The sequence below is a fragment of the Chryseobacterium pennae genome, from assembly GCF_003385515.1.
GTDB classification, from domain to species: Bacteria; Bacteroidota; Bacteroidia; order Flavobacteriales; family Weeksellaceae; genus Chryseobacterium; species Chryseobacterium pennae.
This window is the reverse complement of the sequence record NZ_QNVT01000015.1, coordinates 1-115,343: the sequence shown is the minus strand read 5'-3', so window position 1 is coordinate 115,343 and position 115,343 is coordinate 1. Positions and strand designations below refer to the sequence as shown.

Here is a 115,343-nt window from a genome sequence, read left to right as displayed (position 1 = left end):
TTTATCGGCCAGAAAATGGCAAAACAGGTACGTATCATTCCGCAACTTAACTTTTACTTAGATACGGCTCTTGATGACGTTGAAAAACTGGAAAGAGAATTAAGAGGCGAAGGCGACAATCCTGTTTTGTAGATCTTGAAGAATATTGCATTTTACATAGCATCCAGATACCTTTTGGCAAAAAAAGGCAGTACTGCTGTTACATTTATTACGTGGCTGGCAGTAGGGGCTATGACGGTTGCTGTGGTTGCAATGTTCGTCATCATTTCAGTTTTCTCAGGACTTGAAGACCTAAACAAAGACTTAATTTCCAATCTTCACGCTGACCTGACTTTAAAAAGTGCATCAGGTAAAACCATTAAAAACCTGGATCAGGTTAACAAGGTCTTAAGCAGTAATAAAGAGATCAGCAGTTATTCCCGTGTTATTGAGGAAAAAGTATATATCAGTTTTAATGGAAAAGGAGATATTGCTTACTTACGGGGGGTGGATTCTGCCTATATAAAGGTAAACCCTATCAATAAAGATGTATTCTACGGAACTTATCCGAGTTTCAGATATTCCAACGAAGTTTTGATGGAAAACAGCCTTGATAACCGATTATCCATTCCTGTAGATTCTTCCAATCATTACGCAACAGTCTTTATGCCAAAGCCCGGAACCGGAATCATCAGTAAAGAAGAAGATATTTACAATAAAAGAGACATTTCAGTAACAGGAGTTTTCCCGGGAAAAGATCAACTTGACAACTATATTGTCTCTCCTATTGAGCTTACTGAAGAATTATTAAGTCTTCCAAAAAATTCCGCTTATCAGATCGTTATTAAATTAAAAAACACTGAAAATGCTGATGCTGTAAAACAAAGTCTTCTTTCTTCTCTTGGCAAAAATATTGAAATAAAAACCAAGGAAGAAGAAAATGCAGCTTTCTGGAAGATGATCAACACAGAAAAGATGTTCATCTACCTGATTTTTGCACTGGTTATTTTCATTACTACTTTTAATCTTGCCGGTGCCATTATTATCTTACAACTTGATAAAAAAGAACAGGCTAAATCTCTTATTTCTCTAGGCTTCCCTTTAAGCCATCTGAGAATGGCCTATTTCTATACCGGAATTCTTATTGTCATCTCCGGAGTTATTACCGGATTGATATTCGGAACAGTATTATGTTATTTCCAACTTTACACAGAATTCTTCAGAGCCAATGAGGTATTGCCATTTCCTGTAAAAATAGTTGGAAAAAATTATATTATCGTTGCTCTTACAGCATCCGTCTTTGGAATTGCAATCTCATGGTTCTTCTCAAAAATAAGCAAAGAGTATATTACTAAAAATTAATATATTAAGTTTACACATTTAACAGTTAAAACCTTTTTGGGTTTCATTTTTTCGTACCTTTACGCCCCAATTTTAAAAAAAATGAAACGAATTTTATCCTTTTTTCTATTAAGTTTTGCATTCATCAATGCAATGGCACAAGCCCCGGCTGGTTATTATAATACAGCAAACGGTTTAACAGGTGCTCCTCTTAAAACAGCCCTTAAAGGTATCATTACCAACGGACACATAGACAAAGGCTATGGAGGCTTATGGACAGCTTATCAAACAACGGATCGTGACCTAAACACGAACTTTGAAAACGATGGAACAATATTAGACATTTACTCTGAAAACCCTAATGGACAAGATCCTTATAATTTCAATGTAGGAACCAGTCAATGTGGCAGCTATAATGATGAAGGACAATGCTACAACAGAGAACATATTATTCCTCAAAGTTTATTCAGTAAAGCATCACCTATGGTTGCAGACATTCACTTTATCCGTCCTACAGATGGAAAAGTAAATGGTATGAGATCCAATTACCCTTTCGGTAAAGTAGGAAATGCATCTTACACTTCTCAAAACCAATCTAAATTAGGAAATTCAGCATCACCAGGATATAGCGGAACTGTATTTGAACCTATCGATGCTTTCAAAGGAGATGTAGCCAGAATGATCTTTTATTTTGTAACAAGATATGAAGATAAACTTTCAGGGTTCAGTTCTGGTGATATGCTTGGAAGCTCTTCCTTTCCAGGGTTAACACAATGGGCATTAACTCAGTATTTACAATGGAATGCTATGGACCCTGTATCTCCGGAAGAAATAAACAGAAATAATGCAGCATTTACATTTCAGGGGAATAGAAATCCATTCATTGATAATCCAGCTTACGCAGATCAAATCTGGGGAACTCCTGTAATTGACAACCAAGCTCCAACAGCACCTACCAACCTGATCGCTAACAACCCTACTTCAAATACAATGGGCTTAAGCTGGACTGCATCAACAGATAATGTTGGAGTAACAGGTTATGATATTTATGTTGGGAATACATTAAAAACCAGCGTTTCAGGAACATCAACAACAGCCACAGTAGCAGGGTTAGCTCCACTTACTCCATATACATTCTATGTAATTGCTAAAGATGCATTTGGAAATGCTTCACCGCAAAGTAATATTGCAGCAGGAACTACTCTTGACGGACCAGTTAATGTAGGAAACTGTGGTGATGAAAATTTCAGCAATATTCCTGCGAATGCAAGTGATTATAAAACCAGAACATGGACAAATAATAATGTAAGCTGGACTGCAACATTAGCAAGAACTGACCAAACTATTAATGGTAAAGCAATAACGCTTCAAGGAGGTGATCTAACTAGTTCTAATGTGCCTGGCGGAGTTCAGACATTAACGTTAACTACTCAACGTAAATTTAACGGAGGAGATGGTAACCTGAATGTTTTTGTAAATAATAATTTAGCAGGAACAATTCCTTACAGCGCATCAGTAGCAACTAACTTCATCAATGTAAACGTTACAGGAAATGCTGTTATTAAAATTGTAAACCCTAACAACAATGATAGAGTTGCTATCGATGACCTTAAATGGACATGTTACAACGGATCATTAGCAACTTCTGAAACTAAAAAAGATAAGGCAGAGTTCAGTATCTATCCTAACCCGGTAAGAAACAATGAACTGTTTGTGAAAGGAGAAAACCTTAACAAAATTTCAAAAGCTCAGATCTATGACCTTTCAGGAAAAGCAATTGAAACACTTTCCAATCCTTTCAAAAACTCAAATAAAATTAATCTTAAAGGGTTAGTAAAAGGAACTTACATCTTAAAAACAGATAATTTCTCTACTAAATTTATCGTAGAATAATTATTACAAAATATTTCAAACTAAAGGCCGGATTTATCCGGTCTTTTTTTATAATTTTGATCATATGGATTCCAACAAAAAATTAGGATTGATAGGACGAAATATTTCCTATTCCTTTTCTAAAAAATTCTTCGAAAATAAGTTCCAAAAGCTTATGCTTAAAGGTTTTTCCTATGACATTTTTGATCTGAATGAAATCAATGAAGTAGAGGACCTTTTTTCTTCACCAGAATTGTTAGGTTTTAATGTTACCATTCCTTATAAAGAACAAATCATCAGTTATCTTGATGAATTAAGTGATGAAGCTGAAAAAATAGGTGCGGTGAACTGTGTTTTAATTCAAGACGGCAAAAAAACCGGATACAATACAGATGCTTTCGGTTTTGAAAAAACTCTTTTCCTTCATAAAAAGCCAACGCAGGACAAAGCATTGATTCTAGGCAACGGAGGAGCTGCAAAAGCTGTAAAATATATTTTGGACAAACATAACATCCCATCCAAAACTATTTCAAGAAGTACAGAAATCAATTTTGAAAACCTGAATCAGGAAACCGTACACGAACATAAGATTATTATCCAATGTACACCGGTAGGTACATTTCCGAATGTTGAAGACTGTCTGACTTTTCCTTTTGACGCACTTTCTCCGGAGCATTTAGTTATCGATTTAATTTACAACCCCAGCTATACTCAATTTATCATCAATGCTTCCGAAAAAGGAGCCAAAACGGTAAACGGTTATTATATGCTTGAACAGCAAGCAGAAAAAGCTTGGGAAATTTGGAATTTTCAAAAAAAATAACATAAATTAGTACTTTAATTGCCCTTACAACTATATTTAAAGGATATTAACGCCACTCACATAAAAGATTTGCTATGACTACAGAAAACAATCTTTCTGAAAACGAAGAAAAGAAAAATCCTAACGAAGTATCTCAGGAGACATCGGAAAACACTGTTTCTCATGATGCCCATTCTCATGAAGATGATACTGAACACCTGGAAGAACATGAAGATGTCGAGATCTCTCTGGCTGATGCCCTGAAAGAAATGGAAAAACTCATCAATGCACCCGATGCCGGTGAGAATTCTAAAAAATTCAATCAGTTGAAAGAAAAAGCAAGTCACCACATCCATGATGAAGTGGAAGATAAAAAGCATGAGTATGCAGAAGCTGGAAATACCTCTGAAAATTTCAGTTATGAACATCCTTCTCAAGCTAAATTCTCTGCTTTAGTTAATATTTTCAGAGAGAAACATGACGAGTTTCAGAAGGGACAGGAAGAAGAACAAAAGAAAAATCTGGATCACCGTCAGAACATTATTGAAAGATTAAAAAATCTATATACCAATTCTGAACCGGGAGTCAATCTTTTTAAATCTATTCGTGAGATTAAAGAAGAATGGTCAAAAGCCGGACAGGTTGCCAAATCTGAATTCAAGATCCTTAACAATAATTACTTTCATCACCTGAACCAGTTTTATCAGATGCTGGATCTGAATAAGGAATTTTTAGAACAGGAATACAGCCATAACCTTGAAAAAAGACAGCACATCATTGCCCGTGCCCAGGAACTGGAGAATGAACCAGTAATTCAAAAAGCACTTAATGAGCTTCAGTATCTTCATAAGCTTTGGAAAGAAGAAGCTGAGCCTGTAGCAGAAGAATTCCGCGAAAAAACATGGGAAGAGTTCAAAGAAATTTCCAATAAAATTCACGAAAGAAAATCTGAACTTTCAGCATCTATCGAAAAAGAACAGACCGCCAATCTTGAAAAGAAAAATCAGATTATCGCTGAAATCAAGAAACTTTCAGAACCTTCTGAAACCCCTAATCATAATTACTGGCAGAATTCCATCAAAAGAGTTGAAGAACTTCGTTCTGATTTCCTGAAAACGGGAAGTGTTCCAAGAAAACTGTCTAATCAGAACTGGAATGATTTCAAAACAACCCTTAGAGGCTTTAATACAACAAAAAATAACTATTATAAATCTTTAAAAGGTTCTCAACAGGCTAATCTGGAAGAAAAATTAAAATTAATCCAGACTGCCCAGGATAATCAGAGTAATGAAGAATGGGATATCGCTGTTCCATTATTCAAAAAGCTTCAGGAAGACTGGAAAAAAATCGGACACGTTCCAAAGAGCATGACCAATAAAATCTGGGATGAATTCCGTGACGCTTGTAATGCCTTCTTTAACAATTACAGAGAAAAAAGTAACACTTCTACCGATAACTGGAAAGAAAACTATAAGAACAAAAAAAGCCTTCTCGATGAATTGAAATTGGTTTCCAACGAAGAAGGAAGTATCGAGAAAATTGAAGCGATCAAAACAGCATGGAATAATATTGGAAAAGTTCCGAGAGATAAAATTTCTATCAACACTGAATTCAATAAGACTCTCAGAGAAAAACTGAAGATCAATAAGATCAATGAACTTGAATTGAAAGAAGAAGGATTATCAGAAAACCAGCTTACTGACAAAGCAAGAAAGATCAAAAATCAAATTTCTGATCTTGAAGCTGAAATCGTTAAGCTTGAAAATAACCTTGCATTCTTCAATAAACCATCAAGGGAAAATCCTCTTCTAAGAGACACTTACAATACTATTGATGAAAAGAAAGCTCATCTGGAAACTTTAAGACAAAATCTCCACAACATTATTGCCGGAGAATAAATTTTAATACAATAAATAAGGGCGGAGCAAAGCAATTTGTCTTCGCTTTTTCTTTTTATACAATATGAATAACGACGAACTATATATTAAAAGATGTATCGAGCTGGCTCAAAAGGCCCTTGGTAACACCTACCCTAATCCCCTTGTAGGAAGTGTAATTGTTTACAATGGAGAAATCATTGGAGAAGGATACCATCATAAAGCAGGTGAAAACCATGCAGAAATCAATGCGATCAATTCAGTGAAAGATAAAAATCTCATTCCTGAATCAACGATTTATGTTTCGCTGGAGCCCTGTGCCCATTATGGAAAAACGCCCCCATGTGCTTTAAAAATTAAAGAATTAGGATTTAAAAAAGTAGTCATTGGTGCTATGGACTCTCATGATAAAGTCAATGGAAAAGGAAAAAAGATCATTCAGGATGCAGAAATAGAAGCTGTTTCAGGTATTCTTGAAAAAGAATGCATTGAGCTGAACAAAAGATTTTTCACTTACCATGAAAAGAAAAGACCTTATATCATCCTGAAATGGGCAGAATCCGGTGATGGATTTTTAGATAAAGATTTTAAACCAACTGCTGTATCCAATGCTTTAGCCAATCAGTTCGTCCATCAGCTAAGAGCAGACGAACATGCTATTTTAGTAGGAACACAAACTGCTTTAAGTGACAACCCAAGCCTGACTGTAAGAAACGTTGAAGGAATTAATCCTGTCAGAATTTTAATCGATTTTGATTTAAAGGTTCCTCAAGACTTCAAAATTTACAACAACGAAGCCAGAACATTAGTTTTAAATGCTGTAAAAGAAGGAACAGAAGATCATATAGAATTCATTAAAATCAAAAAAGAGAACTTTCTGTCTGATTTGATGCAGTCCTTATACAGGGAACAAATCCAGTCTGTTATTATTGAAGGAGGCCGTTTCACCTTACAGCAATTCATTGATGCTGATCTTTGGGACGAAGCTATCATCATTAAAAATGAAAACCTGAAATTAGGAAATGGCACAAAAGCTCCGGAATTCAATCATATTCCTTCTAAAACAGAAAACTATAGGGATAATACCATTTCCTTTTTTTAATTAAAATAAAAGCCCGTTTATCACCCTGAAATGAAATAATTTCTTTACCTTAGTAATATCCAAAAAAATTATCATGAAAAATTTAAAGAAAGTTTTAAGGGAAGACCTGAAAAAAGTAAGCGGAGGTATCGCTCCAAAATGTTGTTCATATTATCCAGCTCAGTGGCAACATTGCTGCCCGACACCATCAAGCATGAGCTGCCCACCACCTTGGGAAGTAGGAAGTTTCCCATGCTAATATTATTAATCCATACAAATTAACCAAACTATTACTATGAAAAATCTAAAGCAAATTAAAAGAGAGAATCTTAAAACCATCAATGGTGGATTAATAAAAATGGAGAACTGCGTGGTCATTTACGGATGTCCACCCAACACAAGACAATGCTACTGGAGAAACTCAGGTGGAGGCGGTGGAGATGTTTATTGTGTATAACAATTGAATAAATACCTATAAAGTATAAACAAGTGTCGTCATTATTTGACGACATTTTTATTATTATTTCTCCAGTTGTAAAGCATTTAATATTTTTGCAAATACAAAGCCGGAATACAGAATGACGTTTGAATACAAAACCATAGAAAAACCTATAGAAAACACCTTATTAAAAGAAAAAGGAAGCAAGTTTATCGGATTTGCTTTCCCGGTTACTAATGAAAAGGAACTGAAAGCTGCATTGGAAAAGGTCAGAGAAGAACACCCCAAAGCGACCCATCACTGTTATGCTTTCAGAATGGGATTAAATGCTGAGAATTACCGAGCTAATGATGATGGTGAACCTTCAGGAAGTGCAGGGTTACCTATTTACAATCAATTATTAGCCCATGAGATCACTAATGTCTTAGTTATTTCAGTCCGTTATTATGGGGGAACCAAACTAGGCGTTTCAGGTTTAGTGAAAGCTTACAAAGAATCTGCAAAGATCACATTAGAAGAAGCCAATATTATCACAAGAGAACTGGAAACAGAAATTGAGATCCAGTTCAACTTCAATCAGCAGAATACCATCTTTACCCTGCTTTCAAAATTTGAGGCTAAGGTGGTAAACTTTGATGCCAATGAAAACTGCATCCTTACCGCCTCATTAAAACTGGCCCAAAAAGAAAGCATCTCAGAAAAATTATCCGAGATGCAATATGTTTCATTTGAATTTAATGATTAATCCCTTCTTCCGCTGAGAAGCAAAGATCCCCAGTAAAGCAGCTGAGCTAAAGATCCTAAAGCTGCTACAACATATGTTCTCGCTGCCCATCTTAAACTATCCTGAACGCCTACAAATTCTTCAGCAGTTACAGTACCTGTATCTTTAAGCCACTTCATCGCTCTGTTACTTGCATCATACTCCACCGGCAATGTTACAAAAGCAAACAGAGTGGTTACTGCAAACATAGCTACACCAATAGCCAGAATGGCTGTATTTCCGTTAGGATTGTCCACTGTTCTCGTAGCTGCCATTATCGCAATACCTGCAATAAGAACAAACTGCATCAGGTTGGAACTTATATTTACAACCGGAACCAATTTGGAACGTAAATTCAACATTGAGTATCCTACTGCGTGCTGTACGGCATGCCCACATTCGTGAGCCGCTACAGCTGCAGCTGCTGCATTTCTCTGCATATAAACCCCTTCTGAAAGGTTTACTGTTTTATCTGCCGGATTATAGTGGTCCGTCAACTGCCCGGGAACTGATATTACCTGAACATCATTAATTCCGTTATCTCTCAACATTTTTTCCGCTACTTCTTTCCCCGAAAGTCCATTTTGGAGATGTACTTTGGAATAATATTCAAATTTTGATTTCAGCCTGGACGAAACCCACCAGCTCACCAGCATTGAAATCCCAATAATGATATAATAACCCGTCATTTTTATTTAGATTTTGTGATCAATTTTTAACCATAATGATATAAAAACTGTGCCAAAGTATCCGATATTATTATTTATATTTGTCCTTAAATTACCTCAAAAAACATGTCTACAATTTCTATTATTGAAGTAAAAACAGCTGGTCAGCTCAAGCAATTCGTAAGATTTCCAATGGATTTATACAAAAATAATCCATACTATGTTCCATCCTTTATTAAAGATGAAATGAAAATTTGGGATGCAAAGGAAAATCCGGCCTTAGATTATTCAGAGTCTAAACAATATCTGGCCATAAAAGACAATAAGGTAGTTGGAAGAATAGCTGTAATTATCAATCATAAGGAAGAAAAGGAATTAGGCATCAAAAAGGTACGATTTGGCTGGATAGATTTCATTGATGATTCTGAAGTTTCCAAAGCTTTAATTCAAATTGCAATTGATTACGCTAAAGAACACAAGATTGACAAGATTGAAGGCCCAATGGGTTTTACAAATCTTGACAAAGCAGGGATGCTGACAATGGGATTTGATAAACTGGCAACAATGATTGGAATTTACAATCATGCATACTACCCAAAACATCTTGAAAATCTTGGATTAACCAAGGAAAAAGAATGGGTAGAATATGAAATGAATTTCCCGAAGGTACTTCCTGAAAAAGTAGAAAAATTCAGTGGATTAATTGCTCAAAAATATAAGCTCAGTGTTCTCAAATTTAAATCAAAGGAAGAAATTCTCCCTTATGTAGAACCTATGTTCAAATTATTGGACGAAACCTATAAGCATCTTTCTACTTACACGCCAATCTCAGAAGAACAGATCAAAACCTACAAGGAAAAATACTTCCCGTTTATTGATAAAAACTATGTAATCTGTGTAGTGGATGAAAACCAGCAATTGGTTTCTTTTGCCATTACGATGCCCTCTTATTCGAAGGCTTTACAGAAGTCAAAAGGAAAGCTATTTCCTTTCGGGTGGTGGCATTTTTTACAGGCCAGCAAGAAAAATGACCGTGCCAATTTTTACCTGATCGGGATTCATCCTGAATACCAAAGACGTGGTGTAACTGCTATTATCTTTAAAGAAATCTTTGTCCGGTTTACAAGCATGGGAATCGATTTTGCAGAAACCAATCCGGAACTGGAGGAAAACAAAAGTGTTCAGCTCCTGTGGCAGGACTATAATCCTGTGAACCACAAGAGAAGAAGAACATATTCGATGATGATAAATAACGGGTGAGATAAAATTAAAGCCTCGCTCTAAAAACTCTTCCACTCTTAACCCCTTTTCACCTCATGAAACCACAACTTATCATTTTCGCTGTTTTAATCGCAGGATTTATTGCTTACAATTTCTTTTTTCAGTCTCAGGATGGAAGGACAAATACAGTAATTAATATTGTTTTTGCAAGTGTTCTTTTTGGATATATTGCATTTATGGCCTACTCTCTTCTTAAAAAAATGAAGAAATAACTCGTTATTTTTATTGATTCTAAATTGTAGCTTTTCTCTATTTTCATCCGACTTTTAAGCTCATAAATTTCATGCTTTATTGTTTATTCGTTAAATTTGCAAATTGAGATAATAATGCAAAAATGAATTTACCTGAAAGTTATATTCCAATCCTTATCCAGGCTGGTGTAGCAGTAGGATTTGTCGCTGTTTCTTTACTTGGAGCACATTTCTTAGGTCCTAAGCAGAAAAAAGGAGACTCTGTAAAAAACCAAAGCTGGGAATGTGGAGTTCCTAGTGAAGGAAATGCAAGAACGCCATTTTCTATCAAGTACTTCCTGACTGCGGTATTGTTTGTACTATTCGATATTGAAATCGTATTCTTTTATCCTTATGCGGTAAATTTCAGAGAATTCGGTATGGAAGGGTTCCTGGCTGTACTTACGTTCGTTGCGATCTTCTTCGTGGCGTTTTTCTATGTTTGGAAACGTGGAGCACTAGATTGGGACAAGTAGGATAATTATAAATTAAAAATTATAAATTTTAGATAAGAGACAGTAATAAACATCTTATCCTAAAGTTTAAAATCTAAAATCTAAGAAATGTCAGATAAAAAACCAGTAATAAGAACAGATGCACCTGCTCCCGAAGGATATGAAGGAGAAGGGTTTTTCGCAACAAAACTGAGCAGTGTAATCGGGATGGCAAGAAAGTTTTCACTTTGGCCATTGCCATTTGCAACCTCTTGTTGTGGTATTGAGTTTATGGCTACCCTGAACCCTACTTATGATGCATCAAGATTTGGAATGGAAAGAAACTCTTTCTCTCCAAGACAAGCTGATATGCTGATGGTTTGTGGAACTATATCAAAGAAATTAGGACCAGTTCTTAAAGAAGTATATACTCAGATGGCAGAGCCGAAATGGGTAGTGGCTGTTGGCGCTTGTGCTTCCAGCGGAGGTATTTTTGATACTTACTCTGTACTTCAGGGAATTGATAAAATTATTCCGGTAGACGTTTATGTTCCTGGATGTCCTCCAAGACCAGAACAGATCATTGAAGGAGTAATGCAGGTACAGGCTCTTGCAGAAAGCGAAAGCATCAGAAGAAGAGATATGCCTGAATATCAGAAATTATTAGATTCTTACAACATAAGCAACTAAACGGAAATGACAAACGAATTTGTATTAGAAGCAATCACCAGAGAATTTCCGGAATCTGTTATTTCAAGCTCAGAGCCTTATGGAATGCTGACCATTGAAGTGAAGAAAGAAGATATCAAGAAGATCATTCACTATCTTAAAGATTCAACACTGGAATTTAATTTCCTTACAGATATCTGTGGTATTCATTACCCTGAATTCCCGGATAAGGAAATAGGTGTTGTATACCATTTACATAATATGATGGCCAACTTCAGATTACGTCTGAAGATCTTTATGTCCAGAGAAAATATCGAAGTGGATTCTCTTACTGATCTATATGCCGGTGCTAACTGGATGGAAAGAGAAACGTTTGACTTTTATGGGATTAAATTTAAAGGACACCCGGATCTTAGACCTATTCTGAATATGGAAGATCTTGGATACCACCCAATGTTGAAGGAATATCGACTTGAAGACGGTACAAGAACCGATAAGGACGATAATATGTTCGGAAGATAAAAAGCGAAAGGCCAATGGCAGGCAGCCAACAGCCAGAAGCAAATAGCTAAAAGCAATCATTATGAAAGATAACTCATTATCTAATATACTAAACCAGTACGAAAGTAAGGAACAGATTGACGGACAATTATATACCCTCAATTTAGGACCTACCCACCCTGCTACTCACGGGATTTTCCAGAATATCTTAACGATGGATGGAGAAAGAATCCTTCATGCTGAGCAAACCGTAGGATATATCCACAGAGCATTTGAGAAAATTTCTGAAAGAAGAAACTATTCTCAGATCACTACCCTTACAGACCGTATGAATTACTGTTCTGCACCGATCAATAACTTAGGTTGGCATATGACAGTAGAAAAACTGATTGGCGTTGAAGTTCCAAAGCGTGTAGACTATATGCGTGTTATCCTAATGGAACTGGCAAGAATCGGTGACCACCTGATCTGTAACGGGGTAACCGGAATGGACTCAGGAGCAATTACAGGTCTTACTTATATGTTCATCGAAAGAGAACGTATTTATGATATGTATGAGCAGATCTGCGGTGCAAGGATGACAACGAACATGGGAAGAATCGGAGGATTTGAAAGAGATTTCACCCCTAAATTCCATGAGTTGTTACAGGACTTCTTAAAAACTTTCCCTGCAAGATTTAAAGAATTCGGTACTTTATTAGAAAGAAACAGAATTTTTATGGACAGAACCATCGGTACAGGAGCAATTTCTGCGGAAAGAGCATTAAGCTACGGTTTCACAGGTCCAAACTTACGTGCAGCAGGTGTAGATTATGATGTGAGAGTTGCACAGCCTTATTCTTCATACGAGGATTTCGACTTTATTATTCCTGTAGGAACTTCAGGAGATACTTACGACCGTTTCATGGTTCGTCAACAGGAAATCTGGGAATCCCTAAAAATTATCAAACAAGCATACGAAAACCTTCCGGAAGGACCATTTCACGCGGATGTTCCTGATTTCTATCTTCCTGAAAAAGCAGATGTATATCAGAAAATGGAAGCTTTGATCTACCACTTCAAAATTGTAATGGGAGAAACTGATGTACCGAAAGGAGAAGTTTATCATGCAGTAGAAGGCGGAAACGGAGAATTAGGTTTCTATCTTGTGAGTGACGGAGGAAGAAGCCCTTATAGACTTCACTTCAGAAGACCATGTTTCATCTACTATCAGGCATATCCTGAAATGATTACAGGTTCTGTAATTTCAGATGCCATTGTGACGATGTGTAGTATGAATATTATTGCGGGAGAATTAGACGCATAATACATTAGACTAAAAGATAATAGAAGAAAAGATAATAGACTTTCTTCACCCAATATAAAACGAATTTAGAATAACGGACTTTAGGAATCTTCTTTCTTTGTTCTTTACTCTTTAATCTTAGATAAAAAATGAGCGAAACAATAGCTTTTAAACCGGAAAGTTTAGCACAGGTACACAAAATTATCGCAAGATATCCTGAAGGAAGACAGAAATCTGCTCTTCTTCCTGTACTTCACTTGGCACAGAAAGAATTCGGAGGATGGTTAGATGTTCCTGTGATGGATTATGTTGCCGGACTATTAAGTATCAAACCGATCGAAGTATATGAAGTGGCTACTTTCTATACCATGTTTAACATGAAGCCGGTAGGTAAATATGTTTTAGAGGTTTGCAGAACCGGACCTTGTATGGTTTGTGGAAGCGAAAAAATCCTTGACCATATCAGAACGAAACTGAACATTAAAGACGGAGAAACTACTGAAGACGGTATGTTTACCTTAAAGCCTGCTGAATGTCTTGGAGCATGCGGATATGCACCAATGCTACAGCTTGGAAAGTTCTTTCATGAAAATTTAACGATAGAAAAAGTAGACGAAATCCTTGATCTTTGCAGACAGGGACAACTTGCTTTAGACTAAATAAATTTTAACACATTAAAAATAGCCATAAGCTAAAAGCCACGAGCCAATAGCTGAACGCTAAAAGCATAATAAACAATGAGTAAAAAACTTTTACTTAAAGACGCACATATAGAAGGTATTCGCTACTTTGAAACATACCGTAAACAGGGAGGTTACACAGCGGCAGAGAAAGCCTTGAAAATGACTCCTGATGAAATTCTTGAAGAAGTAAAAGCTTCAGGACTAAGAGGACGTGGTGGAGCTGGATTCCCAACAGGGATGAAATGGAGCTTTTTGGCAAAACCGGAAGGCGTTCCAAGACACCTTGTTGTCAATGCAGATGAATCTGAACCTGGAACATTCAAAGATAGATATCTAATGGAGTTCCTTCCTCACCTATTGATCGAAGGAATGCTGATTTCATCTTTCTGTTTAGGTTCAAATGTTTCTTATATCTACATCCGTGGAGAATATTCATGGATTCCTGATATTTTAGAAGAAGCAATTGAAGAAGCTAAAGCAGCAGGATTTTTAGGTAAAAATATTTTAGGAACCGGTTTCGATCTTGAAATCTATGTACAGAGAGGAGGCGGAGCCTATATTTGCGGTGAAGAAACTGCATTGCTGGAATCTCTTGAAGGAAAAAGAGGTAACCCAAGATTAAAACCACCATTCCCGGCTGTAAAAGGTCTTTGGGAAAGACCAACGGTAGTAAACAACGTTGAATCTATTGCAGCAATCGTTCCAATCATTGATATTACAGGTGCTGAGTATGCTAAAATTGGTGTAGGTAGATCTACAGGTACGAAATTGATTTCTGCTTGTGGAAACATCAACAAACCGGGAGTATACGAAATTGATATGACCATTACTGTAGAAGAATTCATCTACTCTGATGAATACTGTGGTGGTATTAAAGACGGAAAAAGATTAAAGGCTTGTATTCCTGGAGGAAGTTCTGTTCCGATTGTTCCTGCTAATCTATTGCTGAGAACAGTGAATGGAGAGCCAAGATATATGAACTATGAATCATTAGCTGATGGTGGTTTTGCTACCGGAACAATGATGGGTTCAGGAGGTTTCATCGTTTTAGATGAAGACCAGTGTATTGTGGATCACACAATGACTTTAGCAAGATTTTATCACCATGAAAGCTGTGGACAATGTACACCTTGCCGTGAAGGAACAGGATGGATGCATAAAATCTTAAAGAAGATTGAAAAAGGAGAAGGAAAAATGGAAGATATCGATCTACTTTGGGATATCCAGAGAAAAATCGAAGGAAATACGATTTGTCCATTGGGAGATGCAGCGGCTTGGCCTGTTGCAGCAGCAATCCGTCACTTCAGAGATGAATTTGAGTGGCACGTGAAAAACCCTGAGTTATCTCAGACTCAAAACTATGGATTAGCACATTATGCAGATCCAATCCCGGCTGTTGAAAAGAATGCATAGGTAAAATGAAAAAGTTATTGGTTGTCGGCTTAATGATGTCGAGTTTTGTTTTCGGACAGAAAAAAGATTCTTTACTAGTAGAAAATAATGCAGACCTGTTTAAAACTCCTGTTTCCAAGAAACCGGAACCTTTAAGCAAAAAAGGTCAGATGTTCGCTTTTTATGGGTGGAACAGAGCAGCGTTCAGTAATTCGGATATCCGTTTTAAAGGAAATGGATATGATTTTCAGCTGAATAATGTAACGGCTCAGGATAGACCTACCAAATTCGGAATTGTCTATTTTGATCCAAGTTGGTTTACTGTAACGCAGTATAATTTCAGAATAGGATATTTTATTAAAGATAATTTAGCGCTTGTTTTAGGAATTGACCACATGAAATATGTGATGGACCAGGATCAAACCGTTAACTTTAAAGGACATATTTCAGATCCTGAATATGCAGCCATGGTACAGAACGGGCAAGTGAACCTTGCAGATGAGAAGTTCCTTACTTTTGAACATACAGACGGACTTAACTATGAAAACTTAGGTCTTGAAAAGTATAAAAGCCTTATCAATAAGAAAAATGTTGATTTAGTCTGGTCTTATGGTGCCGGTATCGGATTTATGTTCCCAAAGAGTAATGTAAAGCTTTTCGGAAACGAAAGAAGTGACCGTTTCCACGTTGCAGGTATGGGAACCGATGTAAGAGCCAGTCTTAACTTAGTACTTTGGGACCATGTAATGGTAAGATTAGAAGGAAAAGCAGGTTACATCAATATGTGGGATATCAAAACCACATTGAATAACAAACCAGACAAAGCTCAGCAGGATTTTGTTTTCGGACAAATCATGGGGGGAATTGGATATACATTTAATACTAAGAAATATAAATAACAAAGCCTATTGCTTAATGCATAAAGCTTAAAGCATACGATATGAGCGAAGAAGTTAAAAAATTCAAAATAACGATAGACGGACATACTGCTGAAGTTTTGCCTGGTACTTCTATTTTGGAAGCTGCAAGACAAATCGGTGGTAAATCTGTACCCCCTGCTATGTGTTACTACAGCAAATTAGAAACCAGTGGAGGAAGATGTAGAACCTGTCTTGTAGAAGTTTCTAAAGGATCTGAAGCAGATCCGCGTCCTATGCCGAAGTTGGTAGCAAGCTGCAGAACAAATGTAATGGACGGTATGGAAGTTAAAAACCTTACTTCTGAGAAAGCTCAGGAAGGAAGAAAAGCGGTTACCGAATTCTTATTGGTCAATCACCCGCTGGACTGCCCTGTTTGTGATCAGGCTGGGGAATGTCATCTTCAGGATCTTGGATATGAACACGGAAACCTTGAGACCAGAACAGAATTCGAAAGAAATACTTACGAAGCTGATGATCTTGGCCCGAACATCAAATTGAACATGAACCGTTGTATTCTTTGTGCAAGATGTGTATTAGCTGCCAACCAATTAACAGGTGAAAGAGAGCACGGTATTCTTTTCAGAGGAGATCATGCTGAAATTTCCACCTATTTAAATAAAGCTTTAGATAATGACTTCATCGGAAACGTTATCGACGTTTGTCCTGTAGGAGCATTAACAGACAGAACTTCACGTTTTGCCAGCAGAGTATGGTTTACAAAACCAATGAACGCTTCTTGTAAATGTGATAAATGTTCAGGAAAAACTGTAGTTTGGATGAAAGGTGACGAAATCGTAAGAGTTACTGCAAGAAAAGACCAGTGGGGTGAAGTTGAAGAATTCATCTGCGATACATGTCGTTTCGAAAGAAAAGCATTATCAGACTGGAATATTGAAGGTCCTAGACATATCGACAGACACTCTGTAATTTCATTGAATCATTACCAGAAGCCAAAAGACGAATTGATAATGATTGATAATCCTGGTGCTAAGGAAATCAGTGAAAAAGACGAAAAATAATTTTAATAAAGACAATTAGATTTCAGACACAAGACATCAGACTCAACCTCATATCTAGTATCTGACATCTCACATCTAAAAATCTTTAAAACAAAAATGGATTTACTTACATTTAAACTTATACTTGTACTAGCGCTTTTCCTGCTATCGTTGACGATTGCAGCCTACTCTACTTGGGCAGAAAGAAAAGTTGCCTCTATCATGCAGGATAGAATTGGTCCTAACAGAGCTGGACCTTTCGGATTACTGCAACCTCTTGCTGACGGTGGAAAATTCTTCTTCAAGGAAGACTTTACACCTGCCAATGCTGAAAAATTCCTTTTCGTATTGGGACCGGCTTTAGTAATGTTTATTTCATTAATCACAGGAGCAGTTATTCCTTGGGGTAAAAGTTTAAATATTGCAGGTACTTCTTTTGACCTTCAGGTAGCTAATATTGATGTTGGTGTACTTTTCATCATCGGAATGGCTTCCATCGGGGTTTACGGAATTATGATCGGAGGTTGGGCTTCGAACAACAAATATTCATTACTAGGTGCTATCCGTGCTTCTTCTCAGATGATTTCTTATGAATTAGCAATGGGATTAGCGCTTCTTTCTATTATTATGATGGCAGGAAGCTTAGACTTAAAAGAAATCACAGAAAGCCAGACTACTGGAAAATTATGGGGAGTTATTCCTTGGGTTTCCGGTATGAACTGGAACATTTTCTACCAGCCAATTGCTTTCCTTGTATTCTTTGTCGCGGCTTTAGCTGAAACCAACAGACACCCATTCGATTTACCTGAGTGTGAATCTGAACTGGTAACAGGATACTCTACAGAATACTCTTCCATGAAGTTAGGTTTATATATGTTCGGGGAATATGTGAACATGTTTATCTCTAATGCTTTCATGGTTGTTCTTTTCTTCGGAGGTTACAACTATCCTGGTATTGAATGGGTAACTCAGAACTGGGGAGAAAACGTTGCAGGAATCTTAAGTATCGTAGCATTCTTAACGAAAACAGTAATCGGAATTCTGATCTTTATGTGGATCAGATGGACACTTCCAAGATTCAGATATGACCAGTTAATGCACTTAGGATGGAAAACATTAATCCCAATGGCATTGGTAAACCTATTAATTACAGGAGCTGTAATTTTAGCATTTGCAAACTAAGAAATTTTGAAAATGAGCTGATTTGAAAATTTGATAATGAAATCAAAGTTTTATCTTTAGCGTATCATATTCAATCATCAATATTAAATAATTAAGATAGCAGACAAGATTAGTCTAAAATCTGGTGTCTAACATCTAATATCTATAATTAAATGAAACTTACAAACAGATCAAAAGTTGTTTCCAATAAAGAAATGACCCTTGCTGAAAAAATCTACCTGCCTGCGATCTTCACAGGGATGGGGATTACATTTAAGCATGCTGTAAGAACCGTGATAAAGGGTGCTCCCGCAGTATATTCGTATCCGGAAGTACAGAAGCCAAGAACTACCATCTGGAGGGGTCAGCACGTTTTGAAAAGAGACGAGGAAGGCAGAGAAAGATGTACAGCTTGCGGACTTTGTGCGGTAGCTTGTCCTGCAGAAGCCATTACGATGACTGCTGCTGAAAGAACTAAAGAGGAAAAAGGCCTTTACAGAGAAGAAAAATATGCTTCAGTATATGAAATCAATATGCTAAGATGTATTTTCTGCGGTATGTGTGAAGAGGCTTGTCCTAAATCTGCAATCTATCTTACAGACAGATTAGTAGATGTGGAAACCAACAGAGGTTCTTTCATTTATGGAAAAGATAAATTAGTTGAAAAAATAAACGAAAGGATTGACATCACAACAAGACAATCCGAGAAACAAAAAAATGCGGTAAAATAATGGATCAGTTTTTATTTTTCTTGGTGGCGTTTTTAGCAGTGTCAAGTGCAGTGTACTTCGTGTTTGCGAAGAATCCTTTATATGCTATTTTGTCATTAATTGTTACGATGTTTTCAATTGCCGGAATGTACATTCTTCTGAATGCTCAGTTCCTTGCAATTATCCAGATTATAGTGTACGCAGGTGCCATCATGGTACTCTTCCTTTACATCTTAATGATGCTTAACCTTAATAAAGCAGACGAAAGTAAGAAGGGTAATACTTTAAAATTTATTGGAGTTTTTACTGCAGGTCTTCTTTTAGTTGGAGTTTTAGGAGTATTCAGAGGAGTTCAGCAAAACCAAATTGTAGTAGAGAATGTAGACAGAGGTGTTGGTCTTACTAAAAATCTGGGTAGACTTTTATTTAATGAATATGTTTTACCGTTTGAGCTTGCTTCTATCCTGATTTTAGCAGGTATTGTAGGCGCGGTATTAATCGGTAAAAAAGATTTATAAAATTATGGGAGAAGTAAATACTTTTATACAAAGCATCCCTTTGAATTACTTCATTATCCTTTGTTCAGTATTGTTCTGCTTAGGAGTAATGGGAGTTTTGCTGAGAAAAAATGCTATTGTGATTCTAGGCTGTGTAGAGCTTATGCTTAACTCTGTAAACCTTTTATTGGCTGCTTTTTCAGCATACAAAGGGAATGGAGACGGACAGCTTTTAGTGTTCTTCATTATGGTGGTTGCAGCTGCTGAAGTAGCGGTAGGTCTGGCAATTATTGCTATGCTGTATAGAAATACCCGTTCTGTAGATGTTAGTATATTTAATAAATTAAGAGGATAAGAATGGAGAATTTAGTATATGCAATAGTACTTTTACCACTTTTAGGGTTTCTTATAAACGGTTTATTCGGAAAAAATCTTCCAAAAATAGTGGTTGGTTCTTTGGCTACGGCAATGGTTTTCGGATCATTCTGTATCGCTGTAAGTCTTTTCATGAATTTCAATTCTGAAAGCCAGCCTGTAATCGTAAAAGCTTTTGAATGGTTTAGAGTTAATGGGATTCAAATCAATTTTGGATTCCAGATTGATCAGCTTTCTTTAATGATGGTTATGATCATCACGGGTATCGGTTCACTGATTCACTTATACTCTATCGGATATATGAGTCATGATAAAGGATTCTATAAGTTCTTTACTTACCTGAACCTTTTCATCTTCTCAATGTTACTTTTAGTAATGGGAAGCAACTACCTTATCTTATTCATCGGATGGGAAGGTGTAGGTCTTTGTTCTTACTTATTGATCGGGTTCTGGTACACCAACGAAGAATATGGTAAAGCAGCAAGAAAAGCTTTCATCATGAACAGAATTGGTGACCTTGCGTTACTGATCGGTATCTTTATGATTGCTGCTCAGACCAACGCTGTAGATTACCTTTCAGTAGCTGAAAATGCTTCAAAATTTGAATTAGACGGAACAGTGATCATCTTTATCACAGCGAGTTTATTCATCGGTGCTACCGGTAAATCGGCTCAGGTTCCATTATATACATGGTTACCGGACGCAATGGCCGGACCTACTCCTGTTTCTGCATTAATTCACGCAGCAACGATGGTAACAGCAGGTATCTATTTAGTAGTAAGATCAAATTTCTTATTTACTTTAGCACCAACTGTACAAGGAGGAATTTTATTAATCGGATTCTTAACTGCAGCTTTAGCAGGATTCTACGCACTACGTCAAAACGACATCAAAAAAGTATTGGCATACTCTACCGTTTCACAACTTGGATTTATGTTCATCGCTTTAGGTCTTGGTGCGTATACAACAGCAATGTTCCACGTAATGACACACGCTTTCTTTAAAGCTTTATTATTCTTAGGAGCAGGTTCTGTAATCCACGCAATGAGCAACGAGCAGGATATGCGTTTCATGGGAGGTCTTAAGAAATATATTCCTCTTACCCACGCTACCTTCCTGATCGGAACATTAGCCATCTCAGGTTTCCCTCTATTATCAGGGATGATCTCTAAAGACGAAATTTTAGTAGCAGCTTTCGCTAAAAATCCGGTTTACTGGGTAATCTTATTTGTTTTAGCGGCAATGACTGCAACATATATGTTCAGACTATACTATCTGACTTTCCACGGAGAGTTCAGAGGTACTGAAGAGCAGAAACACCACTTACATGAAAGCCCGTCTAATATGACATTACCATTGATCGTATTGGCTATTCTTTCTGTAGTTGGAGGTTTTATCAACCTGCCACACTTCATCGGTCACGGACACTATGCTAAACTGATGGAATGGTTAAAGCCTGTTCTTACGGAACAAAGCTACAGCCAGATGGAAGCTACTCTTTCAGGAGTAGATTTCAATACTGAAATGATCTTATTAGCAGCTACAGTGATTATGTTCTTTACGGTATGGTTTATCGTTAGAAATACTTATGTAAGTAAGAAGAAAATGGCTGTTGCAGAAGAAAACTATACCGGATGGGAAAAGCTTTCTGCTAAGAAATTATACGTTGACGAACTTTACAACGCATTGATTGTAAAAACTGTTGAAGGATTAGGACGCGGAGGAAAGATGTTTGATAAGGGTATCTTAGACCGTTTTGTAAACTTTGTAGGTGATGGTGCTGAAGACAGCGGAAAAGCTATGAAGCGTGTTCAAAACGGAAATGTAGAGACGTATATTCTTATCATGTCTTTAGCTGTGGGAATTATATTAATTGTTAACTTTTTATTACAATAATAATGTCTTGTTTATTATTAACATTATTACTATTACCTCTAGTAGGTTCGGGATTAGTTTTTGCATGGAAGAGTAATTCCAGCAAATATTTGGCACTGGGAATTGCATTGATTCAAATGCTTCTTACGTTTTATATACTTTCGGATTTTGATTTTACTCCGACAGTAGACAGCGTATTGCAGCATGAGATCAATTATCCGTGGTCACAGTTTATGAAGAGCTCTCTTCACTTCGGTATCGATGGGATGAGTATGCTTCTTTTATTGCTGACTAACATATTAGCGCCAATCATCATTTTATCTTCTTTCAATGAAAGTGTAAACTACAGAAATACATTCTACGGATTGATTCTGTTGATGCAATTCGGTCTTGTAGGAGTATTTACTTCTTTAGACGGATTATTGTTCTACATTTTCTGGGAAGTAACTTTGATTCCAATTTGGTTTATTGCCGGACTTTGGGGACAAGAGAATAAAAGGTTTGAATTCACTACGAAATTCTTCGTATATACATTCGTTGGATCTTTATTTATGTTAGCCGGATTGATCTATGTGTACAACCACTCTGCATCATTCGCTTTAACAGATCTATACAATGCGCAACTGAACGAAGTACAGCAGACTGTGGTATTCTGGTTCATTTTCTTTGCTTTTGCAGTGAAATTACCGGTATTCCCTTTCCATACCTGGCAGCCTGATACGTATACCTACTCTCCTACTCAGGGATCGATGTTGTTATCCGGTATCATGCTTAAAATGGCAGTGTATGGCCTAATGCGTTATTTACTTCCAATCACTCCACTTCCTATTGCAGGAATTTCAGGACAGATCGTAATTATTCTTGCCATCGTGGGAATTGTTCACGGAGCATTGATCGCGATCATTCAGACGGATATGAAGAGAATCATTGCTTATTCATCTTTCTCTCACGTAGGTTTGATGGTAGCTGGTATCTTCGCTTCAGCAGTAGTTACTTTAAGAGGAACTTTCAATGTTGAAGGTGCTGAAGGTGCATTGGTACAGACTTTTGCTCACGGTATTAACGTAGTGGGATTATTCTACTGTTGTGATATTTTATACAAGAGATTTAAATCAAGAGATATCAGACAAATGGGTGGTTTAGCTAAAGTAGCACCTAAGTTTGCTGTTTTATTCCTGATTATTATATTAGGTTCAATGGGAGTTCCATTGACGAATGGATTCATCGGAGAATTTATCCTGTTAAAAGCAGTATATGACTTCAACGGAACAGCAGCGGTAATTGCTGGTCTTACGGTAATTCTTTGCGCAGTATACTTATTGAGATTCTACGGAAAAGCAATGTTTGGAGAAGGAAATGTAGAAGTGTTAAGCACAGCAAAAGATTTATCTGGTGTAGAATTCTCTGTATTGGCGAGTTTAGCGGTTTTTGTGATCTTACTTGGTATTTTCCCACAACCGGTAATAGAAATGGTGAGTAGTTCAGTGAAGTTTATCTACACGGCAATGGCTAACTAAAAAATTAAAAGATTTAAAAATTAAAAAAATAAGAGATTAGAGAGCATAAAGATAAAAGACGAAGAGATAAAGGACGGAAACTCTTGAACCCGGAACTTTTTACTCTAAACCTTGAACTTTAAACTTTAAATCTCAAATCTCAAATCTATATTATGAGTGTTTTAATTATTGTTTTCCTAACGGCAGTTATTGCGTTATTTTCAGGAGTTTTCGAACAAGGAAAATTCGCAAGATACATTGGGATTTTAGGTTTAATCATCGCATTGTATGTAAGCTTTATGCCTGAATGTTCGTTCTTCGATCACTATAAGCATATGTATGAATACAGTGCCAATACAGCATTATTCACTAAATTATCCATTGTAACAACCTTATTGTTATTCTTCTTGGGAGGTTTTGCATTCAGCAATCACAGAAGCCACCAATCAGAATTATATGCATTGATGCTATTTGCCTTGGTGGGAGGAATTGTTCTTTTCGGATACCAGAACCTGGTAACCATGTTCTTAGGTGTTGAGATCCTTTCTATCCCATTATATGTAATGGCTGGTGCCAACAAAACTGATTTAAGATCAAATGAAGCTTCAATCAAATATTTCTTAATGGGTGCATTCGCGACAGGTTTCTTACTTTTCGGAATCGCGTTCATCTACGGAAGTGCAGGAAGTTTTGATTTATATAAGATCCACGACTTTGGAGTAGCTAATGCTTCAAACGTAATGTTCATTTTAGGAGTATTGCTTATTCTTTGTGCATTGGCATTTAAAGTAGCTTTAGCTCCTTTCCATATGTGGAGCCCTGATGTATATGCAGGATCACCTTCATTAATTACAGCATTCATGGCAAGTGTGGTAAAGATTTCAGGTTTCTTCGCATTGTTCAGATTAATGACAATCGGATTTGCCGGAGTGACTCACGAATGGATCAATGTTTTGGGAGTATTCTTAATCATCACTTTATTACTGGCAAACGTTATGGGTCTTGCCCAGACGAATGCAAAAAGAATGTTGGCTTACTCTTCAGTATCTCACGCAGGATACATCGGATTGGTATTCTTCGGAATGACAAGCCTTTCTACTTATAACTTAGCGTTCTATTTATTCGCTTATGCTTTATCTACAGTAGGAGTTTTCATGTGTCTGATCTGGGTAGAGAAATTAAAAAGGGAAACTTCTTTCGGAGCTTTCAAAGGATTGGCAAAAACAGAACCTTTATTGGCAACAGCAGCAGCGATCTCTATGCTTTCAATGGCAGGAGTTCCATTAACAGCTGGTTTCATGGGGAAATTTGCTTTATTCTCTCAGGCAATGAATGGTGCAGCATTCTTAGTATTGGTAGCAGTTTTAGGGTCTGCCCTATCTATCGCTTACTATTTAAGATTAATCATCGCGATGTTCTTCTTTAAAGAATCTACATTCAAGTCATCAGAGAAAGTAACACTTACTTACAATGTTGTTGCAGTATTTGTAATCGTAACGATTATCGTTCTGGGTATCTTCCCGGATCTGTTTGCAAAAATGTTCGGATTATAAAAAGTTATCCACACAATATCAAAAACCTTTCAGATAATCTGAAAGGTTTTTTTGTGAATCTCTCACAATTTTAGTCTATTGTCATGCCCCATTCTTCAGGAATGGGGCATTTTGTACATTCCCCTATCCAATAATGTTTTATTTATTACATTAAAGATTTATTAACCAATGAGGTTAATGCGTAATGAAACTTCAATTTAAACAAATCACAAGCATAGGAATTAGTAAAAAATCATTATCCTATGCATGGAAAAAATATCAACCCACAAAATCAAAAATTAAAAATTATAAACTACGCAATCTTAATTGATTAAAATTTAAAATAAAATAAACAAATATCAATTTTAATAAAAATAATATCTTAAAAAAAGTTAAAAATAAATACATAAACAAAATAACATTCAATATATTTGTCTTCTATTTCGAAAAACACACAATAAAAAACAACACAATGATGAAGACAAACAGCAATGCCGCTGCGGCATTTTTATTATGCACCATAGGCTTAGTACAGGCGCAGGAAAAAGACTCAGCAACCTCAAAGAAACTTGACGAGGTCGTGATGGTAGGAACCAGAGCCGCTCCAAGATCAAGTGTTTCTACTCCCCTACCCATAGATAATATAGACGCCGCTATTATCCAGTCATCCGGGCATAGTTCCGTAGGACAAGCCTTACAGTACAGAATCCCGTCTTTCAACTCTACCAGTGCCGCCGTGCAGGATGCTACCTCTTTACTGGATCCTTTTGAAATCAGAAATATGGGATCATCAAGAACCTTGGTTTTAATCAATGGGAAAAGAAAAAATCAATCATCCCTTATATTTACACAGAACACCATTGGTAAAGGAGAAACAGGAGCAGACCTTTCATCTATTCCTTCTATTGCAATCAAAAAAATAGAAATTCTGAGAGATGGTGCTTCTGCACAATATGGTTCGGATGCTATTGCCGGGGTTATCAACATTCTATTGAAAGATAAAATCAACTTTACAGAAGCTAATGCCAATCTGGGATTATATTCCAAAGGAGATGGCTTTTCACAAAATTTTAACCTGATTACAGGATCTACGTTTAAAAACGGAGGCTTTCTTACTTTCTCTACCAACTTTCAAAACAATGATTATGCTTATAGAAATGGAAAGGTAAATCCATATTGGGAAGCTCAAACCTTTGGAGCCAATCAAAATGAAGTGGAAGCTTATTTAGCTCAATATCCGGATGCCCAAAATAAAAATGCTTATCCTAAAAAGAACAGCATAAGTTTTTTGGTGAATACCTCAATACCGGTTTCTGAGCGGTCAAGTCTTTATGCCAATGCCTCGCTTGCTGTTAAAAAAGTAAGCAGTTTTGCCAATCACAGAACACCTTATTGGGTGAGTCCTAAAAATGCACTTAACTCTCCAGACGGCTTTACACCAACCTTTATTGGAGACCTCACAGATTATGGAGCAACCTTGGGATATAAAACAAAAACAGAAAGCGACTGGAATATTGATCTGAGTACCACTTTTGGAGGAAATAAAATTCTATATACTGTCGGAAATACTTTCAATGCCGCATTGGGAGCATCGAGTCCTATTAACTTTAAACCCGGAGGTTTCAGATTCAATAATATTATTGGAAATATTGATGTTTCCAAAAGATTATCAGACCATGTTGCCCTTGCATTTGGTTCTGAAGCGAGAAGAGACGAATATGAAATCTATGCAGGTGATCCGGCTTCGTATAATCAGACGGGTTCCATTTCGTTTCCGGGGCTATCACAGGAAAATTCAGGTGTTTTCTCCAGATATAACATCGGAGTATATGCCGATGCAGCTTTTGACATTTCTGAAGCAACCACATTCAATGCCACAGCACGTTTTGAGAATTTCAGCGATTTTGGGAATGCGTTAGTTTGGAAAGTGAGTGCCAGACAAAATATCATAGGAAAAAAGCTGGTAGCGCGAGGATCTGTATCTACAGGTTTCCGTGCTCCAAGTCTTCAGCAGGTTTATCTTTCGACGATTCAGAATGTTTTTAATAATGGAAAGATCGTATCAGAAGGACTATTCAACAATGTAGGCAAAGAAGCTAAGGCTATTGGTATCCCAAAGTTAGATGCAGAAAAATCACTTAATTTCACTTTGGGACTAGGTATCCAACCTAATAAAAACTTCTCAATAACACTCGATGGATATCTGATCAAGGTATATGACAGGATTTTGTTAAGTTCCAGAATGAGCGATAAAGCTACTATTTTGGATCCTTTAAGCAGTATAGGAGTAACAACAGTTAATGCAGCCAGCTTCTTTACCAATGGCGTAGACACCAGAACTATAGGTCTTGATCTTGTGGCTAACTACAGAAATATTGATCTGGCTACGGGAAAGCTTGCATTAAATCTTGCCATGAATATGAATCAGTCTAAAATAACGAAAAACTCGGATAAACTGAATGGTCTTAATCTTGTGGCTCCATTTAACAGAACTGAAGAAGCTCTAGCCACTACTTCAAGGCCTTCATTAAAAGCTGTGCTCGGAATAGATTACGCCATTAAAAAATGGAATATATCGCTTAATAATACACTATTTGGCAAGGCAACTTATGCCAACAGCGGTATGCCGGGCGCTAACCTTGCCTGGAATGATCCTGCTGCTGATTCACAATCCTATTTAAGATTTAAGCCCAGAATTACAACAGATCTTACCATCAATTACAACATCAACAGTAAAAACACGATTAATATCGGGGCGTTGAACATCTTTAATATTTTACCAAAATGGGAATTACGAAATCTGCCTGCAGATAAGACATATGACGAAGTTTACAATACTGTTACTTTCAATGGACGGTATCAGCAATCCAGTTATGATGCCCAGCATTTCAGTATTTTCGGAACACAGTTTATATTGGGATATAATATCAAATTTTAGTCTTCATAGATTTTTATGATACGAAAATTGCCTCAGTTCTTCGGAGGCAATTTTTTGTTCAAAATATCACCAAAAGAAAAGCGTATAGAAAATCTTCAAAAAGAAAAAGAAGAATCATTTAATGTAATATCCTTTTCAACACTTCTTTCAGAAAAACAAAATAAAACAACAGCAAAAGATCATTTTTACCAATCCTAAACAGAGTTGGAAATAGTCTTTTTTTCATAACTTTACTTTAAATTTCAGTAGTTGGCTAATCTTTACAAAAAAGACTCTCCCTTCCAGGTTTATATCTCATTCAAAAAATATTTGGATGTACTGGAACATATCCGGTATAATGACCGTTTGGAATACAGGGTCAACTATGCTGAATCCCTGATTGAGAGAACACGGAATTTTAAAGAACTGAAAGAAGGCTTTCAGGATATAAGCATTCTGGAAAAGAATGAAGACCTCATCAGATCACTGCTCGCCGATCTTTTTCCTACCGGACTTACCCGAAATGAAATAAAAGCAGCAAGTATTCCTCTATCTAATATCACGTTCAACTATACAGAGAGGTTTAAAGATATTCTTAAAGATGCAGGAAAAGATTTTGAAATTGAGCTGAGAAATATTAGTGACAACGAATTTTATGTATTTTGCTGTTGCCTGATTCTTCAGAGCTATTTTAAAAAAGATATCAAAAGCACTATTCCGTTTTATTATGATATCCCGAATAAACTGGGAATCATGAAACACTATAAGATAACGGTAAATTCAGATTTTACAGAGATTTATCCTACTGAAGAGGCAAAAATTCCATCTGATGAGATCATGGATATGCTGTTGGAAAATCTGGATGATTTTAAATTGTGGCAAAAATATTTTCCGTCACAATCCTGGATATTAAAAGGCTTTACCATTATCTCGCTGGTAGACTGTACCTCTGAGGTAGCCCTTTCCGATCTTAAATCAAGCATGATCGAAATTGATCCTGAAAATTTAAATCCGAATGAGAACCTGACAGAGATTTTCAAATCATATTTTGACGTTCCGGAGCTCAGTTTCGGACTGATGACCTTTAATAAAAAAGAGCAAAAGCTTGATAAACTCCCGATTTATGAAAGCTTGCTTACCAATCATATTCTGGATTTCTGGATCAATACATTTGACGAAGAAACCCGTAAAACGACTTTTAATAATTTAAACCATAATTCGAAATCAATTGTAGTGTCCAATGTGGATAATCTTGATGAGAATATTAGACAGCTTCCGTCCTTCAATATTTTAAAGGATAATAATATCAACAGCTTCATGGTAATTCCTATCATGAAAGATAATGAGCTTCTTGCTATTATGGAGTTTACTTCCCCCATCGCAGGCAGTTTCAATGGTTTAAAACTCAAAAAACTTGAGTTTTTTACCGACATGGTCCTATTCTCTCTCAGCAGATTTTATTTTGAGAAAAATTATCAGATAGAAGCCATAATACAGCGGGAATATACTACCATTCATGACAGTGTGGTATGGAAATTCCGAAATGAAGCGGAAAAATATTTTACGGCATCTCTTGGTAAGAAAATATATACCTTAAAGCAGATTTCATTTAAAAACCTTACCCCGTTATTTGGTGTTTCAGACATACGTTCCTCTTCTGAAAAACGCTTTAACCTGATGCTTAATGACCTCAACCAACAAATTGAGTGGCTTAAGGATATTCTGACTTTAACCAATTCTAATTCAGAGAAGTTTTTGCTGGCTCTTGATATTTTTGAAAACGAACTGAACCATGAGATCAAAGCAGATACGGAACAGCGCCTTCAAAGATTACTGAGAGAAGAAATACATCCTTTCTTACAGGGAAAACTGGAAATCAGAACACCACAGGAAATAAAATCAAAGATCCAAAACTACTTTGCATTGGTATTGGCACAAACAGATCTTTTTTATAACCACAGAAAGGATCTGGATGACTCTATTACTCTGGTTAACAGAAAACTCGCAGATATGCTGGATGAAAGCCAGGTCAAGGCTCAACAGATCTTCCCGCATTATTATGAAAGATTTAAATCTGATGGTGTGGAACATAATCTGTATATTGGGCATACCATTGCTCCGGATCTGCATTACACCTCAAAAGTTGTTCATAAATTAAGGTACCTGCAATTAAAGACTGTCTGCAAAATGGAACTTGAATTCCAGTCTTTTAAAAAGGAACTCCCTATTCCATTGGATATAGCTTCCCTGATCTTTGTATATAATGAAAAAATAGACATCCGCTTCAGAATGGATGAAAAGCGTTTTGATGTAGACGGGGCCTATAATTCCTACTACGAGATCATTAAAAAACGTCTGGATAAAGCCCACGTAAAAGATTCTTCAGAGCGGATTACGGCTCCCGGAAAGATTACCATCGTGTACTTTGGTATGGAAAATCAGAAAGAATATCTGGAATATGTAACCAAGCTTCAGAAAAAAGGTATTCTGGAATATGATATAGAGTTTTTAAAGGTAGAAGACCTTCAGGGAATTACGGGATTGCTTGCACTGAGAGTTTCAATCAGCCAGAACGTTCTGTAAAATAAGGTCTGTTTTTCAGGTCCCCGAAAATATTTTTTGAAATAAAAACATTTTCAGCCAATATACAGATTGACTGAAAATCATTATTTATTTTTAATTAAAGACTAAAGAAAGCAAATCCAAAAGAAAGCACGGAAATAATAATCCCGGCCATAAAGATCTTGTAGGTAATGGATAAAAGCTTATACTTTCTGTCAAGAACTTTTCCCAGATAATACAGATCTTTTACCATAGAATCATAAATATAATCTCTGTCTTTGATCAGATCTCTCATTGCATTATGATAATCATCAAACATCATCTGCTGGAAGTTTCCGAAAAACAGGAGATTGACCTTTCTGTTTACAATATCCTCAGAGGTAAATGTTGTTTTCGTCACATTCGGTTTTGTAGACAGAATAGCAAATACAATAGTCAGCACACTGGATAACAGCAGTACAAAACTCGGAATAATCAGGTGTGAATTTTTAGGAGCATCCAGCTTCGGAACCAATACAGAAAGACAAACTGAAATGATAACCGCATTTACCGATAGAAGAATATTGGCTTTACTGTCCGCAATATCACTTAATCTTGTATGGTTATTAAGTGTTACTCTGAACAAAGTATCTACGCTTCTGTCTGATTTTTCTTTATCTTTTTTGTTGTCCGGCTTACCCTCAGAGCTCTCCTTTTTTTCCTCTTCTTTCTCCAGCTTCTTTTCAATCTTCTTGATATTTTTCTTTTTTAAAGGTTCCCAGTTTTCTTTTGCATAATCGGTATAAAAAGTATGCTTGTTTTTAAGCATATCCAGATTCCCTGCATTCCATTCTTCGTTAGAGAAACATCTTACATTGGTAAGTTCCCATTCCTTTCTTAAAGCATCAGAAATATCATTATAATCATGGCCTGCAAAATGACTGAAATCAGCGTCCTTTACAATTTTCTCCAGTATATTCTGAGGAACATAAGTAATTTTAGTAGCCAGAATCAGCTTTTCTATCTCAGAGATATAGCTTTCCGGATAATTTTCCTGATGAAGAAAACCCTTCATGATCTCTACTCCTCTCTCTTCGTGGTTCATAGCACATTCTATATATCCTGTATCATGGAACCATAGAGCCACAAGTACTTTTTCCTGATCTTCTTCAGAAACAGGGGTATGCTTCATAATCTCCTCAGCCTTATTGACCGTATAGGCAGTATGAATAAAATTATGATAAAAATATACTGAAGATAACTTATCTTTGAATAAGATTTCAACATAATTTTTAGCTTTGTCTAGAATGCTCATTCCTGAATTTTTGTTAATGTAAATTTATGAATTTATCCTTTAAAACTCATCTAAAAAATACTTCTATTGTTCTGAGAACAGTAATGTCCGCCGGAGTCATGTATTCCTGCGCAACATATAACGTACAAAAAGGCAAAAACTTATTTGAAGTTAAAGATTCTGAGATAAAATCTGAAAATGATTTTAAACTCTTCCTGATCGGAGATGCCGGAAACGCAGATGAGCCTCAGGCACAGAAAACACTGGATTTACTTAAAGGTAAGCTGGACTCCGCAGACAGCAACTCTATGCTGATCTTCCTTGGAGATAACATCTATCCCAACGGAATGCCTAAAGAATCAGATAAAGAGTATGCTTTAGCAAAACAAAAACTGGAAGATCAGCTTTCCATTACCAAAAATTTCAAAGGAAAAACGTTGGTAATCCCCGGAAATCATGACTGGTACAGAGGCTTAGGTGGTTTAAATGCTCAGGAATCACTGGTGAAAAAATATTTTGATGATAAAAAAGCATTCCTTCCTAAAAACGGATGCCCTATTGACGACATCAACATTACCAAAGATATTAAACTGATCGCCATTGATACGGAATGGGTCATTACAAACTGGGACAACTATCCTGGCATTAATAAAGGCTGTACCATCAAAACCCGTGAAGATTTTTACACAGAATTTAAAGATCTTATCATTAAAAATCAGGGTAAAAGAATCATCATCGCCCTACACCATCCTGTTATCAGCAGCGGAACCCATGCAGGATTTCATTCTGCGAAATCACACCTTTTTCCGCTTAATAGTAAAATTCCTGTACTTGGAGTTGCAAGTGCTATAAACATTCTCAGAAGTTCCTCGGGCATAAGCCCTGCAGATATTAATAATCAACATTATGCAGAGCTTGCCAACAGATTGAAAAGTATTGTTCAGGATAAAGAAAATGTGATATTCGTTTCTGGACACGATCACAACCTGCAATATCATGAAGAGGGAAACATGAGACAGATCATCAGTGGTGCAGGCTCTAAAACAAATCCGGCTACCATTATTGAAAAGACAGATTTTTCCTACGGTGGAAGCGGTTTTGCAGTTCTTAATATCAGAAAAGACCAGAGCACCGATGTAGATTTTTTTTCCACAAAGGAGGCTAAACTGCAGAAATTGTCACAGATTTCTGTGATATCCAAACCTGATGTATTTGTAAATAACTTCCCAAACACATTCCCAGCTACAATACCATCTACCATCTATCCGGTACAGCTTACCCAGAAAGGAGGCGTCTACCGATGGCTTTGGGGAGAACATTACAGAAAATACTATGGAATGTCTATTGAAGCTCCTACAGCTAATCTTTCAGAGCTGAACGGCGGTTATACTCCTTTCAGAGAAGGAGGCGGAAATCAGTCCAACAGTTTGAGATTAAAAACAAATGACGGACAGGAATTCGTGATGCGTGGGGTGAAAAAAAGTGCGATCCGTTTTCTCAACAATATGGCTTTCACAAGGAGTACGTTTGGAGAAGAGCTTACCAATAGCTTTCCAGAGAAATTCCTTTTGGATTTTTATACTACCAACCACCCTTTTACACCGTTTACTATAGGAAATATGTCAGAAAAACTGAATATTTTCCATAGCAATCCAAAATTATATTATATTCCCAAACAACAGGCTTTAGGAAAGTATAACCAAAACTATGGGGATGAAATGTATATGATCGAAGAGCGTTTTTCTTCCGATCCAAAAACGCTGGCTTACCTTAATAACGCTAAAGATATTGTTTCTACGGATGATGTCCTGAAAAACCTGACCAAAAACTACAAGTACTCTGTAGACAAGGAATCTTACATCCGGGCAAGGTTATTTGATATGCTGATTGGAGACTGGGACAGGCATTCTGATCAATGGAAATGGGCAGAATATGAAGTGGGTAATAAAATTATTTATAAACCGATTCCAAAGGATAGAGATCAGGCCTTCAGTAAGTATGATGGAGCTGCTTTTAAGCTTATTATGAATGTTCCGGCCATCCGTCATATGAAAACCTTCACAGAGGATATCAGCAGTGTGAAATGGCTGGCCATGGAGCCTTATCCAATGGATCTTGTGTTTTTAAAAGGTTCTACCCAGGAAGAATGGGAAGCTCAGGCTAAATACATTCAGGAACATTTAACAGACGCTGATATTGATGATGCATTCCATAATCTTCCCAAAGAAGTTCAGGATGAGACCATCGCTGATATCCAGAGAAAACTGAAAGCAAGAAAAAACAAATTACAGCAATACGCATCCGATTATTACAATGTACTGCAGGAAAAAGTTCCTTTGGCCGGAACCGTAGAACCTGATAAATTTGTGATTACCAAAAACGGACATTCCGTGCTTGTGCAGCAATATAAATTAGGCAAAAACAAGGATAAAAACGAACTGGTTTTTGAAAAAACTTATCATGATTCAAAAACAAAAGAGCTTTGGATTTACGGGCTAGAAGATGATGATATATATGAAGTAGTAGGTACCGGGCGTCCTAAAATGAATATCAGACTTATTGGCGGTTACAACCATGATGTATATAATGTGGCAGACGGAAGAAAAGTAAAGATCTACGACTTCGAATCCCAAAAGAATACCTACAACGCAGGGAATGCTACTAAAAATATTGCAGATGATTATGATTTAAACACCTACAATTACAAGCATCCGAAGTACAATGCATTCGCGGGATATCCTAATGCTGATTACAACCCTGATGACGGGGTTATCATAGGCGTTTTGGCTAATTATACTGTGAATAATTTCATTCGCGATCCTTTTACCCAAAAGCATAGTTTAAAGGCTAATTTTTATACTGCTACTGCCGGATTCAGCCTTATTTATAAAGGAATTTTCAAGAAAGCAATTTCCGGATGGGATTTTAATATTGATGCAGCTTATACTACTCCAAGATTTTCCCAGAATTTCTTTGGACTTTCCAATGACAGTCCTTATGATAAAGAAAATACGGAAAGAGAATATAACAGAGCCAGAATTTCCAAATTTAATGTTGCTCCTTCCATCTCAAAGAAAGGCTGGATGAACTTTAATCATCAGATTCAGCTTACTTTTGAAGATAATAAAGTACAGAGAAAAGACGGGCGTTTTATCAATACTTCCCCGGATGTAAGATCGGAAGTATTTGACAGTCAGCAATTCTTAGGAGCTAATTATACGTTCAGCTATAAAAATGCAGACAACCCTGCTTTTCCAACCTTGGGAATGGAATTGATGCTGAATGCCGACTGGAAAGCTACTTTTTCTAATTTCAACAGAAATTTCCTGACAGTAAAGGGAAGGTTCGCTATTGACCACAGGATCGATAAGAAAGGAGTTTTTGTATTTGCCAATGCGAGCAATGCGATGTGGATCAACAATGATAATTTTGAGTTCTATCAGGCAGCAACTATCGGGGGCAACAATGGAATGAGAGCATTCAGGAATGAAAGGTTCTCAGGAAGATCTTATTTTACTAACAACTCTGAGATCCGTTGGGATTTCGGAAGAATAAGAAACAATATTGTTCCTGCCAATCTGGGAATCCTCGTTGGATATGATATCGGCCGTGTATGGAACGATGGAGAATACTCCAGAAAATGGCATCAGTCTGTAGGAGCCGGAGTTTGGCTGAGCATTGTGGAAATGATGTCTGCCAGACTGAATTATTTCTATGGTGCAGATGGCGGACGTATCTCAGCAGGAATAGGAATGAAATTCTAAATAAAAATACTCGTTAATAAAAGACTCAGGAAACCTTGAGTCTTTTATTTTCCTGATATAATAGTTTTGTATTCAATACGTTTTTATATTTTAGCTAATCAACAATCACAAAAAGACACACAATGAAAACACTAATCACTTCAATTAATATCATTTTAGTTTTATCAAGTATTCATTGCCAGCATCAAAACAAAAATGGAAACATCGACAAAAATTTAACCATAAACACACAACAGGCAAAAATTGAAAAAATAGAATTAACAGAACGAACCAGAGGATTCCATACAATAATTACTCTCACTCCCCAATCTAAAACCACTTCTTTTAATGGTGAGGAAAATAAATCTTCTCTATCTTCTTCTGAATGGGAAAGTATTTCACAGCAGGCTGCCGCTATTGATTTATCTAAAATATCAACTCTTCAGGCTCCTACCACAGGTCGACATTCTGATCAGGCTATGATCGCTAATCTGATGATCACAAGTAATGGCACCACCTATACTTCTTCAGATTTTGATTCCGGTAATCCTCCAAAGGAGCTGGAAGCACTGTATCAAAAAGTACAGCCGCCTAAAAAAGAATAGAAGCTTCACTACTAAATATAAAAACCACAGATGATTCTGTGGTTTTTAGTATTTATTATTGATAATAGTTATGGCTTAAGAGAAAACTGATATACATTTCCGCCTTCATCCTTCCCTTTTTCATCTGCAATCATTAATGTTTGATCATCAGTAAAAACAATAGCTTCTTTCTGTGAGTTATGGTTTAAAGGAATCTTATTAATCTTAGCCGCACTAAAATCATCAGCATTAAATCCGGTAAGAACATGCACATTTTTGTGGGTCAGCAGCACAATCTTATCTTTTGTACTGTTGATGGTCGCTGAAGTAATAGCAGCATCATTATATCCGCCCTGAAGCTTTAATTTCCCAACCAGTTTAGCTTCAAAGTCTCCTTCTTTATTAGGAACTTTAAATACCAGAAAGGTTCCGTCAAAACCTTTGCTTCTGTTCTTGGTGAAAAGATAAAAGTTACCATCCATCTCTACAAATGCTTCACAATCGTACAGCAGATTTGATTTTTTTGGTGGAAATTCTGTCTGCCCTTCATAATGAAACTTAGTAGTCTGAACTACTTTTGTAGTGGTTTGGGTAATGTCTTTCAGGTCTGTTTTTAGAATAGCCAGATCCTGACGGTTATTATCATTATTTCCAAAATCTCCGATATAAATATTTCCCTGAGTATCTGATATTATATCTTCCCAGTCTGTATTTTCAGCATTTTCTACCGGAACTTTAGCCATCATCTGGCCATCATTATTAAGACCGTAAACGGCATTTTTATTTCCTCTGTCTTCTATTACCCAGATTATTTTCTTATCTTTTGATACCGTGATCCCTGAAACTTCTTTTAACTTTTTAGGCAACGAAAATTGTGGCTTCAGATCATCTCCCTGAGCAGGTGAATTCTGAGCTTTTGGATTACAACTCAACAAAAACATAGCGGGTAATATAAGAAAGCGTAACATATTTATTTTTTATTTTTTTACTGAACATAAGTAGCATGAATTGTTCCAATCTTACCTTTAAGACAATTGTTTTGCTTTTTCCCAAAGAACATCCATTTCTTCCAAAGACATATCCGCAAGATTTACATCCTGTTCTTCAGCAAGACCTTCCATTTTCTGAAATCTTGAAATAAACTTCAGATTGGTTCTTTCTAACGCAGAATCCGGGTTGATTCCTGAAATTCTCGCATAGTTGATGAGCGAGAAGAATACATCTCCCAATTCCTGCTCCTTTTTATCAAGATCAGTTTCTGCATGAAATTCCTGAATCTCCTCATCTACTTTCTTCCAGGCATCTTCTGCATCATGAAATTCAAAACCAATCCCTTTTACCTTATCCTGAATTCTATAGGCTTTTACTAAACTTGGAAGACTTTTTGGAACTCCGCCCAGAATAGATTTGTTACCTTCTTTTAATTTTAATTTTTCCCAGTTCTGTTTTACTTCTTCTTCGTCCTTTACTTCGGTATCACCGTAAATATGAGGATGACGGAAAATCAGTTTTTCATTAAGGGAATTGATCACATCAGCGATATCAAAACTCTCTTTTTCTGAACCGATTTTAGAATAAAAAACCAAATGAAGCAGCACATCTCCCAATTCTTTTTTTACCTCCTGCAAATCTTCCTGCAAAATAGCGTCAGAAAGCTCATATGTTTCTTCAAGAGTAAGATGGCGAAGAGACTGTAACGTCTGCTTCTGATCCCATGGGCATTTCTCACGCAAATCATCCATAATATCCAGTAATCTCCCGAAAGCTTCTAGTTTTTCCTGTTTTGTATTCATAAGTAATTGGAAATTCAATATTATACAAATGTAAGAGTTATTCAGACACCTTTACAAACGTTGAGAATGAAAATTACGGGATACCAACTATAGGTTTTAAAAACCCGTTAGGTTTTGGAAAATAAAAAAGCCTTGTCAGGAAAATTCCTGACAAGGCTTTGTATTTTTAATTCAGAACTGAATTATCCTTGTTTTCTGTGCGTACTTTTAGGAGCTGATTTTGCTGCTGAAGTAGCTTTTACTTTTGGAGCTGCCGCCTTTTCTACCTTTGGAGCTGCTTTTTTAGCGTCAATATCTAAGCTTACTTCTTCTGCAGGCTCACCGTCTAAAGTTTCAGGCTCAGCCTTTACGAAGCTTTCCGGAGTGATATATCCTGCTTTGTGAAGAATGTTATACCACTGAGCTAATTTCTTGATATCAGAAGCATACACTCTTTCAGTATCATAATTAGGAAGAGAAGCTAACATAAAGTCCTGCAGATCTGCATCTGAAGATTTATGAGAGATTGTCTCTTTATAATCGTTATTTTTAGCTACATTTTCAAAAACTTCAAACAAAGGAACTTCCTTATCAAATGTAAACATTGCAATATTATCTAGTAAGCTTACTTGGCTAGAGTTTCCAATGCTTACTTTTTTCTTGTTGGTAACATCTTCAATGATGAATCCGTTTCTTAATTGAGAAACTAATTTGTAAAGTCCTGGTTTTCCAGAAATTGAAATTATTTTTTCTAACAGCATAATTTTATTTTTTGTAAATTCTGCAATCAGCGCTAAGCTTTTTGCTTTTTATTATTTCTTTTAATCCTTGTTTAATTTATTTTGGAAATCTCATTTTGTAACCAATACTTACATCTCCCTGAGAAATCTTTGAAAGTTTTCCTTTTACCAGTTTTTTCTTAAGTGAGCTTAAGTGATCGGTAAACAGAATCCCTTCAATGTGGTCGTATTCATGTTGAATTACGCGGGCTCTAATATCGGAAAAAGTTTCTGTATGTTTCACAAAATTTTCGTCATAATATTCAATAACGATTGTGCCCTTTCTTTTCACGTCTTCTCTTACATCCGGAATAGACAGACAACCCTCATTGAACTTCCATTCTTCACCAGATTCTTCAAGAATTCTGGCATTGATGAACACTTTTCTAAATTCTGCCAACTCATCCTTAATATCTTCATAATCATCATCTTCCGCAAGAGGAGTAACATCTATTACAAACATACGGATATCCAGCCCGATCTGAGGCGCTGCAAGACCAATTCCGTTTGCACTGTACATCGTTTCGAACATATTATCTATCAGTTCCTGTAATCCGGGGTAATCTTTATCTATATCTTTTCCCACTTTTCTCAAAACAGGATCCCCAAAAGCTCTTATCGGTAGTATCATCTTAATCTTTGTTCTAAAAAATTCTGCAATATAATAGTTGCACTTACTTTATCTATTAATCCTTTTTCCTGTCTTTTCTTCTTACTTTTTCCGCTTTGGGAAATAAAGAATGAAGCCATTTTGGAAGTAAACCTTTCATCAAAACGATGGACTGCAATATCCGAAAATTCTTTTTTAAACTCTTCAATGAATTTTAAAATATCGGTTTCCACCTCTGAAAGATTGCCTTTCAAATCTATGGGAAGTCCAATCACTACTTCATCTACCTTATTTTCACTGAAATATTTTTTCAAAAATTCCATTAAATTACGGTTCTCTACAGTCTCCAAGCCACTGGCTATAATCTGCATATCATCCGTTGCAGCAATACCACAACGAGCTTTTCCATAGTCTATTGCAAGGATTTGTCCCATAAGTCTGCAAATTTAGTAAAATTTACTGATTTTATTCATCACGCAGTTTTTTTATATAAATCATGTTTTATTCCATATTTTTTTTTATAATTTTAATCTTCCAAAAAACAGATATATGAAGAGACTCATCCTCGTAAGACATGCGAAAAGCGACTGGCCGGAAGAAACGGATGATTTTGACAGACCTTTGGCAGACAAAGGGCTGGAAGATGCTATGAACATGTCCAGATTCCTTAAAAACAATAATATTTCTATTGATTATTTTGTATCCAGTCCGGCAGTCCGTGCTCTGAATACGTGTAAAATTTTTAATCAGGCATATCAGCTGAACTGTTCTACGAATGAAAAATTATACAATCCTTCGGAAAGAAACTTTGAATCTGTAATCTATGATCTGGATGACAATCTGAGTTCGGTTGCCCTTTTCTCCCATAATAATGGAATTTCCAATTTTGCCAATTCCATTTCTGAAGATATTTTTCATTTTCCAACCTGTGGAGTTGCCGGTTTTGAAGTAGATTGCGAATCCTGGTCAGAATTTGATGGTGCCAGAAAGAAACTTTTGTTCTTTTATGAGCCAGGGAAAATATAACTTCATCTCTAAAGTATTTTATGCAATAATTTTTATTTTCTTTTTTTCATGTCAGAAAAAGAAAATATCCTATTTTGAAACAATTGCTTTCAATGATGTAAAACTTTCTGCCACTCCCAAACCTGGAAGCTGGAGATATAACCATGATGAACAGTTTCAGCAATTTGAAGATTTTCAAAAATCAAAGAAAATAAAGCCGGAACCCGGGAAAAACACTATTTACCTGCAACCTATTGGTGATTTTAATGAACTACAAAAAAAAGAGATTGAACTTACTAAAGAGTATTTAAAAATATATTTTCAGCTGGAAACGAAAATATTGCCAGCATTACCCAACAGTATTTTTCCTAAAACTGTAAAAAGAATTTTCAAAGATGGGCAGGAACAGATATTGGCGGGTTATGTATTAGATAGTTTTTTAATCAAAAGAAAACCAAAAGATGCTGTAGTATTGATGGGAATCACCGAAAGAGATCTTTTCCCAAGACCTGAATGGAACTATGTTTTTGGAATGGCATCTTATGAAAACGGCGTGGGCGTCACTTCCATCTACCGATTTGCAAACGGCCATCTTACAGATTCTAATTTTAACGAAAGTCTTACAAGATTACTAAAGATCAGTTCTCACGAAATCGGGCATATGTTTGGAATCAGCCATTGCCTGAATGCCAATTGTGTGATGAACGGAACCAATACTCTTTCTGAAACAGATTTTCATTATGCAAGAGCCTGCTCACTCTGCCAGAGAAAACTCAATTCCAGCATTGCTTATGATAACAAAAAACGATTACTTGAATTAAAGAGTTTTTTTGAAAAGCAACATTTCAATTCGGAGCTTGCGCGTACTGAACAGGACTTAAACCTTCTCCAATAATCTTTTTTTAATATACCTTCTATTCCCTTCCTCTGTAGGGTTTACTTTTAACGGCATAGATAAATTTCGGCAAAGCCCTTACCCTTGTATACAAAAAAGACGGGCAAAGCCCGTCCCTATTGAATACCTTTTGCTACTCTATTTTACTTGTAGCTATTTATTTCTCTTCAGATCCAGATCGTCAAAGTCAAAACTGAAATCTGTAACATCAGAAATCGCTTTTAATTTTGCAGTCTGCGCTTTTCCACTTTCATCATAATCGAATATAATATAGGCATCAGCATCATAGCTTCTGTCATCCCATTTAATGATGAATGAATTATTGGAATAAGGAAGCAGTTCTCCTTTCAATCTTGGTGAATTTTTACATGAAATTCTGTAAACACTTCCCTGCTGGGCAATATCTACATCACCGAACCAAACATCATTATAAGTTCCAGTAAACTGTTCTGCTTTTGGCTGAAGTGCTTTCTCTTTCTTAAAAGTTTCTGATTTTGCGAACGCTTCTTTCTTTTGTTTATTAAATTCTGCATCCATTTTTGATATTCTGTCTCCATATGTTTTCAGCCAGTTTCTGTCTGCCACTCCAAGGTAAGAATCTTTCACCGTATTGGTAATGGTATTGAATGCTGCTCCGGACTGCTGATTCGTCAATACCACTATTCCTAATTTAAGATCAGGAATTAAAGTAAACTGTGTTACGGTTCCAATCAGTCCGCCTGTATGCTGTACTTGTTTGTGACCTTTTACGTCACTTAGGAACCAACCTAAACCATATCCGTAGAAACTTGTGTCGTATGGATTTTTAGCAGCGACTCTATCTGGAATCTGTAAGCTCCAAAGTTGTTGAATATTTTTATCAGACACTAATTTCTTCCCGTCTTTGGTAGTGAAATTATTCAGCAAGCATTCCGCCCAGGTAGTCATATCTTTTATATTACTCAGGATTCCTCCGGCAGCATTTCCTGTTTCATTCCAATCGTGAGGAACCGCAATCGCTTTTCCGTCTACCGGAGCGTGAGCGTCAATTTTATTGGCAACAGCCTTCGCTCTGTTGTAGCTTCCAAAGCTGGAAGTCATTCCTACAGGTTTCATAATTCTCTGTTCGATAAACTCAGCCCAGCTTAATCCTGAGATTCTGTGGATAACTTCACCGGCAACAATGAACATAATGTTATTGTAATCTAACGTTGTTCTGAAAGGGTTTTCAGGCTTCAGATATCTTACATTGTGAACGATGTCATTAACGCTTAAATTCCCTCCTTCCGGAAAAAACATCAGGTCTCCCTGTCCTAACCCTAATCCAGCTCTGTGAGTAATCAGATCTTTGATGGTTACATTTTGAGAAACGTATGGATCATACATCTGAAATTCAGGAATATATTTTGAAACTTTATCGTCCCAGTTCAGTTTTCCTTCATCCGCAAGAATCGCCAGTGCCACACACGTGAAACCTTTGGAGTTGGAAGCAATTCCTACTAAGGTATTATCATCCATTGGCTGTTTTGAGGTAAGGGAGCGTACACCAAATCCTTTGGAATAGGTAACTTTTCCGTCTTTTATGATACCTACTGACATTCCCGGAACATCAAAGGTTTTCAGAGTATTTTGGATCAGATCATCCAGTTTTTTTTCTTCAACCTGTGCATTTGCTAATCCTACGGTTAAAAGAAAAATGAAAAAAGAAAATTTCTGCTTCATTATTTTTTTAATTTTCCCAAATTTAGTAAATAACCTGAGCCCGGGGTAAGAAAATTATGATTTATATGGAGAGAAGCCAGAAGATGGATGCAGGAAGTACTCTTAGACTATAAACAAAAGGGAGTTTTTATAAACCTAATCTGTAGCTCAAGCTGAACTTTAATAATCATGATTACGATAACTTCCAGCCTATTTACCTATCTCCCACAAAAAAGCCGGAAGTGAAATCTTCCAGCCGTCGTTAAATCAAATGATCCTAATGTACTAACAAAAAAGAAATTATTTTTTGGAAATGACATTCACTCCCATTAATCTTCCGCTTCCTTTAAGTTTAAATTCAACTTTTGTATTTTTAGATACAGGGTCATAAGAACTTAAACCTGAGAAATTATCTGCCTTATTATTAGACATGAAATAGATTCTGTTTTTATACAAGAACGGGTTTTGATAGTTGTAGAAGTTATCCACAGGAATATCAAGTTTTACCGCCTTCTTTGTCTGAACATCAATTTCGTTCCAGAACCAGATATCGTTTCTATAGCTTACCCCATGTCCTCCTGCATAATATGATGCACCTGTGGAAGGAATGGTAGTATAAATTTTATTATTATGAGCGAAGATTCTGTTAAACTCTGCTGGTTGAACAAAATTCTTCATATCAATTTCAAAACCAGCATCAAAGGTAGTCTGCCCATTCTTTATTCTAAGAATCTTTGATGAATAGGCTGCTTCCTGAGCTTTCATATCTGATATAGCTACCATATAGATATCTTTGGTTACCTCATCAATACTCCATAAAACATGGTCAGTGAAAAGCCCAAGGTTTGTAGCATTAGGATATTTGGTAACATTTTCCACTTTTTTGGTAGTCAGGTTATATACCGCAACTGCTACTTCTTTTACTACAGGTTTTATCTGCCAGTTCGTTCCTTTTTTACCGATTTGTAAATCAAGATACAGTTTATCGTCTCTCTTGATTAAAATTAGCTGTCCTGCAGCCTGATAAGATGTTTCTCCCGGTTCAAGTACAGCAGGGTCAATCGTTTGAGCCAATGAAGAAAGATCTATTTCTCCTGTACGCTGCATGGTTCCCGGATTAAAGGTCTGGATCTTAAGCATCCCTCTTGAGCCGTCCCAATAGTAACCTTCTGTATCACTGATCACGAGATAATTAGGTTCAAAGCCATTATTCTGAGTAGCAATAAAGCCTTTTGATGTAATATTTCCGGCATTATCAGAGGTAAGTTTAGAGAAACCTTCTTCTGAAGAGGCTGCACCACCAAGTCTGTAAATATTCTCTCCGAATGCTTTTCCTCCGGCTGAATATGCAATCTGGTAGAATGGTTTTTTGTCAGCTAATGAAAGTTCTCCCTGAGGCAACTCTGAGAATGAGTAAATATTCCCACCCCATCCTGCTGTACTGTTATAAATAACCCAGCTGTCTTTAGCTGTTGCCGTTGGTGGTTTCTGTTCTTCAATAGTGTCATCGTTGCTACTGCAATGAGTAAACAACAATAAACTTAACGCTGATAAAATTATCGAAAACGGTTTTGATTTTCTCATGATCATAATATTAAAAAATTGTATAAGTTAGTTTCAGATGATAAGATCTTGTAGGTTTCTGTGCATTATAATTATCGTAAAGTCTTTCATTCAGAAGATTATTAACACTAAAATTAATAGCCAGTTTAGGATCTGCCAGGAAATAGGTAACTCCTACTCCTGCATCTACCATTCCTGTTCTGCCATCATTAGGAACCAAAAGGTTACTGGAAGCTATAGTTTCTTTAGAAAATAATCCTGGTTCAAGATTTTTGGGTACCGGATACAGCATGAAACGATGAACGTAATTAATGTTATAATACAGTTCCACTTTATCTTTCATTTTTAAGATATCTGAAAAATTCACTCTCAGATAGTGATTCCCGAACAAGTAAGGAATATTCGGTTGTCTGGCATCCTCCCAAATACTTTCAGTACCGGAAAGGTTTTTAAGCCTTATATCCTGATAGGTAATATTGAATCCTGTCTGAATATTTTTGATTGGCTGATAATTGATCTCATACTCCAGTCCAAGGATTCTGTTGTCATAATAATTCTGATACCTTCCATAAGGATTATCAGGTATCATGAATATGGTGTTTTTGACGTTTCTGTAGAAGAGATTTAAACTGGTATTCAGCTTATAATTCGATGAAGTATAATCCAGAACAACGTTTACATTATCGCTTTTTTCCGGCTCCAGATCAAGATTTTCTTTGATTAAAATTCCATCTCCGAAAATTTCTGTTTCATCAGGAAGACGAACTGCTTTTTCATAGGATAATTTCAGGATAAAGTTTTTAGGTTTATAACTGATTCCTGCCATATAACCGGATGCATTTTTATGTCTGTCTGAATCCCATGTGAAATTATATTTATCCGTAGTATATCCTTTAGAACTGAAAAAATAATTCTTCACCCCAAGTACTGTTTCCACTTTGCGGTCGAGCCAATGAGATACCAATCCCAAAGCAGCAATATTTTTATTGTAGATCGCTGGTGTTTTAAGAACATCATCTCCGTATACATTGACAGCTCCATAAGGATCACTTCCTTTTCTTCTCTGGTAGAAATAGACATTTCCAAATTCCAGGCTGTGATTATTATTAATCCGGAAAGCGGCATTGAGCCTTGTATGAAACATATTGTAGTTCATCTTCAGATCATTTCCTTTATTGATCTCACCAACGCTGTTTTCATTACTGAAAGTATATTCTCCCAGCCAGTTGTATCTACGCCTACTAATATCCACAAAGGAATTGTTGTATCTGGCAAAGGCAGTCATCAGGTCCAGTTTAAGACGGTTGTCAAAGAACATTTTTTTATACTGAAGGTAACCCGTCACATTATTTTCTTTGGCGAAAGCTTCCCCGTAAGGTTTTCTCATTTCAAGATCATTTTGAATCTCTTTATAGAAATGAGAATAGATAAACCCGACTCTAAAATCATTGGCCCAGCTTTTATTTCTTACACCGGTGTATACTTCCATATAAGAAGCTTCAGTATCATCATGAAACCTTTTAGCTTCCACTTTTTTAAGATTAGCTGTTTCAGGATCTATAACTTCGCCGAGAATTTTATAATTGTTCTTTGAAAACACATAGCTTGCCTGTGTTCCTATGTAGAATAAACTGTCTTTTTTTCCTATAAATACTGCATTAAGATGAGATTTATAGGTACTGAATGATGCTATTTCATTTGAAATTTCCAGATTGTCCTTTTGTATAGGTTTGGAGATAAAATTAATCCCACCTCCCAAAGCATCCGATGCCAATGATATAGGCATCACCCCCTTGTAAATATCCACCCGGTCCAGCATATTTGGAGATAAAACATTAGGATTAAAACTGTGACCGTAAAATTCAATCGGCACTCCATCCCTGAAGATTCTGACTGCTTTTCCCTGAAGCCCGCCAAGATTCACTTGAAATCCGGAACCAACCCCGCCTTCTGTACGAAGCTTAACTCCGGTTGTCATATTCAGAATCTCTCCAATATTATTGGCCTGGCTTTTTACAGCCTGCATGTCAACAATTTTGACACTCAATGGGGTTTCTTTCAGTTTCTCCAGTTTCCTTTTACCTCTGATATAGACCTCATCAATCCGGTTTGCATCTGAAATCTCTATTTCATAATTCTGGCGTGACCGGCAGTTGATATTTAATGTATCATTATAAACAGCCTTATTATGATAAAATACAGATACCTTCACAGGACCATCCGCTAGCTCAGCAAAATCAACAGTTCCCTGTTTTGAAACCTTTTTCTTTTCACCGTTAATGACTACATATACCTCATCAGGGTTATAGTTTTTGATGTTTTTAACAGCTATGGTGATCGGGCAGGCAGCCAATGCTAAGGAAGAAAGTACGGAAATCAGAAAAAATATACGCTTCATCTATCAGTTTATATGGTTTCTAATGCTCCGAAATGCTGAAAAGCAATATTCTTCTCCAATGGATAATATTCGTGACCTAATACTTTGTTGATAATGATGGCATTACGGTAAGGTCCCATGCCAAGATCTGATGTGATAATTCCCTGAGAGTCTACACAACCGTTCTGCATAAATATTTCATTATCATTTACATCAACTGTATAGTCTTCTGAGGATAATAATGTGCCATCGTTCTGACTTTTGTTCAGACGACCTTCAATAGGCTGTAAAAAACGGGGAACTTCATATCTGTAACCTGTAGCCAGAATAAGATAATCGGTATCTACAGAAAAGTTTTTTTCTTCCTCCAGATGCTTCATATTCAGTGTATAGCTTTTATCATACGACATCTCTTCGAGCAAACTGTTGGTCAGTATTTTTACAGGAAGTGGCTGTTCTTCTTTCATCTGCTGATGATAAAGCTCATCATAAATTGTGCTTATCAGCTCATCATTAATCCCTTTATAAAGAATATCCTGCTTATTGATTACTTCTCTTCTTTTGTTTAAAGGAAGCCTGTTGAAGTAGGAAATATAATCCATGGAAGTAAATTCATAAGTGAATTTTGAATTTTCCATTGGAAAGAATCTGTCTGCTGCGGTTACCCAATTCAGCTTTAAGTCTAATTCCGGTCTGGCTGAAAGAAGATCAAAGAATACTTCTCCCCCACTTTGTCCTGATCCCAATACCGTAATGGTACTTCCTTTCTTTATATATTGTTTTCTGTGTAAGTATTCGGAAGAGTGGAAAATATGTTCTTTAGAAAAATCTTCTGTTATTTTAGGAACATTAGGAATAGAGCCTACTCCTAATACTATTTTATCCGTGAGATACACTTTCTTTTCACAATTGATAAGATCAATTACTGAAACTTCATAGCATTCATGAGTGTCATTATAATCTATTTCTGTAACGGTGTGGCTGAAATTAAGACTTTCAATTTGTGAAGCCACCCATTTACAGTAAAGGTTATATTCCATTCTGGTTACATAAAAACTCTCCTTAAAACAGAAACGGAAAATTTTCCCTTGCTCTCTTAAATAATTGATATATGTAAAAGGACTTTTAGGATTTACAATTGTTACCAGATCCGCCAGGAAAGGAACCTGAAGCGTTGTTCTCTCGATCATCAGACCACTATGCCATTCAAATCTGGGAGCTTTGTCAAAAAATATGGTTTTCAGATCATGTTCTTCAAGCAGAGCAGCAAGGCTTAGATTGAAAGGGCCTATTCCTATACCAATGATATCGTATTTCATAAATTATCTTTTTCAGTATTCAAGTATTATGTTGTAATATTTATTTTCAGGACGGAGTTCTTAAAAATATCTTCCGTTGTTTCATAGAATTTTTCACGGTCCAGGAAAGTCAGATTGGATGTTTTGTAAGGAAGGGCCAGCGATCTGTTGAATTCGCATCCTACTTTGGTTATCAGATTATGAGTTCCTTTATGAGACGCAGACGCCTCACCTATCATTCTTGTCAGCTGTGGGAAAGAGAAGAAATATTCCATGCACATAGCTAATGCATAAGTTGAAAAATGTGGAATTTTTTCTTTTGCCGGAGCGATGAGCATATGGAATCCATAATCTCCCGGATTGAAACGGTAGTACTTTCCTACCTCATCTTTTACTGCCCAATACAGTTCCAGGGTAAAAATAGGAGTCCCATTCAGAAGGCCAATGTAAGGATGAGAATAATCAACACCCATATGTTTGATGTAAGCTTCCTCAAATTCCCACTTATCCACATCCATCTCCCAGTATTTTTTAGCATAATCCATATTAGACCATTCATGAAGAAACTCCATATCGGTTTCCGGATTAAAAGCACGAAGGGTAATTTCTAATGTCCCGTTATTGAAGTATCTTTTATGCAGTATTTCCCCATAATCAGGCTTTATAAGCTTTTTGGAATAACTTTTAGGATTGATAAGAAAATTATGTTGTCTGATGTATTCTTTCCAGATGTCTTTATTTACGCTGTAAGCCTGTTTAAGAAAAAGTCTGGCTTCAATCATTTCGTAAATAAAGTCCATAGCCTCACCATATATTTCCTTCAGAGAATCAATTTCAGCATCTATAATCTGATAAAGGACTTCCTCTTCAATGGATCCTAAATAAGCAAGATGTCTGAGAACCGGATATAGGTTATAGTATACTACATGAGTTCTGATAAAGTTTTCTGCTTTTTGATTTCTGATGGTAGATCCGCCTGGAATATACTCATCAAAACTAACTTTTACCTTATCTGTATTCTGCTGAATAAACGTGTGTTCGATATTGCTGTTATAGATGACCCCTTCTTCAATATACTTCCCTACCGCCATCTTTAATAATGAATGGGTATATTCTGAAAACCAACGGATAATAGCTGCCTTTTTATCGTAAGCTGTCTCCAAAGGAATATTCTTCGAAATAAATTCCAATAGATTATTATTGTACCCAAAAAATGTAAAGACTTTCCCTGCTTTAACAGAATCTTTATTCTCTACAGTTGTATGCCCCTGGTCAAAATGCTCGTTAAATTCTTCAGAAAAGTATTTGATATAAGCATCCTCAGGATTTTCTACGGTAGTATTTCCTTCATAAACTGTAAATATCAGAAACCGGTAAGCTTCTTCAGCGCTGATCCTTGTGATTTCGCCCATTTTCTTTTCTCTATATCCTACTTCATCCCCTAAAAGATGAATTCCGGTAGTAGAAAAATGCTTTACAGGAACTATCAGATAAGAATCTTTACCTGTAATATTAATTCGGATGAATTTACTTTCAGAACAACTGTTCATGAACGTTGACAACTCTTCATCAAACTTTGGTATAAGGTCAAAATAATACCAGTTTTTGCTTTCCAATAAGTATAAACCGACACTCATCATTATTTTTGTTTAGATTAAATAAAAATTAAGACAAATATATACATATTTTTCACCCAGCAAAAGAATTATTTAAAATACCGAAAACGAACAATTCAAAACATTGATTATCAATTATATGAAATAAATAACTCAAATTAATTAATACACCAAAAAGTGAATACATTCATTTTATCAATCCCTTTTTTTAATAACAAAGAGCAATTTTAATATTCTTAAAAAAATAAATTTAAGAATTAAACAAAAAAACAATAGAAAAACAGAAAATGTCTCAATAAGAGACTTTATGAAAAATTTAAGTGTCTGTGACAAGGTTATATTCAATAGAAAACTTTCAGTCTTCTATTGAAAAGCGTAATTTTGCTGATAGTAAAGTGTAATTATTTTAAAGTATGAAAAAGTCAATCTCCATTCTTCTCTTGTTATTTTTTGCAGTTGGTTTTATGAAAAGCCAGGATAAAACATCTGACCCTTTTCTTTTGCAGACCTGGAAGCTGAATACACTGGACAACTATATTTACACTTACGAAAAACAGTCTATTTTTAATGCTAAAATTCCTGGTTTAAAATTTAGTAAAAACGGAAAAATCATCGGAAACCTAAGTAAATCAGCCAATGGATATGATATTAAGCAAGACTTTCCGGGCAAAGCTTCGAAACTGGAACGTTATACGGGAAACTGGAAAAAAATCTCAGATACTACCATTGCTATTATGTTTTCTTCGAATAACAGTATGAATGGAACTTTTGTGATCTCTAGACTTACCGAAAGCGGATTGAAACTAAGAAAACTCTTCAGTGCAGACATTGAAAAGAAACTTGATTCTATACGAAGAACCAAAAATATTTCTTACTAATACTTAATTGGCTTTGTTGCATCGTAAAATTCAATCAGAATCTTTTTATCAAAGCTTCTTTATATTTGCAATTTAAAATAGTAAAAATGACAATAAACAGATTATTCGCCTTCTTCTTATTGCTGATGGGCTGTAATTTATATTTTTCTCAGGAAGTCTCAATCAAAGATGATAAAGTACTTTTGGATGGGAAACAGATTCTAAAAGCAGAAAAGATCAATATTACACAATACTCATTCTTTTCTATGAAAGATGACGAAGAGGTATTGATGTACAAATACATGGATAATGAAACACCAAAATACGTAAGTGACGATTACTTTATCCTGAACTTTTTGACAGAAAAAACCAAGGTAGAATCTACTGATCTAGCAAAAATCGCCAATTTTATGAACTCCAAAAAAGGAATGGAAAAACTTATAAAATGGCTGCTCAAAGAAAGAGTGATCAATCAGAATGGGGAATTGAACCCTGACCGTGTTACAATATTTAAAGAAAAATACGACGAAAATATTACTCAAAGAACCCTTAGATAATGACAAAAATCCTTCTCCTATCTGATTCTCATTCCTATATAGACGACCGGATCCTGGAATATGCATCTCAGGCTGATGAGGTATGGCACTGCGGAGATTTTGGAAGTATGGATGTTATTGAACAGCTGGAAAAAATAAAACCTTTAAAAGGAGTCTATGGAAATATTGATAACGCCAAAATACAGTCTGAGTTTCCGGAAGTCAACCGTTTTTTCTGTGAAAAACTGGAAGTTTTAATGATTCACATTGGTGGGTATCCCGGAAAATATACTCCATTAACGAAAAAGGAAATGACTGAAAAAACTCCCAGACTATTTATATCCGGACATTCCCACATTTTAAAAGCGATGTATGATCAGAAGAATAATCTTTTGCATCTGAATCCCGGGGCCTGCGGAAAACAGGGATGGCACAAAGTGAGAACTATGATGCGGTTTGTGGTGGACGGTGAGGAAATAAAGGATTTAGAGGTTATTGAATTAGGGCCGAGAGTATAAAAAATTGGAGTAAACCTAACAGGTTTTTGAAACCTGTTAGATTTAGAGCCTGAAAACGAAGTATCATTAACAAAATGAAAATAGGAGATACAGTTTCTGTAGTGGATGAAGATTTAAGCGGAGTGGTAACTTCCGTGAAGGGAAATATTGTGGTTTTTAAAGATCAATATGGCTTTACCCATCAATATCCTAATGAAAAACTGGTTCCCAAGAATGCTGATCTTTATGAAAACATCCGCATAATAAGGAAAGCAGAACCTAAAAAAACTATTTCTAAAAAACATCAGAGAAATCATTTGGTTATAGACCTGCATTTTCATAATTTGGTAAAGAATCCTGATGATTATGATAGCTTTGAAAGGTTGTTTATTCAAAAGGAAAAACTGATTGAAGTGATAGAGTTTTGCAGAAAAAACAACCTGAAACGCCTGGAGATCGTCCACGGAATCGGAGATGGCATTTTACAGAGAATGGTTCGGGATGTTTTGGAAAGCCTGGTTAATGTTGATTTTTATAATAAGGAAATACTTCACCATCAATCGGGTGCGGTAATGGTAGAATTTCACTAAATTTGCAGGAATTGAAATATGAACGTACTTAATTTACTTTTTACCAAAGACGGATTGATCTATCAGATTGTTAAAAACAAAAGCATTCTGGAAGAAAAGTCTTATTTCGTTACAGAAGAAACACCGGCGAACCTTATTGAGGATAAACTGGATGAAGTTCTTATCCAACAGCGTTATGAAGAAATCCAGGTGATTTCTGCACTGAATCATTTTACACTGATGCCGGAAGGTTTTTCGGATCATGATGCAGGGTTTGATCTGATCTCATTCAATGCACCTGCTGACAGAGAGAAAGAAGAGCTGATGCTTTCTATCAACAAAAAATTCAATATTCAGTTTTACTATACTTTTCCAAAGAATTACTACAAGAAAATAAAGGAACTGGCGATACCAGTACATTTTAATTTTTCCGGGGAAAAGTTTTTAAGTTCTATCAACAATAAAAATAATAAAGAGATTCATATCAATCTTTACCATAATCAGTGTGAGTTTTTTGCCATTGATAATAAGAAGATCATCCTGTATAACAATCTGGATGTAAATTCTGAGGTTGATTTCCTTTATTTCATCATGTTTACGTTAAGCAAAATAGGTTTCGGAATCAATGAAACCAGTTTTTACGCTTATGGTGAAACTACGGAAAATGAAACATTTATATCCGAGCTTCAGAAGTTTGTGAGAAACCTGAAAATCGTTTATGACAATATTCCTAATAAGAATTTTATACTTAATTAGGTTATAATTTGCAGGAAATAGGGATAAAGCCCAAGCATAATCACCTGCCATCTATAATCTATTACATAAACCCTAATACAACATGTTCAGAATAATATCAGGCAAGTGGAAAGCCAAAAAAATTGCCGCTCCCAAGAACTTTGACGTAAGACCAACCACGGATTTTGCGAAAGAAGCCTTATTCAGTATTTTGGAAAACAAATACGATATGCAGTCGATTTCCGTATTGGATCTTTTTGCAGGAATCGGTTCTATTTCCTTCGAACTTGCTTCCAGAGGATGCCAGGATGTCACCTCAGTTGAGATGAATCCAAAACATACAGCATTTATAAACACTACCGCTTCAGAGCTTGATATGTCTCTTCAGATCAATGTACAGAGGGGTGATGTATTTGACTGGCTGAAAAAGTTCAGAAATAAGAAATCCTTTGAAATTGTTTTTTCTGATGCTCCATTTGAAATGGAAGAGAAAAAATACTACGAATTAATTTCTTTAGTTCTGAATAATAAGTTCCTGAAAGAAAACGGAGTTCTGATTGTAGAACATCAAAGTCGTATGAAACTGGAGCATCCTAATTTAGTAGATACCAGAAAATACGGAAACGTAAGTTTTAGTTTTTTTGACCCAAATAAAGAAGATAATCAGGAACTTTAGTTCTTGATTATTTTTTTTGAATTATCCGGAGCTGCTATTCCCCATTGGGTAATCGCTTCCAGGACAGGCAACAGCGTTCTTCCAAAGTCAGTTAAAGTATACTCTACCATCAAAGGTGGTTTTTCTGTATATACTTTTCTGTCGATGATGTTATCTTCCTCCAGTTGTTTAAGCTGAAGACTCAATGTTCTTTCTGTAATTGTCGGAATATCTTTTCGCAGTTCGTTATATCTTTTCGCACCACTAATAAGATGATGTAAAATTACAGCCTTCCATTTTCCCCCTATAAACCGCATGGTTACACTTGTACAGCAAGGGTAGGATTTGTTATCTATTATATACATTTTTATACTATCATTTTTAACCGTTATTGCAAAGTTAAGAAACTTAAATTAATTTTGTAACTATAAAAATGATAGTATAAAATTATGAACTTTTTAGACAAAATGAAAACAAGATATACTGTAAAAAAGTATAACCCAAACGGCAATATCAGTGAAGAGCAAATTTCTCAATTGAAAGAAATTCTAAACTTAAGCCCATCTTCCATCAACAGTCAGCCATGGAATTTTATCTTTACTAACCGTAGTGAGTTGAAATCAAAACTGGCAGAAGTTTCTTACATCAACAAAGAAAAAGTAATTGACTGCAGTCACCTGATTATTTTTCAGGTTCTTAAAAATCCTGAAGATTTTGAAAAACAGATTGAGGAAAACTTACCTGAAGGTGCTGTAAATTATTACAGAAACAGAGTAAAGCCTAAAGGGGAAGCATTTGTAAAATCATGGCTGGGACACCAAGTCTATCTGTCATTGGGCATACTACTTTCAGCCTGTGCAGCTATGGGAATTGATTCCACTCCAATGGAAGGGATAGAGCCTGAACTGTATGATGAGATTCTGAAGAATGATCAATATGAAACGCTTTTCGCTGTTGCTATTGGAGAAAAAATGGACACGGATGCCAATCAACCGAAATTTAATCCAAAATCAAGATTGAAAGCTGAAAAAGTAATTATCGAAGCATAAAATTCAGCCAAATCCACATATTAGGATTCCGGAATATCATATGCCTCAATGCATATGGTATTCCAAATTTTCTTTTGTTATAATATGTATTGGTGACATATAAACTGTATTCAAATCCTCACCATGAACAAGGTGTTCAAACATAAGCCTAACACTTTTATACCCTTGTTGAAAAGGTTCCTGACCAATCAGAAAAGTAATAATATCTTTATTTAGAAATTTTTTATTTTCGTTGGTTACATCATATCCTACCATCAGGTCCAATTTTATATTATTTACCTCAAGATACTGCGCTGCTTTATCAATGATATTAGATGGAAAAAACATTCCGCCAATATCTTTATAGACTTCTAAACTCTTGCCCAGTGATTCATGAAACTGCGGTATATTTTTATTGGGTATTCTAACTTTTTCAACTTTAACGTGAGAAGGATTTTCTGAAAAAAAATTCATAAAACCTTGCACACGCTGATCCAACCCATAGTAATTATTAAAGTCTTCTAAAACTTCTATGATTAAAACACGCGGTTTTTCAATATTCTGAGCAATATGAAAAAGCTGTGCTGCAACTCTTCCACTTCCAAATGAGTCTTGTCCCACAAAAGAGATATTATTAAATCCTTTCAGAGGAACATTTAGAAACAAATAAGGAATATTAAGTTTATTCAATATATCACTCCTTTCTTGTGTCTCTTTTACAAAATGAGGTGCGATAATAATTCCATCAAGGTTTTTATTCTTGAGAATCTTGTCCAATTCTTTACTATAAGAATCTACATTAAATTCATCAAAATATGAAATAGAGACCTTCATTCCGTAACTGGAAACTTCTTCAATAGCTTTAAGAACTCCTTTTTTAGGATATTCCCAAAATGGGCTGGCAGCATTAAATAATGGCATCAAAACCGCTACATGATATATTTTATTAAGTGCCAAATTACGTGCAATAACATTAGGTTTAAATCCTCCAACCTGTTCTATTATTTCTATCACTCTTTTTTGGGTACTTTCTGCTACCCCTCCTCTATTATGCAGTATACGATCTACCGTTCCAGGGGAAACATCAGCCAATCGGGCAATCTCCTTAATTGTCAAAATATATGATTTAATATAAGTAACAAATATAGCAACATTTTTCATTTTTTCCTCTTCTCAAAGCACCTTAAAAACAATAAAAAAGCAAAAATTAAAATGAACTTTTAATAAATATTTTGCTATTTACAAATAAATATATAAATTCGTGTTCGAACACATTAATAAATTATTAAACAAAATTGCTAAATAATTAACTATAATATAATTAGAAACACAACTTAATTAACAATGATGAAAATTAATTCAGCAACCCTCTTAAAAGAAGCTTACGGGAAGTTTTGTATTCCGGCAATCAACGTTTCTATGCCCGAGCAGGTATATGCTTTGTTCAGCACAGCACAGAGAATGAATGCACCTTTTATTATTCAGACAACTCCTGCAGCCAGAGAATACATGCATCCCGTAATACTTCTTAATTATGTAAAAGCTGCTGCCAAACTATATCCGAATGTTCTTTTTGCTCTACACCTGGATCATGGCAATGAGTCTCATATTCATGACGCAATAGCATCAGGAGAGTATACTTCTGTAATGATTGATGCTTCTCATGATCCTTTGGAAAAAAATATTGAGCGAACAAAATTAATTACAACTCAGGCTCATCTTAAAAATATTTCTGTGGAAGCAGAACTTGGAGTGTTAAGCGGTGTAGAAGATCATTTGAATATAGATGAAGAGAATGCGCTTTACACCAACCCTGCTGATGTAGAATATTTTGTAAAAGAAGCAGGATGTGACAGCCTTGCTGTTGCCGTAGGTACAAGTCATGGAGCTTATAAATTTTCCGGAGGTAAAGGCCTTCGTTTCGATCTGCTAAAAGAAATTCAGCAAAGAGTACCTGGATTTCCAATTGTTTTACACGGCGCATCTTCTATAGATAATGAAGAAGTAAAACGAATTAATGCTACGGGAGGAAAAATAAAAGAAGATGCAAAAGGAATAACTGAAGAAGAAATAAGAAGAGCTATTCCCTATGGTATATGCAAACTCAATATCGCTACGGATCTCAGAATATTATGGATAAGAGTATTCAGAGAATATTTTCAGAACTACCCTGATCAATTGGATCCGTTAAAACCAGGCATTCAATATGTCGAAGAATTAAAAAAACTATTCGAAAAAAAATTTGAAATATTAGGCAATAGCAATAAAACACAACTATATATAAAAAACTTATGATACAATTAGGAATTGCTCCAATTGGCTGGACTAATGACGACATGCCAGAACTAGGAAAAGACATTACTTTTGAGCAGTGTGTTAGCGAAATGGCACTGGCAGGCTATAAAGGCTGTGAGGTAGGAAATAAATATCCCAAAGATCCCTCTGTCTTAAAAAGGCATCTCGATATCAGAGGACTTACAATCTGTAACCAATGGTTTAGTTATGAATTCACATCCAAACCTTACGAAGAAGTAAAAAAAGGATTTGTTGAACTACTAAATTTTCTAAAACATTTTGATACAAAAGTAGTAGGTGGTGCAGAATGTGGAAATACCATTCAGGGAGAATACAACACTCCTGTCACTCAGCGAAAAAAAGTAACCAATGAGGATTGGAAAAAACTAACCACTGGTCTAAATGAACTTGGAAAAATAGCATTGAATGATTTCGGTATAAAACTATCTTACCATCACCATATGGGGACAATGGTCCAAACCATCGAAGAAACAGAACGTCTTCTGAACGAAACACAAGAGGAATATGTAAACCTTAACTATGATTGTGGTCACTTCGATTTTTCCAACGAAGATCCAATAGAAGCTCTGAAAAAATTTATTGGGAGAACCAAACACATCCACTTTAAAGATGTAAGACAGAACATTAAAGAACAGGTTTATAAAGAGAATATCAGTTTCTTAAAGGCTGTAAAAATGGGTATCTATACAGTTCCGGGAGATGGTAACCTTAACATGAAGCCTCTAGCTGACATCATCCATAACAGCAGCTACGAAGGATGGATCGTAGTAGAGGCAGAACAAGATCCTGCCAATGCTAATCCTTTTGAATATGCTCAAAAAGGGTATCAATTTATGACCGAAATTCTAAAATTCTAAAAAAAGAAAAGCACTGTATGAAAAAACTGAATACCGGAATTGTCGGACTTGGTAGACTAGGTAAGGAATATGTCAAAAACCTCACCTATTTGGTTCCCAATGCTCATGTGATTGCAGCATGTAGTATCAAAAAAGAAGAACTGGATCATGTAAGAGAGACCTTTCAAGTTCCTAATCTATATACTTCTTACGAACAAATGCTTGAGCAGCAAACAGATATGGATGCTGTAATAATAGTAACATCTACGGATCAGCATGCAGACCAAATCATAAAAGCAGTACAGGCCGGGTATCATGTTTTTTGTGAAAAGCCTCTTGCTCTCAATATAGAAGACTGTATACGTGTCGAAAAGATCGTCACCCAATACCCTGACCGGATTACCATGCTGGGATTTGTCCGAAGGTTTGACTCCAGCTATGCTGAAGCCAAACTCAAAATCAATGAAGGATTGGTAGGAACTCCTTATCTTTTGCGTTCCCAGACAATAGACAAAGATACTTTTGCTCCGTTTCAAATTGAATTTTGCACCACTGGTGGTGGAATCTTTCATGATTATAATGTACATGATATTGACCTTGCACATTGGTATCTGGGCTCCAGAATTGAAAAAGTATGGGCCCTGGGAGGAGCTTATAGATTCCCCGAATTTGGCTTGGCAGGAGATGCAGACAATACAGCTGCAATGTGTGAGCTGCAAAACGGAACCATAGCGGTATTACTGGCATCCAGAATTTCCTCTTTCGGACACAACACCAGTACAGAAATTTTTGCAACAGAAGGCAATTTGAAAATAGGTGACCCTCCGGTAAAAAACATGCTTCAAATAGCAGATAAATATGGTATCCGAAGAGAAGGAATGGAAACATTCTTTGACAGATTTCAAGATGCATTTCTAACACAGATCCAATCTTTTGTTGATCATGTCTTAGAAAACAAACAACCTGAGCTTACGATGAACAATGCAACGAACGCCACTCTTGTGGCTACCGCATTAACAAAATCCTTCAAGGAGAAAAAACCGATCATTATTGCTGACTTAGTCTCTTAGATCAAAAACCTTTAATAAGAACACAAATGAACATTTTAATAAAACCTCAAAAACAAAAAATTTATCAAACAATTTCTGCTGAAAACGCAGGCTGGACATGGCTAAATTTTGAAACCCGTCTTATGGGCCCAAACGAAACCTGGGCCTATGATACGGGAGGGAACGAGATGGTTATTGTATTATTATCTGGCAATTACAAAGTAAAAAGCAACAGAGGAAATTGGGAAATCAAAAACGGAAGAAAAAACGTCTTTGAGGGGGTAGCACATACTCTTTATCTTCCAAGAAAAACACAATTTACGCTGATATCAACTTCTGAAGTCTTAGATATCGCTTATTGCTGGTGCAAGGCTGATAGTGATTTTGAACCCCAACTAATCACTCCTGAAGAAACGCCTACCGTAATTTTTGGTGGAAGCAATGCCACCAGACAATTCAATGACCTCATCCCACCAGGATTTGGATGCTCCCGAATTGTATGCCGAGAAGTATATACCCCATCCGGAAACTGGAGCTCATTCCCAGCCCATAAACATGACGAAAGAATTGTAAACAACGAGGGACAATTGCAGGAAGCTCAGCTGGAAGAAATCTACTTTTATAAATTTCAAAAGCCTGAAGCTTATGCCATTCAACAGATTTATACAAAAGATGAGAAGGATTCCTTAGATGAGATAGTACGGGCTAGAAATAATGATGCAGTGTTAGTTCCAAAAGGATATCATCCTGTGGCAGCTGCACATGGCTACCATTGTTATTATTTAAATTTTCTCGCAGGTTCAGATCAGTCTCTGGCCAATACAACCGACAGTGATTATCAATGGATTTTTGATTCATGGAAGGAAAAGGATCCTCGTCTTCCTTTGGTAACTCCCGCCATGAATAATCAATAAACGATTAATAAAAAGTAAAAAATGAAATTTGACCTAATAACATTCGGAAGAGCCAGCATAGATTTATATTCCAAAAATATCGGCGCTGAGTTTAATGATATCCAATTACTAAGTACAGCTATTGGCGGTTCCCCTGTCAATATCTCTGTGGGTGCACAGAGATTAGGGCTTAAAACCAGCATTGTTACAGCAATTGGGAATGACCCTGTAGGTGGTTTTATTATTAATACGCTGCAACAGGAAAGAGTAGATGTTTCTCTTATTAATACAATTGAAGGTACTACAAGTACCGCCGTAGTTTGCGGTATTGTACCTCCTGATAAATTTCCATTGGTATTTTATCGGGACAAAGCTCCTGATAATTACATCACAATTGATATGGTAAATACAATAGATTTTGCACAACACAGATCCTTTTTAATGACTGGTACTGCATTGTCTGTAGAACCTACCCGAAGTGCGGCTATTTATGCTACTGAAAAAGCCAGAGCTAAAGGAACAACAATATTTTTAGATATTGATTTCAGAGCCAACCTATGGCATGATGTAAGAGCATTTGGAGTAACCCTTCGCCAATATCTTCCGCTTTGTGATATTGTTATCGGAACAGAAGAAGAACTTTTAGCCATGGGCCTTACAGATTCTGATCAGGTAAAAATTAAAGACAGTGCTATTTCTTCCCCTACCATAGAAGGAGATATCAATGTCGTAATAAAACAAATATTATCCTCAGGAGTTAAGCTTTTATTAGTAAAAACAGGAGCTAAAGGAGTTATAGCTTATTATCCTGATGGCAAAGAAGAAAGTATTCCCGGATTTCCTGTAGAAGTTGTCAATGTATTGGGAGCCGGAGATTCATTCGCTTCAGGGTTTATCTATGGATATCTGCAAAATTGGGGCACTTATAAATCTGCCCGCCTTGCCAATGCTTGCGGTGCATGGATCGTAACTAAGCAGGGATGCAGTAATTATGCTCCCACATATGACGAAATTATCCAATTTATTGAGGATAAAGGAGGCTTTTAAATCTATCAACCCCCTAAAATTATGAAAACGAAAAAATTAACTGTAGCCCAGGCTACCATTGAATTTTTAAAAAATCAATACACAAAAAGAGATGATAGGGAGCAACAGTTTTTTGCAGGATGCTTCGGAATTTTTGGTCATGGAAATGTTGCAGGATTGGGAGAAGCGTTGAAACAAAATCCAGACTTTACATACTACCAGACCCGACATGAACAAGCCATGGTGCATACTGCTGCAGCTTATGCAAAGATGAAAAACAGGTTGCAAACTTTTGTATGTACAACATCCATAGGACCGGGAGCTCTCAATATGATCACTGCTGCTGCTGGAGCTACTATTAACAGGCTCCCTGTATTATTGCTTCCCGGAGATTTTTTTGCAACCCGCTCAGCATCTCCATTATTACAGCAATTAGAATCCTGTCAGAGTCAGGATATTTCTGTCAATGACTGCTTCAAACCCATTTCAAAATATTGGGATCGTATCCAACGTCCCGAACAGCTTACTTCATCCTTACTTGAAGCGATGAGGGTTCTCACATCACCAGCAGAAACCGGAGCTGTTACCTTGGCTCTTCCTCACGATGTACAAACAGAAGCTTATGATTTTCCTATATCACTTTTTGAAAAAAGAGTTTGGTACATTCCGAGGCCTTTACCTGACTTCCAATTATTACAATACGCTGCAAACCTTATCAGAAAATCAAAAAGACCAATGCTTATTGCAGGAGGTGGAGTCATCTACTCTGAAGCAGAAGAAGAATTAAAATCATTTGCAGAACGATTCGGGATTCCAGTTGTTGAAACTTATGCGGGGAAAGGTTCATTACATTATGAGCACCCTCTTAATCTTGGAGCAATAGGAGGAACAGGAACCAAAGGTGCTAATAAAATTGCAGAAGAGGCAGATCTGGTCATTGGAATAGGTACTCGTTATGGAGATTTTATGTCCGCTTCAAAATCAGCCTGGAGAAATCCAGATGTCACTTTCATCAATATCAACATTACAGAAGTTGACGTTTTCAAGCATAGTGCCGTTCCTTTACAAGGAGATGCAAGAGAAACTCTCAAGACCTTAAAGGATGTAATTGGAGATTATTGTACAGAAAAAAATTATGTAGAACAGGTACATAATTATCACAAAGAATGGGATGAAATAGTAACAAAAATATATGAGTGTGAAAATCCAGATCATCCGGTACAGGCAGAATATATAGGAGCTCTTAATGATTTTATAGATGATAAAGATGTTGTTCTATGCGCAGCAGGTTCTCTGCCAGGAGATCTACATAAACTTTGGAGAACCAAAAGCTCAAAAGGTTTTCATCTTGAATATGGAAATTCATGCATGGGGTATGAAATACCCGGAGGGCTTGGGGCTAAAATGGCAGATCCAGACAGGGAAATATATGTAATGTGCGGTGATGCTACCTATCTTATGATGCCTTCTGACTTGATTACTACATTACAGGAAGGTTATAAAATCACCATAATACTCATCAACAATGGCGGATACGCTTCTATAGGAGGACTTTCAAAAGCTGTGGGTGAAGAAGGCTTCGGAACTTACTTTAATTATAGAAATGAAAAAACAGGTCAGTTAGACGGAGATCCAATTATGACGGATCTGGCCAAAAATGCAGAAAGTCTAGGAGCTACAGTTTTCCGACCACAAAATATAGATGAGTTTAAGGAAAGCCTTATAAAAGCTAAAAATAATAAGGAATCAACTGTTATTTACGTAGAAACCATCAGGGATAGAAAGCTTCAGGGCTATGCTTACTCATGGTGGGAGGTACCTGTTCCTGAAATATCGGTTTTTCCTGAGGTCATTGAGGCCAGAAAACAGTATGAGCTAGATAAGCAGAAACAAAAACAATATATAAAACCTAATCAATATTAATTATTCAAATAAAATCAATGATGAAAACATTAGAAAATTACATTAACGGGCAATGGGAAAGGAGTAATTCAACTCAGCAAATCCCAATATACAACCCAGCAAATCAGGAAATAACAGCACAAGTACCTTATGGTCCAGATACCGTAAAAGATGTTCATAAAGCAATAGAACACGCCCATAAAGCTTATTTAGAGTGGAAAGATGTTCCTGCAATGAGAAGAGTACAGCCACTATTTAAAATGAAAACTTTATTGGAAGATCATAAGGAGGAAATTGCTAAACTCATTACTAGTGAATGCGGAAAAACCTATGCTGAGTCTTTAGGGGAGCTACAAAGAGCAATTGAAAATATTGAAGTAGCATGTGGAACCTATGTTCTTAATCAGTCTGAGTTTTCAGAAAATATAGCTCCGGGAATTGATGAATTTATGATCAGACAACCATTAGGAGTTTGTGCTTGTATTACTCCTTTTAACTTTCCTGGAATGATCCCTTTTTGGTTTCTCCCTTATGCTATTGCTACCGGAAATGCTTTTATCCTAAAACCATCAGAAAAAGTTCCTACTGCCATGCAGTATATATTTGAACTCATTGACAAAAATTTAGACCTGCCAAAAGGTTTACTAAGTCTTGTCCACGGAGGAAAAGATTCTGTAGATGCATTACTACAACATCCAGATGTAAAAGCTATTAGTTTTGTAGGTTCTACTCAGGTTGCCAGATATATTTATTCTGAAGGAGCTAAATACGGGAAACGAGTACAAGCACAAGGAGGAGCAAAAAATCCAATCGTTATTATGCCTGATGCTGACATTGATATGACTACAAAAATCATAACTGATTCAGTATACGGATGTGCAGGACAACGATGTCTGGCCGCTTCAATCATTATTACAGTAGGTGACAATAAAAATATAAAAGACTCACTAGTAGAAGCTGCAAAATCAAGAAAAGTAGGCTACGGACTAGAAAAAGATATAGAAATGGGACCTGTAATTTCTAAAGAAAGCAAAAGCAGAATTGAATCCCTTATTCAAAAAGGAGTTGCCGAAGGAGCAAATATTTTAGTGGATGGAACTAACAAAAATGTTTCAGGATTTGAAAATGGCAATTTCCTTTATCCAACCATTTTAGAAAACGTGCCTTTAAATAAAGAAATTATCTCTACTGAAATCTTCGGTCCGGTAATGACTTTACTTAATTTTAAATCTATGGAGGATTCAATTCAATTTATCAATAGTGGACGCTATGGAAATATGGCCTGTATTTTTACACAAGACGGTCTTTCTGCACGTCAATTCCGTAGTCAAGCTATGGCTGGAAATATAGGAGTAAATGTAGGAGTTGCCGCTCCTGTAGCACAATTTCCATTTTCAGGATGGAAAGACTCCTTCTTTGGAGATCTTCATGCACAAGGTAGACACGGAATTGAATTTTACACTCAAACAAAAGTTGTTATTGAGCGCTGGCCAAAAACCTGGTCAAGAACATTCTAATTTTCTCATATACATTTTAACGCAAAAATAAATATCCCGTAAAACTATGGGATACAGTAATCAACAATATAAATGAAACAATAAATAAAGTGAACAATAAATTAAAAATAGGCATAATAGGGCTTGGAAGAATAGGACAAGTACATCTTGCTGCGCTAAAAACATTAAAGGATGTGGATGTTGTGGCTATATCTGACATTTCACCAGATCTTATAAAAAAGACAGTAGAAGAATATCAAATTCCTAACTTTTATACCGACTATCGCCTGCTATTGCATCAAAAAGATATTGATGCGGTATGGATATGCTCTCCTACTACTTATCATTTTACTCAAGTGAAGGAGGCATTGGATAACAATAAATTTGTATTCTGTGAAAAACCTCTGGATGCTGAGCTTAGTAAGATAGAAACTCTCATTAATTCTTACTCTGATCTTTCATTACGGCTTATGGTAGGTTTTAATCGTCGGTTTGATCCAGATTTTGCTACCGTAAAGAAAAGACTTCAAGAAATTGGTAAACCAGTCATTATTAAAATAACAAGTAGAGATCCTTTCCCTCCTTCTGCTGAATACAGCAGACAGTCTGGTGGCATTTATAACGACATGAGCATTCATGATCTGGATATGGCACGCTTTATAAGTGGAAGTGAGGTAGAAGAAGTCATTGCCATAGGCTCAAAAAACTATACAGAAGATATAGATACAACGCTTATTACTCTGAAGTTTAAAAATGGGATCATTTGTAATATAGACAATAGCCGGAAAGCATCCTATGGTTACGATCAACGTCTGGAAGTACTGGGACATGATGGAATGATTTCCGCAGAAAACAAAAAAATAACCAATGTTCAATTTTACTCTGACAGTAATATTCAAAGTAGCGTCTTAGAGCCTTTTTTTCTTGAAAGATATAAACAGTCATATATAGAGGAAGCCAAAGAATTTATCACAGCTATAAAGGAAAAAAAAGAATTCCCTTCTACTGCAAATGATGCTCTTCAGGCTTCAATACTAGCCAATGCCTGCGGCCAATCATTAGAAAAAAAGCAAATGATTTTTCTATAAAAAATTAACAATTAAATCTTAATATCATGTTTACCATACTAATCCCTTTTCTGTTATTTACCGCCGGAGTAGCTTTCATTTCATGGTGGTATACCCGAAAAACCGAATTGACACATTCTTCCATTGGATATTTTTTGGGAGGACGAAATCTTAGTGCGATTTTAATTACAGCCTCATTGTTGCTTACAAACTTATCTACGGAGCACTTAGTCGGACTTAACGGAAGTGCATACGCCTTTGGAATGGAAGTAATGGCATGGGAAACTTTAGCTGCTTTAGCTTTAGTACTTATGGCAGTTTACTTTCTTCCGAGATACCTTAAAATGGGATTGGTTACTATCACAGAGTTTTTAGAACTTCGTTATGATAAACAGACTAGGGTAATCTGTTCCGGATTATTCCTTCTGCTCTATATAACAACTCTTCTTCCTATTGTACTCTACACAGGAGCTATTTCTTTAGAAAGTATTTTCAATGTTTCAGAAAATCTAAATATTGATAAATTTACAGCTATGATCATGATGGTAGTAGGAATTGGTATTTTAGGATCATTATATGCTATTCTAGGAGGTTTAAAAGCTGTTGCCATTTCAGACCTTATTAACGGAATAGGCCTTATCATTGGAGGATCGTTGATCCCTATACTCGCTTTTTATAAAATAGGAGACGGAAGCTTCACAACTGGGGTACATACAGTATTTGAAGCTGTTCCCGATCGTTTCAACGCTGTAGGGGAATCCACCTCAGATGTCCCATTTTCCGTAATTTTTACAGGAATGTTTATTCCCCAGATATTTTATTGGACCATGAACCAGTCTATTATCCAGAGAGCATTTGCTGCAAAAAACTTGGCTGAAGGACAAAAAGGAGTATTATTGACTGCTTTTTTTAAAATTTTCATTCCTTTCATTGTTGTTGTACCAGGTATTATTGCATTTTATTACTTTAAAAATAGTCTTAATGATCCAGACTATGCCTATCCCGAATTGGTAAAGGCAGTACTCCCGACTAGTGCTATTGGTATTTTTGCTGCAATAGTTGTAGGGGCTATCTTAAGTACTTTTAACGGTGCATTAAACAGTGCTTCTACATTATTTTCTATTGACATTTACAAAGGCTATATAAAACAAGATGCCAGTGAAACTGAAATTGTCAAATTTGGAAAAAAAAGTGGAACTATTATGGCAATAGTATCTATGATTATCGCTCCATTTATCAGTATGGCGGGTAAAGGACTGTATATCATACTCCAAGAATTCAGTTCAATTTTCAACATGCCTATTTTTGCGATTATAATAGCAGGTTTATTATTGCCAAAAGTTTCTGCAAAAGCAGCTAAAATAGGATTAATATTCGGTACTATACTTTACTTATTCTCTAAATTTGGCTTGGATGCGATGGGAATACATATTCATTTCTTACATCGTTTAGCTGTCGCATTTTTTGTAACGATTATAACACTGATTATTGCAAGTAAATATTATCCTAGAAAAAATAATTTTATCATTCAGGATACAGGAGCTATCAATGTAGAAAATTGGAAATATTTAAAACCTGCCTGCATTTTTATTGCAATCCTTACTATTCTGGTATTCGTTCTTTTAAGCCCATTAGGAATCATACCTAAACAATAAGAGTTTATATATTTTCCGATTTGAACTTCACAGCCACTTAATATATTTTTAGAAGCGGACTGCCGGTAATATACATTTTACCGGCAGTCTCTTTATTTTCAGCAATTTTTCTGGTCTTTATCTTCTTAAGAGAAACCATAGCTATATATACTATAATACTTTTAATTCTAAATCAATTGTTTTCCCAAAGAACTTCTTCGAAATCTTCTCGAAGTTTTTTGTCAAATCCGAAAGATAGAAATGATAATTGGGATTGGGATTATTATCATTGAGTAGATTATATTTATCCAAAATGATCTTCAGGTGATTGGCTACAATATTGGGAGAATCTATAACACGAACTCTGTTTCCATAATACTGCTTAATTTCATCAATTAAAAGTGGATAGTGGGTACATCCTAAAATCAGCGTTTCAATATTTTTAAGTTTACTATTACTTAGATAGTTGTAAATAATAGCATGTGTGATCGGGTGATTTTTAAATCCTTCTTCAATGGCAGGAACCAGTAAAGGAGTGGCCAGTTCATCTACTTTGATCCATTTATTATGCTTTCTGATGCTTTTTTTATAAAGCCCTGAGTTCACAGTAGCCTTGGTAGCAATCACCCCCACATTATTATGAATTTCGTAAGATACTTTTTCAGCAACGGGATTAATAACGTCTATAACAGGAACTTTTCCGGCCACCGACTGCATCACTTCATTTAGAGCATTGGCTGTAGCCGTATTACATGCTATTACAATCGCTTTGCAATTTTGCTTCAGCAGAAAATTGGTAATCTTTGTAGAATATTCTATAATTGCTTCTTTAGACTTTTCACCATAAGGAAGGTGTTTGGTATCTCCAAAATAGATAAGGTCTTCATTAGGCAAAAGCCTTTTGATTTCCTTAGCAACAGTAAGACCTCCTACTCCACTATCAAAAATACCGATAGGCTGGCTGGATGAAAGATGCGAATAATCTTGTTTTTTAGTTTTCAAATGAACTGAAATTTTATACAAAATTAATGAATTTACGTTGTATTTACATTGTATTATCTTGGATTTAATACAATATTCTTAAGGTACAGCAAATTACTTACACTGAATTTTGCCCGTCATTAAACCATAAATAAATCCGAAGCAATTCCATCTGCCATAAACCAATGTTTTTCCGGAATTTTCAGATGATCATTTTCTATGGTTAAAATACCTTCTTCCATTTTCTGTCTGATCTCATGTTGAAAATGCTCCATGAACCGGTTATCAAACTTTTCTTTTAAGCTTTTCAGGTCTACCCCCCAAATGGTACGTAAACCGATCATTATCATTTCATTAAACTGATCTTCCTTAGACAGAATTTCTTCTTCTTTGGCTAAAATTTTTGTACTGAGTTTTTTAATGTATTGTTGATTGTTAGCTACATTCCAGCTTCTTACATCAAATCCGTTATAAGAATGTGCAGAAGGGCCAATTCCTAAATATTCCTGATACTTCCAATAGGCTGAATTATGTCTGGAATAGAAGCCAGGCTTTGCAAAGTTTGAAACTTCATAGTGTTCAAAACCATTATCTTTTAAAAAGTCTGATAAGTAATAGAACTCTCTGTTCTGTTCTTCTTCTTTCGGACTTTTAACTTTACCTTTTGAAATCCAGTTTTCAAGAGCTGTTTTAGGCTCAACTGTTAAGGCATAAGAGGAAATATGGGGAACTTCCAAAGCCATGGTTTTATTCAAATTCTCTTTCCAGATCTCCAGATTAGAGGTAGGTGAACCGTAAATAAGGTCTATACTCAGGTTTTCAAATCCAAAATCCTGGGCACGTTTAATGGATCCTTCTGCTTCTGAAGCAGTATGGGCACGGTTCATCAGTTTAAGATCCTCTTCAAAGAAACTCTGTGTTCCTATGGACAGCCGGTTAACAGGGGTTCCCGCAAGCTGCTTTAAGAAATTCTTATCCAGATCATCCGGATTGGCTTCCAGAGTAATCTCAATATCTTTTTCAAAGCTGAAATAATGTAAAACCTCATCAATTAAAGAATTAATCTCATCCACTGAAAGGATGGAAGGAGTTCCACCACCAAAATACAGGGATTTCAGGCTCCGGTTCTGCAATTCGCCCTTTCTAAGCTGTATTTCGGTTTTCATGGCAAGAAGCATTTCATCCTTAAAGTTCAGGGATGTTGAAAAATGGAAATTACAATAGCTGCATTTCTGCTTACAGAAGGGAATGTGAATATATATCATAAAAAAAGCCCTGAAAAAATTCAGAGCTCAAATTTATTTAAATTAAATTGATTAATATCTATATCCTCGAACATTAATAAAGTTATCAAAATTATAACCCAGCCCGATCATGAAGCTGTTTCCTCCGTACTGCTGAATATCAGATAATCCAAGGTTATAAGTAGCTCCAATCATAAATTTATTGAATCTTACTTTAACAACCGGAGCAATTTCCAATTGCTGACTGTCAAATCTGTTCTGAGCAGATCTATAACTTACCCCAACAGAGAATGCATTCACTTCATTAGAGAATGTAGCCATCAGGTTATAATCCATTACTCTTGTTGAATTGGTATTCAGGTTAATCATTGCTGCAGGTGTCAACATGATGTTATCAGCAATATGCCAGTTATATCCTAAGTTTAAGAAGAATTTAATTGGAGAAGGCTCAAATCCGTTTACAATAGGCTTATCGTTACCTAATGCAATATCATTTACGGAAACACCCCCGAAAAGGTTTCTATAGGTAGCTGCCAAACCGAAATTAGCATACGCCATGAAAATACTCTGTTCACTGCCATTTACTAATGGATCTCCCTGCTCTTCAACGTTGACTTTAGTAAAATCAAAATTTCTATTATACAAACTAATACTTGTACCGAAAGAGAACTGATCTTTTCTGTCTCCCTCACTACTCAAAGGAATGAAGTATGAAGCACCTGCTGTAATTCCTCCAGCAGATTCTGCACCGTTACTGTCTCTGAATATGGTAAGACCGGCACCTACTCTATCGAATATGTTAGCATTGATTCCCACAGATTGTACATTTGGGGATTCGCTGAATTTGGAAAATTGTTTTTGATAAATGGCATTGAGCTGTACGTAGTCTGTTTTACCGTACTGAGCTGGGTTGAACAGGAAGTCACCATCCAAAAGATACTGTTGATAATATGGTAGTGATTCTTGTGCTTTGTATGCATTTGACAAAAGAGCTAAACATACGATAGCATATAGTTTTCTCATAACAAATCTTGATTTCAATTCAACAAATATAAAAAAATTCTCAATATATTTTTAGTTTTCTAAATAATTTCTCCATTTTTTTACAGCATCCGCCATATCTTTGGGCATTGGGCTTTCAAAATATAATTCCTTTTTTGTTGTAGGATGTATAAATCCGAGGGTATGTGCATGCAGGGCATGTCTTGGTAGAATTTCAAAGACATTTTTAATAAATTGCTTATACTTTGGAATATTCACACCTCTTAAAGGGGTATGCCCTTCATAACGCTCATCATTAAATAAAGTATGCCCGATATGCTTGAAGTGTGCCCTGATCTGATGAGTTCTTCCTGTTTCAAGCTTACATTCCACCCATGTCATATACTTAAACCTTTCCAATACTTTATAATGGGTAACCGCGTGTTTCCCCTGGCTTCCGTCTTCGTATACAGACATCTGCATTCTGTTTTTAGGATGCCTTCCGATATGTCCTCTGATGGTTCCTTCATCTTCCTTAGGATTTCCCCATACAAAAGCCCAGTACAGCCTCTTTGTGGTTCTGTTGAAAAACTGCTTGGCCAGAAAACTTAATGCATATTCATTTTTAGCGACTACCAGAAGTCCGGAAGTATCCTTATCAATCCTATGAACAAGCCCTACCCTGTCAAGATCAGATTTTGCACCATTTTTTTCAAAATGAAATGCCAGAGCATTCACCAAAGTTCCATCCCAATTTCCATGTCCTGGATGTACCACCATTCCTGGTTCTTTATCTACAACTACCAGATCATCATCTTCATATATTATATTAATAGGAATATCCTGTGGGATAATCACGTTTTCCCTTGGCGGACGGGTTAACAGCACAGAAATCTGATCTCCCGGTTTTACACGGTAATTCTGCTTTACTGCAGCACCATTCACTATAACGTTTCCAGCTCTGCAGGTCTGAGAAATTTTATTCCTTGAAGAATTTTGACGGTGTATTAAAAGAAACTTATCTATTCTTAATGGCTCCTGTCCGGGATCCGCAGTGATATTAAGATGTTCATATAAACCTTTATTTTCCTCATCAATATCGATAGTATCAATACTGTTGGAATCCAATAATCCTTCATCTAAAAAATCTTCGTTATCTTCTGACATTGTATTTATTTTTTTACACAAAAGGCTTCAACATTTTGCAGTTGAAGCCTATATTTTTATTATTAATTTGCAGTTATTCTACAACTACTTTCTTAGCTTTCGGCTTTTGGGCTGGTTGCTGAGTAGTAGTGGAGGCGGCAGGTTTTGCTGTCGTTCCTGTAGCCGGAGTACTGGTAGAAGCCTTAGGTTTCTCTGTCCCTGTACTTGTTGGCTTAGGGGTGGTAGACTGAGGTTTAGAAGTCTCTGTTTTCGGAGCTTCGGTCTTTGGAGTTTCTCTTCTAGGAGCCGGAGGAGGCACTACCGGTGCTTCATAACTTGGTTCATTATGAACTTCCTCATATCGTACCGGTGGCAGAGAAGTATCTACTTTCATTCGGTAAATAGAATTCAACTGCTCCACTTTTGCTCTAAGCTCTGCCGGAGTTTTCTTACTTGCCCAAAGGTCAATCTGCATCCCCTGGTCACGGACATCCCCTGGAGCTGGATCCTGATAATAGATAATATCAGATTCATCCTTTCCGCCATCTTCATATTCTACCAATCCTACTTCAAACATACTCTTCGTAATCACAGCTCTTGCTTCTTTTACGGAAAGTCCCACTACATTAGGAATAGAAATATTTCTCATTGGACCTGATCCTACCACAACGTCAATTACGGAGAACCTAGGAAGACGGGCACCCGGATTTACGGCATTTCCTTTATATAAAATTCTTAAAAGAGCATCTTTCTGAATACTCGGTTCATAAATAGTATCCCCGATTTTCAGTCCAACCTGATCCAATCTCTGGAATGCCAGTCCTGAATATTTGTTGATAACATCCGGAACAGCAATCTGAGCCCATGTTCTAGGATTCACTTTAAGACGCACTGTTCTTCCATCCTTTACACGGGAACCCGGAGCAGGATAGATTTGTAAAACCTGAAATGGTCTGTATTTAGGGTCATAATTGGCACTGTCTACTTCATATTCCAAACCTGTATCATCTAATATTTTAACAGCATCATGTACAGATTTATTAACAACATTGGGAACAGGAATTTCCTGACCGTGATTAGTATGGTACTCTAACCAGCGGAACGTAAGCCATACAAGACCCACGAAAACACCGATTGCCACAACTAAATTCACTAAAACTTTCCAATTGAAAAGTGATTTAAGCATACTTAAAAATACTTTAATTATAACCGCAAATATAGCTAATAATTTTAGAATGGACTTTTTATTTAACACAATTCATTTTTGATTTGAAAATTTCCTGATTTCCCATATTGCATTGCATAAAATGTTTAAATTTGCCTCAATTGATACTATATGGTTATGAATAAAAAAAGTATTGCCGTAGTAATGGGAGGCTATTCTGATGAATATGTTGTATCCTTAAAAAGCGGACAATTGATCTATGATTCTTTGGACAGAAATCTATATGATGTATATAAAGTAGTAGTCCTTAAAGATGAATGGTATTTTTTAGGAGAAAATGATAAAAAATATCCAATCAACAGAGGAGATTTTTCTGTTACCTCAGATAATGGAGAAATATTGAAGTTTGATGTATGCTTCAATATCATCCACGGAACACCGGGTGAGAATGGTATTCTTCAAGCATATTGGGATGCCATAGGTCAAAAATACACAGGTTGTGATTTTTACCAGAGCGCCCTTACTTTTAATAAAAAAGATACTCTTGCTGTATTGTCAAAGTACGGAATTCCTTCAGCTAAAAGCATCTATCTAAGAAAAGGAGAAGAGATCAATGTGGATAAAATTGTAGAAGAATTAAGTCTTCCGCTTTTTGTAAAACCTAACCAATCCGGATCTTCACTGGGAATTTCTAAAGTAAAAGACAAATCTGAAGTGATCGCTGCCACAGAAACAGCGTTCAAAGAAGACGACGAAATCCTTATCGAAAGTTTCTTAAACGGAATGGAAGTTTCTGTAGGGGTTATCGATTTTAAAGGTGAAACCATCGTTTTAGGAATTACGGAAATTGTTCCTACTAATGAGTTCTTCGACTATGAAGCCAAATATGAAGGCGCTTCTGAAGAGATTACTCCAGCAAGAATTGATGAAGAAACGACAAAAAGAGTGGAAGAAATTGCTAAAAGAGCATACAATTCTCTTGGTATGAGCGGATTCTCAAGAAGTGAATTTATTTTAATGGACGGCATTCCTTATATGCTTGAAATGAATACCAACCCAGGATTCTCTCCTGCCAGTATTCTTCCTCAACAGGCAAAACATTATGGAATCTCTATTATGGATCTTTGTGGAAATGAAGTTGAAAAGGCTTTAAATAAAAGAAAATAGATAGTAGAAGTTAAAAAGCAAAGGTTAGCGTTTGACTAAAATATAACTCTAACCTTCATTGACAACTCAAAATCATAACTCATACAAAATGAAAATTGCTGTTTTCCCAGGGTCTTTTGACCCTATCACTTTAGGACATTACGATATTATAGAAAGAGCGGCACCGCTATTTGATAAATTAATTATTGCCATCGGGCAGAATTCCCAGAAGAAATATATGTTTCCTCTTGAAAAAAGAAAGGAATTTATTCAGAATTCCGTGGCAGAATTCCCCAATGTGGAAGTAGACTCATTTGAGGGCTTAACTGTAGATTACTGTTTTGAAAAGAATGCTCAATATATCATCAGAGGCCTGAGAAACCCTGCCGATTTTGAATTCGAAAAGGCAATCGCTCATACGAACAGGACATTAGCTCACAAAAAATTAGAAACCGTATTCTTATTAACCTCTTCCGGAAAATCATTCATCAGCAGCAGCATCGTAAGGGAGATCATTACCCACGGCGGCGAATATGAACTGATGGTTCCGGACTCTGTGAGAGTTGAAAAATAAACAAAATTATAACTGATAAGCGATAGATGATAATTGATACAATGGCCAAGAATTTGCTTAAGCAGAAAATCACTTATCAACGATTATTTATAATTATATGCACGAACAGTTCAATTTTGCTATAGAAGTACTTGGAACCATTGCGTTTTCCATGTCGGGAAGTTTTGCAGCCATGCAGAAACGACTTGACCCTTTTGGCGTTCTGATTATCGCCTTTGTCACTTCTGTAGGGGGAGGAACTGTAAGAGATCTTCTACTGGATATTCCTGTATTCTGGATGCATGATCTTCTGATGTGCGCCCTGATTATTATTACCAGTGTTATTTCTATGGTATTCAAGTCCCTTGAAAAAAACTTTAAGGTAACTTTATTCATCTTTGACAGCTTTGGATTAGGACTGTTTACCATTATCGGAATTCAGAAAGGACTCAATGTTGGTATCCATCCTTTAATTTGCATTGGATTAGGAACTATTACTGGCTGTTTTGGCGGAATTATCCGTGATATATTGCTCAACCGGATTCCCCTGATCTTCAGGAAAGAGATCTATGCCACAGCATGTATTGTAGGCGGAGCTGCATTTTTATTAATGACAAAGTATACTCCACTTTCCTATACTTTTATACAGATCTTTACAATTTTACTGATTGTTGCCATCCGAACCTTTGCTGTAAAATATCATTGGCAGATGCCTAAATTTTATGGCTATGATCAGACTTCAGAAATGTAACTCCTTATTAATAAACATAAAAAAGCACCTGATTCAGGTGCTTTTTGTTTTATCTGTGGTTTCTTATTAGAACTTACCTCTCTGTCTCATGTTAGGATTATGCATATGCTTTTGCATTGTTGGCATTTTCAGCTGATCTTTCATCATTTTGATCTGATCGGTCATCATTCCAGCACTATCCAGCCTTTTAGCTTCTTCTAACAGTTTTTGTCCTTCCTGCTTTCTTCCTTTAGAGATCGCAGATGCTGCAAGATTCAAAGTTGCCATTGCTCTGTCGTGTTTCATATTCAAACCGTATTCCAGAGCTTTTTTCATTAAAGGTTCCACTTTTGTCGGGTGATCCTGAGCTTGCGTCAATCCTAATAAATAATGGAAATATCCATATTGGGTTTTATGAAGCTGAGTCTGGTAATCGGTAATTTTGGTTAACCATTCAGCCGCCTTTTCCATATTTTGCTTTCTCAGCTGCCAGAATGCTAAAAGAATATACTCGTTTTTAAAGAAAAGCGCAATCGGAATTGCCGCCAAAAGAAATACAACAATTCCCCAGCCAAGATTTCTTGTGAAAATCATCATATAAAGACCTAGTAGGATAAGAATTGCTGCTACTGCAATTTTTATGTATTTATTCATTTTTAAATTTTAGAAGTGCAAAGATAATAAATTTAAAGGTTAAAGTTCAAAAAGTCAATGGTGAATGGTCAATCCATTATGCTTGTCAATTCTGCCGGCAATTGTCTATTCCTTTTACAAAGCAAAAATTAACTATTGACAATTAAGCTTTTTTATTAATTCTTTCGAATGTCTGAAAACAGAAATCATATCCATTTTTTTCATCTTTTTCATGGCAGATTTCATTTGTTTTTTTCCAGATTTTCTCATCGATTTTCGGGAAAAATGTATCAGCTTCAAGATCAGCTTTTACGAGAGTAACTTCAAGTTTATCCACAATATCTATGGTTTGTTCATAGATATTTCCGCCACCGATGATGAAAACTTCCTCGTCGATCTTTTTAGCAAACTTAATCGCTTCTTTAATACTTCCTACAATAAGAATTCCCTCTTCAAACCAGTTTTTTTTTCTCGAAACAACAATATTGGTACGGTTAGGAAGTGGTTTTCCGATACTCTCATATGTTTTTCTACCCATAATTATAGGATGTTCTGAAGTAATCTCTTTAAAATGTTTTAAATCTTTTGGAAGATGCCAAAGCAACTGGTTTTCAAAACCAATTTCATTCTTCTCTCCCATAGCTACCACTATTGTTGTCATTCAAATATAATTTTCTACAAAATTAGCACATAATTTGTATATTTGATTAGCACAAAAAATTAAAAAAAATAAACTATGAAAAATAAAGGATGTCTGGGCGCTGGAACAATTGGTATCGCCCTCCTTATTATTGTTGCTGTCCTATTCTTCTGGGGAAAAAGCGGGTATAACAGCTTTGTAGCCAAAGAACAGACCGTAAACACGAAATGGTCTAATATAGAGACTGTATACCAGAAAAGAGCGAATCTTATTCCTAATCTGGAAAGAACTGTAAAATCGTATTCAAAATTTGAGCAGGAAACATTAACACAAGTTGTGGAAGCACGTTCTAAAGCAACTTCCATCAATGTAGATCCTACCAATATGACAGAAGCGGATATTGCAAAGTTTCAGGCAGCACAGGGAGAATTATCAGGAGCTTTAAGCCGATTGATGGCTGTAGTGGAATCTTATCCTAACTTAAAAGCAGACCAGCAGTATATTAACTTCCAAAGAGAATATACCGCAATAGAAAACAGTATCAGAACAGAAACAGTTTACTATAACGAAGCTGCTCAGGATTATAACACTTCTATCAAGACTTTCCCGAATAATATTCTGGCGAATTTCACGAACTTTAAAGAAAAACCTTATTTCAAAGCTGAAGCAGGAGCTCAGAAAGCCCCTGAAGTATTCAAATAATAATGAGCAATTTCCTAACAAATCAACAGATCGCTTCCCTTGTGGAAGCGATTCAGTCAGCAGAAGACCATTCTACAGGGGAGATCAGAGTACATATTGACTCTAATACGGAAAACCGTGATGCCAAAACAGCATTTGAAGTTTTCAAGGAACTGTGTATGGATAAAACTACTGATAGGAATGCGGTGCTTTTTCATGTTAATTTTGAACAGAAATACCTCACCATTATCGGAGATGTAGGTATTCATGAAAAAGTAAACCAATCTTATTGGGACCATCTGCATGACTATATCACTACTGAATTTGCCAAGGGAAATTATTATAAGGCATTGAAAAGTGCTATTCTGGAAACAGGCCTTGAACTTAAAAAATATTTTCCTGTAGAAGGAGAAAACCCAAACCAACTTCCAAATGAAATTACATTCTCCTAAAATAGTATTTTCATTTTTACTGATCTGCTTTTACACCTTTGTATCAGCACAATATACCATTCCTCAAAAACCTGCAGTTTTATACCCGGTTTTTGATGAAGCCGGAATTCTTTCCCAACAAGAAAAAGATGAGCTTAACAATAAACTGATCAAATTTGCAGACTCCACTTCCACAGAAATTGAAGTGGTAATCATCAAGTCTACCAAAGGCGAGGATGTCAATTTTTTAGCCACCAAGTTTGGCCAGCAATGGAAGATCGGAAAGAAAGGAGTGGATAACGGGGTTGTTTTCCTGATCGCGACTGAAGATCATACCATGTCTATCCAACAAGGGCGAGCTGTGGAACAATATCTTACGGCTTCTGTTGCAGGACAGATCCTGGATTACATTGTTACTCCCAATTTCAAAAAAGGACTTTGGTATGAAGGTATCAACCGTGGTACCTCAGCTATTATGGAAGCTGTTCAGGGTAAATTTAAACCAGCTCTTACAACGGCACCTTCCGGTGATGGCAGTGCACTTAAGGTCCTTATTATCGCCTTTGTTATTTTTATCATCATTGCTATTCTCTTCGGTAACCGAGGTGGTGGCCGTGGCGGAGGCGGAAATTCCGATGATGATGATGTGATCATCACCCGAAGAGGACGCAGAAATTATCCTGGTGGGTTCTTCCCATTCCCTGGTGGTTTTGGTGGCGGAGGCTTTGGTGGCGGAAGTTCCGGTGGCAGCGGCGGTGGCTTTGGAGGCTTCGGCGGTGGCGGAAGTTTTGGAGGCGGTGGTGCATCCGGAGGATGGTAATCTTACAAGAATTATAATCATTTATAAACAGATCAGGTCTTAAGGACCTGATTTTTTATTTAAAAACTTGAAATAACAGCATTTCTTTGATTTTAATTAACACTAAATTGACTTTCACATATTAAAAAATTAATAAATCATCATAAAACCTGCCTTTTATTCAATATTTTTTTACTATATTTACTGAAAACAGGATTATGAAGAAGACGCTGGTAGTATTTGCACACCCTTATCTGGAGCACTCCAATTCGAATGTAGAGCTCATCAATTTCTACGTTCGTCACCAGCATTATACCTTACGTGATCTTTATGAAGAATATCCTGACTTCCATATTGCTGCCTTCAGGGAAAGAAAACGGTTAGCCCACTATGACCGCTTTGTTTTTCAGTTTCCTCTCATTTGGTTCGGAATGCCTCCTCTGTTAAGATTATGGATTGATGAAGTTTTCGATCGTGACTGGTTATTGCCCGGGAAAGAAAATCCTCTTGAAAATAAAGAAGTTTATATCCTGATCACCACTGGCGGAAAGGAAAGATCTTTCAGTAAATCCGGAACCTATCAATATACCATTGATGAACTGATCAGCGGACTGATTGTTTCCTTAAAGGTCTTCAAGGCTGACATTAAACACATCAAGATTGTTTACGAAGCCAACAAGTTGTCTAAAAAAGAAATTATTCTACATAAAAAAGAGTTTACAGAACTGCTCAATCAATAATATATGGAGTCCAGCTTAGCGATGAACACATTACTTTTTCTGGGTGTAGCTATTATCATGGTTCCACTGGCCAGAAAATTGGGATTGAGTTCAGTAATTGGTTATATTTTGGGAGGGATCATCATTGGTCCTTATGTCCTCAGGCTTACCGGAAATAATGTCAATGACATTATGCATGCCAGTGAGTTTGGAGTTATTATGCTTTTATTTATCGTTGGTCTGGAGTTGGAACCGCGAAAGTTCTGGGAAATGAGGAAGAAAATCATGGGACTTGGGCTCACTCAGATGCTTCTGACCATTTTATTATTATTTCTTGTATTCATCAGTGTAGGCTGGAGAATAGATAAGGCTATTGCAGTTGCAATGTGTTTTGCGTTGTCTTCTACAGCTATTGTATTGCAGACATTACAGGAAAAGAATAATTTTAAAACAACGGCTGGTGAAGCTTCATTCTCTACCCTTTTATTTCAGGATATTTCGGTCATTCCCATTTTGGCTATACTTCCGATTATTGCCAATTATAAAGCAAAACATCATGATAATGAGATCCAGATCCTGATACAGAAACTTCCGGAATGGCTTCAGGCCAGTACAGTCATTTTCGGGGTTGCATTATTGATCTTATTGGGACGATATGTATTCGTACCCTTTTTACGTTATGTTTCAAAATCCGGGATGGCAGAGCTATTGACAGCCTCTTCCCTATTCCTTGTTATCGGGGTATCTGAACTGATGATTGTTATCGGGCTTTCACCTGCATTAGGAGCCTTTCTTGCCGGAGTCATGTTGGCCAACAGCGAATTTCGACATGAACTTGAAGCACAGATCAATCCTTTTAAAGGGCTATTGTTAGCCGTATTTTTTGTTAGTGTAGGATCAACGATCAATTTTAATATCATTCAAAAAGATCCGTTATTTATTTTCAGTACTGTATTTGCCGTATTGGCAGTGAAGTTTTTGGTATTGTATACAATTGGAAAGTTTTACAGAATAGATACTCCACAAAGTCTTTTTTATGCCTTCGCACTTTCGCAGGTGGGGGAATTTGCTTTTGTACTGATTAATTATGCCTCGGATCTTTATCTTCTGGGCCCGGAACTGAATGCTCAACTAATGGCTGTCACAGCGATTACCATGTGCATCACTCCTATTCTCCTGATCATCAATGATAAATTTATTACACCCAAGTTTATTAAGGAAATTCCCGAAGAAGAACATGACTTCAATATTCTGGATAGTGATGTGATTCAGAAAAAGATTATTATTGTAGGGTTTGGCCATTTTGGAAGTACTGTGGGACGCCTTTTAAAAGCTAATAAAATATCTGCAACAGTTCTGGATAGAGATTCGGATCGTGTAAAACTTCTGAGAAGCTATGGCTTTAAAGTATATTATGGTGATGCCACAAGAATTCCCATTTTAAGGGCGGCAGGTATTGAAGATGCTGAAATTCTGGTATTATGTCTGGATGATGCAGATGACAATATGTTCATTGCTGAACTTGTTCGTGAGCATTATCCCACAGTAAAAATATTTGTAAGAGCAAAAAACAGAATTGATGCTTATGAATATCTGAATAATGGAGTGAATCACATTTACCGGGAAACTTTGGGAACAGCTGTGGATATGGCTGTTGATGTACTCCATGAAACCGGAATGAGAAAATATGCAGCCAGACGTCTTGGGCAGCGTTTTATGGCTATTGACAAAGCCTCGATCAGAAAGTTGGCAAAGGCAAAAGGAGACGATGATATTGCCTTATTCAGCACAAAAGAAATCCTCCAGCGTGAGGAGGAATTGTTAGCTTATGATAATCTTAATTTTGACACTAAAAACTGGGAAGGCTCCTCATCCGCTGAGGAAGAAGATGAGGAAGAGTCCCAGGATTAATTTTATTCGATGTTTACACTTCCGCCACTGCTTTCATTCTTAGTAACGTTTTTAAGATCTCCTTTTCTCGCAACATCCACACTTCCGCCTGAAGAGGCTTCTGCCTTCACAGAAGAGACTGCACTGATCTGAATGCTGGCCCCACTGGATGCATCGGCTTCTACATTATCTGCAATAACGCCTTTGGCCGAAATACTGCTGCCGGAAGAAGAACTGATATCTGCATTCTTTGTTTTCCCTGAAATATCGATGCTTGATCCCGATGAAGATTCTATATCAAGATTTACTGCCCAGATTTTCCCGCTGAAATTACTGCTGCTGTCTGCATTAATATTGAAGTCATTGGCCTCCAGATTTCCGGAAATACTTCCTGCACTGGATATTTCAACACTGGTTTTCTCCTGAGTGAACTTATCTTTTACATTAATACTTGCAGCTGATTCCGCAGTGAGTTTTGTAAAGTCCTTTGTATAAATTTTTGCGGTAACTTTATTGATATTCATCACTCTGATTCCTGACTTATAGTGAATGTGCAGTTTTCCACCACTATTTTCTACCAGAATTTCATCAATAATACTTTGAGGCGCTGAAATGATAACTTTTTCTGTATCGGATTTTATAATCTCAGCATCTATAGCCTGAGAAACCTGGATCTCATCAAAATCCCCATTGAATTCTCTCTGCTGAATAGGTCCTGTTTCTTTATTGATTACTTTCTCAACCCAGCCGTTATTTTCTTTGTTTTTTTTCTCATGTCTTTCATTACATGAGACTAATACCACTAAGGCTGAAAAAATAAAAAAAGTTCTTTTTTTCATGTTTATTCCTTTTTTTGATTATTTTTTGATATATAATTTAATAACAACTAAATTATGAAAAATATTACATCTTCATTCAAGATCATTTTAGTACCTGTAATTCAATAATCAGATTTCTTAGGGGATAACAGTCTTTAATCATGTTGATATAAAAATATTCAAATTCTTACTGTATTAAATACATCCCTCAATATATCTGCTGTAAAGCAAGTTTTTAATATCTTTATGCTTTAATAACAACTATATTTATGAAGAATATTTCATCGGTATTATTAATTTCTGCCTTGGCGTTCAATCAATCTTGTACTACAATGAAACAGACCGATACACAACAGGAACTTCCAGCTCCTGATCCATCTTTATCTTCAAACCCTTTTATGAAGAAGAGTAAGCTTCAGTATGAAGCTCCGGAGTTTGACAAAATTAAAAACGAACATTTCAAACCGGCTTTTGAGTTTGGATTAAAGCAACATTCAGCCGAAATTGAAAAGATTGCCGACAATCCAGCAGCTCCAACGTTTGAAAACACCATCGTTGCATTGGAAAAAAGTGGCGAGGTATTAAGAAGAGCACAAATTGTATTTTCTAACCTGACAAGTGCGAATACAAACCCTACTTTACAGGCTTTGGATGAAGAATATGCTCCAATTTTTGCAGCCCATTCTGATAAAATGTACCTTAATGAAAACCTTTACAAAAGAATCAAATCTATCAAAGAAGATGGCCTAGATCCTGAAAGCAAGAGATTAGTTCAATATTATAAGCAAAACTTTGAGATTGCTGGTGCGAACCTTTCTGCTGCTGACAAAGAAAAACTAAAACAGATCAACCAGGAACTGGCTTCTCTTTCTACTCAATATGCCAATAAATTATTGGAAGCGAGAAAACAAGGTGGCGTATTCTTTTCTGATGCAAAAGAACTTGACGGACTTTCGGCTGATGAAATTGCAGCAGCAGCAACCGATGCTAAAACAGCAGGACAACCGGGTAAATACCTTCTTGCTTTACAAAATACAACCCAGCAGCCTCTTTTACAGAATCTGAAAAACAGAACCAGCAGAGAAAAGCTATTCAAAGCTTCATGGACTAGAGCTGAGAAAGGTGATGCTAACGATACAAGAGAAACTATTGAAAAGCTGGCTAAAATCAGACTGAAGAAAGCTCAGATTCTTGGTAAAAAGAATTTCGCAGAATGGAAACTTCAGGATCAGATGGCGAAAACCCCTGAAGCAGCTACTAAGCTAATGAATCAGGTAGCTACACCCGCTGTAGAAACAGCAAGACGTGAAGCTAAAGATATTCAGGATCTTATTGATCAGCAAAAAGGCGGTTTCAAAGTAGAGCCATGGGACTGGAATTTCTATGCTGAACAGGTAAGAAAGGCAAAATTTGATCTTGATGAGAGTGAAATAAAGCCCTATTTTGAAATTACAACCGTTTTAGAAAAAGGAGTATTCTTCGCAGCTGAAAAATTCTATGGACTGACATTCAAAAAGAGAACTGACCTTCCGGTGTATCATCCTGATGTAGTAACATATGAAGTTTTTGATCATGACGGAAAATCTATTGCCATTTATTATCTGGATTTCTATACAAGAGATTCTAAAAATGGAGGTGCATGGATGAGCAACTTCGTAGAACAGTCTTATCTTATGGGAACAAAACCTGTGATCGTAAACTGCTACAACTATCAGAAACCTGCTCCCGGAAAACCTTCATTGATCAGCTTTGATGATGTTTCAACAATCTTCCATGAGTTTGGACACTCTATTCACGGGATGTTTGCAAGCCAGAAATACCCATCTCTTTCAGGAACGAATGTACCTAGAGATTTTGTAGAATTCCCTTCTCAAATCAACGAGCACTGGGCATTGGATCCGATGGTTATCAAGAACTACGCTGTTCATTATGAAACAAAGCAGCCTATTCCTCAAACTTTAGTAGACAAAATTAAAAAAGCGGCTACTTTCAATCAGGGATACATGACTACAGAATTGATTTCTGCAGCAGCTTTGGATATGGATTGGCACTCTGTAACCAACGAAAGTCAATTGATCCCTGTTCTGGATTTTGAAAAGCAATCTTTAACGAACCACGGATTCACTTTGGCAACAGTTCCGCCAAGATACCATACTCCTTATTTTGCTCACATCTGGGGAGGTGGATATTCAGCAGGATATTATGCTTATCTGTGGTCTGAAACATTGGATAATGATGCATGGGAATGGATCAGCAACAATGGTGGATTAACCAGAGAAAACGGAGACCGTTTCAGAAAATATATTCTTTCTGTAGGAAATTCTGTAGACCTTAATCAGGCATTCAGAGATTTCACAGGACACGATCCGGATATCAAACCTTTATTAAGAAACAGAGGTTTCGTTAAATAATACAACGGAAGCATTCTTTTTAAGAGTGCTTCTTTTTTGCTTGAAACTCAGGAATATTCCCGCAAGATTGAACCGATCATGCAGATCGATCATAAGTTTTGGCTAAAATCAATGGATTGTTTGATTATTTATAATGGGCTAAAAAGCCTGTTACTATTGAATATATCCAGCCAAACATTCAATTTAAAACAAGAAAATAAACATCATGTTTGTCATGAAGAATTCCTACTATTTCAAAATTACAACTCGATTTTTATAGAATGACAAAGGTTTCGACAAATGACTTCAGAAGTCTTTATTACAAGTTTCAGTCAGAGATAATAGCCTTGTACATCATTTAGAGCAAGCTAATCCTTTAATTATGTTCAGGATTACACTGTGTTATTGATATTCCTTATTTTTGCAGCGTAAAATTTTAAATAAAAAAGATGAATTGTCCCTGCTGTTCAGGAAAATCTTATGAAGAGTGCTGCAAGCCTTATCATACGGGCGAAAAACACGCTCCTACTGCGGAAGCATTAATGCGTTCCCGATTTTCTGCCTTTGCTATTCCCAACGGTGAATATCTCATGGAAACCACACTTCCGGGAAAACGAAAGTACCACAACAAACGGGATCTACAGGAATGGGGAGAGATTAATGAATGGACAAAACTTGCAATTATCCAGGCACCAACTTTAAACCATGTAGAATTTAAAGCTTATTATACAGACCAGGATGGTCATTCACAGATCCATCATGAATTTTCTGTTTTCCAGAAAATGCATGAACGCTGGTATTATGTTTCAGGTGAATTTTTAGACTAATTATATGAAGAAGAATTTTATTTACACCCTGCTGTTTTTATTTTGCAGCTTTGGTATTTCCAATGCACAAACAGCTGAGGATAAAAAAGAGATTTCAACAGCTGTTACCGATATCTTAAAAGGTTTCCAAACCAAAAACGGTGATCTCATGAATAAATACGTGAACAAAACCTATGGTGTTGGCATCCTTTTTAAAAGTAGTGGAGATCTTGGATTTGTTATAAATGAAGATATAGATTTCAGTATGCCACTAGGGCATATCAAAAAGGCATGGAATATCAGAAATCAGTTTCCAATACAGTTCGATCAGAGTTGTGGATATGATTTAAAAAATAAGAAATGGTCAAAAGAAGGATTATCTGTTCAGTTTAATTCTAATGCAGTTAATGATTATGCTGACAAGTTTTCAGAGCTATATGCAGTAAAGGATCAGACGATTTTTAAGATCAATTCCAATCCTAAAAATGTTGTTTTTGTAACACTTGCTGAGAACAGTAAAGAAAGGGCTCCTGTTAACGGATTTAGATTTGTCATGACAAAAATTGAAGGACAATGGTTTCTAACATTTATTGATGTAACGGAGTATGATGCGGAGTAAGAGAGGGATGAACCACCCCGTCAAATCTTTGATTTGACATCCCTCCAGCGGCGGGGAATGCCAAGCATTATACTTATCTTAGTATATAAAACAAAATCACCAACAGAAGTTTCTGTTGGTGATTTTTATATTGTCTTACAATGAATGTAATTATATAAAAAATGTCCGAATCATCGGACATTTATATTATTTTTTAGTGAGCGTCAGTTCCGTCAATTCCGTGAGCATGACCGTGTGACAATTCCTCTTCCGTTGCAGGACGAGTATTTAAAATTTCCACCTGGAAATCTAAAACTTTCCCAGCCATTGGGTGGTTAAGGTCTGCTACTACAGCTTCAGGAGTAACTTCTACTACAAAAGCCTGGAAATTGTTTCCTTCATTGTCTGATAAAGGTAAAATTGCTCCAATTGGAGGAGTTCCTGATTCCTTGAACATTTCAAGTGGCAATTGAGCAATAGCATCAGGCTGTCTTTCACCATAAGCTTCTTCAGGCTGAATTACAAAAGCAGCTTTATCACCAGCTTTTAAACCAAGGATATTTTCTTCAAATTTTGGAATCATCATTCCTACACCGTACAAAAATGTAAGCGGATTTTCTGCTGTTGTTTCTTCTGCAAGAACTTTACTTCCATCTGCTTCAATGGTATGAAGGATATACTTTACAGCTACAACGTGATTGTTTTCAATTGTCATATTTTTCTTTTTTTGTCGTAATTTTTTACGATTAATGATAATACAAATATACTATTTTTGAAATGATTTAAGAAGTGGGAAGCTTGGAGACGGAAGAAGGAAGTTATGAAAGACATAAAGAACAACCATATCTTTTTCTTACTTTTTAAAAACATTATTATTAACTTCAAAATAACTGTCTGAAGTAATATAGGACTAACAGTAGCTCCCAGCGTCATTCTTCCAGCTTCCAGCCTTTATTTTTTATTTTTGGCTTCGTCTCTTTTCTTCTGTCTTAAAACATACAAATATAAACTTTCAACTTTCGCCCTTGCCCAATCTGTTTTTCGTAAAAACTTCAATGATGAACTGATACTTGGATTATCTGTAAAACACTTTATATTGATCTGCTCGCCCAGTTTCTCAAATCCTTCGTAGTATTCTACCAATTCTTCAAGGATGGCATCGAGTCTTTTTCCGTGTAGAGGATCTTTTGATTTTTCTTCCATAACGCAGTAAAATTAAAACATTTTATCAGACTTAACATCTAAAATTGTTTAGACTCTTAATCTTTAGTATTTTTGATGAAGCTATTGCTTACCCATACAATTATTCGTTACCAACCCATATGAGCAAAAACAACGACGCCAACAGGAAAAAAAATAAAAAGCAAATTGATCAGAAAAAGCGTAAAATACAAAATGCAGAAGCAGAAAGGAAAGCTCGTTTAAAACAGATTCAGGCAGATTTCAAAGCAAAAGAAAACGACAACAAACTATAAAACCCGTTCATTATCAAGCCCATTAATGTTCTGATTAAATATACTTCTTGATAAATTGAGGTAAACCATATTTTTAAAAATACAGCTTCATTTATCTTTGAGTATATCCTTTAAACTAGATAAACTTTTTATGAAAATTCTACACACCGCCGACTGGCATTTAGGTAAACGACTGGACCGTTTTTCCCGATTGGAAGAGCAGGCTTCAGTAATGGAAGAGATCATCGAGATCGCTGATGAAGAGCAGGTAGACCTCATCCTTGTTGCCGGTGATCTTTTTGATAATTTTAATCCTGCTGTAGAAGCCGTTGAACTTTTTTATAAAACACTGAAGCGTTTATCACAAAACGGAAAACGCCCTGTAATTGCCATTGCCGGAAATCACGACTCCCCTAACCTCATCAATGCTCCGGATCCGCTGGCCAGAGAATGCGGAATTATTTTAATAGGCCACCCCAAAGCGGAAATTGCTCCATTCGGAACTGAACATTTCAACATTCTCAACTCAAAAGAAGGTTTTATAGAAATGAAGATCAACAGTCTTGATTTTCCCATAAGACTATTGCATACTCCTTATGCCAATGAAATCCGTTTGAAAGAATATTTGGGAGAAAATAAGGAGGAAGAGATCAATAATGTACTTTCCAGAACGTGGAAGGAGCTTGCCGATCAATTTTGTGATAAAAATGGGATCAACCTGTTGACTGCTCATCTGTATATGAATAAAAGAGGGAGCGAAATTTTGGAAGAACCTGAAGGAGAGAAACCCATCAAAATCGGGAACGCTGATCTTATCTATTCGGATAGTATTCCGGAACAGATTCAATATACGGCTTTAGGCCACCTGCATGGATTTCAGAATATCGGAACGAAAGAGAAACCTGTAATTTATTCATCTTCTCCTTTATGCTACAGCTTTAGTGAAGCAGGACAAACCAAATATGTTTCGATTCTTGATGCAGAACCGGGAAAACCTGTTTCTTATGAAAAAAAGGCACTGAAAAGTGGGAGAAATTTGGTGAGAAAAGCCTTTACATCTGTTGATGAAACGGTTCAGTGGCTACAGGAAAATCCAAATACATTTATCGAACTGACCTTAGAAAGCGAAACCTTTTTAACCGCAGATGAACGCAGATTAATCTATCAATCACACAATGGAATTGTGCATCTGATTCCTAAGGTTAAAAACAGAGAAACTGGTGAAGAAACAAGCCAGGAAATTAATTTAAATCAGGATATAGAAATCCTATTCAAAGATTATTTTAAATCAAAAAACGGCGGCCAGGAAGCCAATGAAGAACTTATGAAATTGTTTAACGAAATTTTAAATTCCTAAGCTATGATTCCTATTCGATTAACCGTTGAAGGACTGTATTCTTACCAGGAACGCCAGACTATTGATTTCAAAAATCTTACGGAAGCCGGTTTATTCGGTATTTTCGGGGCTGTGGGTTCTGGAAAGTCATCCATACTTGAGGCTATTTCGTTTGCTTTATATGGCGAAACGGAACGTCTGAATATGCGTGACAAAAGAGCATATAATATGATGAATTTAAAATCAAGCAGTTCTTATATTGAGTTTGATTTTATTAATTATGAAAATAAACTTTTCCGTGCAACCAGGGACTTCAGACGAAATTCTAAAAAGTTTGATGATGTAAAACCTAATTCTGTAGCATTCTATGAAAATATTGATGGGAAGTGGATTCCTTTGGAGCATTCCAATGCAGAAACAATCATTGGTTTAAGTTATTCCAATTTTAAAAGAACGATCATTATTCCTCAGGGACAGTTCAAAGAGTTTCTTGAATTGGGTGCCGCAGACAGAACCAATATGATGAAGGAAATTTTCAGCCTTCAGCGATATGATCTGCAGAATAATGTTTCGGTTTTGAATACTAAAAACAGGTCAGAGCTTGACCAACTTGAAGGACAATTGAAAGGTTTTGAAGAGATCAGTGAAGAAAAAATTCAACAGCAGAAAGATCTTTTAGGAGCAGAACAGAAAAAACTGGTTCAGGCTAATGAAACATTTGAAAAGATTTCCCAGACTTATCAACAGCTCAAAAATTTAAAATCTGACTTTGAAAGTCTAAAACAAAACAGAGAAAACTTCAACAGACTTTCTGAACAGAAACCTCAGATGGATGCACTGGAAGCTCAAACGGAGTTGTATGACCGGACATTCAGAGTTTTCAATCCATTGATTTCTGAAAAAAACAGGCTTTCCAAAGGAATTGCTGAGAAAAGAAGTGAAAAAGAAGGTCAGATCAAAATAGTACAACAAACTGAAATTGCTTTTAATACTGTAAAGCAACAGCTTGTTGCTTTAGAACCGAAATTTAAGGCATTGGAAGAATCCAGAATCCAGGAAAACGACCTTAAGCTTATTGTACAGATCCTGAAGTTTTATGAAGAGATCAAAACGCTTAATGAAAGAACTAAAAAAGGTTCAGAAAAGGTGGCGGAGGTAGAAGAACAAAAGGATATTATTCATAAAAAGATCAATGAGCTTTCTAAAAATATCGATGTTTTAAAACTACAAAAACTTGATGCATCTTTACTTTCCAGTGTTGGAAACTGGTTTATTCAACAGAAAAATTTCAAAAAAACACAACAGGAACAGATTGAGAAGATTGAAAAACATCAGAAGCAAGTTGAACTGATTTCTGAGGAATTAAAACCTTTTGCAATACAGAAAAACTTTAAATCTGATTTCGCAAATAAAAAAGAAGCTCTCGAAATTCAAAAAAAGGAACTCTCTCTAAAACTGGATCATCTGAAGATTCAAAAAGAACTTTCCCGCTTTGCCAGTGAACTTCATGATGGAGAAGCCTGCCCGCTATGTGGTTCTCAGGAGCATCCACATATTGTAGAATTTCATGATGTAAATACTGAATTACAGGATATTCAGAAAAAAACTGAGACTACTGAACAGGAAGTTCACCAACTTCAACAGCAGGAAACTGCCATTGAAAAAATTCTGGATCGGAAAAAAATATTTGAAGAACAACTCATTACTGAACAGAAAGTTCTTCAACAGATCCAAAAGGATATGGAAATCCATCTTCAGCTGTTTACCTGGAAACAGTTCAGCCCCGACCATGAGGATGATTTTGAAAAAAAACGATCAGATTCTTTCGCTCTGGAAAAGAAGATTGAAGAAACAGATAAAGTGATCAGGCTGGAACGTGAAACCCTGGAAAAGGAAATCAAGGTTCTTGAAAAATATAAAAATGCTTTAGAAACCTTTAAACTGGAAGAGGCTACCAAACAAAAAGAAATCAATATCAGCCGTTCCAACCTTAAAATTCTGGAATGGGATCGTTATGAACAAAAGACTGTAGCAGAAATTGAAGAGGCTTATATGAAATTAGCACAATCTAATACAGAAACGGAACAACACTACCAAAAGGCTTCTCAGCAGGAAAAAGATCTTGCCCCTAAACTTGCGGAACAGAAAGCAATTGTCAGTCAAACTGAAAAGCAGATTGCAGCGTTTGAAAAAGATATTGCAGAAAATCAGCACGCTATTGATAAGTCTTTAAGTGAAAACCAATTCAAAGCATTTAATGAGATTGAAAATATTCTGCAGCAGGAAATTAACATTCAGGAGACAAGGGCTAAAATCCAACAGTTCAAAATTAATTTTGAAACCCTGAAGAAAATAATCGAAGCTCTGGAATTGAAATTGAAAGGACTTTCTTTTGATGACGAACAGTTTTCATTGGCTGAAAAACAGTTTGGTGAGGCTCAGACAGAATTGAAACAGATCAATGATACTGTGGTGACTATGATTGCCGAAAAAGACAGATTAGAAAAAGAGTTTCAGAAAAAAGAAGAACTCCTGAAAGAACTGACAACACTTCAAAAACGTTCTGAAAACCTGAAACTGATGATGAATCTGTTCAAAGGTGCCGGATTTGTACAATATGTTTCCTCAATTTATCTGAGACAGCTATGTGACCATGCCAATACCCGCTTTCACAGGATGACAAGAAATCAACTGAGCCTGCAGCTTAATGAAAACAATGATTTTGAAATCATCGATTATCTCAACGAAGGTAGGAGCAGAAGTGTAAAAACACTTTCCGGGGGACAAGCGTTTCAGGTATCTTTAAGTCTGGCACTGGCACTGGCAGAAAGTGTACAATCCAATGCTCAGGCTGATAAAAACTTCTTCTTTATTGATGAAGGTTTCGGAACTCAGGATACAGAATCCGTGAATATTGTATTTGAAACCCTGACCAATCTGATGAAGGAGAATAGAATTGTGGGAATTATTTCTCACGTGGAAGAGCTTAAAGAAAAGATTCCTACGGCTCTGAATATTATCAAAGACGAGGAAAGAGGAAGCCTTATTGAGATTATATAATTAAACTAAAACAGGTTTAAAAAGTTACGCATGAAGAATCAATACAGCCTTTACTGATTTATTCAGGATCTCATCTACTGTACTCCCGGAAAACAATCGGTAAATAATATTATGATTATGCTTTACAAGACATAAAATATCTGTTTTATTGGTTTCTATGAAATCAATAATTCCGCTAGATGGTTTATCATCCTCAACGTAGTGAAAGGTAATATCCACAGAAGAAAGTTGATCTTTTAATTTCTTTTCCCCATTTTCTATGGTTCTTGCAGCTGTATCTTTATCTGAAATATGGAGGACTTCCAGCTTCTTAGGATCGGAAACTTTTAGGATCTGGTTCAATGCTTTTATATCCCTTACGGATAGTTTTGTGGTTTTGTAATCAGCAGCCAAAGTGATAACAGGTGTTTGATGGAGTATACTTTCCGCAGGAACTATTAATGTAGGAATCCGCATTTTACTAATGGCTAAACTGGCATTGCTTCCTATAATTCCTTTAATTCCCGTAGCTCCCGTCATTCCCATTACTAAAAACGATACATCATTATATTCTATGTATTTGGTAATGACATTTCTTAAAAAGCCAACATCACACACAGTTTTAATCTGAATGTCTTTATATTCGTCATTATTACAGAAAGTTTCAGTCCATTCTTTCAACGCTGATCTTTTTCTGGCATAATAATCTTCAATAAAAATGGCATTGTATGTACTATTGTTAATACCTTCCGTAGGATGAATGGCATTCAGTACCGTTACTTTCATATTGATAGTTTTAGCAAGGGACAGAGCATATAACAGAGCATTACCTGCGTTATTGGAGAAGTCTGAGGCAACTAATATTTGTTTCATTTTTTTGGTTTTAATAAAGATCATTGAATTAAAAATCTGCCACTAAATAAACAGATGGAAACATATAAATAACAGTAAAGATAATACAATAGAAACCGGTAAGGTAAGTACCCAGGCAAGGCCAATACTTTTTAATGTTCCCGAATTAAGGTTACTTTTCCCCCCTGAAGCTACCATGGAACCGGCAATCCCACTTGACAAAACGTGGGTGGTACTTACCGGCAATCCCAGAAATGTACTTATACCGATAGTAGATGCTGCAACAATTTCACTGGATGCACCTTGGGCATAATTCAAATGTTCGTTTCCTATTTTCTCACCAATGGTTACTGCAATTCTCTTCCAACCTATAGTAGTTCCCAGCCCCAGCGATACAGAGATAATAATAATTACCCATAGAGGAGCAAATTCGGTTAGCTTTTTAAGTTCCTTAATCTGGCTGGTAAGTATCGCTCTGTTGGATTCGTCAATAACTATAGCCTTGTTTTCATTCAGTTTTTTTAGAGAATCAATAAGATTGTCAACCTGCTTTCTGAATTTGTAAGTGGCTGCTTTATCTCTTTCATTCTTATGTATTAGATTTTCTTTTACATTTTCAATGGTCAGATTCAACGTTTTAAATTCAGCTGTATTTTGAGTATTATGGCTGGCTGTCGCCTGTAATGTATGTTCCGTTGTATTCAGGATAGAAACAATCTTATCGTTAGGAATGTCATGATTAATTGCAAATTGAGCAGGCATAAAAGCAATCAGGATCAGCATAAAAAGACCTACTCCTTTTTGCCCGTCATTACTCCCGTGAAAAAAGCTTACTAAAGTACATGTTATTATTAGAATAGCTCTGATAGCCAAAGGAGGTTTGTCGTTTTCAGCTGTCGGAATATGAAAGAGCGATTTATAACGTATTACATATTTAAAAAACCACATCAGCAGAACCGCTAAGCAAAATCCTACTATCGGGGATAAAATGAGTGACATCCCGATTTCTTCAGCTTTATGCCAGTTTACTCCTCCTCCATAATACCAGGTAAACCCTAAACCGGCACCAATCAAGGCACCAATCAGAGTATGAGAACTGGAACATGGGATACCTAAATACCAGGTTCCCAGATTCCAAATGATGGAAGCCAGTAAAACAGCAAGTACCAAAGAGGCTCCTACTGAAACCGGCAGCGTTATGAGTGTATCCATAGGAACCAGTTTTAAGATTCCCATAGCAACAGCTATTCCCCCTGTAAAAACGCCAAGAAAATTCCAAAATCCTGACCAAGGAATTGCAATAACCGGCTTAAGAGCTTTGGTATAAATTACAGTTGCCACAGCATTGGCTGTGTCGTGAAAACCATTTACAAACTCAAAAGCTACAACAGCTACCAGACACAGGATAAAAATAATAACAAGTCCTGTACTGAGATCCGGATCCACCGAAAAAAATAGAATATTATTTAAAAGCATGGTTTTTTGTTTAAATTTTGGAATGACTGGATTAACAGAACATCCAGAATGTTGAGACATGAAGCAATTGTAAAAGCAGAATAACGAAGATATATTGAACATTCATAGACTTTGGAACATTCAAACAACTTGCTTAGTGAAATGGAAGCAGGTGAAAACTGTTTGTTACCAATATAATACAGGTTTTGGATCATATGGTGGATCATAGACAGGTCAATCATTAATAGCTATCGCTTTGTTTCATTGCCGTAAAGAAATGAAGTTTAAAAGATTACGGTGTTAATAAATGATTAACTGTTTATTATATTTAAAAAATAAGATTTCCTGTAATATAAAACAGAATAAAAAAAAGGAGACCTTTTCGGGTCTCCTCAATCATATCAATGTTCTTATTATAATCCCTGTACAGCAGGTTTTACTTCTTTTCCAAATAATTCAATAGACTTCATCATGATATCATGAGCAGGATCACCAATATCCATATGCCCGATAAATCTTGTAATTCCGAAAATCTCTTTCATATAAGCAATTTTATCTGCTACTTCAGCCGGGCTTCCGATGAATAAAGCACCATCTTTACTTCTTCCGCCATCATACTGCATTTTCGTGTAAGGAGCCCAACCTCTGGAAGATCCTATTCTATCCATCTGAGACTTATAATTGTGGAAATATCCATCTATTACATTCTGATCATCACTTACAAAGGTATGTGAGTGAATTGCAATCTGCATTTTAGACATATCATGTCCTGCTTTCTCATATTCCTGTTTGTAGAATTCAATCAGATTTTTAAACTGAATTGGCATTCCGCCAATAATCGCTACTACTAATGGCATTCCTAATTGGGCAGCACTTAAAACAGATTGTGGTGTTCCTCCTACGGCTCTCCAGATCGAAATTTTACCATCATTTTTTGCTCTTGGATACACTGTCTGGTTGTTCATTGGAGCACGAAGTTTTCCAGACCAGGTTACATTTTCCTCAGTGTTGATCTTTAATAATAAGTCGAGTTTCTCATCAAAAAGTTCCTCGTAATCATTCAGGGAATAGCCATACAGTGGAAATGACTCAATGAAGCTTCCACGTCCTACGAATATTTCGGCTCTTCCATTTGAAATTAAATCCAATGTTGAAAAATCTTCATACACTTTTACCGGTTCTGAAGAACTTAAAACAGTAACTCCACTCGCCAGTTTTATATTTTTTGTAATGCTTGCTGCTGCAGCCAATACCATTTCCGGTGAAGAAACAGCATAATCAGGACGATGATGCTCTCCCATAGCAAATACATCTATTCCTACCTCATCCATGAATTTCACCTGCTCCAGGATTTCATGAAGCTTGGTTCCTGCATCTCTATATTTTCCAGTTGACTGATCGAAAGCTAAATCTCCGAACATTCCAATTCCTAATTCCATATTGTTGTTTTTAATTATACAAAAATACAGCTATAAAATGTGAGATGCATTGATCTTTGATAAGATCGATAATATGCTTTAAACGCTAATAATTTTTTATGATATTGGACAACGCAAGGGCACAAAGTGATTAAAGATTATGCTGTTTTTAAGGCGCAAGAAAATCAAAGGTTTTCAACAAAAATAATGTAGATTTTTTGCCACGGATGCACGAATGAATTTATTTGTGAGTTCATGGCGATTATTTAGCTGTATACAATTTTATCGTAGGTAAAGTCCTTGCGCCTTATAACAGTATCATAGCAAATATTCTTTGCATCCTTGCGCTTTCCAACTAATACACCAATAAAAAAGTCCAGCCATTCCGGCTGGACTTTGATATTATTTTTTCAGATACAAATCAAAATAATTTGTGATTTTCTGCATTAAGTGAACTCTGTCTTTTCCAGTCACATTATGTGGATGTCCCGGATAAGCAAAGTAATCTAACTGAACTCCATTATCCACTGCTGACTTAACGAATTTAATAGAATGCTGCCATACCACTACATCATCCTGTGCACCATGGATCATCAATAGTTTTCCTTTCAGGTTCTGAACTTTATCTAAAAGGTTAGCTTTTGCATATCCTTCCGGGTTTTCCTGTGGTGTATCCATATATCTTTCTCCATACATGATTTCATACATATTCCATTCAATTACCGGTCCACCAGCTACTCCTACTTTGAATACATCCGGTTTACGAAGCATAAAGCTTGTAGTCATAAATCCTCCGAAACTCCATCCGTGAATTCCCATTCTTTCTCCATCTACATAAGGAAGAGATTTCAGGTAGTCTACTCCTTTCATCTGATCATCCATCTCAGTGGTTCCTAGATTTCTGAAAACAGCCTGTTCAAACTTCATTCCACGGTTGGCAGAACCTCTTCCGTCCATGGTGAAAATAATGTATCCGTTCTGAGCCATATATTCATACCAAAGATTTCCGGATGACGGGAAACTATTTGTAATCAGCTGTAAATGTGGTCCGTTATACAGGTACACGATGGTTGGATATTTTTTATTCGGATCAAAATTCGTTGGCAGGATAATCTTTCCATATAAGGGAGTTCCGTCATCTGCTTTCAATTCTACATTTTTAATTTCCGGTCTCTGATAATTCTTTAATGTATTTTCAGAGGTAAGAATATTGGTAGATTTTAAGTTTGATGTATTGATAATGTTTCCTACTCTTGGAGTATTGGCATTGCTGTAAGTGTCATATAAGTAATTCCCATCGCTACTCAAAACTCCGGAGTGCATTCCTTCAGTGGTATCTAATCTTTCCATTTTGAAGTTTGCCCAGTTGATCTTATATAAATGTCTTTCTAAAGGAGTCTCTTTTGTAGAGGTAAAGAATATTTCTTTTTTCTTCTCATTAAATCCTAAGATATCGGTTACCAGCCAGTCTCCTTTTGTGATCTGAGCCACCAATCCTTTTTCAAGATTATAGTGGAATAAATGATTATAACCCGTTCTCTGACTCTGCCAGATAAAATCTGTATTTGAATTCGGGAAGAAGGTAAGCGGATGCTGTGGTTCAACATATTTGCTGTCTGTTTCTTCAAATAAGGTTTTCACCAATGTTCCTGTGACAGCATCATACTGGTTCATCTTCATGTGATTCTGTCCCCTGTTCAATATGGCAACAAAAATATATTTTGAATCAGGACTCCATGTAACAGCTGTCAGATATTGATCTTTTTCGCCATCCACTTTCAGGAAAGTTGTTTCCTGAGTTTTAATATTGAAAACTCCTAATGTTACCTGGTGGGACGTTTGCCCAGCCATTGGATATTTGATGTTGTGGTTTACCGCTGGTGTTACTGACCAGTCAATAACCGGATAGTCTGCAACCATCGACTGATCCATTTTGTAGAATGCTACACTTTCAGAATTCGGTGCCGGGAAAATTCCTGTATCAATTCCAAATTCATTTCTGTGAACAGCTTGTCCACTGATGATATTTTCATTGGCCTCATTGGTTATTGCTATAGTTTTCCCATTTTTATTCACAAATAAATTATTCTTTGCAGTAAAAGCAAAAGTCTGTCTGTCTCCAAACATTTTTACATTCGCAGCATCAAGATCTATCTTTGCTGAATTCTTTACTTTCCAATCGTTTCCTGATTTTTCAATCCAGAACATTTTACCTCCTGTGTTGAAATATCCATTAGCTGTTCCCGTAAATTTAATAGGAGGAACAGATTTCAGTTTATTATCTGCAAACTGTCTGTTCAACTGTGTAAGAGATATCAGAGTATCCTGTTTATTGGTTTTTAAATCTGTAGTAAGATACCCACCTTTTACAGCCTGTATATACGATTTTCCGTCTGCAGACCATGAAAACTGTGAAATATTTTTCACCGCCAGATTGGTCCGTATTCCATTAACAGCCTCCGCCATCGTAAACTTCTGTGTCTGGGCAAATGCTGAGCTCCCCAAAACAAGCATCAATAAAGAATATGTATGTAATTTCATTGTATAAAATTGAATTCGTCAAAAATAAGAAATAAAAATCATCCGTTAAGAAACGTTAAAATAAAACATTCATAAAATGTAATTAATGAATTGATAAAAATTATTTCTTACCTTAATAGTAGAATTTTGTGAGGTTTATTGGGTAAGCACAAAAGCGCAAGATTTATCTGTGATAAAATTGTTGAGAATATTAAAATTGAATAGATATAAGAAAGAGTAAATGTAATAAAAATCATTTCTTATCCTATATCAATGACTTGTATATGTTCCCTGTTCTAAATTTGCATCATTAATAATAACAAAAAATACAAAATTACAATGGCAACAAAATGGACCTTAGACCCAACACATAGTGAAATTACTTTCAAAGTAAAACACATGATGATTTCTAACGTAAAAGGAAGCTTCAGAACTTTCACTGCTGAAATTGAATCTGAAGATGAATTCTTCGCAAACGCAAAAACTACAGCTACCATCCAGACTGACTCAGTATTTACGAACAATACTGACAGAGATAATCACTTAAAGTCTGCTGAGTTCTTCAACGCTGAAGCTCACCCGACCATCACTTTTGAATCTCAGAATCTGAACAATGAAGTGGTTGGAAATATTACCATCAACGGAATTACAAAGCCGGTAACATTAGATGTAGACTTTGGAGGAATCAATGTTGATCCATGGGGAAATACAAAAGCAGGTTTCTCTTTTGAAGGAAAAATCAGCAGAAAAGATTTCGGATTGAACTGGAATGCAGCTCTTGAAGCAGGAGGGGTAATGGTAAGTGATGATGTAAAAATCGCTGGTGAATTACAGTTTGTAAAACAAGCTTAATTTATAACATACTTTTTAAAGGGTTCAGGGATTTTACTAAAAAGCCTTGAACCTTTTTATTTTTTATTAATATTCAATACTTATGAACCTCAACGATCTTCAAAATATAAGTGACAGTTTCAACAATACGCAAAGAATGCCGGTTTTATTTCTTGGACACGGCTCACCAATGAATGCTATTGAAGAAAATCAGTTTGTACAGGGATTCAGAAAAACAGCAAGTGAAATTCCAAAGCCTAATGCTATTTTATGTATTTCTGCCCATTGGTATACTCCCGGAACATTTGTGACTGCAATGGAAATGCCTAAAACGATTCATGACTTTTACGGATTCCCAAAAGAATTGTTTGAAGTACAGTATCCCGCTCCCGGAAGTCCGGAGCTTGCCAGAGAAACTGCTGAACTTTTACTTCCTGCAGAGGTAGAAGAAGATCATAACTGGGGATTGGATCACGGTGCATGGTCTGTTATCAGACATTTATATCCTGATGCAGATATTCCGGTGATTCAATTAAGCATTGATTACACCAAACCTCCGCAATATCACTACGACCTTGCCAAAAGACTGAATAAACTTCGTGAAAAGGGAATTCTGATTATAGGAAGTGGAAATATTGTTCATAATCTACGTATGATCGACTGGAAGAATATCAATACTGTAGGTGCTGGCTGGGACTGGGCCATAGAAGCTCGGGAGAAAACCAATAACTGGCTTCTGGATGGGAACTTCCAGAATATTATTGATTATCAGAAACAGGGAACTTCTTTACAGTATGCAGTGCCTACCCCTGATCATTATCTTCCGCTGGTCTATACTTTAGGATTGAAAAATCAGGCTGAAGAGCTGTCTTTATTTAATGATGAACTTATAGGAGGTTCTCTGAGTATGACGAGCCTAAGGATTGGATAACTTAATATTACAATAAAAAAGGAAGCACCTCAGCCGAGATGCTTCCTTTTCTTTGTTGCATGATTATCATTTATTGTACTGCCTTTAAAACATTGATATTTCCATAGCCATAACTTGAATTAACAGTTGGATAATAGGTTGCAGACTGTCTCATTTTATTAAGCACCTGATCTCTTGTCCATGATGGATTTTTAGCCCAAACCAAAGCTGCAATTCCTGCTGTGGCAGCTGTAGCCACAGAAGATCCGCCCACATAATCAGCCTGTCCGTTGTAATAACTTAAAACAGGAACAGTATTTCCCGATGCCCTTTCCATCTGGAAGGTAAAATCAATCTGGCTTCCGGAGTGGCAAACATCACATTTTTGATTGGACGTTCCCTCTTTTACTCCTGTTATAGCCTGTGTCTCTGACATTGAAGCCGGAAAAATAACTCCGACAAAATTCGTAAAGCTCGTAGAAGTTCCTCCTGCACAGAAAATAAGTTTTCCTCTGGCATAAGCATATTTTACTCCATCCTCAATTTTTCCTACTGAAAAAATATGTCCCATTGACATAGAGATGATCTTTACGCTGGTATTATTTCCTAATTCTGTAAACGCAGTTTTCACCCCGTTTTGTTCATTGGAGGTTTCCAATACAACATTTTCTGCCGCTCGGTAAGCGATAAGATTAGCATTATAGGCTACTCCTACAGGAAGTCCTGCATTGTTTCTTGGGGCGGTCATTACAGAAGCCATTTTGGTTCCGTGTCCACACTGATCTGATGAACCATCACTATTATATACCCCATACTTACTGATTGTTCTCCCGGATGAAGCACCATTATTAAAACTGGATCCAAGTAAGGACTGATCTGGAGAAACTCCCGTGTCAATAAGACCAATGGTAACTCCTGCTCCTGTACTGTAGTTCCAGGCATCAGGGATATTATGCTTGGCAAATGCCCATGGAATTTTTGCACTTGGCGTCGTAGAAGTATAATCTACAGTACTTAAAGTTGCCGTCGAAAAGCCACATCCTGAAGATCCGCTGCCAGAAGACTTTGCATTAGTATTGTACTTAATTTCATTTTCAAAATAATGATAGTCTGCAGGCTCTACATATCGGATGGTTTTCATCTGACGAAGAGCTGTTATCGTTTCTTCTTTTTCGATGGTGACATCTATTTGGTTAAGATACTTATCGGAATTCAAAAGAAATCTTGCAGATCCTATTCCCTCAGATTTTGCAATCATATTTAAAATCTCTTCCTCCATATTTTTGTTATCTGAGGATTTACTTCTGTCAAAATCATCTTTGGATGAACCAAATCCAATAGATACCATTCTGTTACCACGGAAAACAGCACTCCAAAGGAAGTGATCGGATTCATTTCTCCAATTGAAAGTACCTTCATTTTTAATGGCCTGGTTGATCCTTTCATTGATTTGCTTTCCCGTTAATGGAGTTTTCTGAGAGATTTCAATATTGGGATTTTCATTCCGCAATTCTTCCTGTGTACAGGAGTTTAGGGCAAAAAATAATGCCAGGAAAAATACACTTTTTTTCATATGTTATAATTTTGATTGGAATCACAATATAACACTTTCATGAGAAATAAAAGTTTTTAAAAAATGAATTTAGCATTATATGAATATTAATTACCTTATAATAAATGGGTATATTTTAATTAATACAGGTCAGGAAAGCGATGCAGGTCTTACCATCCCATAAAATCTTAAAATCTTTGATTTGCCATCCTGAATCAAAATTTCAGATTTTCTTATCTCAGTTTTTTTTCATAGCAAACACTGCTGTCCACACCAATGTACTGTCCATAATTTGGAATCTGCTGGAATCCGCTTTTTTCATAAACGGAAATAGCATTCATTAAGTCCCGGGAAGTTTCAAGGACAGCCTTTTTATAACCTATTTCTTTGGCCCAGCTTTCAAGTTCTTTCACGATGGTGGAACCTAATCCTCTTTTCCTGAATTCTGGACTTGTAAACATTCTTTTGATCTCAACAGTGTCATCGGAAAGTTCCTTGAAAGCACCGCATGCTGCCGGAACTTCATCAATGTAAACAACAATACAGTTTTTAATCCCATCAATCGTATTAAACTGAGCAAAAAATGCATCATTATCACCATTATGCTCTGCAAGATTGGCGTCAAGATATTTTACAAGGGTTTGAAAATCTAAAGAAGTAGAATCTGTTCTGTGTATGATCATGTTTAAATTGGTTAAAAATTAAATGATTCTGAAAACAAAAAAGCTCCCATTCGGGAGCCTTTCATTTGTATGTTGATTAGTTGACAACAAACTTTCTTTCTTTGATAAGCTCTGCAATGGCCAGCATATCCTGACCAATCAGTCTGTCATCTTCAAGTTTTGCCACTTTTGAACGAAGAATGGTGTAGTTTTCTTCTATGATCTTAGAACATTTCGATGGCCTTCTGAATTCTAGTCCCTGAGCAGCAAACATTAATTCAACAGACAGAATATTCACCAGATTTCCAAGAACCTGATTGAATTTTCTTCCTGAAATACTTCCCATAGAAACGTGGTCTTCCTGTCCTAAACTTGTAGGAATAGAGTCTGCAGATGCCGGGAAACATAATGTTTTATTCTCTGTTACCAAAGCTGCAGAAGTATATTGAGGAATCATAAATCCTGAATTCAATCCTGAGCTTTCCGTTAATAATCTTGGAAGTCCGTATTTACCTTCAAGCAATAAATAACTTCTTCTGTCTGAAATATTTCCTAATTCTGCTACGGCAAGGGTTGCGTAATCTAAAGGTAAAGCCATTAGCTGACCATGGAAGTTACCTCCTGAGATAGATTCCTCAGCACTTAATACAATTGGATTATCTGTCACAGAGTTTAATTCTGTTTCCGCCATGCTTCTAAGGTGTTCAAAAGCATTTCTGCTCGCTCCGTGAACCTGTGGCACGCATCTCATAGAATATGGATCCTGAACTCTCTCGCAGTCTTCGTGAGCTTTCATATTTTCTGAACCTTTCAGGAACTTAAGCATTCTTGCTGCCACTTTCTTGCTTCCTTCGAACGGTCTGATTTCGTGAAGCTCTTTTTTGAAAGGACTTTCAGAACCTCTGTAGGCTTCAATACTCATTGCAGCCGTCATATCGGCAAGGTCTAACAGATATTCAAACTTCTCAAGTCCCTTGATAGAATGCGCTAAAATAAACTGTGTACCGTTGATTAATCCTAGTCCTTCTTTTGGTCCTAAAACCAATGGATCAAGATCATGTTTTTCCAGTACTTCCATCGTTTCAGAAACTGTATCACCTTCCCAAACCTGTCCAAGCCCTAATAAAGGCAATACCAAATGGGCCAGAGGAGCCAGATCTCCTGACGCTCCAACAGATCCCTGTTCAGGAACTACCGGAATAATGTCTTTTTCAAGCATCAGGATCAATCTCTCGATAACTTCAAGAGAAACTCCTGAAAATCCTTTTGATAATGCATGAACTTTTGCGATGATCATGATTTTTGAAAGCTCTTTTTCAATGGGTTTTCCTACCCCTACTGCATGAGAAATAATCAGGTTATACTGTAACTGTGCTGTTTCATCAGCTGATATTTTAGTATCACACAACGGCCCGAAACCTGTATTGATCCCGTATACACATCTATCTGATTCTACTATTTGCTGTACGTTTCTCTGAGATTTTAAAATTTGTTCTTTAGCTGCTTTGTTCAGCTTGGCTTTATTAGGTTTTTTACATATTTCCAGAACATCATGGAAAGTAAAAGCATCTACTCCGTATATCATTTCTAAAAAATTTTCTTAAAATTACGCATTTAACAATAATTGGAGAAACTAAATCTCACTGTTATATATTTTTATTTAAAGTAGTGAATTAATTTGTTATTTTTACTCCCGAAATTAAAAACTATAATACATGAGACTGAAAACTTTACTGTTTGCATTATGCGTTGCAGGAACCACTTCCTTCGCCCAGAAAATAAAATATTCGAAGGAAGACATCAAAAAAATGGAGACTTACCTTTTCAATGAAGGATTTAATGCTCCTTCTCCTAAGAAAACATCCACTATTATTCTCAAAGACGGTAGTTCACACAAAGGATTCTGTAATAAAATTGAAACAAAAAAGGGACAGATTTACGAAGTAGCTATTAAAGACAGTATTACAAAGAAAACAGCCAATTTCAATGCAGACCAGATCGGTGAAATGTATGTGTATCCAAGCAATGCAGAAAAAATAATGAAAGTTTCACGGTATATGGGCAATATCAGAAATTATAGCACAAAGAAACTTACGAAGAGAACCAACAATGACAGGATATATTTTGTCAACCAAACCGTTTCTTTGAAAAATAAAAAGGATGACAAAGAATTCCTGATGCAGGTAATTAATCCTGATTTCGATAATATCATTTCTGTATATCATGATCCGAGAGCCAAAGAAACAGGCGGATTTTCTGTAATGGGAAGCCCTCAACTAGGCGGTGGCGTTATCAAATCTTATTATGTAAAGAAAGGAGATAAAGTAATGTGGCTTCATAAGGATGATTTTGAAGATAATTATGATTTTCTTTTCGGGGATAATAAAGAATTCATGAAACTCTATCCTAAAAATTCGGTTGAATGGGATTACTTCAGCTTTCTGGTAAATGCTTATACTGATATGAGTAACGGATAAATAGTATTCAATATAAAATTTAAAAACCTGTAGTGTATTCTGCAGGTTTTCTTCTTTTTAAACAGAAAGAATCCTTAATTTTGTTACATGAATCCTTCTTTAGAATTACAGCTCAAAACTTTACCTTCGGAACCTGGTGTTTATCGTTACTATGATAAAAACGAACAGCTATTGTATGTAGGAAAAGCTAAAAACTTAAAGAAGAGGGTTCTTTCTTACTTCAATAAAAATCTTTCAGGATATAGGATCAAAATTATGGTCAGTAAGATCCAACGCTTGGAAACAACCATTGTAAACAGTGAATATGATGCTCTTTTGTTGGAAAATAACCTGATCAAAGAACATCAGCCATTTTACAATGTCATGCTGAAAGATGACAAGACTTATCCTTGGATCTGTATTAAAAATGAAGATTTCCCCCGGATTTTTCTAACCAGAAATAAGATTAAAGATGGTTCCGAATATTATGGCCCTTATGCTAAGGTACGTCCTGCAAAAATATTACTGGACACAATCAAACATATCTATAAACTCAGAACCTGTAACCTGAATCTTTCTCCTGCTAAAATTGCAGATGGCAAGTATAAAGTCTGCCTGGAGTATCATATTAAAAACTGTGAAGGACCTTGCGAAGACCTTGAAAGCAAGGAAGAATATGATGAAAAGATAGATGCCATCCGCGGAATTGTAAAAGGGGATTTCCGGAAAGCAAAAGAATATCTGGTGAACCAGATGATGAAACTGGCCTCCGATCTTCAGTTTGAAGATGCTCAGATCATTAAAGAAAGGCTGGATATTCTGGAAGATTATCAGGCTAAAAACACTGTAGTAAATCCAAACATTGATGATGTGGATGTCTTTGGTATGACCAGTGATGAAGCGGCTGCTTATGTTAATTTCTTTAAAATCAGAAACGGAAATATCATTCAGAGCTTTACAACGGAGATCAAAAAGATCCTTGAAGAGTCTGATGAGGATATTATGGAAGAAGCTTTAATCGAAATCCGCCAGAAATTCGGATCTGATTCAAAAGAAGTTCTTCTCCCTTTCCACTTGTCTGTAGAAATTCCTAATGTGAAGCTGATTGTTCCTAAAGTTGGAGATAAAAAAAGAATTGTAGAGCTTTCTGAAAAAAATGCAAAGGAATATCGTCTGGAAAAATTAAAACAGGTTCAGATTATTGATCCGGAAAGGCATACCAACAGAATTATGGCTGAAATGCAGAAACTTCTCAGAATGCCTGTAGAGCCACGCCATATTGAAGGGTTTGATAATTCGAATATCCAGGGAACCAATCCTGTTTCTGCCTGTGTAGTTTTTAAAGACGGTAAACCCAGCAAAGCAGATTATAGAATTTTTCACCCTAAAACTGTAGAAGGGCCCAATGACTTTGCTACAATGGAGGAAGTAATCTACCGCCGGTATAAAAGAATGCTGGATGAAGGAGAAAGTCTTCCGCAACTGATCCTTATTGATGGTGGGAAGGGACAATTATCCTCTGCAGTTAAAAGTCTTAGATTATTGGGATTATACGGAAAAATTACCATAGTAGGAATTGCTAAAAGGCTTGAAGAGATTTTCTTCCCGGAAGATCCTATTCCATTATATCTTGATAAAAAGTCTGAAACGTTAAAAATCCTGCAAAGAGTGCGGGATGAAGCCCACCGTTTTGGAGTAAAACATCACAGAACAAGAAGAAAAAACTCCACTATAAAATCTGAATTGGAGGAGATTCCGGGAGTTGGTGAAAAAACGATTGAACTTCTGTTATCAAAATTGAAATCTGTTAAAAGAATAAAAGAATCTAATCTGGAAACTTTGGAAGAAATTCTTGGAAAAAGCAAAGCTAAAGTCATCTGGGAATTTTTCAATTCAAATTAATATTTTCCAAACATCAATCACTTATTACTAAAAACCAACCCATTAATTGGGTCATTTTTATTCTAAACAAGCAAAAAGATTAGAAAATAAAATCCAAGATAAATTAGAATATTAAAAAAACTGTTAACAAAATTAGATTTTTTTAACAAAAAGCTCGCGTAAAATGATAAATGCAATTCAATAAATTCACATAATAGTGATTTAATATCTTTTTTCTTACATTTGGTATTAATTAAAAAATCACAATTATGAAAACACACTTATTCTCTGCAATTCTATTTGCATACCTTTTATTGGGCTTCAGTTTTGTCAATGGACAAACATATTGTAATCCAACTTATACTAGTGGATGTGGAGACTGGAAAGTAACTAAAGTAACAATCCCACAAGCTAATTTCAATGACTCGTCTTTTACAGGAGATTGTACTACTTTAAGAAATAAGACTTCTACTATTATTAACATGAATCCAAACACTACTTACGGTATAAATGTTAGTACGACGGGTTGGGTTTCTTGTGGAATGGCAATAGACTTCAATCAAAATGGCAATTTTGATGACACTGGCGAAGTATTATTTATGCCAGACTATATTGCAATACCACAGCCTACTTATAGTGGTACCTTTTCAATTCCGTCATTAAGCCCGGGAAATTACAGAATGAGAATATGGAATCGTTTAGCCAATTCCGGAGATGGAAACCCTACTCAATCACCTTGTGGTACTTATGGTTTTGGAAATTGGGTCGATTACACTGTAACTATTACACAGACTCTTTCTACAAAGGAAATATCTTTATCAGAAACCAAAATTTACCCTAATCCGGTTTCCGATGTCCTGACTATTGAAGACACTCAGACTATACAATCAGTTGAAATTTATGATTTCAGCGGTAAACTTATAAAAAATGATTTTTTATTGAATAAAAAAAATGTCTCCATTAAACTTTCAAATCTAATCCCAGGTACTTACACAGCTAAAATAAAGAACACCAAAGGATCGCAGGTTTTTAAATTCATAAAAAAATAAAAGTATCCAATTTCTAATAAGGGAAGACCGTTTCACTAGTTGAAATGGTCTTTTTAAATTACTAGTAGCATTGATTAAGATGGTTTACTATATGTTGAATCTTATTATCTCAAAATAAGACAACATAACACTAAAGCACCATAAATACAGGAAATAACAAAATCGTAAACATAAATTAATAAAATATTAATTATAAATTAACATTATTTATAATATTTTTCATAAATTAGTACAAACTAACAAAAACTATACATAAGAATTTGTTTACTAACTCATTTAAAGAAAACACATCATCATATATGAACATAAAAGAGGCTGTCTCAAAAGAGATAGCCTTTTTTAAATAAATGTATTATATTATATTTATTTTCTCGTGAAAACTTCTTTAGTATATCTTCCGTCAGCCTTAGGTATATCAATTACAATATTTCCATTTTCAAAATATCCAATTGTTACTGTAGTCGTATTATCAGAAAGCTTTACGATAAATACATCTTTTTTTGATGTAGTTTTAAAAATAGCAAATGGTAAAGCGCTGCCTGATTTAGCCAGAATAAACTGATTGTCATCAATCTGTATCTTCTGTACTTCTACTTTCCCATTAGAATAATTATCCGCAGCTGAAACAACTGAAGGGGTTGATTCTTGAGCTGCAATCTGAACAGGATTAGATGGGCCAACGCTTATTAAAGCTTGCTTTAGAGCATCTGCCAATCCCTCTTGAAACTCTTTTATATCCGAACTTCCTTTAGACTCAAAAAGCACCTTATTGTTGCAATCTTTAAACTCAATCTTTAATTTATTTGTAAAAAAACTTTTAATAGCCTGCACGTCTGCATTCAGTACATTACAGGAATTGTCCTTAGCTTCCCATGGCCATTGCTCTTTACTGGTAGATAAAATTGTATACTTTTTACTTTTTAATGCTTTTGCTAAAGCAGCTTCCAAACCATAACTATCTCCTTTGAAACTTGTAAATTTATCAGGAATAGATACATATTTATAATCTGAAACATTCTGTCCGAAAACAGCCGTTGAGCAAATTGCCAACATCAATATCGATAATTTTTTCATACCTTCATTTTAATCATTTCTGAATGCTCCCATATCCAGTTTAAGCGAGAAGAAATTGGAATAGAAATTAGATCCGCCAATACCTGAATTTGTAATTGCATAGTCCAGGGTTAGCCCTCTATATTTGATCCCGATCCCCGCACTTGGCTGGAAAGAAACTTTTCTTTTTAAATCTTCTATATCTGTAATAGATTGGAACCTATTGATCCCCAATCTCACAAAAATCATTTTCTGATAGCCTAATTCAGCTCCGGCATAAGGGCTGATACTTGCAAAATCACTTGAAATAAGAGAAGCCGTCTTAGCAAAATCTACATTAAGCCCAGCTTCCGGCAATACATAAAGACTGCTGTTGATTTCAAATAATTTACTTGCTCCTACATTAAGTTTAGGCATCGTAAGTTCCATCTTATCTTTAGGTGCAGGGTTGAATTCCTCTCCATTCACAACAGTTGATAATTCTTTCTGGTTAATACTCCAAAAGTTAACTGTAGTTGTGATATCTCTTACCATTCCTCCAAACTTCCAGCCGTTTTCACCTTTATAAATTGCTCCCACGTCAAACCCAAAACCATATCCACTGGCAAATTTCCCTACATTTCTATAGACAATTTTAGCATTCACCCCTACATCAAGGTTTGGATTTCCTCCAGGGTGGAATGCATATGAAAGTATTGCTGCATAATCAGACTGGGAGAATTTTGTGATTTTATCATAATCAATATTCCCTTCCGCATCAATCATCTGGGTTGTATTCAAAATATTATCTACCCCAAGCCTCACTACTGAAACTCCAAAAACGCCTTCTTCCATGACCCTTGCGTAAGCTAAATAATCGTATTTGGCTATAGACTCAAAGTATTCAGCGTGCATTGCAGCTCCCTGCCAGTCTTTATCTATAGACATCAAACCTGCTGGGTTCCACATAGGAGAGTACACATCATCCTGGTTGGATATTACAGCTCCACCCATTGCCAGTCCTCGGGCACCCGCTCCGATATTTAAGAATTCATTGGAATACTTCCTGATAATCTGAGATTGAGACAGCCCATAGAGCAGTGAAAATGCAAGTAAAAAATATTTTTTCATCATTTAATATTGATGCTAGTTAAAGTTTTTAGTTTTTCTGGACTTTATTAATCCATTTGCAATGATTGCCAGTATCATAACTCCTGAGGCAATATAAAATATCGGGCTCATATGTTCTGATTCCCCAAAGATAAAAAAAGCTAGTATAATTCCGTAAACCGGTTCTAAATTAACTGTTAAAATTAGAGTAAAAGGTGAAATGTATTTCATTAAATTCACTGATTCCAGCATCGGAAATGCAGTAAAAACACTGGCCAACAAACATATTAACGCCATATCACGATAGTTTATTTCATTCATTTGAAAAATTTGCCCTGAAAACAAATAAAATAACATTAAAATAAACCAACCACAGAATATTTCATAAAATATAATATTCCCGGAACTTGTTTTCCCAAACATTTTGCCATTAAAAACAGAAAATATTGTCCCAAAAATAGCGCAGAAAACACCATAGATAATCCCTTCCTTATATTGAAATTCTGTTTTAAAGATCAATAGAATGCAAGACACAATAACCACTCCCATCACCACTTCTGAAATATCAATCTTCCTTTTAAAAATAACAGGCTCCAAAATAGAAGCAAAAAGCGTAGATAATGAAAGACAGCTTAAAGCAATAGAAACATTGGAAACCTTGATGGAATAAAAGAAACAATACCAATGGAGCGCCATAGCAAACCCAATCGCCGCCAGTTGAAAGAATATTTTTTTGGAAACCTTAATACTTTCTTTTTTATATATCCTGATGAATACGAAAAGAAAGACAGCAGCAAACAACATTCTGTAAAATACAAGGATCTGAGCATTGGCATGAATCAGTTTTCCTAAAATTGCAGTGAAGCCCCATAAAAATACGATTAAGTGCAATCTGAAAAGCGCTAATTTATGCATGTCCTATCTTCTTTAAAATTTTAACAGGCAAATTTACAAATAGGCTTTTATAAATCTCATAAAAAATATAAATTTAAAGTAATAAAAAAATGATAAATAAAGTTTTTAATAGTTTTTCTGCCTAACACATGATGTATTCTATTAACTTTCCAGAAAAACAGATGAAAAAACAATACAGTTTCTTTTAACCTTACAATATGATATTAAATCCAGATATTAAAATCAAAACAAAGCATTTAACATTACAGCCTGTTGATGACTCATATATTGATGACATTTCAGAACATTTTACCACAGAGGTGACCAGATATATGCCCTTCAATCCGCAAGGTGACAGGGGAGAAATAATCAACTTTGTGAATGAATCAAAAAGAACCTTATTACAAAATACGGATCTGGTAATGGTTGCTCTGGATTCAAATGGAGATTTTACTGGATGTTGTGGTATCCATAATATTACAGAGGAATCCATTGAGCTGGGATTATGGTTAAAAAAGAGTTCTCAGGGAAAAGGACTGGGAACCGAAATCATCATAAGCCTCATTGAATTTCTTGAACAGAATTTTACGTTTAAATATATTTTGTATCCTGTAGATGAAGAAAATACAGCCAGCAGAAAAATTCCTGAAAAACTAGGATTTATTCCAGCTAAAAAATACAGGAAATATAAAAATCCATCCACCGACCTTACTATTGTAGAATATAGAAAATATTATTAGTAATTATTGATCTGTAATAAAAAAAACCCTGAAAATTTGTTAAACTTTCAGGGCCTTCAAATAATAAACTATTAAAAAAATAAACTAGGAACTGAGTATTTTTCAGAGGTTATCACCCTCTGTTACTCTTATGTAAAGTTAGAAAAAATATAAATTATTTAAAAATATTTTTCTGTTAAAAATTTCACAATTTACTAATAACCAAAGTATTAAACATGTGTTTTACTTCCTGTTCGTATTCCTCATAAAAATAGTATCTTTAAGCGTAAAAAATTGAAAATTCTATGGACATCGAATTCAACAAACGAGAAGATCAGAACAGATTAAAATTATCAGAGATAAATCGCTTGCTTGCCGAGATCAAAAAAGGAGGCGGTGAAAAGAGGCTTCAGAAGCTTCGTGAGGAAGGAAAAATGACCGCAAGAGAAAGAGTAGACTATCTTCTTGATAAAGATTCTGATTCCATAGAAATTGGGGCATTTGCAGGCTATGAAATGTATGAAGAGCATGGCGGCTGTCCTAGTGGAGGTGTTGTAATCGTTATGGGTTATGTTTCCGGAAGGCAATGTATGGTAGTAGCCAATGATGCCTCTGTAAAAGCAGGTGCCTGGTTTCCTATCACAGGAAAGAAAAACCTGAGAGCTCAGGAAATTGCCATGGAAAATAAACTTCCGATCATCTATCTGGTAGACTCTGCAGGAGTTTATCTTCCGATGCAGGACGAAATTTTTCCTGATAAAGAACATTTTGGAAGAATTTTCAGAAATAATGCTAAAATGAGCGCTATGGGAATCATCCAGATTTCGGCGGTAATGGGCAGTTGTGTAGCAGGAGGAGCCTATTTGCCTATTATGAGTGATGAAGCTATGATTGTGGATAAAACAGGTTCTATTTTCCTTGCAGGAAGCTATCTTGTAAAAGCTGCTATTGGAGAAAGCATTGATAATGAAACATTGGGCGGAGCTACTACCCACTGCTCTATTTCGGGAGTCACCGATTATAAAGCTAAAGATGATAAAGATGCTTTGGACAGAATCAAAAATATCATGAAATCTATCGGAAGTACTGAAAAAGCAGGCTTCGACAGAATAGAAAGTTTTCCACCAAAGGAAAACCCTGATAATATCTTCGGAATTATGCCGTTTTCCAGAGCAGAGCAGTATGATACGTATGAAATCATCAAATGCATTGTAGATAATTCTGAATATGAAGAATATAAACCAGATTACGGTAAAAGTATCATTTGTGCTACTGCAAGAGTAGACGGCTGGTCTGTAGGAATTGTAGCCAATCAGAGAAAACTGGTAAAGAGTGGTAAAGGAGAGATGCAGTTTGGAGGAGTAATTTATTCTGATTCTGCAGATAAAGCAACCCGGTTTATTGCTAACTGCAATCAAAGAAAGATTCCTTTAATCTTCTTACAGGATGTTACCGGTTTCATGGTGGGTTCCAAGTCAGAACATGGCGGAATTATCAAAGATGGGGCAAAAATGGTGAATGCTGTTGCCAATTCTGTAGTTCCTAAGTTCACGATCATTACTGGAAATTCTTACGGAGCAGGAAACTATGCAATGTGTGGAAAAGCGTATGATCCTAGACTGATTGTAGCATGGCCCTGGGCTGATCTGGCAGTAATGGGAGGAACACAGGCTGCTAAAGTACTGGCCCAGATTCAGGAATCTACCTTAAAAAAACAAGGGAAAGAAATTTCTGAAGAAGAACATAATAATATATTGGATACCATTTCAAAAAAATATCAGAAACAAACTGAATCTACCTATGCAGCAGCCAGATTATGGACTGATGCTATTATCAACCCAACAGACACCAGAAAATGGATTTCTATGGGAATAGAAGCAGCTAATCACTCTCCTATTACAGAAAAATTTAATCTGGGAGTTATTCAGGTTTGATAATTAATTTGATTAAAAATATAAAAAGATGTGGAAGTAATTTCCACATCTTTTTGTTTGTATGCTGTTTAAGTTTTAGAAATTTTAAGAAAAGAAAACTCCCGTTCTGAATCTTTCTCTATTCAGCCTTTTGTTTACTGCCAATCCCCAAAGAATAAACTCTTTTAAGAATAAAACATCTTCCGGCTGAGTATCTGGCTGATATTTTTCAATAATCTGATCAAGAGGATAAATTCTGTTAAGAGATTTTGCGTAGGCTTCATCCGAAGATTCATCTGTAATTTCCAAAAATCCATCGTCCTCCAAAAACCACTCTGTAATCTGGCTAAACGGCCCATCAATATTCTTTTTCTCTAGTTTCTCCACTTTCGGGAAATAGGAGGTAAATAAAGTTCTGATTGCATTATCAATTAATAACTGAGCCACCGCTTCCGATCCTTCCTGCTCACCTTCATAAACCAATTCCACTTTTCCAGTAATCGCAGGAATTATTCCCACAAAATCACTTAATCTTACCGAAGTTGCTTCGTCATCTGTCAGTAAAGACCTGCGTTCCGCTGTACTCAATAAATTCTCGAAAGCTGTAATACTCATACGGGCACTTACTCCACTTTTTGAATCTACATATTCGCTCTCGCGAGCTTCAAAACCAATCTGCTCCAAAAGATCCTTCGCTAAAGAAGGAACATATACTCCATTTTTCTGACGACTGTCTAAACTGGATTCATAATTGGTAATTTCTCTTGCAATATTGATATTTTCAGGATAATGCGTCAAAATCTGCGATCCTATACGATCTTTCAGTGGAGTAACAATACTTCCTCTGTTGGTATAATCTTCAGGATTTGCAGTGAAAACAAATTGTATATCCAAAGGCATTCTTACCTTAAATCCACGAATCTGCACATCGCCTTCCTGCAAAATATTAAACAGAGAAACCTGAATTCTCGCCTGAAGATCCGGCAATTCATTAATTACAAAAATACAACGGTTTGCGCGTGGGATCATCCCAAAGTGAATCACACGGTCATCTGCATAAGAAAGTTTAAGATTGGCAGCTTTAATAGGATCTACATCTCCGATCAGATCGGCAACAGTCACATCCGGAGTAGCCAATTTTTCGAAAAATCTCTCATCACGGTGAAGCCATTCTATTGGAGTATTATCACCTTCCTTTTCAATTAATTCTTTAGCATAACGGGAAATCGGATTCATTGGATCATCATTAATCTCACTTCCTTCAATAAAAGGAATCCATTCATCCAGTAAAGAGGTCATCATTCTTGCCAGCCTGGTTTTCGCCTGCCCCCTCAATCCTAATAAATTAATATTATGTCGGCTTAGAATAGCATGTTCCAATTGAGGAATAACTGTATTTTCATATCCGAAAATTCCCTCAAATACAGATTCTTTATTACGAATTTTAGTTTTTAAATTATCTCTTAATTCGTCTTTTATATTTTTTGATATATATCCTGATGCTCTTAATGAACCCAGTGTTTTTATGTTTGGCTTTTCAGTCATTTTATTTAAAATCTGATTTATAAACTTTGAAATATATTTTTAATGAATAATTATTTTCTAGCGGATTCTTTTCTTACGATTCGTCTCATAATCCTCAAAAATCATATGTCCTAATCCATTGAGTCCTGTATAAAAAGCCTTCCCTTGATTGGCTTCTGTAAATTCACTCACGAAACGCTGTAAATAAGGGTCCTGCGCAATCATAAAAGTAGTAATGGGAATATGGAGCCTTCTTGCCTGGGATGCCATATTATAACATTTCTGAACAACATATTCATCCAAACCATAAGAATTCATGTAATAAGTACCATCCGCCTGACGAATACAACTTGGTTTTCCGTCGGTAATCATGAAAATCTGTTTGTTGGTATTTCTTTTCCTACGCAAGATATCCATTGCCAATTGAAGCCCTGCCACTGTATTTGTATGATAAGGGCCAACCTGCAGATAAGGCAGATCCTGAATTTTAACAGGCCATGCATCGTCTCCAAAAACAATGATATCCAGAGTATCTTTCGGATAACGTGTGGTAATAAGTTCGGCAAGTGCCATTGCCACTTTTTTAGCAGGAGTGATACGGTCTTCTCCATACAATATCATACTGTGGCTGATGTCAATCATCAAAACGGTGCTCATCTGTGATTGATGAATACTGTCATCTATAATTAAATCATTCTCAGTAAGATGAAAATCTCCGATTCCGTTATTGATTTGAGCATTCTTAAGACTTTCCGTAATAGAAATTTTCTCTACCGGATCACCAAAATTATAATTACGAAATTCCCCCGTTGTATCTTCTCCCGTTCCGCTCTTATTGGTTTTATGATTACCGTTACTACTTTTACCAATGTTTCCGAATATTTGATTAAGTGCTTGTTTACGGATATTCTGTTCCATTTTCGCGTTCAGGCGAATTCCATTTCCACCATTAGGATCAACTTCATCCCGGATATATCCTTTCTTTTTAAGATCCTCAATAAAATTGTCAATAGTGTATTCCGGAGTAGTAAGCTGATATTCTTCATCCAGCATTCGAAGCCAGTCAATGGCTTCATCAAAATCTCCTGAAGTGTGGGTTAGTAAATCTGTAAAAATTTCCAGTAACCTATCAAATACAGACAGTTCCGGTGCTTTGTAAGTTTCAAATCTGAACCCTCTCACAATATGCTCTTTCATATAATAAAGTTACAACATAAATAAAAAGGCTTTAAGAGATTTAGTCTATTGCAATTTTTGTGAATAGAAATAATCTTAACTTAATTTCAAATACATTCCAGGAGCTTAATCCTGCTATCCACTCATACTCCTCGCGCCTTTCTATCCCAACACTTAAGCCCTGCTCTCCCACTCCTGCTGTGGGGTAACCGTTACTATCAGGGCTAGGAAGAGCAATAGATAATAAATATATGCCTGTGAAGCTGATTGTAAGATTATTGATTGATAATGGGTAGTAGTGATGAATATTTGTATGATACTTTAGATTGTCAGTACTACTCACTATTTGTTATTCCGTAGGGATCCTTACAGAATGACAAAATACGGTAAGACAAACGAGTCCAATGATATCAGAAATAGAACTTGATAAAATAAAGGATGGAAGGATAAGAGTATAAAAATAATGCCAATGTAAAGAGAAAATAAGCATCAGGGATTCTACAGGCTCAGCATTCAATAGAAACGGGCTTTAGCCAAAACATAGATACTAGATAATATTCAATACTTATTGCTTATCA

General features: G+C 36.1%; 106 protein-coding genes (1 of these 106 running past the window's edge). 69 read left to right on the top strand and 37 right to left on the bottom strand.

Translation table 11 applies throughout. The annotated features are described in order from the left end of the window. From rbfA to DRF65_RS16010, 9 genes are all read left to right on the top strand, one after another. Positions 1-132 carry the end of a 30S ribosome-binding factor RbfA gene (gene rbfA, locus DRF65_RS16040; RefSeq protein WP_115971773.1) on the top strand. The gene continues 228 nt to the left of window position 1, outside the view, so the window shows 132 of its 360 coding nt (coding positions 229-360); its start codon lies off the left edge, out of view; its stop codon occupies positions 130-132. Between the two features lie 3 nt (positions 133-135). Then, complete coding sequence (locus DRF65_RS16035) at positions 136-1,341, top strand: ABC transporter permease (protein WP_115971772.1); 1,206 nt, start codon at positions 136-138, stop codon at positions 1,339-1,341. Positions 1,342-1,422: 81 nt separating this feature from the next. Continuing rightward, positions 1,423-3,213 (top strand): endonuclease, encoded by a 1,791-nt coding sequence (locus tag DRF65_RS16030; protein WP_115971771.1) that lies wholly within the window; start codon positions 1,423-1,425, stop codon positions 3,211-3,213. Positions 3,214-3,277: 64 nt separating this feature from the next. Continuing rightward, a complete protein-coding gene (locus tag DRF65_RS16025) occupies positions 3,278-4,015 on the top strand; it encodes a shikimate dehydrogenase family protein (RefSeq protein ID WP_115971770.1) in 738 nt (245 codons plus the stop codon). A 74-nt stretch (positions 4,016-4,089) separates the two neighbouring features. Beyond that, positions 4,090-5,892: a DUF349 domain-containing protein gene (locus tag DRF65_RS16020; RefSeq protein WP_115971769.1), complete on the top strand. Its 1,803-nt coding sequence runs from the start codon at positions 4,090-4,092 to the stop codon at positions 5,890-5,892. Between the two features lie 64 nt (positions 5,893-5,956). Next, positions 5,957-6,973, top strand: a complete 1,017-nt coding sequence (gene ribD / locus DRF65_RS16015; protein WP_115971768.1) for a bifunctional diaminohydroxyphosphoribosylaminopyrimidine deaminase/5-amino-6-(5-phosphoribosylamino)uracil reductase RibD — start codon at positions 5,957-5,959, stop codon at positions 6,971-6,973. A gap of 73 nt (positions 6,974-7,046) precedes the next feature. Continuing rightward, entirely contained in the window at positions 7,047-7,211 is a 165-nt protein-coding gene (locus DRF65_RS28490) for a bacteriocin-like protein (protein ID WP_165852239.1), read from the top strand. Between the two features lie 36 nt (positions 7,212-7,247). After that, the gene (locus DRF65_RS28485) at positions 7,248-7,409 is read left to right on the top strand and encodes a bacteriocin-like protein (RefSeq protein ID WP_165852243.1); all 162 of its coding nucleotides are present in this window, start codon (positions 7,248-7,250) and stop codon (positions 7,407-7,409) included. Positions 7,410-7,530: 121 nt separating this feature from the next. Further along, the gene (locus tag DRF65_RS16010) at positions 7,531-8,136 is read left to right on the top strand and encodes an IMPACT family protein (protein WP_115971767.1); all 606 of its coding nucleotides are present in this window, start codon (positions 7,531-7,533) and stop codon (positions 8,134-8,136) included. Here DRF65_RS16010 and DRF65_RS16005 read toward each other — a convergent pair. Next, positions 8,133-8,843 (bottom strand): zinc metallopeptidase, encoded by a 711-nt coding sequence (locus DRF65_RS16005; protein ID WP_115971766.1) that lies wholly within the window; start codon positions 8,841-8,843, stop codon positions 8,133-8,135. The genes DRF65_RS16010 and DRF65_RS16005 overlap by 4 nt on opposite strands. A gap of 105 nt (positions 8,844-8,948) precedes the next feature. Between DRF65_RS16005 and DRF65_RS16000 the strand changes: the two genes are divergently transcribed. The 19 genes from DRF65_RS16000 (at position 8,949) to DRF65_RS15910 (ending at position 30,361) form a co-directional block, all read left to right on the top strand. Continuing rightward, positions 8,949-10,082 carry a GTP cyclohydrolase gene (locus tag DRF65_RS16000; RefSeq protein ID WP_115971765.1) on the top strand — a complete coding sequence of 378 codons (1,134 nt, stop codon included), beginning with the start codon at positions 8,949-8,951 and terminating at the stop codon, positions 10,080-10,082. A gap of 56 nt (positions 10,083-10,138) precedes the next feature. Then, positions 10,139-10,315, top strand: a complete 177-nt coding sequence (locus DRF65_RS28480; RefSeq protein ID WP_165852242.1) for a hypothetical protein — start codon at positions 10,139-10,141, stop codon at positions 10,313-10,315. A 122-nt stretch (positions 10,316-10,437) separates the two neighbouring features. Then, a complete protein-coding gene (locus tag DRF65_RS15995; protein ID WP_045492896.1) occupies positions 10,438-10,809 on the top strand; it encodes an NADH-quinone oxidoreductase subunit A in 372 nt (123 codons plus the stop codon). Positions 10,810-10,896: 87 nt separating this feature from the next. Then, positions 10,897-11,457 carry an NADH-quinone oxidoreductase subunit B gene (locus tag DRF65_RS15990; protein ID WP_002983540.1) on the top strand — a complete coding sequence of 187 codons (561 nt, stop codon included), beginning with the start codon at positions 10,897-10,899 and terminating at the stop codon, positions 11,455-11,457. Between the two features lie 6 nt (positions 11,458-11,463). After that, entirely contained in the window at positions 11,464-11,958 is a 495-nt protein-coding gene (locus DRF65_RS15985; protein WP_115971764.1) for an NADH-quinone oxidoreductase subunit C, read from the top strand. A 61-nt stretch (positions 11,959-12,019) separates the two neighbouring features. Then, positions 12,020-13,243: an NADH dehydrogenase (quinone) subunit D gene (gene nuoD / locus DRF65_RS15980; protein ID WP_047494369.1), complete on the top strand. Its 1,224-nt coding sequence runs from the start codon at positions 12,020-12,022 to the stop codon at positions 13,241-13,243. A 128-nt stretch (positions 13,244-13,371) separates the two neighbouring features. Then, positions 13,372-13,881 (top strand): NADH-quinone oxidoreductase subunit NuoE family protein, encoded by a 510-nt coding sequence (locus DRF65_RS15975; protein WP_103291622.1) that lies wholly within the window; start codon positions 13,372-13,374, stop codon positions 13,879-13,881. A gap of 78 nt (positions 13,882-13,959) precedes the next feature. Beyond that, positions 13,960-15,318 carry an NADH-quinone oxidoreductase subunit NuoF gene (gene nuoF, locus DRF65_RS15970; RefSeq protein ID WP_115971763.1) on the top strand — a complete coding sequence of 453 codons (1,359 nt, stop codon included), beginning with the start codon at positions 13,960-13,962 and terminating at the stop codon, positions 15,316-15,318. Positions 15,319-15,323: 5 nt separating this feature from the next. Continuing rightward, entirely contained in the window at positions 15,324-16,196 is an 873-nt protein-coding gene (locus DRF65_RS15965) for a hypothetical protein (RefSeq protein WP_115971762.1), read from the top strand. 41 nt (positions 16,197-16,237) lie between these two features. Next, positions 16,238-17,236, top strand: a complete 999-nt coding sequence (locus tag DRF65_RS15960) for a 2Fe-2S iron-sulfur cluster-binding protein (RefSeq protein ID WP_115971761.1) — start codon at positions 16,238-16,240, stop codon at positions 17,234-17,236. A 96-nt stretch (positions 17,237-17,332) separates the two neighbouring features. Beyond that, positions 17,333-18,397: an NADH-quinone oxidoreductase subunit NuoH gene (gene nuoH / locus DRF65_RS15955; protein ID WP_115971760.1), complete on the top strand. Its 1,065-nt coding sequence runs from the start codon at positions 17,333-17,335 to the stop codon at positions 18,395-18,397. 152 nt (positions 18,398-18,549) lie between these two features. Further along, positions 18,550-19,107, top strand: coding sequence for a NuoI/complex I 23 kDa subunit family protein (locus DRF65_RS15950; protein WP_040996950.1), 558 nt, complete (start codon positions 18,550-18,552; stop codon positions 19,105-19,107). Continuing rightward, a complete protein-coding gene (locus tag DRF65_RS15945; RefSeq protein WP_115971759.1) occupies positions 19,107-19,604 on the top strand; it encodes an NADH-quinone oxidoreductase subunit J family protein in 498 nt (165 codons plus the stop codon). Before DRF65_RS15950 ends, DRF65_RS15945 begins: the two co-directional genes overlap by 1 nt. Before the next feature lie 4 nt (positions 19,605-19,608). Next, complete coding sequence (nuoK, locus tag DRF65_RS15940; RefSeq protein ID WP_045492868.1) at positions 19,609-19,938, top strand: NADH-quinone oxidoreductase subunit NuoK; 330 nt, start codon at positions 19,609-19,611, stop codon at positions 19,936-19,938. A gap of 2 nt (positions 19,939-19,940) precedes the next feature. Beyond that, the gene (nuoL, locus tag DRF65_RS15935; RefSeq protein ID WP_115971758.1) at positions 19,941-21,854 is read left to right on the top strand and encodes an NADH-quinone oxidoreductase subunit L; all 1,914 of its coding nucleotides are present in this window, start codon (positions 19,941-19,943) and stop codon (positions 21,852-21,854) included. Positions 21,855-21,856: 2 nt separating this feature from the next. After that, a complete protein-coding gene (locus tag DRF65_RS15930; RefSeq protein ID WP_115971757.1) occupies positions 21,857-23,350 on the top strand; it encodes a complex I subunit 4 family protein in 1,494 nt (497 codons plus the stop codon). Positions 23,351-23,502: 152 nt separating this feature from the next. Then, a complete protein-coding gene (locus tag DRF65_RS15925; RefSeq protein WP_115971756.1) occupies positions 23,503-24,882 on the top strand; it encodes an NADH-quinone oxidoreductase subunit N in 1,380 nt (459 codons plus the stop codon). A 451-nt stretch (positions 24,883-25,333) separates the two neighbouring features. Beyond that, positions 25,334-27,799, top strand: a complete 2,466-nt coding sequence (locus DRF65_RS15920) for a TonB-dependent receptor plug domain-containing protein (protein WP_115971755.1) — start codon at positions 25,334-25,336, stop codon at positions 27,797-27,799. 249 nt (positions 27,800-28,048) lie between these two features. Then, on the top strand, positions 28,049-30,361 hold the full coding sequence (locus DRF65_RS15910; RefSeq protein WP_115971753.1) for a GAF domain-containing protein: 2,313 nt from the start codon (positions 28,049-28,051) through the stop codon (positions 30,359-30,361). A gap of 97 nt (positions 30,362-30,458) precedes the next feature. On the opposite strand, the gene DRF65_RS15905 is transcribed toward DRF65_RS15910, so the two are convergent. Continuing rightward, positions 30,459-31,634, bottom strand: a complete 1,176-nt coding sequence (locus DRF65_RS15905) for a Pycsar system effector family protein (RefSeq protein WP_115971752.1) — start codon at positions 31,632-31,634, stop codon at positions 30,459-30,461. Positions 31,635-31,660: 26 nt separating this feature from the next. Here DRF65_RS15905 and DRF65_RS15900 point away from each other — a divergent pair, with 26 nt between their 5' ends. Both DRF65_RS15900 and DRF65_RS15895 read left to right on the top strand, forming a co-directional pair. Then, positions 31,661-35,377: a metallophosphoesterase gene (locus DRF65_RS15900; protein WP_115971751.1), complete on the top strand. Its 3,717-nt coding sequence runs from the start codon at positions 31,661-31,663 to the stop codon at positions 35,375-35,377. Positions 35,378-35,499: 122 nt separating this feature from the next. Beyond that, positions 35,500-35,961, top strand: a complete 462-nt coding sequence (locus DRF65_RS15895) for a hypothetical protein (RefSeq protein ID WP_115971750.1) — start codon at positions 35,500-35,502, stop codon at positions 35,959-35,961. Positions 35,962-36,029: 68 nt separating this feature from the next. Here DRF65_RS15895 and DRF65_RS15890 read toward each other — a convergent pair whose 3' ends face one another. The 5 genes from DRF65_RS15890 to ruvX all read right to left on the bottom strand — a co-directional run bounded on the left by DRF65_RS15890 (position 36,030) and on the right by ruvX (position 39,535). After that, entirely contained in the window at positions 36,030-36,908 is an 879-nt protein-coding gene (locus DRF65_RS15890; RefSeq protein ID WP_115971749.1) for a hypothetical protein, read from the bottom strand. Positions 36,909-36,965: 57 nt separating this feature from the next. Further along, a complete protein-coding gene (mazG, locus tag DRF65_RS15885; RefSeq protein ID WP_115971748.1) occupies positions 36,966-37,733 on the bottom strand; it encodes a nucleoside triphosphate pyrophosphohydrolase in 768 nt (255 codons plus the stop codon). A 182-nt stretch (positions 37,734-37,915) separates the two neighbouring features. Continuing rightward, the gene (locus tag DRF65_RS15880; RefSeq protein ID WP_115971747.1) at positions 37,916-38,473 is read right to left on the bottom strand and encodes a DUF5606 family protein; all 558 of its coding nucleotides are present in this window, start codon (positions 38,471-38,473) and stop codon (positions 37,916-37,918) included. Positions 38,474-38,549: 76 nt separating this feature from the next. Beyond that, positions 38,550-39,122 carry a peptide deformylase gene (gene def, locus DRF65_RS15875; RefSeq protein ID WP_115971746.1) on the bottom strand — a complete coding sequence of 191 codons (573 nt, stop codon included), beginning with the start codon at positions 39,120-39,122 and terminating at the stop codon, positions 38,550-38,552. Next, entirely contained in the window at positions 39,119-39,535 is a 417-nt protein-coding gene (gene ruvX / locus DRF65_RS15870) for a Holliday junction resolvase RuvX (RefSeq protein ID WP_115971745.1), read from the bottom strand. The genes def and ruvX overlap by 4 nt, the downstream gene beginning before the upstream one ends. 115 nt (positions 39,536-39,650) lie before the next feature. Between ruvX and DRF65_RS15865 the strand changes: the two genes are divergently transcribed. Further along, the gene (locus tag DRF65_RS15865) at positions 39,651-40,127 is read left to right on the top strand and encodes a SixA phosphatase family protein (protein WP_115971744.1); all 477 of its coding nucleotides are present in this window, start codon (positions 39,651-39,653) and stop codon (positions 40,125-40,127) included. Beyond that, positions 40,108-41,001, top strand: coding sequence for an archaemetzincin (locus DRF65_RS15860; RefSeq protein ID WP_115971743.1), 894 nt, complete (start codon positions 40,108-40,110; stop codon positions 40,999-41,001). The genes DRF65_RS15865 and DRF65_RS15860 overlap by 20 nt, the downstream gene beginning before the upstream one ends. 153 nt (positions 41,002-41,154) lie before the next feature. Here the strand turns inward: DRF65_RS15860 and DRF65_RS15855 are convergent, their stop codons facing one another. The 5 genes from DRF65_RS15855 to DRF65_RS15835 all read right to left on the bottom strand — a co-directional run bounded on the left by DRF65_RS15855 (position 41,155) and on the right by DRF65_RS15835 (position 49,559). Beyond that, positions 41,155-42,702, bottom strand: a complete 1,548-nt coding sequence (locus DRF65_RS15855; protein WP_115971742.1) for a serine hydrolase — start codon at positions 42,700-42,702, stop codon at positions 41,155-41,157. Positions 42,703-42,981: 279 nt separating this feature from the next. Then, entirely contained in the window at positions 42,982-44,265 is a 1,284-nt protein-coding gene (locus tag DRF65_RS15850) for a hypothetical protein (RefSeq protein WP_115971741.1), read from the bottom strand. 10 nt (positions 44,266-44,275) lie between these two features. Then, positions 44,276-46,642, bottom strand: coding sequence for a TonB-dependent receptor (locus DRF65_RS15845; RefSeq protein ID WP_115971740.1), 2,367 nt, complete (start codon positions 46,640-46,642; stop codon positions 44,276-44,278). Between the two features lie 8 nt (positions 46,643-46,650). Next, positions 46,651-47,940, bottom strand: coding sequence for a lysine N(6)-hydroxylase/L-ornithine N(5)-oxygenase family protein (locus tag DRF65_RS15840; RefSeq protein WP_115971739.1), 1,290 nt, complete (start codon positions 47,938-47,940; stop codon positions 46,651-46,653). Positions 47,941-47,966: 26 nt separating this feature from the next. Beyond that, entirely contained in the window at positions 47,967-49,559 is a 1,593-nt protein-coding gene (locus tag DRF65_RS15835; protein WP_115971738.1) for a GNAT family N-acetyltransferase, read from the bottom strand. Positions 49,560-49,948: 389 nt separating this feature from the next. On the opposite strand from DRF65_RS15835, the gene DRF65_RS15830 reads away from it, so the two are divergent. The 6 genes from DRF65_RS15830 to rsmD all read left to right on the top strand — a co-directional run bounded on the left by DRF65_RS15830 (position 49,949) and on the right by rsmD (position 53,405). Next, on the top strand, positions 49,949-50,413 hold the full coding sequence (locus DRF65_RS15830; protein WP_115971737.1) for a hypothetical protein: 465 nt from the start codon (positions 49,949-49,951) through the stop codon (positions 50,411-50,413). Positions 50,414-50,499: 86 nt separating this feature from the next. Then, positions 50,500-50,949 carry a hypothetical protein gene (locus DRF65_RS15825; protein WP_115971736.1) on the top strand — a complete coding sequence of 150 codons (450 nt, stop codon included), beginning with the start codon at positions 50,500-50,502 and terminating at the stop codon, positions 50,947-50,949. Next, complete coding sequence (locus DRF65_RS15820; protein ID WP_115971735.1) at positions 50,949-51,446, top strand: metallophosphoesterase family protein; 498 nt, start codon at positions 50,949-50,951, stop codon at positions 51,444-51,446. The genes DRF65_RS15825 and DRF65_RS15820 overlap by 1 nt, the downstream gene beginning before the upstream one ends. 74 nt (positions 51,447-51,520) lie before the next feature. Continuing rightward, on the top strand, positions 51,521-52,015 hold the full coding sequence (locus DRF65_RS15815) for a Smr/MutS family protein (protein WP_115971734.1): 495 nt from the start codon (positions 51,521-51,523) through the stop codon (positions 52,013-52,015). 18 nt (positions 52,016-52,033) lie between these two features. Further along, positions 52,034-52,750, top strand: a complete 717-nt coding sequence (locus tag DRF65_RS15810; protein ID WP_115971733.1) for a DUF3822 family protein — start codon at positions 52,034-52,036, stop codon at positions 52,748-52,750. 82 nt (positions 52,751-52,832) lie between these two features. Then, positions 52,833-53,405, top strand: coding sequence for a 16S rRNA (guanine(966)-N(2))-methyltransferase RsmD (gene rsmD, locus DRF65_RS15805; protein WP_115971732.1), 573 nt, complete (start codon positions 52,833-52,835; stop codon positions 53,403-53,405). Here the strand turns inward: rsmD and DRF65_RS15800 are convergent. Then, the gene (locus DRF65_RS15800) at positions 53,402-53,749 is read right to left on the bottom strand and encodes a winged helix-turn-helix transcriptional regulator (protein WP_115971731.1); all 348 of its coding nucleotides are present in this window, start codon (positions 53,747-53,749) and stop codon (positions 53,402-53,404) included. The two genes, rsmD and DRF65_RS15800, sit on opposite strands and share 4 nt — an antisense overlap. A gap of 84 nt (positions 53,750-53,833) precedes the next feature. On the opposite strand from DRF65_RS15800, the gene DRF65_RS15795 reads away from it, so the two are divergent. Next, complete coding sequence (locus tag DRF65_RS15795; RefSeq protein WP_115971730.1) at positions 53,834-54,433, top strand: nitroreductase family protein; 600 nt, start codon at positions 53,834-53,836, stop codon at positions 54,431-54,433. 45 nt (positions 54,434-54,478) lie between these two features. Here the strand turns inward: DRF65_RS15795 and DRF65_RS15790 are convergent, their stop codons facing one another. Next, positions 54,479-55,573: a LacI family DNA-binding transcriptional regulator gene (locus DRF65_RS15790; RefSeq protein ID WP_115971729.1), complete on the bottom strand. Its 1,095-nt coding sequence runs from the start codon at positions 55,571-55,573 to the stop codon at positions 54,479-54,481. A 183-nt stretch (positions 55,574-55,756) separates the two neighbouring features. On the opposite strand from DRF65_RS15790, the gene DRF65_RS15785 reads away from it, so the two are divergent. The 9 genes from DRF65_RS15785 (at position 55,757) to DRF65_RS15745 (ending at position 66,652) form a co-directional block, all read left to right on the top strand. Then, on the top strand, positions 55,757-56,707 hold the full coding sequence (locus DRF65_RS15785; protein ID WP_228438750.1) for a class II fructose-bisphosphate aldolase: 951 nt from the start codon (positions 55,757-55,759) through the stop codon (positions 56,705-56,707). Continuing rightward, a complete protein-coding gene (gene iolE, locus DRF65_RS15780) occupies positions 56,704-57,585 on the top strand; it encodes a myo-inosose-2 dehydratase (protein ID WP_115971728.1) in 882 nt (293 codons plus the stop codon). Before DRF65_RS15785 ends, iolE begins: the two co-directional genes overlap by 4 nt. 17 nt (positions 57,586-57,602) lie before the next feature. Beyond that, the gene (locus tag DRF65_RS15775) at positions 57,603-58,634 is read left to right on the top strand and encodes a Gfo/Idh/MocA family oxidoreductase (protein ID WP_115971727.1); all 1,032 of its coding nucleotides are present in this window, start codon (positions 57,603-57,605) and stop codon (positions 58,632-58,634) included. A gap of 26 nt (positions 58,635-58,660) precedes the next feature. Continuing rightward, the gene (gene iolB / locus DRF65_RS15770) at positions 58,661-59,527 is read left to right on the top strand and encodes a 5-deoxy-glucuronate isomerase (RefSeq protein WP_115971726.1); all 867 of its coding nucleotides are present in this window, start codon (positions 58,661-58,663) and stop codon (positions 59,525-59,527) included. Between the two features lie 21 nt (positions 59,528-59,548). Further along, a complete protein-coding gene (gene iolC / locus DRF65_RS15765) occupies positions 59,549-60,553 on the top strand; it encodes a 5-dehydro-2-deoxygluconokinase (protein ID WP_115971725.1) in 1,005 nt (334 codons plus the stop codon). 21 nt (positions 60,554-60,574) lie between these two features. Further along, complete coding sequence (gene iolD, locus DRF65_RS15760; protein ID WP_115971724.1) at positions 60,575-62,455, top strand: 3D-(3,5/4)-trihydroxycyclohexane-1,2-dione acylhydrolase (decyclizing); 1,881 nt, start codon at positions 60,575-60,577, stop codon at positions 62,453-62,455. A gap of 17 nt (positions 62,456-62,472) precedes the next feature. Continuing rightward, positions 62,473-63,951, top strand: coding sequence for a CoA-acylating methylmalonate-semialdehyde dehydrogenase (locus DRF65_RS15755; protein ID WP_228438748.1), 1,479 nt, complete (start codon positions 62,473-62,475; stop codon positions 63,949-63,951). An 89-nt stretch (positions 63,952-64,040) separates the two neighbouring features. Then, on the top strand, positions 64,041-65,018 hold the full coding sequence (iolG, locus tag DRF65_RS15750) for an inositol 2-dehydrogenase (protein ID WP_165852241.1): 978 nt from the start codon (positions 64,041-64,043) through the stop codon (positions 65,016-65,018). Positions 65,019-65,044: 26 nt separating this feature from the next. After that, positions 65,045-66,652, top strand: coding sequence for a solute:sodium symporter family transporter (locus DRF65_RS15745; RefSeq protein ID WP_115971721.1), 1,608 nt, complete (start codon positions 65,045-65,047; stop codon positions 66,650-66,652). Between the two features lie 150 nt (positions 66,653-66,802). Here the strand turns inward: DRF65_RS15745 and murI are convergent, their stop codons facing one another. From murI to DRF65_RS15720, 5 genes are all read right to left on the bottom strand, one after another. After that, the gene (murI, locus tag DRF65_RS15740) at positions 66,803-67,633 is read right to left on the bottom strand and encodes a glutamate racemase (RefSeq protein WP_115971720.1); all 831 of its coding nucleotides are present in this window, start codon (positions 67,631-67,633) and stop codon (positions 66,803-66,805) included. Positions 67,634-67,752: 119 nt separating this feature from the next. Next, complete coding sequence (hemW, locus tag DRF65_RS15735; RefSeq protein ID WP_115971719.1) at positions 67,753-68,877, bottom strand: radical SAM family heme chaperone HemW; 1,125 nt, start codon at positions 68,875-68,877, stop codon at positions 67,753-67,755. Positions 68,878-68,928: 51 nt separating this feature from the next. Further along, the gene (locus DRF65_RS15730; protein ID WP_115971718.1) at positions 68,929-69,879 is read right to left on the bottom strand and encodes a PorP/SprF family type IX secretion system membrane protein; all 951 of its coding nucleotides are present in this window, start codon (positions 69,877-69,879) and stop codon (positions 68,929-68,931) included. Between the two features lie 51 nt (positions 69,880-69,930). After that, positions 69,931-71,004, bottom strand: a complete 1,074-nt coding sequence (locus DRF65_RS15725) for an RluA family pseudouridine synthase (RefSeq protein ID WP_185148469.1) — start codon at positions 71,002-71,004, stop codon at positions 69,931-69,933. Positions 71,005-71,077: 73 nt separating this feature from the next. Continuing rightward, positions 71,078-72,169 carry a PASTA domain-containing protein gene (locus tag DRF65_RS15720; protein WP_115971717.1) on the bottom strand — a complete coding sequence of 364 codons (1,092 nt, stop codon included), beginning with the start codon at positions 72,167-72,169 and terminating at the stop codon, positions 71,078-71,080. Between the two features lie 156 nt (positions 72,170-72,325). On the opposite strand from DRF65_RS15720, the gene DRF65_RS15715 reads away from it, so the two are divergent. From DRF65_RS15715 to DRF65_RS15705, 3 genes are all read left to right on the top strand, one after another. Beyond that, entirely contained in the window at positions 72,326-73,315 is a 990-nt protein-coding gene (locus DRF65_RS15715) for a D-alanine--D-alanine ligase (RefSeq protein WP_115971716.1), read from the top strand. 88 nt (positions 73,316-73,403) lie between these two features. After that, positions 73,404-73,868, top strand: coding sequence for a pantetheine-phosphate adenylyltransferase (gene coaD, locus DRF65_RS15710; RefSeq protein ID WP_115971715.1), 465 nt, complete (start codon positions 73,404-73,406; stop codon positions 73,866-73,868). A 97-nt stretch (positions 73,869-73,965) separates the two neighbouring features. Further along, positions 73,966-74,598: a trimeric intracellular cation channel family protein gene (locus DRF65_RS15705; RefSeq protein WP_115971714.1), complete on the top strand. Its 633-nt coding sequence runs from the start codon at positions 73,966-73,968 to the stop codon at positions 74,596-74,598. A gap of 66 nt (positions 74,599-74,664) precedes the next feature. On the opposite strand, the gene DRF65_RS15700 is transcribed toward DRF65_RS15705, so the two are convergent. After that, the gene (locus DRF65_RS15700; protein WP_115971713.1) at positions 74,665-75,231 is read right to left on the bottom strand and encodes a tetratricopeptide repeat protein; all 567 of its coding nucleotides are present in this window, start codon (positions 75,229-75,231) and stop codon (positions 74,665-74,667) included. Between the two features lie 142 nt (positions 75,232-75,373). After that, a complete protein-coding gene (locus DRF65_RS15695; protein ID WP_115971712.1) occupies positions 75,374-75,871 on the bottom strand; it encodes a dihydrofolate reductase in 498 nt (165 codons plus the stop codon). A 75-nt stretch (positions 75,872-75,946) separates the two neighbouring features. Here DRF65_RS15695 and DRF65_RS15690 point away from each other — a divergent pair, with 75 nt between their 5' ends. The 5 genes from DRF65_RS15690 to DRF65_RS15670 all read left to right on the top strand — a co-directional run bounded on the left by DRF65_RS15690 (position 75,947) and on the right by DRF65_RS15670 (position 80,391). Further along, positions 75,947-76,552 carry a LemA family protein gene (locus DRF65_RS15690; RefSeq protein WP_115971711.1) on the top strand — a complete coding sequence of 202 codons (606 nt, stop codon included), beginning with the start codon at positions 75,947-75,949 and terminating at the stop codon, positions 76,550-76,552. Positions 76,553-76,554: 2 nt separating this feature from the next. Beyond that, complete coding sequence (locus DRF65_RS15685; protein WP_228438746.1) at positions 76,555-76,983, top strand: TPM domain-containing protein; 429 nt, start codon at positions 76,555-76,557, stop codon at positions 76,981-76,983. Beyond that, a complete protein-coding gene (locus tag DRF65_RS15680; RefSeq protein WP_115971709.1) occupies positions 76,964-77,782 on the top strand; it encodes a TPM domain-containing protein in 819 nt (272 codons plus the stop codon). Before DRF65_RS15685 ends, DRF65_RS15680 begins: the two co-directional genes overlap by 20 nt. 197 nt (positions 77,783-77,979) lie before the next feature. Next, positions 77,980-78,501, top strand: coding sequence for an NAD(P)H-dependent oxidoreductase (locus DRF65_RS15675; RefSeq protein ID WP_115971708.1), 522 nt, complete (start codon positions 77,980-77,982; stop codon positions 78,499-78,501). A 3-nt stretch (positions 78,502-78,504) separates the two neighbouring features. After that, a complete protein-coding gene (locus DRF65_RS15670; protein ID WP_115971707.1) occupies positions 78,505-80,391 on the top strand; it encodes a monovalent cation:proton antiporter-2 (CPA2) family protein in 1,887 nt (628 codons plus the stop codon). 2 nt (positions 80,392-80,393) lie between these two features. Here the strand turns inward: DRF65_RS15670 and DRF65_RS15665 are convergent, their stop codons facing one another. Next, positions 80,394-81,209, bottom strand: a complete 816-nt coding sequence (locus tag DRF65_RS15665) for a GIN domain-containing protein (protein ID WP_115971706.1) — start codon at positions 81,207-81,209, stop codon at positions 80,394-80,396. Positions 81,210-81,457: 248 nt separating this feature from the next. Here DRF65_RS15665 and DRF65_RS15660 point away from each other — a divergent pair, with 248 nt between their 5' ends. From DRF65_RS15660 to DRF65_RS15650, 3 genes are all read left to right on the top strand, one after another. Next, on the top strand, positions 81,458-83,599 hold the full coding sequence (locus DRF65_RS15660; RefSeq protein WP_115971705.1) for a M3 family metallopeptidase: 2,142 nt from the start codon (positions 81,458-81,460) through the stop codon (positions 83,597-83,599). Between the two features lie 428 nt (positions 83,600-84,027). Further along, positions 84,028-84,405: a YchJ family protein gene (locus DRF65_RS15655; RefSeq protein ID WP_115971704.1), complete on the top strand. Its 378-nt coding sequence runs from the start codon at positions 84,028-84,030 to the stop codon at positions 84,403-84,405. Positions 84,406-84,409: 4 nt separating this feature from the next. Further along, a complete protein-coding gene (locus DRF65_RS15650) occupies positions 84,410-85,003 on the top strand; it encodes a hypothetical protein (protein ID WP_115971703.1) in 594 nt (197 codons plus the stop codon). A 193-nt stretch (positions 85,004-85,196) separates the two neighbouring features. Here the strand turns inward: DRF65_RS15650 and DRF65_RS15645 are convergent, their stop codons facing one another. Together DRF65_RS15645 and DRF65_RS15640 are read right to left on the bottom strand one after the other, a co-directional pair. Further along, a complete protein-coding gene (locus tag DRF65_RS15645; protein ID WP_115971702.1) occupies positions 85,197-85,697 on the bottom strand; it encodes an FKBP-type peptidyl-prolyl cis-trans isomerase in 501 nt (166 codons plus the stop codon). Between the two features lie 236 nt (positions 85,698-85,933). After that, positions 85,934-86,185 carry a VF530 family protein gene (locus tag DRF65_RS15640; RefSeq protein WP_115971701.1) on the bottom strand — a complete coding sequence of 84 codons (252 nt, stop codon included), beginning with the start codon at positions 86,183-86,185 and terminating at the stop codon, positions 85,934-85,936. A gap of 44 nt (positions 86,186-86,229) precedes the next feature. Here DRF65_RS15640 and DRF65_RS28285 point away from each other — a divergent pair, with 44 nt between their 5' ends. The 3 genes from DRF65_RS28285 (at position 86,230) to DRF65_RS15625 (ending at position 90,832) form a co-directional block, all read left to right on the top strand. Then, positions 86,230-86,457: a hypothetical protein gene (locus tag DRF65_RS28285; RefSeq protein WP_123947364.1), complete on the top strand. Its 228-nt coding sequence runs from the start codon at positions 86,230-86,232 to the stop codon at positions 86,455-86,457. A gap of 130 nt (positions 86,458-86,587) precedes the next feature. Further along, positions 86,588-87,793 carry a metallophosphoesterase family protein gene (locus tag DRF65_RS15630; RefSeq protein ID WP_115971700.1) on the top strand — a complete coding sequence of 402 codons (1,206 nt, stop codon included), beginning with the start codon at positions 86,588-86,590 and terminating at the stop codon, positions 87,791-87,793. 3 nt (positions 87,794-87,796) lie between these two features. Beyond that, positions 87,797-90,832 carry an AAA family ATPase gene (locus tag DRF65_RS15625; protein ID WP_115971699.1) on the top strand — a complete coding sequence of 1,012 codons (3,036 nt, stop codon included), beginning with the start codon at positions 87,797-87,799 and terminating at the stop codon, positions 90,830-90,832. Between the two features lie 24 nt (positions 90,833-90,856). Here the strand turns inward: DRF65_RS15625 and DRF65_RS15620 are convergent, their stop codons facing one another. The 4 genes from DRF65_RS15620 to DRF65_RS15605 all read right to left on the bottom strand — a co-directional run bounded on the left by DRF65_RS15620 (position 90,857) and on the right by DRF65_RS15605 (position 97,077). Beyond that, positions 90,857-91,684 (bottom strand): universal stress protein, encoded by an 828-nt coding sequence (locus DRF65_RS15620; RefSeq protein WP_165852240.1) that lies wholly within the window; start codon positions 91,682-91,684, stop codon positions 90,857-90,859. Positions 91,685-91,726: 42 nt separating this feature from the next. Then, positions 91,727-93,139, bottom strand: coding sequence for an inorganic phosphate transporter (locus tag DRF65_RS15615; protein WP_115971793.1), 1,413 nt, complete (start codon positions 93,137-93,139; stop codon positions 91,727-91,729). Between the two features lie 392 nt (positions 93,140-93,531). After that, on the bottom strand, positions 93,532-94,557 hold the full coding sequence (locus DRF65_RS15610; RefSeq protein ID WP_115971697.1) for an LLM class flavin-dependent oxidoreductase: 1,026 nt from the start codon (positions 94,555-94,557) through the stop codon (positions 93,532-93,534). A 381-nt stretch (positions 94,558-94,938) separates the two neighbouring features. Further along, positions 94,939-97,077 carry a S9 family peptidase gene (locus tag DRF65_RS15605; RefSeq protein ID WP_115971696.1) on the bottom strand — a complete coding sequence of 713 codons (2,139 nt, stop codon included), beginning with the start codon at positions 97,075-97,077 and terminating at the stop codon, positions 94,939-94,941. Positions 97,078-97,395: 318 nt separating this feature from the next. Between DRF65_RS15605 and DRF65_RS15600 the strand changes: the two genes are divergently transcribed. Then, positions 97,396-97,908, top strand: a complete 513-nt coding sequence (locus tag DRF65_RS15600) for a YceI family protein (RefSeq protein WP_115971695.1) — start codon at positions 97,396-97,398, stop codon at positions 97,906-97,908. A gap of 82 nt (positions 97,909-97,990) precedes the next feature. Beyond that, on the top strand, positions 97,991-98,818 hold the full coding sequence (gene ygiD, locus DRF65_RS15595; RefSeq protein ID WP_115971694.1) for a 4,5-DOPA-extradiol-dioxygenase: 828 nt from the start codon (positions 97,991-97,993) through the stop codon (positions 98,816-98,818). A 70-nt stretch (positions 98,819-98,888) separates the two neighbouring features. On the opposite strand, the gene DRF65_RS15590 is transcribed toward ygiD, so the two are convergent. The 3 genes from DRF65_RS15590 to hutH all read right to left on the bottom strand — a co-directional run bounded on the left by DRF65_RS15590 (position 98,889) and on the right by hutH (position 102,596). Further along, complete coding sequence (locus DRF65_RS15590) at positions 98,889-100,370, bottom strand: S8 family peptidase (RefSeq protein ID WP_115971693.1); 1,482 nt, start codon at positions 100,368-100,370, stop codon at positions 98,889-98,891. A 212-nt stretch (positions 100,371-100,582) separates the two neighbouring features. Beyond that, positions 100,583-101,032 (bottom strand): GNAT family N-acetyltransferase, encoded by a 450-nt coding sequence (locus DRF65_RS15585; protein ID WP_115971692.1) that lies wholly within the window; start codon positions 101,030-101,032, stop codon positions 100,583-100,585. Between the two features lie 76 nt (positions 101,033-101,108). After that, on the bottom strand, positions 101,109-102,596 hold the full coding sequence (gene hutH / locus DRF65_RS15580) for a histidine ammonia-lyase (protein WP_115971691.1): 1,488 nt from the start codon (positions 102,594-102,596) through the stop codon (positions 101,109-101,111). 130 nt (positions 102,597-102,726) lie between these two features. Between hutH and DRF65_RS15575 the strand changes: the two genes are divergently transcribed. The 3 genes from DRF65_RS15575 to DRF65_RS15565 all read left to right on the top strand — a co-directional run bounded on the left by DRF65_RS15575 (position 102,727) and on the right by DRF65_RS15565 (position 106,397). After that, positions 102,727-103,488, top strand: a complete 762-nt coding sequence (locus tag DRF65_RS15575; protein WP_115971690.1) for a hypothetical protein — start codon at positions 102,727-102,729, stop codon at positions 103,486-103,488. A gap of 87 nt (positions 103,489-103,575) precedes the next feature. Beyond that, positions 103,576-105,369, top strand: coding sequence for an excinuclease ABC subunit UvrC (gene uvrC / locus DRF65_RS15570; RefSeq protein WP_115971689.1), 1,794 nt, complete (start codon positions 103,576-103,578; stop codon positions 105,367-105,369). A gap of 248 nt (positions 105,370-105,617) precedes the next feature. Next, positions 105,618-106,397, top strand: coding sequence for a GEVED domain-containing protein (locus DRF65_RS15565; RefSeq protein WP_115971688.1), 780 nt, complete (start codon positions 105,618-105,620; stop codon positions 106,395-106,397). Positions 106,398-106,760: 363 nt separating this feature from the next. On the opposite strand, the gene DRF65_RS15560 is transcribed toward DRF65_RS15565, so the two are convergent. Genes DRF65_RS15560 through DRF65_RS15550 form a run of 3 tightly spaced genes read right to left on the bottom strand, consistent with a single transcriptional unit; the run spans position 106,761 to position 109,454 of the window. Continuing rightward, positions 106,761-107,471, bottom strand: coding sequence for a hypothetical protein (locus DRF65_RS15560; RefSeq protein WP_115971687.1), 711 nt, complete (start codon positions 107,469-107,471; stop codon positions 106,761-106,763). 9 nt (positions 107,472-107,480) lie between these two features. Beyond that, positions 107,481-108,563 (bottom strand): putative type IX sorting system protein PorV2, encoded by a 1,083-nt coding sequence (locus DRF65_RS15555; protein WP_115971686.1) that lies wholly within the window; start codon positions 108,561-108,563, stop codon positions 107,481-107,483. A gap of 12 nt (positions 108,564-108,575) precedes the next feature. Then, positions 108,576-109,454, bottom strand: a complete 879-nt coding sequence (locus tag DRF65_RS15550) for a DMT family transporter (RefSeq protein WP_115971685.1) — start codon at positions 109,452-109,454, stop codon at positions 108,576-108,578. A 197-nt stretch (positions 109,455-109,651) separates the two neighbouring features. Between DRF65_RS15550 and DRF65_RS15545 the strand changes: the two genes are divergently transcribed. Next, positions 109,652-110,173, top strand: a complete 522-nt coding sequence (locus DRF65_RS15545; protein WP_115971684.1) for a GNAT family N-acetyltransferase — start codon at positions 109,652-109,654, stop codon at positions 110,171-110,173. Positions 110,174-110,457: 284 nt separating this feature from the next. After that, entirely contained in the window at positions 110,458-112,086 is a 1,629-nt protein-coding gene (locus DRF65_RS15540) for an acyl-CoA carboxylase subunit beta (protein ID WP_115971683.1), read from the top strand. Positions 112,087-112,170: 84 nt separating this feature from the next. Here DRF65_RS15540 and DRF65_RS15535 read toward each other — a convergent pair whose 3' ends face one another. From DRF65_RS15535 to DRF65_RS28280, 3 genes are read right to left on the bottom strand one after another with little or no spacing between them, the layout of a single operon-like run. Continuing rightward, entirely contained in the window at positions 112,171-113,610 is a 1,440-nt protein-coding gene (locus DRF65_RS15535) for an AAA family ATPase (protein WP_115971682.1), read from the bottom strand. Positions 113,611-113,667: 57 nt separating this feature from the next. Continuing rightward, positions 113,668-114,786, bottom strand: a complete 1,119-nt coding sequence (locus DRF65_RS15530) for a vWA domain-containing protein (RefSeq protein ID WP_115971681.1) — start codon at positions 114,784-114,786, stop codon at positions 113,668-113,670. Between the two features lie 40 nt (positions 114,787-114,826). Then, positions 114,827-115,108, bottom strand: a complete 282-nt coding sequence (locus DRF65_RS28280) for a hypothetical protein (RefSeq protein ID WP_123947363.1) — start codon at positions 115,106-115,108, stop codon at positions 114,827-114,829. Between the last annotated feature and the right edge of the window lie 235 nt (positions 115,109-115,343).

Coding starts and splice junctions, on each gene's coding strand:
- nuoH (WP_115971760.1), top strand. CDS start 17,333: ATGGATTTACTTACATTTAAACTTATACTTGTACTAGCGCTTTTCCTG.
- DRF65_RS15555 (WP_115971686.1), bottom strand. CDS start 108,563: ATGATGAAAAAATATTTTTTACTTGCATTTTCACTGCTCTATGGGCTG.
- DRF65_RS15755 (WP_228438748.1), top strand. CDS start 62,473: ATGATGAAAACATTAGAAAATTACATTAACGGGCAATGGGAAAGGAGT.
- DRF65_RS15720 (WP_115971717.1), bottom strand. CDS start 72,169: ATGCTTAAATCACTTTTCAATTGGAAAGTTTTAGTGAATTTAGTTGTG.
- DRF65_RS15945 (WP_115971759.1), top strand. CDS start 19,107: ATGGATCAGTTTTTATTTTTCTTGGTGGCGTTTTTAGCAGTGTCAAGT.
- nuoL (WP_115971758.1), top strand. CDS start 19,941: ATGGAGAATTTAGTATATGCAATAGTACTTTTACCACTTTTAGGGTTT.
- iolE (WP_115971728.1), top strand. CDS start 56,704: ATGATACAATTAGGAATTGCTCCAATTGGCTGGACTAATGACGACATG.
- DRF65_RS15605 (WP_115971696.1), bottom strand. CDS start 97,077: ATGAAATTACATACATATTCTTTATTGATGCTTGTTTTGGGGAGCTCA.
- DRF65_RS15845 (WP_115971740.1), bottom strand. CDS start 46,642: ATGAAGCGTATATTTTTTCTGATTTCCGTACTTTCTTCCTTAGCATTG.
- DRF65_RS15960 (WP_115971761.1), top strand. CDS start 16,238: ATGAGCGAAGAAGTTAAAAAATTCAAAATAACGATAGACGGACATACT.
- DRF65_RS15810 (WP_115971733.1), top strand. CDS start 52,034: ATGAACGTACTTAATTTACTTTTTACCAAAGACGGATTGATCTATCAG.
- DRF65_RS15600 (WP_115971695.1), top strand. CDS start 97,396: ATGGCAACAAAATGGACCTTAGACCCAACACATAGTGAAATTACTTTC.
- DRF65_RS15950 (WP_040996950.1), top strand. CDS start 18,550: ATGAAACTTACAAACAGATCAAAAGTTGTTTCCAATAAAGAAATGACC.
- DRF65_RS15835 (WP_115971738.1), bottom strand. CDS start 49,559: ATGATGAGTGTCGGTTTATACTTATTGGAAAGCAAAAACTGGTATTAT.
- DRF65_RS15540 (WP_115971683.1), top strand. CDS start 110,458: ATGGACATCGAATTCAACAAACGAGAAGATCAGAACAGATTAAAATTA.
- DRF65_RS15655 (WP_115971704.1), top strand. CDS start 84,028: ATGAATTGTCCCTGCTGTTCAGGAAAATCTTATGAAGAGTGCTGCAAG.
- uvrC (WP_115971689.1), top strand. CDS start 103,576: ATGAATCCTTCTTTAGAATTACAGCTCAAAACTTTACCTTCGGAACCT.
- rsmD (WP_115971732.1), top strand. CDS start 52,833: ATGTTCAGAATAATATCAGGCAAGTGGAAAGCCAAAAAAATTGCCGCT.
- DRF65_RS15815 (WP_115971734.1), top strand. CDS start 51,521: ATGAAAATAGGAGATACAGTTTCTGTAGTGGATGAAGATTTAAGCGGA.
- def (WP_115971746.1), bottom strand. CDS start 39,122: ATGATACTACCGATAAGAGCTTTTGGGGATCCTGTTTTGAGAAAAGTG.
- DRF65_RS15920 (WP_115971755.1), top strand. CDS start 25,334: ATGATGAAGACAAACAGCAATGCCGCTGCGGCATTTTTATTATGCACC.
- DRF65_RS15690 (WP_115971711.1), top strand. CDS start 75,947: ATGAAAAATAAAGGATGTCTGGGCGCTGGAACAATTGGTATCGCCCTC.
- DRF65_RS15685 (WP_228438746.1), top strand. CDS start 76,555: ATGAGCAATTTCCTAACAAATCAACAGATCGCTTCCCTTGTGGAAGCG.
- DRF65_RS15850 (WP_115971741.1), bottom strand. CDS start 44,265: ATGAGAAAATCAAAACCGTTTTCGATAATTTTATCAGCGTTAAGTTTA.
- DRF65_RS16030 (WP_115971771.1), top strand. CDS start 1,423: ATGAAACGAATTTTATCCTTTTTTCTATTAAGTTTTGCATTCATCAAT.
- DRF65_RS15725 (WP_185148469.1), bottom strand. CDS start 71,004: ATGTCAGAAGATAACGAAGATTTTTTAGATGAAGGATTATTGGATTCC.
- DRF65_RS15575 (WP_115971690.1), top strand. CDS start 102,727: ATGAGACTGAAAACTTTACTGTTTGCATTATGCGTTGCAGGAACCACT.
- DRF65_RS15535 (WP_115971682.1), bottom strand. CDS start 113,610: ATGACTGAAAAGCCAAACATAAAAACACTGGGTTCATTAAGAGCATCA.
- DRF65_RS15560 (WP_115971687.1), bottom strand. CDS start 107,471: ATGAAAAAATTATCGATATTGATGTTGGCAATTTGCTCAACGGCTGTT.
- hemW (WP_115971719.1), bottom strand. CDS start 68,877: ATGATATATATTCACATTCCCTTCTGTAAGCAGAAATGCAGCTATTGT.
- DRF65_RS15825 (WP_115971736.1), top strand. CDS start 50,500: ATGACAATAAACAGATTATTCGCCTTCTTCTTATTGCTGATGGGCTGT.
- DRF65_RS15965 (WP_115971762.1), top strand. CDS start 15,324: ATGAAAAAGTTATTGGTTGTCGGCTTAATGATGTCGAGTTTTGTTTTC.
- ygiD (WP_115971694.1), top strand. CDS start 97,991: ATGAACCTCAACGATCTTCAAAATATAAGTGACAGTTTCAACAATACG.
- DRF65_RS15630 (WP_115971700.1), top strand. CDS start 86,588: ATGAAAATTCTACACACCGCCGACTGGCATTTAGGTAAACGACTGGAC.
- DRF65_RS15865 (WP_115971744.1), top strand. CDS start 39,651: ATGAAGAGACTCATCCTCGTAAGACATGCGAAAAGCGACTGGCCGGAA.
- DRF65_RS15840 (WP_115971739.1), bottom strand. CDS start 47,940: ATGAAATACGATATCATTGGTATAGGAATAGGCCCTTTCAATCTAAGC.
- DRF65_RS15590 (WP_115971693.1), bottom strand. CDS start 100,370: ATGAAAAAAAGTGTATTTTTCCTGGCATTATTTTTTGCCCTAAACTCC.
- DRF65_RS15880 (WP_115971747.1), bottom strand. CDS start 38,473: ATGCTGTTAGAAAAAATAATTTCAATTTCTGGAAAACCAGGACTTTAC.
- DRF65_RS15650 (WP_115971703.1), top strand. CDS start 84,410: ATGAAGAAGAATTTTATTTACACCCTGCTGTTTTTATTTTGCAGCTTT.
- DRF65_RS15645 (WP_115971702.1), bottom strand. CDS start 85,697: ATGACAATTGAAAACAATCACGTTGTAGCTGTAAAGTATATCCTTCAT.
- nuoD (WP_047494369.1), top strand. CDS start 12,020: ATGAAAGATAACTCATTATCTAATATACTAAACCAGTACGAAAGTAAG.
- DRF65_RS15565 (WP_115971688.1), top strand. CDS start 105,618: ATGAAAACACACTTATTCTCTGCAATTCTATTTGCATACCTTTTATTG.
- DRF65_RS15620 (WP_165852240.1), bottom strand. CDS start 91,684: ATGAAACAAATATTAGTTGCCTCAGACTTCTCCAATAACGCAGGTAAT.
- hutH (WP_115971691.1), bottom strand. CDS start 102,596: ATGATATACGGAGTAGATGCTTTTACTTTCCATGATGTTCTGGAAATA.
- DRF65_RS28485 (WP_165852243.1), top strand. CDS start 7,248: ATGAAAAATCTAAAGCAAATTAAAAGAGAGAATCTTAAAACCATCAAT.
- ribD (WP_115971768.1), top strand. CDS start 5,957: ATGAATAACGACGAACTATATATTAAAAGATGTATCGAGCTGGCTCAA.
- DRF65_RS15925 (WP_115971756.1), top strand. CDS start 23,503: ATGAGTGTTTTAATTATTGTTTTCCTAACGGCAGTTATTGCGTTATTT.
- DRF65_RS15730 (WP_115971718.1), bottom strand. CDS start 69,879: ATGAGAAAACTATATGCTATCGTATGTTTAGCTCTTTTGTCAAATGCA.
- DRF65_RS15615 (WP_115971793.1), bottom strand. CDS start 93,139: ATGCTTTTAAATAATATTCTATTTTTTTCGGTGGATCCGGATCTCAGT.
- DRF65_RS16000 (WP_115971765.1), top strand. CDS start 8,949: ATGTCTACAATTTCTATTATTGAAGTAAAAACAGCTGGTCAGCTCAAG.
- DRF65_RS15785 (WP_228438750.1), top strand. CDS start 55,757: ATGATGAAAATTAATTCAGCAACCCTCTTAAAAGAAGCTTACGGGAAG.
- ruvX (WP_115971745.1), bottom strand. CDS start 39,535: ATGGGACAAATCCTTGCAATAGACTATGGAAAAGCTCGTTGTGGTATT.
- DRF65_RS15820 (WP_115971735.1), top strand. CDS start 50,949: ATGACAAAAATCCTTCTCCTATCTGATTCTCATTCCTATATAGACGAC.
- DRF65_RS15800 (WP_115971731.1), bottom strand. CDS start 53,749: ATGTATATAATAGATAACAAATCCTACCCTTGCTGTACAAGTGTAACC.
- DRF65_RS15705 (WP_115971714.1), top strand. CDS start 73,966: ATGCACGAACAGTTCAATTTTGCTATAGAAGTACTTGGAACCATTGCG.
- DRF65_RS15700 (WP_115971713.1), bottom strand. CDS start 75,231: ATGAATAAATACATAAAAATTGCAGTAGCAGCAATTCTTATCCTACTA.
- DRF65_RS15895 (WP_115971750.1), top strand. CDS start 35,500: ATGAAAACACTAATCACTTCAATTAATATCATTTTAGTTTTATCAAGT.
- DRF65_RS15665 (WP_115971706.1), bottom strand. CDS start 81,209: ATGAAAAAAAGAACTTTTTTTATTTTTTCAGCCTTAGTGGTATTAGTC.
- DRF65_RS15975 (WP_103291622.1), top strand. CDS start 13,372: ATGAGCGAAACAATAGCTTTTAAACCGGAAAGTTTAGCACAGGTACAC.
- DRF65_RS16020 (WP_115971769.1), top strand. CDS start 4,090: ATGACTACAGAAAACAATCTTTCTGAAAACGAAGAAAAGAAAAATCCT.
- DRF65_RS15985 (WP_115971764.1), top strand. CDS start 11,464: ATGACAAACGAATTTGTATTAGAAGCAATCACCAGAGAATTTCCGGAA.
- DRF65_RS28480 (WP_165852242.1), top strand. CDS start 10,139: ATGAAACCACAACTTATCATTTTCGCTGTTTTAATCGCAGGATTTATT.
- DRF65_RS15855 (WP_115971742.1), bottom strand. CDS start 42,702: ATGAAGCAGAAATTTTCTTTTTTCATTTTTCTTTTAACCGTAGGATTA.
- DRF65_RS16005 (WP_115971766.1), bottom strand. CDS start 8,843: ATGACGGGTTATTATATCATTATTGGGATTTCAATGCTGGTGAGCTGG.
- DRF65_RS15745 (WP_115971721.1), top strand. CDS start 65,045: ATGTTTACCATACTAATCCCTTTTCTGTTATTTACCGCCGGAGTAGCT.
- DRF65_RS15715 (WP_115971716.1), top strand. CDS start 72,326: ATGAATAAAAAAAGTATTGCCGTAGTAATGGGAGGCTATTCTGATGAA.
- DRF65_RS15930 (WP_115971757.1), top strand. CDS start 21,857: ATGTCTTGTTTATTATTAACATTATTACTATTACCTCTAGTAGGTTCG.
- DRF65_RS15905 (WP_115971752.1), bottom strand. CDS start 31,634: ATGAGCATTCTAGACAAAGCTAAAAATTATGTTGAAATCTTATTCAAA.
- DRF65_RS15585 (WP_115971692.1), bottom strand. CDS start 101,032: ATGATCATACACAGAACAGATTCTACTTCTTTAGATTTTCAAACCCTT.
- DRF65_RS15995 (WP_045492896.1), top strand. CDS start 10,438: ATGAATTTACCTGAAAGTTATATTCCAATCCTTATCCAGGCTGGTGTA.
- DRF65_RS15830 (WP_115971737.1), top strand. CDS start 49,949: ATGAAAAAGTCAATCTCCATTCTTCTCTTGTTATTTTTTGCAGTTGGT.
- DRF65_RS15795 (WP_115971730.1), top strand. CDS start 53,834: ATGAACTTTTTAGACAAAATGAAAACAAGATATACTGTAAAAAAGTAT.
- DRF65_RS15625 (WP_115971699.1), top strand. CDS start 87,797: ATGATTCCTATTCGATTAACCGTTGAAGGACTGTATTCTTACCAGGAA.
- DRF65_RS15775 (WP_115971727.1), top strand. CDS start 57,603: ATGAAAAAACTGAATACCGGAATTGTCGGACTTGGTAGACTAGGTAAG.
- coaD (WP_115971715.1), top strand. CDS start 73,404: ATGAAAATTGCTGTTTTCCCAGGGTCTTTTGACCCTATCACTTTAGGA.
- DRF65_RS15695 (WP_115971712.1), bottom strand. CDS start 75,871: ATGACAACAATAGTGGTAGCTATGGGAGAGAAGAATGAAATTGGTTTT.
- DRF65_RS15900 (WP_115971751.1), top strand. CDS start 31,661: ATGAATTTATCCTTTAAAACTCATCTAAAAAATACTTCTATTGTTCTG.
- mazG (WP_115971748.1), bottom strand. CDS start 37,733: ATGAATACAAAACAGGAAAAACTAGAAGCTTTCGGGAGATTACTGGAT.
- DRF65_RS15670 (WP_115971707.1), top strand. CDS start 78,505: ATGGAGTCCAGCTTAGCGATGAACACATTACTTTTTCTGGGTGTAGCT.
- DRF65_RS15610 (WP_115971697.1), bottom strand. CDS start 94,557: ATGGAATTAGGAATTGGAATGTTCGGAGATTTAGCTTTCGATCAGTCA.
- DRF65_RS15675 (WP_115971708.1), top strand. CDS start 77,980: ATGAAGAAGACGCTGGTAGTATTTGCACACCCTTATCTGGAGCACTCC.
- DRF65_RS28490 (WP_165852239.1), top strand. CDS start 7,047: ATGAAAAATTTAAAGAAAGTTTTAAGGGAAGACCTGAAAAAAGTAAGC.
- iolB (WP_115971726.1), top strand. CDS start 58,661: ATGAACATTTTAATAAAACCTCAAAAACAAAAAATTTATCAAACAATT.
- iolD (WP_115971724.1), top strand. CDS start 60,575: ATGAAAACGAAAAAATTAACTGTAGCCCAGGCTACCATTGAATTTTTA.
- iolC (WP_115971725.1), top strand. CDS start 59,549: ATGAAATTTGACCTAATAACATTCGGAAGAGCCAGCATAGATTTATAT.
- DRF65_RS15550 (WP_115971685.1), bottom strand. CDS start 109,454: ATGCATAAATTAGCGCTTTTCAGATTGCACTTAATCGTATTTTTATGG.
- DRF65_RS15790 (WP_115971729.1), bottom strand. CDS start 55,573: ATGAAAAATGTTGCTATATTTGTTACTTATATTAAATCATATATTTTG.
- DRF65_RS15860 (WP_115971743.1), top strand. CDS start 40,108: ATGAGCCAGGGAAAATATAACTTCATCTCTAAAGTATTTTATGCAATA.
- DRF65_RS15530 (WP_115971681.1), bottom strand. CDS start 114,786: ATGAAAGAGCATATTGTGAGAGGGTTCAGATTTGAAACTTACAAAGCA.
- DRF65_RS15680 (WP_115971709.1), top strand. CDS start 76,964: ATGAAATTACATTCTCCTAAAATAGTATTTTCATTTTTACTGATCTGC.
- DRF65_RS16025 (WP_115971770.1), top strand. CDS start 3,278: ATGGATTCCAACAAAAAATTAGGATTGATAGGACGAAATATTTCCTAT.
- DRF65_RS16010 (WP_115971767.1), top strand. CDS start 7,531: ATGACGTTTGAATACAAAACCATAGAAAAACCTATAGAAAACACCTTA.
- nuoK (WP_045492868.1), top strand. CDS start 19,609: ATGGGAGAAGTAAATACTTTTATACAAAGCATCCCTTTGAATTACTTC.
- nuoF (WP_115971763.1), top strand. CDS start 13,960: ATGAGTAAAAAACTTTTACTTAAAGACGCACATATAGAAGGTATTCGC.
- DRF65_RS15640 (WP_115971701.1), bottom strand. CDS start 86,185: ATGGAAGAAAAATCAAAAGATCCTCTACACGGAAAAAGACTCGATGCC.
- DRF65_RS15660 (WP_115971705.1), top strand. CDS start 81,458: ATGAAGAATATTTCATCGGTATTATTAATTTCTGCCTTGGCGTTCAAT.
- DRF65_RS15545 (WP_115971684.1), top strand. CDS start 109,652: ATGATATTAAATCCAGATATTAAAATCAAAACAAAGCATTTAACATTA.
- DRF65_RS15890 (WP_115971749.1), bottom strand. CDS start 36,908: ATGTTACGCTTTCTTATATTACCCGCTATGTTTTTGTTGAGTTGTAAT.
- DRF65_RS15990 (WP_002983540.1), top strand. CDS start 10,897: ATGTCAGATAAAAAACCAGTAATAAGAACAGATGCACCTGCTCCCGAA.